We start from the raw sequence: 115,343 nt of genomic DNA on the forward strand, positions 1-115,343 counted from the left end.
GTTCATTGAAGCCTTGGGCAGGAAAACTGGTATCGATGACCAACATAAGAACCGTCCTTTTCAATACAGGCCGAGTCGTTCAGCCCGTTCAAGCGCAAAAAAATTACCGCCATCCTGAAGCCTTGAACTTCAGGAGGGCGGTAACTATTTGGCACTTGAAAGGAAAGTAATCAGCGCCGCAGCGGCATACCCAGGTCCACGCGCAGGCCATCTGGCTGGCTGTCGAACTTCAACGAGCAGGAACAGCGCTGCACAATCGCTTGCACGATTGCCAGGCCGAGGCCGCAGCCTTCGCTGTTGCCGTTGCGCCAGAAGCGCTGGGTCAGGTACTGCAGGTCCTCGGCGCTGATCTGCTTGCCGTGGTCACGCACGCGGAACACCACGTTATCGGCGGCAGTGAATACACTGAGTTCCACCCGGGTATCGGCCGGTGTATGGCGCAAGGCGTTGTCCAGCAGGTTGCGCAACGCTGCGACCGCCAGGCCCACTGGCATTTCCACCGGAGTGGCCAAGAGGTTGTCCGGCAGGATCAGGTCGATACGCGAGTTGTCACCGGCATTGGCATCCTGGATCGCCAGCCGTGCCACATCCTCGGCACTGGAGTGCATGCCATCGTCGAACGACAGGTTACCCTCCACCCGCGCCAGCAGTAGCAATTGCTCCAGGGTGCGGTGCAGGCGGTCGGCGCCCTCCTCGGCGTGGGCCAGGGACTGGTCGCGGGCCGCGCCTTCGGTCATGCGCGCCACTTGCAGATGGGTCTTGATCGCCGTCAGAGGGCTGCGCAGTTCGTGGGCAGCATCACCCGTAAGGCGGCGTTCGCGCTCGATGGTCTTGGCAATGCGTTGCAAGAGTTGGTTCTGGGTGTCGAGCAGGGGCTTGAGTTCGCTGGGCAACGGGTGGATCTGCAGCGGTTCGAGGGAGTCAGCACTGCGGCGCATCAAGGCGTCACGCATGCGATTGAGCGGCAGCAGGCTCTGGCCAATCCCCAGCCACAACAGGCACAGGCAGCCAAGCATCGCCACGCCCACCGGCACCGACGCCGCCAGCAAGATCGACAGGTTCAGGGCCTCGCGCTCTACTTGGCGGTCGGCGGTGGTGATTAAAAGATCGCCGCGGGACAGGGTGAAACTGCGCCAGCCCACGCCATCGATGACCTGGTCACGAAACCCGCTCTTGCGCGATTCCAGCCCTTCGTCCGGCGTGGTGTGGCTGCGCGCCAGGACTTCCCCGCGCAGGGAACTGACCTGACAGGCCATGCCACCGGGCACATGCAATTGTTCGGCACTGAAGTGCGCACCGCCGCTCACACTGGCCAGGCCGGGCATCTGCTCGGTCAACCCCGCCACCATGCGGGCCGAGGCCACCAGGCGCTGATCGAGGGAGAACATCATCTGGTTGCGCAGATCGTTGAGCATCCAGGCAGCCGCCAAGACCCAGATCAGCACGAAAGCGGCGCCCAGCTTGAACGTCAGGCGCAGGCGCAGGCTTTTCACGAGGCGTCCTCGCCCCCGTCAGCCGGGCCGAGGCGGTACCCAAGGCCGCGCACGGTCTCGACAATGCCATTGCCCAATTTGCGCCGCAGGTGGTGGATATGCACGTTGAGGGCATTGCTTTCCAACTCATCGTTGAAACCGTAGACGCTGTCCTTGAGCTGCTCGCTGGACAGCACACGCCCCTTGTTATGCAGCAGCGCTTGCAACAGCGCCTGTTCGCGGCGCGACAAGTCGACGGGTTCGCCGCCCAGGAACGTCTCGCGGCTGCTTGGATCATAGGCCAGGCGACCATGCTCGATCAGGTTGACGCTGCGCCCTGCCACCCGGCGCAACAGGGTTTGCAGGCGCGCGGCGAGTTCGCGCAGGTCGAAGGGTTTGAGCAAGTAGTCATCGGCGCCGGCTTGCAGGCCGTCGACGCGGTTGGTCACCGAGTCCCGCGCGGTCAGGATCAGCACCGGGATTTCGAGGCCCTGGCTGCGCTGTTGCTGCAATAGCTTGAGGCCGTCTTCATCCGGCAGCCCGAGATCGAGCACCATGATGTCGAACGTGGCCGCCTTGAGCATCGCGCGTGCGGCCCCCGCCGTGGCCACGCGTTCGACGGTAAAACCTTGGGCGGTAAGGCCGGCCACAATGCCGCTGGCGATCAGTTCGTCGTCTTCGCAGACCAATACGTGCATGCTGAACCCTTCATGAAAGATGGGGGTGATTAAAAGTGTCGTGGATTAAGCGCCGATTATGCCGTGAAAAGACGCCCACTAAGACTCTAGAATAGCCCCGGTTAATCATCGGTTAATCAACGCCACACATTGTGTGCCCACTTGCATCGAACTAAGGCTTGACCATGCGGCATCTGTTTATCTTTCTGCTGGTGTTGTTCGCGGGGTTCGCCCAGGCCGCGCCGGGCAACCCGTTTGAGACCAAACCTGATTTCCTCCCGGTGGGCAAAGCCTTCACCTTTACCTCCGAACGTCTTGAAAGTGGCGAGACCCAGCTGTACTGGCAGATTGCCGACGGTTATTACCTGTACAAACAGCGCATGAAGTTCGATGGGCTGGCTGAAAAGCCGGGGCTGCCGCAAGGCGAAGCCCATAGCGATGAGTACTTCGGCGACCAGGAGGTGTACCGCCAGGGCCTGGAAGTGAAGATCCCCGCCGGGGCCACCGGCCAAATCAAGCTGGGCTGGCAAGGCTGTGCCGATGCCGGCCTATGCTATCCGCCGCAATCGATCACAGTGGACCTGGGTGGCAACCCGGCCGTCGCCGCGACCGCCGAAGCCCAGGACCAGAGCCTGGCCAGCGGTTTGCAGCAACGCAGCCTGGGTTGGAGCCTGCTGCTGTTCTTCGGCCTGGGCCTGTTGCTGGCGTTTGCCCCCTGTTCGTTGCCGATGCTGCCGATACTCGCCGGCCTGGTGGTGGGCAGTGGCGCCAGCCCGCGTCGCGGCTTTGCCCTGGCCGGCAGCTACGTGGTGTGCATGGCCCTGGTGTATGCGGCGCTCGGCGTGGTGGCTGCGCTACTGGGCGCAAACCTCGCCGCACTGCTGCAAACCCCGTGGATCCTGGGCAGCTTCGCCGCGCTGTTCGTGATCCTCGCCCTGCCGATGTTCGGCTTTTTTGAACTGCAACTGCCAGCGTTCCTGCGCGACCGCCTGGACAACGTCAGCCGCCAGCAACGCGGCGGCAGCTTGGTGGGCGCGGGGATTCTCGGGGCACTGTCCGGCCTGTTGGTGGGCCCGTGCATGACCGCGCCCCTGGCCGGCGCCCTGCTCTACATCGCCCAGAGCGGCAATGCACTGCACGGTGGCCTGATCCTGTTCGCCATGGGCATCGGCATCGGTATTCCGCTGTTGCTGCTGGTGACGGTGGGCAACCGCTTCCTGCCAAAACCGGGCACCTGGATGAACGTGCTCAAGGGCATCTTCGGCTTCCTGTTCCTAGGCACCGCCGTGTTGATGATTCGTCCGGTGGTCGATGAAAGCCTGTGGCTTGGCCTGTGGGGCGCACTCGCGCTGGTGATGGCTTACTGCGGCTGGACGCTGGCCCGCGAATACGGCCTGGCCGCCAAGGTCTTTGGCGCCGGTGCCCTGGTATTGGGCCTGTGGGGTGCCGTGCTGGTGGTGGGCGCAGCGGGAGGCAGCGATGACCTGTGGCAACCGCTCAAGGTCTACAGCGGCTCGCGGGCCGCCGCACCGACGGCCCACGACGCTTTCATGACCCTCAACGACCCAGCGGTACTGCAAAGCCAGCTCGACAGCGCCAAGGCCCAGGGCCAATGGGTGCTGGTGGACTATTACGCTGACTGGTGCGTGTCGTGCAAGATCATGGAAAAGCAAGTGTTCGGCAAACCAGAAGTGCTCGACGCCCTGAAGGACGTACGCCTGCTGCGCCTGGACGTCACCGCCGACAGCGCCGCCAGCCGCGAGCTGCTTGGCCGCTACAAGGTGCCGGGGCCGCCCAGCTTCGTGTGGATCGGCCCGGACGGTGAAGAACGCCGCGCCCAACGCATCACCGGCGAAGTGGATGCCGCCGCCTTCCTGCAACGCTGGACGCAAGCCCGGGGCGCCCTCTGATGCTGACCCTGACCATTGGCACCTTCGCCATCGCCCTGAATCACATTTTGCTGATCAGCGCGCTGATTCTCGCCACCCTGGTGGGTTGGCGCGTCGCCAAGCGTGGCGGTGAAAACCCGGAGTCGGTGCTGTTCAGCCTGTTCCTGCTGGGCATGCTGGTAGCCCGTGTCAGTTTTGTGCTTATGTACTGGAGTGATTACCGCAACGACTGGCTGCAAATGGTCGATCTGCGCGACGGCGGCTTCCTCGCCTGGCCTGGCGTGATCGCACTGGTCCTCGGCGCATTGGCCTACGGCTGGCGCCGCCCGGCCCTGCGCAAGCCGCTGAGCGCCGGGGTGATCACCGGCCTGGTGTTCTGGGGCATGACCAGCGTCTCCCTGAGCCTGTATGACAAAGGCTCGCAACTGCCAGAGATTACCCTGCGCAATGCCAATGGCGAAGTGGTGCAACTGGCCGACTACAAGGGCGGCCCGCTGGTGATCAACCTGTGGGCCACCTGGTGCCCGCCATGCCGCCGTGAAATGCCGGTGCTGGAACGCGCCCAACATCAACGCCCTGATGTGACGTTCCTGTTCGTCAACCAGGCCGAAAGCATGCAAAGTGTCAGCACCTTCCTCGCGACCCAAGGCCTGACCCTCGACAACGTGTTATTTGACGCCAGCGGCCGCCTCGGCCAGGCGGTAGGCTCGATGGCCCTGCCGACCACCTTGTTCTACCGCGCCGACGGACGCCTGATCAACAGCCACCTGGGCGAGTTGTCCCAGGCCAGCCTGGCCCGTGCCATGGAACCCTTCGATACCGCTCCTGAAAGGAAACCGACATGCCCCGCCTCCGCCACCTGCTGACCCTGCTGCCGCTGACGCTTGCCGCCACCCTGGCCCAGGCCGAGGACTGGCCGGCACCGATCAAACAGATCGAAGCCAAGGGTGCCAAGATCCTCGGCAAATTCGATGCCCCCAGCGGCCTTACCGGCTACGCCGCCCAGTACCAGAACCGGGGCATGGCCCTGTACCTGACCGCCGACGGCAAAAGCGTGATCGCCGGCAACCTGTACGACGCCCAGGGCAATGACCTGAGCAGCGCGCCCCTGGAAAAACTGGTGTACGCCCCCATGGCCAAGGAAGTCTGGGCCAAGATGGAAAAAAGCAGCTGGATCCAGGACGGCGACAAAAACGCACCGCGCATCGTCTACCTGTTCAGCGATCCCAACTGCCCTTACTGCAACATGTTCTGGGAACAGGCCCGCCCATGGGTGAAGGCCGGCAAGGTGCAATTGCGCCACATCATGGTCGGCATCATCCGCGAAGACAGCCCAGGCAAATCCGCCGCGCTGTTCGCTGCCAAGGATCCGCAAAAGGCCCTGGAAGAACACGAGGCCGCCGGTAAAGGCAGCAAGTTGCAGGCACTGGACAAGATCCCGGCCGATATCGAGGCCAAGCTTGATAGCAACATGAAGTTGATGGATGAACTGGAATTGTCGGCGACGCCGGCGATTTTCTATCTGGATGACAAGGGTGGCTTGCAGCAACAGCAAGGGGCGCCGTCGCCGGATAAGTTGGTGAAGATTCTTGGGCCGAAGTAAGCGTCGACTGGACTGACGCCTTCGCGAGCAAGCCCACGCCCATACTCGATCACCTTCCTTCAGGATGAACGTGGTCGAGTGTGGGAGCGGGCTCGCTCGCGAATCGGCGCTGACAGCCGGCAAACATGTCGAGTCCTACAGCCCCTCCAGCTCTGCCATCAAATCACTCAAGCGATCCACCTTCTCGGCACTGATCTCATTCGCCGCCAGCCCCTCGATATACTCAGCCAACTCCGCGACCGTACTGCACTCGAACATCGCTCGCAGCGGCACGTCACGTTGCAGGGTTTTCTGCACCCGCGAGGCAATCTGCGTGGCCAGCAACGAGTGCCCACCCAGTTCGAAGAAGTTGTCCTGCACTCCCACCCTGTCGACTTTCAGCACCTCGGCCCAGATGACGGCCAGGGTGGTTTCCAGCTCGTTGCGCGGCGCCAGGTAATCCTGGCTGTGCAACTGGCCGATCTCCAGGGCCGGCAAGGCCTTGCGGTCGAGTTTGCCGTTGGCGTTGAGCGGCAGCCGGTCGAGCCATAGCCAGTGCAACGGCACCATGTATTCCGGCAACTCAGCGCGCAGGCGTTGCTTGATGCGGTCCAGGCGCTCGCCTGGGTTGAGCGTTCCATCAGCTGCCACCAGATAGCCGACCAGATGCTTGCCGTTGACGCCCTCCTGCACGCCCACCGCGGCATCGCGTACTTCCGGTTGTTCGTGCAGGCGCGCTTCGATTTCACCCAGCTCGATCCGGTAGCCACGAATCTTCACCTGGTGGTCAATGCGACCGACGTACTCCAGCACGCCGTCGCTGCGGCGGCGCGCGAGGTCACCGGTGCGGTAGAGACGCTCGCCCGGTGCGCCGAACGGATTCGGCACAAACACCGGCGCAGTGCGCAATGGGTCGCTGACGTAACCGCGACCGACGCCCGTACCAGCGACACACAGCTCGCCAACGGCGCCTTGCGGCACCAGCTCCAGCGCACCATCGAGCAGGTACAAGCGGTTATTGTCGGTCGGTGTGCCAATCGGCAAGTACGTACCACGGGTCGACGCCAGGTCGACGCGGTAGAACGCCACATCGTCCGAGCATTCCGCAGGACCGTACGCGTTCACCAGACCAATCTGCGGGTAGCGCAGCAGCCATTGGTGCGCCAACTCCGGCGGCATCGCCTCACCGGTCGGCAGCATCCAGCGCAGGCCGTCCAGGCCAATACGGTCCTGGGCCAACATGCCCTGGATCAGCGATGGCACGCTTTCCAGCACGGTAATGCCCTGGGCCTGTACATGCTCCAACAGGCCTTGAGGATCATGCGCGAGGGTGTTCGGTACGATGTCCACCCGCGCGCCGAACAGCGGCGCGGCGAGGAATTGCCACACGGAAATATCGAAGCTCTGCGAAGCGGTTTGCGCAATCACATCCGCTTCGTCCAAGGCCAGGTACGGCACCTTGCTCAACTGGTTATTGAGCATGCCGCGCTGTTCCACCATTACACCCTTGGGCAGGCCGGTGGAGCCCGAGGTATAGATCACGTAGGCGAGGTTGTCCGGGCCACTGTAGATGCCGGGGTTCTCCCCGCGAGCAGGCACTTCCTCCCACACCAGCAACTGGCAGTCGAAGCCTTCCAGCAGCTCGATAGCCTGCTCGCGGCAAGCTTCGGTGCACACCAGCAACGGTGTGCGGCTCAAGTCGATGATGCTGCGCAAACGCTGGCTCGGCAGGCCCGGATCGAGCGGCAGGTAGCCGGCACCGGCCTTGAAGCTGCCGATGATCATGCCCAACAGGTCAAGGCCACGTTCAGCCAGCAATGCCACCGGTTGGTCCAGGCCGACGCCTGCGGCAATCAGGGCGTGGCCCAGGCCGTTACTGCGGCGGTTCAGTTCGTCATAGGTCCATTGCTGATCGAGACAGCTGGCGGCGATGCGTTGCGGATGCGCGGCCACCTGGGCTTCGAACAGTTCGACATAGCTGCGCTCCAGCGGGTAGTCATGCTCGCTCTGGTTACATCCCTGTACCAGGAACTCGCGCTCCTGCTCGCCAATCAGCGGCAGGTCGGCCATGTCGCCGTGGAAGCCCTGCACCAGCGCCAGCAGCAGGCGCTTGAACTCGCCGAGCATGCCTTGCACGGTGGTCTCGTCGAAGTAGCGCTGGTCGTATGACAGGTGCAAACCGAGGTCATCGCCCGGGTAGCACACGGCAGTCAGCGGGAAGTTGGTGTGGGTGCGGCCGGAGTCCGAAGTGGCATTCAGGCTGTGTGCGCGGTCCAGCACCGAGACCTCCACCGGGGCGTTTTCGAACACAAAAAGGCTGTCGAACAGCGGCTGGCCCTTGGGCAGTTCGCTGTGTTCCTGAAGGGTCACCAGCGGCAGGTATTCGTACTCGCGCAGTTGCATGTTGCTGTCGAGCAGGCCGCTCAACCACTGGCGCACGCTGCAACGCTGGTCGTCCTCGGGCAATTTCACCCGCAGCGCAATGCTGTTGATGAACAGGCCCACCGTACGTTGCATCTCCGGCATTTCCACCGGGCGCCCGGCCACGGTGACGCCGAACAACACGTCACGGTCGCCGCTCAAGCGTCGCAGCACCAAGGCCCATGCCGCCTGGGCGAAAGTGTTGACGGTCAGTTGATGGGCCTGGGCCAACTCGCGCAGTTGTGCACCGTCACGGGCGTCGAGGCGGGTATAGCAATCGCCCACCACCATGCCGCCGCTGTGGCCCGCGTGTTCACGCAGGAACGGCCGGTCGCTCGGGATCGGCGTGGTGCGCTCGAACCCTTGCAGGTTGTGTTGCCACCACTGGCGTGCCTCGTTGAGGTTCTGGCGTTGCAGCCAGGCAATGTAGTCGCGATAACGCGGCGGCATGGCCAATTGCGCCTCGCGGCCTTCGCCCAGGGCCATGTAGATCTCGAAGAAGTCATTCATCAGCAACGAACGGCACCAGGCATCGATGAGGATGTGGTGGTTGCTCATCATGAACCAGTAGCGCTCCGCGCCGACGCGGATCAGGCGCAGGTGGAACGGTGCCTGGTTGAGCAGATCGAAACCGGCTTCACGCTCTTGCTTGAGCAGCGCTTGCAGACGCGGTTCGTGTTCGCCTTCCGGTTCCTGGCTCCAGTCCAGGTATTCGATCGGCGTGCTGCCCGGCTTGTGGATCACTTGCAGCATGTCTTCGCCGACGTTCCAGCAGAACGAGGCGCGCAAGGCCTCGTGACGGGCAATCACCGCCTGCCAGGCCTGGGCGAAACGCACGGGGTCGAGGGCGCTGTCGATGCGGTAGCGGTCTTGCATGTAATAGAGACCCGTGCCCGGCTCCAGCAGCGTGTGCAGCAACAGGCCTTCCTGCATCGGGGTCAGCGGGTAGACGTCTTCGATGGCACTGGCCGGTACTGGCAAGCTGTCGAGTTGCGACTGGGACAACTGGGCCAGCGGGAAGTCGGACGGTGTAAGGCCACCGGCATCGTCCTGAAGGCAGTGCTGGGTCAAGCTTTGCAGTTCGGCCAGATACGCCTCGGCCAATTCGCGCACGGTCGGCTGATCGAAGCGCTCGCGGCTGAAGGTCCAGCGCAGCACCAGCTCGCCGCCATACACCTGGCTGTCGACGCTCAACTCGTTGGGCAGCGGCGCATCCGGGTCATGGGCCAGGCCTGCAGACTCGTCCAGCGGATGGAACAGCGCATCGGCGCCGAAGCTCTGGTCGAACTGGCCCAGGTAGTTGAAAGTGATCTGCGCGCTCGGCAGTGCGGCCATGCTCTGTTTGCACGGGCTGTCGGCCAGGTAGCGCAGCACGCCATATCCCAAGCCTTTATGCGGCACGCCGCGCAGTTGTTCCTTGATCGCCTTGATCGAGTCGCCCAGGGCCGCTTGCGGGGTGAGGCGCAGCGGATAAGCACTGGTGAACCAGCCGATGCTGCGGGTCAGGTCGATGTCATCGAACAGGACTTCGCGGCCATGACCTTCCAGCTGGATCAGCGCCGAAGCGTGGCCGCTCCAGCGGCACACCACACGGGCCAAGGCGGTCAACAGCAAGTCGTTGACCTGGGTGCGGTAGGCGCTCGGGGCCTGTTGCAACAACTGGCGAGTCTGCTCGGCATCCAGGCGCACGCTGACGGTATCGGCATCGCGGTTGCGCAGCGAACCTTGCGGGCGGGCCACCGGCAAAGCCACATCAGGGCCCACCAACTGGGCCTGCCAGAGGCTCAATTCTTCACGTAACGATTCGCTGCCGGCGTAGGCCTGCAAACGCGCGGCCCAATCACGCAGGGCGCTGGTCTTGGCCGGCAGGCTGACGGACTGGCCGTCGCTCAGTTGGCGATAAACGGCTTGGAGATCTTCAAGCAATACGCGCCACGACACGCCGTCCACCACCAGGTGATGGATCGCGATCAACAGGCGCTGCTGCCCCTCGGGACCGTCCACCAACAAGGCGCGCAGCAGCGGGCCGTGTTCCAGGTCAAGGCTGCGCTGGGTGTCGGTGAACAGCGCGGTGCACTGCGCCATATCGCGCACTTGCGCCTGCATCAGCACGCCGCCCTGCGGCACAGCCAGGTGTTCGGCATACCAGTGCGCGTCGCGCTGGGAGAAGCTCAGGCGCAGGGCATCGTGATGCTCCAGCACTGCCAGCAACGCTCGCTCCAGGCGATGGGGGTCCAGCAGTTGTAGCGGCTTGAGGACCAGCGCCTGGTTCCAGTGCTGGCGCTGTGGAATCTCGGTATCGAAGAACCAGTGCTGGATCGGCGTGAGGCCAGAACGGCCGGTCAGTACGCCCTGCTCGGCCGTGACCTGCTCGGCGCGCGTGGCGACCGCCGCCAGGGTTTGCACGGTCTGGTGCTGGAACAGGTCGCGCGGGCTGAAATGAATCCCGGCCTGCCGCGCACGGCTGACCACTTGGATCGACAGGATCGAGTCGCCGCCCAGTTCAAAGAAGTTATCGTCCAGGCCCACCTGCTGCACGTTCAACACGGCGCACCAGATGGCGGCCAACGTGCTTTCAAGCTCATTGCGCGGGGCGACGTACTGTTGGCGGTTGGCTTGCGGATCCGGCTGCGGCAAGGCACGACGGTCAAGTTTGCCGTTGGCCGTCAGCGGCATGCTGTCGAGCACGATGAAGTGCGCGGGCACCATGTAGTCCGGCAGTTGCGCCTTGAGGTGCGCCTTGAGCGCATCGCGTACTGCGCCGTGCTCGGCATCACTGACCAGGTACGCCACCAGCTGTTTGCCACTCGGCGAATCCAGCGCCAGCACCACCGCTTCGCGCACGGCTTCGTGCTCCAGCAGGCGGGTTTCGATCTCGCCCAGTTCAATGCGGAAACCGCGAATCTTCACCTGATGGTCGATACGCCCCAGGTACTCAACCAGGCCATCGGCGCGTTGGCGCACCAGGTCGCCGGTACGGTACAGGCGTGCGCCATTGCGCGAAAATGGGTCGGCGACAAAACGCTCGGCGGTCATCCCCGGGCGCTGGTGATACCCCTGGGCCAGGCCGGCGCCACCGACGTACAACTCGCCGGTCGCCCCCTGCGGCACCAACGCCAGGTCGGCATCGAGAATATAGGCCACGCGGTCACCGATTATGCTGCCGATCGGCACGCTCGCAGCACCCTCTTCCAACTGCTCGGGCGCGAGGCTGGCCAGCGGCATCACCACCGTTTCCGTTGGGCCATAGGCGTTGAAAAACACCTGCGGCTGGAACGCGGCGCGGATGCGCTGCAGGTGTTCGCCGGTGAGCGCTTCACCACCGGTGATGCACATGCGCACCGGCAAGGTCTGCTGCCGGGTCGCCAGCCATTGCGCCAACTGGCTGCCGTAGCTCGGCGTGAAGCCCAGAATATTGATGCGATGGGTCCGGATCAGCGCGCAGATTTCTTCTGCGTCCCACTGGCCCTGGGCACGCAGCACCACCTGCGCGCCACTGAGCAGCGGCACCAGCAAACGCTCGGTGGCGGCGTCGAAGTTGATCGAATAGAAGTGCAGCTCGCAGTCGTCTGGGCGCATGCCAAACCGCTCGATCACCGCCGCGCAATGCATGGCGATTTCACCGTGGGACACCACCACGCCTTTGGGCTTGCCGGTAGAACCGGAGGTGTAGATCAAGTACGCCTGATGTTGCGCCAGGCTGATAAACGGCAGCTCGCCGGACGGGTAGTTGGCGAGCACAGGCGAGTCATCTTCGAGGCACCAGCACGCCACGCTCGCGGGCAACTCGCCGAGGGCTTCGAACATCGCCGCATCGCTGAGCAACAGGCCGATGCCGCTGTCTTCGATCATGTAGTGCAGGCGGTCCAACGGGTATTCCGGGTCGAGCGGCACATAGGCGCCCCCGGCCTTGAGAATCGCCAGCAGGCCAACCACCATTTCCAGCGAGCGCGGCAGCGCCAGGCCCACTCGCACCTGCGGGCCGACGCCGCGCTCGCGCAGCATCCAGGCCAGGCGGTTGGCGCGGGCATCCAGCTCGCGGTAGCTCAGCGTTTCACCCGCGAAGGTCAGCGCGGGCGCATCGCCACGGGCTGTCGCTTGCTGGCTGAACATGGCATGAATGCATTGATCAAGGCGATGCTCGCCCGCCTCGATGCCCAGGCTGTCCTGCAACGCACGCTGCTCGGTGGCGGTCAGTAACGGCAATTCGCTGAGGCGCTGCTCGGGGGAAGCGATCAAGGCTTCCAGCAGGTTGCGCCAGTGTCCGGCCATGCGCGCAATGCGCGGCTCGTCGAACAGGTCGGTGCTGTAGGTCAGGCAGCAACCCAGGCGATGATCGAGGTCGGTGACTTCCAGGTTGAGGTCGAATTTGGTCGCACGCGCATCATTGGCCAGGTACTCGACGGTCATGCCGGCCAGTTGGCGGCTCTGCTGGAATTCCCAGCGCTGCACGTTGCACATCACTTGGAACAGCGGGTTGTACGCCGCACTGCGCGGCGGCTGCAGGGCCTCCACCAGGTGGTCGAACGGCAGGTCCTGATGGGACTGGCCTTCGATCACGGTGTGGCGCACCTGCTCGAACAACTCAGCGACGCTCATCTGCCCATTGAGCTGGCAACGCAGTACCTGGGTGTTGAGGAAGGCGCCGATCAGCCCTTCGCTTTCCGGACGGATGCGGTTGGCCACGGGCGCGCCAATGCGCAGGTCGGTCTGGCCGCTGTAGCGGTAGAGCAATACGGCCAGGGTCGCGGTCATGGTCATGAACAGGGTCAGGCCACGCTCGGCATTAAAGGCACGCACGCGCGCCGCCAGATCGTCACTCAGGTCGAAGCGGTAGAGCTCGCCACGGTGGCTTTGCACCGGCGGGCGTGGACGGTCGCCGGGCAGTTCCAGCAAGGGGTGGTCGCTGCCCAGTTGCGCGGTCCAGTAGTCCAGTTGACGCTGGCGTTCGCCGGCCTCCAGCCATTGGCGCTGCCACACGCTGTAGTCGAGGTATTGCACCGGCAACGGTGCCAACGGCGACAGGCGCTCGTCGATAAAGGCCTCGTACAACGCGCTGAGTTCACGGGCAAAGATGTCCATGGCCCAGCCTTCGGTGACGATGTGGTGCAGGGTCAACACCAGGTAGTGTTCGCGCTCGGCGGCCTTGACCAGGCAGGCACGCAGCAACGGCCCGGTCTCCAGGTTGAACGGTGTATGGGCCTCGTGATCAGCCAGTTGTTGCAAGCGTTGCTGGCGTTCGGTTTCGTCCAGCGCGGAGAAGTCCTGCCAGTCCATGCGCAGCCCGGTCTGCGGCGAAACCTTCTGGCAAGCCACGCCGTCGACACTCGGGAAGGTGGTGCGCAGGGTTTCGTGACGCATGACCAAGGCCTGCAACGCCGCCTCGAAGCGCCCCACATCCAGCACACCCCGCAGGCGCGCCATGCCGCCGACGTTGTAGGCCGGGCTGTCCGGCTCCATCTGCCACAGGAACCACATGCGCTGCTGGGAATAGGACAAGGGCACCGGCTGGCTGCGATCGACCTTGGCGATGGCGGTTTGTTGGTTGCGTTGGCCCGATGCCTGGATCAGTCCGACCTGCTCGACGAACGCGCCCAACTCGCTGGCTTCGAACAGGGTGCGCAACGGCAGCTCGACATCGCAGGCCTGGCGGGTACGGGAGATGATTTGCGTAGCCAGCAACGAGTGGCCGCCGAGGGCGAAAAAGTCATCGCGCAGGCCGATGCTTGGCAAACCAAGGACTTCGCGCCAGATCGCCGCGACCTGCTGTTGCAGCGGGGTTTCGGGCTCGACATGTTCGCGCACGTGCCACACCGGCTCCGGCAGCGCACGGCGGTCCAGCTTGCCGCTGGGGCTCAGGGGCATGGCGTCCAGGCGCATCAACAGCGCAGGCACCATGTATTCCGGCAGCTCGGCTGCCAGGGCGGTCTTGACCTGCTGTTCGTCCAGCTCGGAATGGGCGGTGTAATAGCCGATCAGCTGTGCATCACGCACCCGCACCACGGCCTGGGCGATGCCTTCCAGGGCGAGCATGCGTGCTTCGATTTCTTCCGGCTCGACGCGAAAGCCACGCAGCTTGACCTGCTGGTCGAGGCGCCCGAGGTACTCGATCACACCGTCGGCGTTCCACCGAGCGCGGTCACCGGTGCGATACAGGCGCGCCCCCTGGTGGTCGGCGACAAAACGCTCAGCCGTCAACCCGGCGCGGCCGAGGTAACCCCGGGCCAGGCCGATACCACCGATGCACAGTTCGCCCGGCACGCCGACGGGCACGGGGTTGAGCTGTTCGTCCAGCACGCGGCAGATCACATTGCCCAAGGGGCGGCCAATCGGCGAGCGCTCGCCGTCTTCCACGCGGCAGTGCCAGTGGGTCACGTTGATCGCGGTTTCGGTCGGGCCATAACGGTTGTGCAATTGCGCCGTCGGCAACTGCGCCAACACGCGGTTGCGCAGTTCGGCGGGCAAGGCTTCGCCGCCGGAGAACACGCGGCGCAGGCTGGTGCATTCGGCCGCCAATGGCTCATCGATAAACAGCTGCAACAGCGGCGGCACAAAGTGCAGCGTGGTCACGCCGTGTTCTTGTACCAGCTGCGCGATGCGATGCGGGTCGCGGTGCTCACCGGGGCCAGCCAGTACCAGGCGGCAACCGGTGATCAGGGGCCAGAAGCATTCCCACACCGACACGTCGAAACTGATCGGCGCCTTTTGCAGCAGCACGTCGGTGCCGTTGAGTTGGTAGGTGGCCTGCATCCACTGCAAGCGCTCGGCCAATGCCGCATGCGTATTACCCACGCCCTTGGGCTGGCCGGTGGAACCGGAGGTGTAGATCACGTAGGCAAGGTTATCGCCGTGCAGGTGCAGGCCAGGCGGCTGGGTGGGCCAACTGTCGAGGTGCAGGCTGTCCATCGCTATCACGCACACGCCTTCGGCGCTCGGCACCTGTTCCAGCAACGCGGTCTGGGTCAGCAACAGGTGCACACCACTGTCCTTGAGCATGTAGGCCAGGCGCTCGGCGGGGTAATCCGGGTCGAGCGGCACATACGCGCCACCGGCCTTGATGATCGCCAGCAGGCCGATCAGCAGTTGCGGCGAACGCTCGGCGGCGATGGCCACGCACACATCTGGGCCGACGCCTTTATCGCGCAGGTAGTGGGCCAGGCGGTTGGCCTGGGTGTGCAGTTGGGCGTACGTCAGGCTGCCGCCGTCCCAGACCAGCGCAGTGTTGTCCGAGGTCTGCTGGTTGAGCAGGTCGGGCAGCCACTGCCGGGCCGGCGCACACGGGGCTTCGCTCCACGGCTGCTGCTCATCCTGGTGCATCAGCTTGAGGTCGCCGAGGGCTTGCTGCGGTTGTTCACACACCGCCTGCAACAGGGTGATGTAGTGCTCGGCCAGGCGCTCGATGGTCGCGGTATCGAACAGTTCGTCGGCGTAGTCGAACGACAGGCTCACGCGCCCATTGCGGTCCTCTTCGGTGTGCAGTTGCAGGTCGAACTTGGCTTCGCGGCTGTGCCATGGCAACTCATCGGCGAGCAGGCCTGGCAGGCGGCGCAACGCGCTCAGATCACGTTGCTGGTGGTTGAACATGACCTGGAAAAGCCCCTGTTCACGGGCTTGCGGAAAAGCTTCCAGCAGTTGTTCGAAGGGCAGGTCCTGATGCGCCTGGGCGCCCAGTGCAGCCTGGCGTGTCGCGGCCAGCAACTGGTTGAACGGCAGGCGCCCGTCCAGCTCGGCCCGCAGCACCAGGGTGTTGATGAAGAAGCCGACCAGGCCTTGGGTTTCCTGGCGTGGACGGTTGGCGCTGGGTACGCCGATGCGAATATCGCGCTGACCGCTGTAGCGGTAGAGCAGGCTCTGGAACGCCGCCAGCAACAGCATGAAGGGGGTCGATTCATTGGCCTGGGCGGTCTGGCGAATCGCTTCGCTGAGGCTTACGCCGAGGCGCACGGTGTGACGCGAGGCCGTGTGCCGGTGGTGTGCCGAGCGCGGGTGGTCGGTGGCCAGGCCCAGGGTGGGAGGGTCTTCACCCAACTGCGCTTTCCAGTACGCCAGTTGCCGCTGGCTTTCACCCTCGGCCAGCCATTGGCGTTGCCACGTGCCGTAGTCGGCGTATTGCAGGGCCAGCGGCGGCAGCTCCAGGGCTTGGCCCTGGGCAGCGGCGGCGTAGAGGCGTGAGAACTCGTCGATGAGAATGTTGAGCGACCAGCCATCGGCGATAATGTGATGCAGTGTCACCAGCAACTGGTGGTCATCATCATCCAGGCGCACCAGGGTCACCCACAGCAGCGGGCCCTTTTCCAGGTCGAACTGGGTGCGGGCTTCATCCTCGCGGATCTGCTGCGCACGGGCTTCGCGCTCGCCAGCGGGCACGTCACTGAGGTCGATGACTTGCAGCTCAAAATCGGTCTTGGCATCGATACGCTGGAAGGCCTGGCCGTCTCTTTCATAGAAGCGGGTGCGCAGGGCTTCGTGGCGCTGGATCAGTTGCTGGAAGCTTGCGCGCACGGCGTCTTCATCCAGCTCGCCGCGCAGGCGCAGGGCACCGGGGATGGTGTAGGCGCTGCTGTGCGGGTCCAGTTGCCAGGTGATCCACAGGCGGTTCTGCGCCAGGGACTGGGGCAGTTCGTCCTGGCGTGACAGGCTGTGGATCGCGCCTTGGGCCACGCCGCCGTCCTGTTGCAACTGCGCGACATTCGCTGCAAAGCCTTGCAGGGTCGGCGCCTCGAACAGCAGGCGCAGGTTCAGTTCCAGGCCGAGGGTTTCACGCAGGCGCGCCACGACCTGGGTAGCGGTGATGGAGTTACCGCCGAGCAGGAAGAAGTGATCGTCGGCGGCCACTGTTGCCACCTGCAGTTGCTCGCACCAGATCGCGGCGATCTGCTGTTGCAGCTCGGACTGCAGCCCACCATCGCTCGCCTTTGCCTGCAGATCGGGGAACTGCGCATAGCTGTCGAGGCTGCCATCCGCATGGCGAAGCGCACACGCGGCACGTTGCACCTTACCGCTGGAAGTCTTGGGCAATGCACCGGGATTGAGCAACACCACCACGCTTGGCGCCTCTTGGTAGGCCTCGGCAACGGCTTGGCGGATCGCCTTGATCAGCGCTTCGGGCGGCAGGATTTTCTGCACGCTGCGGCTGATTTCGGCGGCAATGCCGATGCCTTCCAGGCCTTGGTCATTTACCGCAAATGCGGCGACCCGGCCTTTGCGCACCACCTCCACTTCGCGTTCGATGGTTTGCTCGATGTCCTGGGGATACAGGTTGTGACCGCGCACGATCAGCAAGTCTTTGAGGCGACCGGTGATGTACACCTCGCCGTCACGGATAAAACCCAGGTCGCCGGTGCGCAGCCAGGTACGGCCGGCCTGTTGCACGAAGGTTTTGGCGGTGGCTTCGGGGTTGCGCCAGTAGCCGTGGGCGATGCTCGGACCACTGGCCCAGAGTTCGCCGACGCTGTTGTCGGCCAGCTCAGTGAGGGTGTCCGGGTCGGCGATCAGCACCGCATGCTCGGGCTGGCTGGTGCCGCAACTCATGATTGCACTGCCCTGCCCCGGCTCGGCGCGATTGGCGGCCAGCGCCTGCTCGTCGACGCGCAACGCGGGGATGCCATGGCCACGGGTACCGCCGGCGACAAACAAGGTCGCCTCCGCCAGGCCGTAGGAAGCGAAGAAATTGTTCGGGGTAAAACCGCACGCGGCGAACTTCTCGGCGAAGCGTTCCAGGGTGTCGAGGCGGATAGGTTCGGAACCGGAATAGGCCACGCGCCACTTGCTCAGGTCCAGGCGTTCCAGGGCCGACTCGCTGACCCGCTCGCTGCACAGGCGATAGGCGAAATCCGGGCCACCGCTGATGGTGCCACCGTATTCGCTGATCGCTTCGAGCCAGCGCAACGGCCGGCCGAGGAAGTAGGCTGGCGACATCAGCACACAGGGCACGCCACTGAAGATCGGTTGCAGCAGGCCGCCGATCAGGCCCATGTCGTGGTACAGCGGCAGCCAGCTGACGATCACGTCGTCCGGGTTGAGGTCGATGCCAAAGCCGCGACGGATCAGCACTTCGTTGGCCACCAGGTTGCCGTGACTGACTTGTACGCCCTTGGGCAGCGCGGTGGAACCGGAGGTGTATTGCAGGAAGGCGATGTCGTCGGGGTGCAGGTCGGGGGCAACCCAGTTACCCGCGTTCTCCAGGCCGTCGACGCTCAATACCGGCGGCGCGTTTTCGATCTGCGACAAGCCGCCGGCGAGGCTGGCGATGGTCAGCAACAGCCGCGGCTCAGCATCGCTGATGATCGACAGCAGGCGCTCCTGGTGATGGCGACGGGTGGACTCCGGCGGATAGGCCGGCACCGCAATGACCCCGGCGTACAGGCAACCAAAGAACGCCGCGACGTAATCCGGGCCACTGGGGAACAACAGCACCGCACGGTCGCCCAGTTCCGCATTGGCTTGCAGGGCAGCGGCAATGGTGCGGGCGCGCTGGTCCAGGTCGCGGTAACTGAGTACGACGCTGTGCTCGGCGGACTCGGCGAGGAAGCGCAGGGCGACCTGGTCCGGGGTCTGCGCGGCGCGACGCTGAAGGGACTGGACCAGGGTGCGGGGAAGTTCGAAGGCGTCCATCATGGGGTTCCTGCCTGAAATCGGCTTACGGGAAATTCGGGAAGTGGGGAGCGTTTAGCCAGTGACCAGTTGCCGCGCCGCGCCATTGCGCCAGCGGGCCAGGTGTTCGTCGGCGTAGCGCCGCACGCAGCGCAGTACGGCGCTTTCGTGCTGCATGAGGAAGAAGTGGTGACCGTCGAACATGTCCAGGGAAAAGCCGCTGGCGGCATCGAGTTGCCAGTCGAGCAACTGGTCGGCGCGCACGCTGTCCTGTTTGCCGCCGAACACGTGGATCGGCATCTCCAGCGGTGCACGCTCGCCGTAGGTGAAGCTGCCGCACAGCAGGAAATCAGCGCGCAGGATCGGCAGCATCAACTGCATCAACTCGGGGTTGGCCAGGGCTTCTTCGGTGGTGCCCTGCAGTTCGCGCAGGCGGGCGATCAATTGCGCGTCGGTCTTCTCGATGGCGTATTCGCTGACATCACGACGCGCCGGCCCGGCCGTGCCGGAGGCAAACAGCGCCAGCGGCGCGGGCCCGCCGCGAGCACTCAAGGCATGCGCCAGTTCAAAGGCGAGCAGGCCGCCGAGGCTATGGCCGAACAGCGCATAGGGACCGTCCAAGTCGCGGCTGACTTCGTCCGCGAGCTGCGCAGCCAAGGCCTTGATATCGCGCTGCAACGGCTCGTCCATGCGCATGCCACGGCCGGGCAATTCCAGCGGGCACACCTGCAACCACTCAGGCAGGGCACGGCGCCAACGTGCATAGACCATGGCGCTGGCGCCCGAATAGGGCAGGCAGAACAGGCGCAGTCGAGTCGGCGCACTCATCGAGCGACGACGCCAAACTGAAACACGCTGTGTGCACGATAAAAACCCATTTCGTCCTCCTGCGGGTGCTGATCCTTGGTCGTTTTACTAACGGACCTGTCACCCAGAAGAACGGACGGCATCGGCAAATAATTAGTCGGTGGGTACGAGCGAGACGTGGTTCACACCTCACAAGAAAGCATAAGATTAGTTCGCCTTCTCATTTGACAATCATTATCATTAAGCATAATTTGTTGCCCGATGTGTAGGAGGCCTCAGCAAGGACGCCCTCCCCTAACCTCTTTTGCGACAAGGTGATTTCCATGACGGAACAAGTATCCACAGGCAGGTGCGACTCACCGCTTCTCCAGGCATTCGTCGATAATCGGCTGATTCTGGTGAAGATCGCGGCCCGCATTACCGGCTGCCGCTCCCGAGCCGAAGACGTAGTGCAGGACGCCTACTTCCGGCTGCAATCGGCGCCGACAATCACGTCATCGTTCAAGGCTCAATTGAGTTATCTGTTCCAGATCGTGCGCAACCTGGCGATCGATCACTACCGCAAGCAGGCCCTGGAGCTCAAATACTCCGGGACGGAAGAGGAAGGCTTGAATGTGGTTATTCACGGCGCTTCACCGGAAACCTCGCACATCAATTTCAACACCCTGGAAAACATCGCCGACGCCCTGACCGAGCTGCCGCAGCGCACGCGTTACGCGTTCGAGATGTATCGCCTGCACGGCGTCCCGCAAAAGGACATCGCCAAGGAACTGGGCGTATCGCCGACCCTGGTGAACTTCATGATCCGTGACGCGCTGGTGCACTGCCGCAAGGTGTCGGGCAGCCATAGCGATACGTTTGCACGCAGGGTTTGAGACTCAGCAGATGAAAGGTGGGGGCTGGCGTGTGTCGAAGCGTGGCTTGCCCGCGATGAAAGGAACCTTGGTTTTCCAGTGGCGCCGAGGTGATGCTATCGCAGGCAAGCCAGCGCCCACACAAGCGCGCTCCCCAGTTCTTTAACCTGTGGTGTGCCTATCAGGGCGTGGGCATTACATCGATGCGATACGGCTCGAAAATCTTCAGCATCTCGCCGTCATCGCGCAGGCGCTTGAGCAAGGCGGAAAACGCTTCGCCTGTGATCGGCGCCTTCGGGCGCAGCAACGCGTAATGGTGATAGACCTGGTCGATGCGCTCGGACACCAGGAACTGCCCCGCCATTTCCGCGTTGCGCACCATGAAATCACTCAAGTACGAACGGGTCACCAAGGCGATGTCGGCACGCCCGCGCGCGACCATCAGCAGGTTGCTGTCATGGGAGTAGGTCAACGTGGCGTTGAAGTGCTCGGCCATGGACTTGGGGTCGGGGTTGAAGTTGGCGAAGGCGTAGTGATAACCGCTGAATACCGCCAGGCGTTTGCCTTTGAGGTCGGCGAAATAGCCTTGGTCGCGACCAGGCTCACGCTGGGCGACAAATATTTCTGCGTCTTCCAGTCCCATGTCGACGCTGGTATGGGCAATCTTCTGCCAGCCCCAGTCGGGGTTTTCGAAGATGGCCATATCGATCCGGCCCTGCTCGAAATCGCGAAAACGCCGCGGTATAGAGGTGGGCACCAGTACAAACTGGTAATCGGTTTGCGAGGCGTTCAGGGCTTCGACCAGTTGTGGCAGCAAACCGGTATCGGCGCCCTGCTCGGGGCGCACGGTGTAGGGTGGGAAATGCGCCGCGCCGATGCGCACCAATTGCGCAGCCGACGCTGGCATCCACCCTGCGGTGCCCAGTGCCCAAAAGGTAAGTCCTGCAGCCAGCCGCCATGGCGAAAACATCAAGGCACACACCGTTCAAAAACGCTAATGGCGATAAGCTAGGCGTTTTTGTCTGGCGAGACAACTTTCCGTCGGCAAATTAATAGCTTGCACCTCAATCGGCTTTCAGAACCATCAGCAGGGCTTCTTCGGCCAACTGCTCGAGCGTCAGGCTGCCCTCGGCGCGAAACCAGGTGGTGGTCCAGGACAAGGCCCCCGTGAGGAAACGCCGGGTAATAAATACATCACCACGAATATAGCCAGCGTCCTTGGCCTCGCCCAGTACCTGCAGCCAGATCGCCTCGTACACATCGCGCAAGGCCAACACCTGGGCCTGGCCTTCGTCCGATAGCGAGCGCCACTCGTACACCAGCACCGCCATGGCCTCGCCGCTGCCACCCATGATCGACTGCAATTCGCAGCGGATCAGCGCCAGCACACGTTCGCGCACATCAGTGGCTTCTTCCAGCGAAGCGCGCATCATCGCCGTGTTGTAGTGGATGGTTTCCTCCATCACCGCGCGCAGGATCTCGTCCTTGCTCTTGAAGTGATGAAAGATGCTACCGGACTGGATGCCCACGGCGCTGGCCAGGTCGCGCACCGTGGTGCGCTCGAAGCCCTTGTTGCGAAACAGATGGGCGGCGGTTTGCAGCAGTTTGCCGCGAGCACTGTCGGGGTCGGTCAATTGGCCGCCATCGACCATGGTGCGCATGACCCGAAGGGCTTTGTGCTCATCCATGCCTCTCTCCTCTACTTCCACGGACGTCTTGGCCCGCAATTTAGGCCGTGCCGGCCACCCAAGCAAGCGCTTGGCTAAAACTTGCGCCTGGAGTTTACAAACCAAGCGCTTGCTTGGTAGTCTCGTTGCCAGCCATTCGAGGAAGGATTTCTCATGAGCAAGACGGTTCGTATCGGCTGCGCCAGCGCCTTCTGGGGTGACACCTGCACCGCCGCCGCCCAACTGGTGCACGGCGGCAAGCTCGATTACCTGGTGTTCGACTACCTGGCGGAAGTCACGATGTCGATCCTCGCCGGCGCGCGGATGAAAGATCCCCACACCGGCTATGCCACGGACTTCGTCGAAGTGCTCACCCCGCTGCTGGTCGAGATCCAGCGCCAGGGCGTGCGGGTGATCAGCAATGCCGGCGGTATCAACCCCCAGGCCTGTGCCGCCGCCCTGCAAGCGGCCTGCGACAAGGCAGGCGTCGGGCTGAAAATCGCCGTGCTCCTGGGCGATGACCTGCAACCCCAACTCAAGCACCTGCATGGCATCACCGACATGTTCAACGGCACGCCGCTGCCGCCGATGTGTGTGTCCGCCAACGCCTACCTGGGCGCACCAGGCATTACCCAGGCGCTGACGCTGGGCGCGGATATCGTCATCACCGGCCGCGTGGTGGACAGCGCAGTGGTGAGCGCCGCACTGGTGCATGAATTCGACTGGTCATGGCAGGACTACGACCGCCTCGCCCAGGCCGCACTGGCCGGGCATATCATCGAATGTGGCGCGCAATGCACCGGGGGCAACTTCACCGACTGGCGCGACGTGCGGGACTACGCACACATCGGCTTTCCCATCGTCGAAGTCAGCGCCGACGGCCAGTTCACCGTCAACAAAGTCGACGGCACGGGCGGATTGATCAGCGAACTCAGCGTGGCCGAACAACTGCTGTATGAAATCGGCGACCCACGCGCGTACCTGCTGCCGGATGTGATCTGCGACTTCAGCCAGGTCAAGTTGCACCAGCAAGGCAAGCATTGCGTACGCCTGCACGGTGCCAAGGGCTTGCCACCCACCGACCAGTACAAAGTCAGCGCCACGTACCCGGATGGTTTTCGCTGCACCGCCAGTTGCCTGATCGCCGGGATCGATGCGGTGGCCAAGGCCGAACGGGTCAGCCAGGCGATCATCAACAAGACCTCGGAACTGTTCAGCGAGCGTGGCTGGGCGCCTTACACCGAAGTGAACATCGAATTGCTCGGCAGCGAAGCCACCTACGGCGCTCACGCCAGGCGCCAGGACTGCCGCGAGGTGGTGGTAAAACTGGCGGTGCGTCACCCCAGCAAACAGGCGTTGGTGCTGTTTGCCCGCGAGATCGCCCAAGCCGCGACCGGCATGGCGCCGGGCCTGACCGGCATCGTCGGCGGGCGGCCGACGGTGTACCCGTTGATCCGGCTGTTTTCGTTCCTGGTCGACAAGGCGTCCTGTGACGTACTGATCGACTTCCAGGGCGAGCGCCACGCCTGCACACTGCCAAGGACCGATGCTGCGACGCTGCCCGATGCGCCGATCGAGCCACCCAAGCCCCAAGGTCGTGCCGATGCCAGCGTGCCGCTGGTGAAACTGGCGGTGGCGCGCTCCGGCGACAAGGGTAACCACAGCAATATTGGCGTGATCGCCCGCGACCCCGACTACCTGCCGTGGATCGCCGAGGCGCTGACCCCGGAAGTCGTCGTCGATTGGATGGGCCATGTGCTTGACCCCGTGCACGGCCGCGTCGAGCGCTGGTACCTGCCCGGCAGCCACAGCCTCAACTTCCTGCTGGAAAACGCCTTGGGCGGTGGCGGCATTGCCAGCCTGCGCATCGACCCGCAGGGCAAAGCCTTCGCCCAGCAACTGCTGGAAATCCCCATCGCTGTGCCGCAACACATCGCAGATTCTCTCAATTAACAGGAGCGTTGCCGTGGCCTTCGACTCAATCTTCAAAGCCGACCTGTTCCAGGGGCAAACCGTGATGGTCACCGGCGGTGGCAGTGGTATTGGCCGCTGCACCGCCCATGAACTGGCAGCGCTCGGCGCTCACGTCATCCTGGTCGGACGCAAGGCGGAAAAACTGCAGAATGTCGCACTAGAAATTGCCGAAGATGGCGGCACCGCCGATTGGCAGGTGTGCGACATTCGCGATGAAGAGGCGGTAAAGGCGCTGGTCAAACACATCATTCACGCGCACGGTCCGATCCACGGCCTGGTCAACAATGCGGGTGGCCAATATCCGTCGCCGCTGGCTGCGATCAATCAAAAAGGCTTCGAAACAGTGCTGCGCACCAACCTGGTCGGCGGCTTCCTGGTCGCGCGGGAGGTGTTCAACCAGTCCATGAGCAAGCACGGCGGCGCCATTGTCAACATGCTCGCCGACATGTGGGGTGGTATGCCCGGCATGGGCCACTCGGGTGCCGCGCGCGCCGGCATGGACAACTTCACCAAGACCGCGGCCTTTGAATGGGGTTATGCCGGCGTCCGCGTGAATGCCGTGGCGCCGGGCTGGATCGCCTCCAGCGGCATGGACACCTACGAAGGCGCGTTCAAGGCGGTGATCCCGACGCTGCGCGAACACGTGCCGCTCAAGCGTATCGGCACCGAGTCGGAAGTCAGCGCGGCCATTGTGTTCCTGCTCAGCCCCGCCGCTGCCTTTATCAGTGGCAGCACGTTGCGCATCGACGGCGCCGCCAGCCTGGGCAGCCGCGCCTGGCCGCTGCACAAGGCGCAGTCGCCGAGCGAACCCTTCAACGGCTTCCACCGCGCCTACCTGCCAGATGTACTCAAGGCGGAGCAATAGACCATGCCGGTGATTGAATCCTCGATCGACCCCCACAGTGCCCAGTTCGCGCAAAACCGCGAGGCCATGCTGGCGGTCATCGCTCAGCTGCGCCAACTGGAACACAACCTGCTGAGCAAGGCGCAGGAAGCCAAGCCCAAGTTCGACAAGCGCGACCAACTGCTGCCCCGTGAGCGCCTCAACCGGCTGCTCGACCCCGGCGCGCCGTTCCTGGAACTGGCCAGCCTGGCCGGCTACAAGCTGCATGACGACAAGGACGGCAGCGCTGCCGGTGGTGGGTTGATCGCCGGCATCGGTTATGTCAGCGGCGTGCGCATGCTGGTGGTGGCCAATAACAGCGCGATCAAGGGCGGCACCATTTCCCCCACGGGCCTGAAGAAATCCCTGCGCCTGCAGCAGATCGCCATGGAGAACAAACTGCCGGTGGTAACCCTCGCCGAAAGCGGCGGCGCCAACCTCAACTATGCCGCGGAGATTTTCGTCGAAGGTGCGCGCAGTTTCGCCAACCAGGCGCGCATGTCAGCCATGGGCTTGCCGCAGATTACCGTGGTGCATGGCTCGGCCACGGCGGGCGGCGCGTATCAGCCGGGGCTGTCGGATTACGTGGTGGTAGTGCGCGGCCGGGCCAAGCTGTTCCTCGCAGGCCCGCCGCTGCTTAAGGCCGCGACCGGTGAAGTGGCGACCGATGAAGAACTGGGCGGCGCCGAGATGCACGCGCAAATTGCCGGCACCGCCGAATACCTGGCGGAAAATGACGCCGACGGCGTGCGCATCGCCCGTGAGATTGTCAGCCTGTTGCCCTGGAATGATCGCCTGCCAGCTGCGCAAAAGCGTGTCTACACAGAGCCGCTGTACCCCATTGAAGAGCTGCTGGGCCTGATCCCGGATGATCCGAAAAAACCCTATGACGTCCGCGAAATCCTCGCGCGCCTGGCAGACGGCTCGCACTTTCTTGAATTCAAGGGCGAGTTCGATGCCCATACCGTCTGCGGTCACCTGCACATCCAGGGGCGTGCCGTCGGCGTGATTGGCAACAACGGCCCGATCACGCCCAAGGGGGCCAGCAAGGCCGCGCAGTTTATCCAACTGTGCGACCAGAGCCGCACGCCGCTGCTGTTCCTGCACAACACCACCGGCTTCATGGTGGGTACCGAGTCGGAGCAGCAAGGGGTGATCAAGCACGGCGCGAAGATGATCCAGGCGGTGGCCAATGCGCGAGTGCCTAAACTCACGCTGGTGGTAGGCGGCTCCTACGGCGCGGGTAACTATGCGATGTGCGGCCGCGGCCTGGACCCGCGTTTCATCTTCGCCTGGCCTAACAGCCGCACGGCGGTGATGGGGGGTGCGCAGGCGGGCAAGGTACTGCGCATCGTCACCGAGGCCAAGCAGTTGAAGGATGGCCTTGTGCCGGACCCCAAGGTGCTGGACATGCTGGAGCAGGTCACCGCGCAGAAGCTCGATAGCCAGTCCACCGCGCTCTACGGCAGCGCGAATCTTTGGGATGACGGGCTGATTGATCCCAGGGATACCCGCACGCTGCTCGGCTTTTTGCTGGATGTCTGCCATGAGGCCGAAGCCCGGGTGTTGCAGCCCAACAGCTTCGCAGTGGCGCGTTTCTAACAGGAGAACAACAACAATGATCTTCACCCAGGAACACCAGGAACTGCGCCGCACCGTCCGCGCCTTCGTCGACCGCGAGATCAACCCTCACGTGGATGAATGGGAAAAGGCCGGGCGTTTTCCCATCCACGAGATCTTCCGCAAGGCCGGTGCCCTTGGCCTGCTGGGCATTTCCAAGCCGGAGAAGTTCGGCGGCATGGGCCTGGACTACAGCTATTCCATCGTCGCCGCCGAAGAGTTCGGCACCGTCCGTTGCGGCGGCATTCCCATGTCCATCGGCGTGCAGACCGACATGTGCACCCCCGCCCTCGCCCGCTTCGGTTCCGATGAACTGCGCGACGAATTCCTGCGCCCGGCCATCAGCGGCGAACAGGTCGGCTGCATCGGTGTCTCGGAAACCGGCGCCGGCTCCGACGTGGCCGGGTTGAAAACCCACGCGCGCAAGGACGGCGACGACTATGTGATCAACGGCAGCAAAATGTGGATCACCAACTCGCCCAGCGCTGACTTCATCTGCCTGCTGGCCAACACCTCCGACGACAAGCCGCACATCAACAAGTCACTGATCATGGTGCCGATGGGCACCCCTGGCATCAGTGTCAGTCCGCCCCTGGAAAAGCTCGGCATGCACAGCTCCGAGACCGCCCAGGTATTCTTCGACGGCGTGCGCGTGCCCCAACGCAACCGCATCGGCCACGAGGGCGCGGGGTTCATGATGCAAATGCTGCAGTTCCAGGAAGAACGCCTGTTCGGCGCGGCCAATATGATCAAGGGCCTGGAGCATTGCATCGACAGCACGATCGAGTACTGCAAGGAGCGCCAGACCTTCGGCAAGGCTCTGATCGACAACCAGGTCATTCACTTCCGCCTCGCTGAACTCTCCACCGAAATCGAATGCCTGCGGGCGCTGGTCTACCAGGCCACCGAGCAATACATCAAAGGCCAGGACGTGACTCGCCTGGCCTCCATGGCCAAGCTCAAGGCCGGGCGGCTGGGCCGCGAAGTCAGCGACAGTTGCCTGCAATACTGGGGCGGCATGGGCTTCATGTGGGACAACCCCGTGGCCCGCGCCTATCGCGATGTGCGACTGGTCTCGATCGGTGGCGGCGCCGACGAAATCATGCTGGGCATCATCTGCAAACTGATGGGCACCTTGCCTGGGAAAAAACCATGAACACCCTGCTGCTCGAACCCCATAACGGCGTGCTGCACATCACCCTCAACCGCCCGGCACAGCGCAACGCCATGAGCCTGGAGATGGTCAATGAACTGCGCGCGGTGCTGGCACAGCTGGACAGCCAAGTGCGTGCGCTGGTGATCAGCGGGGCCGACGGGCATTTCTGCGCCGGGGCCGATGTGAAAGACCTCGTCACGGCAGGCAATCAATTGCAGGCGCTGAACCGCGCGTTCGGCACCTTGCTGCAGGAAGTCGAAGCGGTGCCGCAAGTCGTGATCGTGGTGCTGCAAGGCGCGGTGCTGGGCGGCGGGTTTGGCCTGGCGTGCGTGAGTGATATCGCCATCGCCGATCACCAGGCGCAATTCGGCCTGCCGGAGACCAGCCTGGGCTTGCTGCCGGCGCAGATTGCGCCGTTTGTGGTCAAGCGCATCGGGCTGACCCAGGCACGCCGACTGGCGCTGACAGCTGCGCGATTTGACGGCCTGGAAGCCGAGCGGCTGGGCGTCGTGCACTTTACCGAACGTGATCCGCAGGCGTTGGCGGAGCGCGTGGACGAAGTATTGGGGCAGGTGCTGCGCTGCGCGCCGGACGCGAATGCACGAACCAAATCCCTGTTGCTGGCGAGTGTGGATGAACCGCTTGAGGCGGTGCTGGACCGTGGAGCGCAGTGGTTTGCCGACGCGGTGAGGAGTGAGGAAGGGATTGAGGGGACGCAGGCGTTTGTGCAGAAAAGAAAGCCTCGGTGGTGCAAGTGACGTCATCGCAGGCAAGCCAGCCCACACCGTTTGACCGAGGTCGGCTACTGGGCCGCCGCGCTGTTGCTTTTGATGTGGGGCGAAGGCCTTTTGCTGACTTGCGGCCTTTCCAAACGTGAGCGGCTGCAAGAGCGGCCCCCTAGCCGCCGTTACCTGAACAACGGACATGTACCCGGAGCAATCAATGCCGCAGCTAACAAAAATCCTGATCGCCAACCGTGGCGAAATCGCCTGCCGCATCCAACGCACCGCCCAAACCCTGGGCTACCGCACGGTGGCGGTCTACAGCGATGCCGACGCCCAGGCCCTGCACGTACAAATGGCCGACGAAGCCGTGCACATCGGCCCTGCGCCCGTCCAACAGTCATACCTCAACATCGAAGCCATCCTCGACGCTGCCAGGCTCACCGGCGCCGACGCCATCCACCCCGGCTACGGCTTCCTCTCCGAAAACCCCGACTTCGCCCGCGCCTGCCAGCACGCCAACCTCACCTTCATCGGCCCCGGTGTCGAGGCCATCGAACTGATGGGCAGCAAACGCCTGTCCAAACTCGCCATGCTCGACGCCGGCGTGCCCTGTATCGCCGGCTACCAGGGCAGCGCCCAGGACGACGCCACCCTGCAACGCGAAGCCGAGCGCATCGGCTACCCGCTGATGATCAAGGCCAGCGCCGGTGGCGGCGGTCGCGGCATGCGCCTGGTGCACCAGCCACAAGACCTGTTGAACAACCTGCAGACTGCCCGCTCGGAAGCCAGGAACGCCTTTGGCAGCGATGAACTGATCCTCGAACAAGCCCTGATCGACCCACGCCACGTCGAGATCCAGCTGTTTGGCGACAGCCACGGCAACCTGATCTACCTTGGCGAACGCGACTGCTCGATCCAGCGCCGCCATCAGAAAGTCATCGAGGAAGCGCCCTGCCCCGTCATGACGCCCGCGCTGCGCCAGGCGATGGGTGAAGCCGCCCTGAAGGCCGGGCGCGCGGTGAACTACGTCGGTGCGGGCACCGTGGAATTCCTGCTCGACCGCCAGGGCCGGTTCTACTTCCTGGAAATGAACACGCGCCTACAAGTGGAACACCCGGTGACCGAGCTGATCACTAGCCTCGACCTGGTGGGCTGGCAGCTGCACATCGCCGCCGGCCAAGCGCTACCGCTGACGCAGGCGGACGTCACCCTGAGCGGCCACGCCATGGAAGTGCGGCTATACGCCGAAGACCCGGCCCAGGGCTTCCTGCCGCAAACCGGCGAGGTGCTGCACTGGGAACCGGCGGCTGGCGTGCGCATCGATCATGGCGTGGTGCAAGGCCAGCGTATCAGCCCGTTCTACGACCCCATGCTGGGCAAGATCATCGCCCATGGCACCACCCGCGAGGAGGCCCGGCGTAAACTGCTGCGAGCCGTGGAAGACACGGTGTTGCTGGGCCTGGAGACCAATCGGCAGCTGTTGGCTGACCTGCTCAAGCACCCGGACTTTATCGCTGGCGATTTCAGCACCGGGTTTATCGCGCAGCACTTCAACGAAATTCCGCCCCAGGCCCCATCAAAAGAACAGCTCGACCTCGCCGCCGCGCTGTTTTACGCACACAGCGCACACCAGCATTCCCAAGCACTCGCGGGGTGGCGCAACACCGCCAGCGCGCCCAGCACCTACCGCCTTGAAGTCAACGGCGCCATCCACAACGTCAGCGCTGAGCACCTGCACCTCACCACCGACGGTCGCTATGCCACGCTGGTACTCAATGGCATCCGCCGCCGCATCGCCTATCACCTCGACGGCAACCGACTGTGGCTACCCGGCCTCACCGTGATCGACCGCACCCAGCACATCGCCAGTCGCCAGGCCGACGCCGGCAGCGGCACGGTCAAGGCGCCGATGGACGGTGCGATTGTCGATGTGCGGGTCAGCGCCGGCGACAGCGTCACCAAAGGCCAACTGCTGTTGGTGCTCGAAGCCATGAAAATGGAGCATCCGCTGACGGCCGGTATCGACGGAGTGATCAAGGGCGTGCAAGTGGTCACCGGTGATCAAGTGCGCAATCGTCAGGTTTTACTGGAGATCGTCTAACCCCTGGGCGGAACTACAGGGCCGGGCTACGCTCTATCCCCAACGGAAAGGAAGAGTACGGGAACCTGCGCGATGCCTCATTGGCTGATTATTGACCTTGAAGCCACAACGGATGAAGGCGGCTGGCCCGTGACGGAGATGGAAGTCATCGAGATCGGCGCGAGCCTGGTCAACCGCCAGGGCCGCGAGCTGGATCATTTCCAGCGCTTTGTGCGGCCACTGCGCCGACCATTGCTGACACCCTTCTGTCGCCAACTGACACACATCACCCAGGCGAACATCGATGGCGCGGCCCCCATCACTGAGGTGTGGCCGCTGTTCGAACGCTGGCTGGGCCAGCATCAGCCACGCCTGGAGGGTTGGGCCAGCTGGGGCGACTACGATCGCAAGCAGCTGGAGCTGGAGTGGCAACGCCACGGACTGGCCAGCGCACTCGCCCAAACCCCCCATGTGAATCTCAAGCAACGCTTCGCCAAGGCCCGGCGCCTGGACAAGCCGCTGGGGCTCAACGGCGCCTTGCAGTTGGCAGGGCTGCAGTTCCATGGCCAGCAACATCGGGCGCTGGAGGATGCACGCAACACCGCACGCCTGCTGCCGCTGATTCTACCGGTCTAGGCAGCTCTCGAAGGCTTGGGCATACTGGCCGGCCTTTTTCCGTAATCTGCTCTTGCTGCAGGCACCGGCACACCGGCGCCAGCAGGAAGCAGTAAGCCTTAACCCACTTTCCGAGGAATCGCCCATGTTCAAAGTCAACGAGTACTTCGACGGCACCGTCAAGTCGATCGCTTTCGGCACCCCAGAAGGTCCGGCGACCATCGGCGTAATGGCCCCCGGCGAATATGAGTTCGGTACCGCCCAGCGTGAAATCATGCACGTGGTGTCCGGCGCACTGACCGTCAAGCTGCCTGACGCCAGCGAGTGGGAAACCTTCGCTGCTGGGAGCCAGTTCAACGTGCCGGCCAACAGCAAGTTCCAGCTGAAGGTTGCCGTGGACACTGCTTACCTGTGCGAATACCGCGGCTAAGGGTTCCTGGCAAACAAAAAAATGCCCGTCTCGCAGGAGACGGGCATTTTTTATGACCGCGCAAAACTACTCGAGAATCGTCACTGGCATCCCGACTTCCAGGCGACCAATACCATCGTTGACCAGGTTCTGGCCGAAAATCGCGCCATTTTCAGTCTTGCGATAGGACTCCAGCGTCGCGAAAGGTTCGCGGTCGGCGCTGCGTTCGCCGGTCTGCGGGTCGATGGTGGTGAGGATGCAGCGCGAGCACGGCTTGACCGCACGGAACTCCACATCGCCGATGCGCAGGCGTTTCCAGCCGTCTTCTGCAAAGGCTTCGCTGCCTTCGATCACCAGGTTGGGACGAAAACGCAGCATTTCCATGGGGCGGCCGATGCGTTGCGAGAGATCGTCCAGTGAGCCCTGGCCGATCACCAGCAGCGGGTAACCGTCGGCAAACGCGACCTGGTCGTCGTCCTTGCCATAACCGGCCTCGGTGGTGCGGGCGCGTTCGAGAGGGATGTGCACCAGGCGCGTCGGCTTGCCGATAAAGTCACTGACCCAGGCGGCAGCTTCTGCGCCCGCGTCCGGCACACGCAAGGTGTCACGCCAGATGGTCACACCGCGCAATAGGGCATCGCTGCCGGGCACGGCCACGTCCAACGACGTGTAGCCCGGCGAACTCAGGGTGAGCCCGCCGCGGGTGTTCCAGAGTGCCGACAGCTGGCTCATCTTTGCCACGGCGCGCTGCGTGAGGAAACGCCCACTGGCCTCGTCCACCAGCATCCAACGTCGATCACCCTCTACCCCAAGTTTATCCAGGCCGACCTGCTGCACTATCTCGGCCTTGCCGGACTTCAAGGGGTAACGGTACAACGCGCTGAGACGAAGCATGGGCCTGCATTCCTGAGGGGCAAAGCCGTCACCCTAAGGTCAAGCGGGCACTTCGTCCAGCATCAGACGCTGACGCACCACATCCACGAGCTTGTCGGGCTGGAATTTGGACAGGAAATTGTCGCAGCCGACCTTCTTCACCATCGAGTCGTTGAAACTGCCCGACAGCGAGGTGTGCAGCACCACGTACAGCTTGCGCAGGCGCGGGTCGTTACGGATCTCGGTGGTGAGGCGGTAACCGTCCATCTCGGGCATTTCGGCATCGGTGAAAATCATCAGCAGCTTGTCGGTCATCACCTGGCCGCTGTCAGCCCAGGCCTTGAGCATGTTCAACGCCTTGAGACCGTCGCTGGCAATGTGCATCTTCACGCCCAGTTGGCCGAGGGTGTCGCGCAGTTGCGACAGGGCCACGTTGGAGTCATCCACCAGCAGCACTTCACGGCCACGGGCGCGCTCCAGCACCGGGTCTTCGAGTTTCTCGCGGGAGACCTTGGCGTTGTACGGCACGATCTCGGCCAGGACTTTTTCCACGTCGATGATTTCCACCAACTGGTCGTCGACCTTGCTGATGGCGGTGAGGTAATGCTGGCGCCCGGCACTGGTCGGTGGGGGCAGAATGGCTTCCCAGTTCATGTTGACGATGCGGTCCACACCGCCCACCAGGAACGCCTGAACCGAGCGGTTGTACTCAGTGACAATAATGGTGCTGTTGGGGCCCGGCACCAGCGGGCGCATGCCAATGGCCTGGGACAGGTCGATCACTGGCAGCGTCTGGCCACGCAGGTTGACCACGCCGCACACGAAGGGGTGACGTTGTGGCATCAAGGTCAGCTTGGGCAATTGCAGCACTTCCTGCACCTTGAACACGTTGATCGCGAACAACTGGCGCCCGGCCAGGCGGAACATGAGGATCTCCAGGCGATTCTCACCCACCAATTGCGTGCGTTGATCTACCGTGTCGAGAATGCCGGCCATTAAAAGCTCCTGATGCGCTGAGGAATTGTGCAGTTCACATAAGTTGGGTTATCGGCGGCGAACGCCAGACCTTGACCCGAGTAAAATGCCACGTAAATTCATTGATGTCACACTGACATCATGCTTTACTGCGCTGGCCTCTCCAGACGGTGGTATAGCGACGTTGCGCGACATTCAATTCGACGCAAGGTTCCGCTATGTAAGGGATTCCCCTATGCACAATCAGGCCCAACCTGATATTCGCAATATCTAATAGCCATTAATGTGACGCCATTCTCAATGCATGAATGGAGTCAGGCTTTTGTTTGCCATCCCAAGCCCTCGGCCCACAGGCCTTCCAGACATACAGATGTCGGTAATTGACGGTGTGCAAATGACCCCGCTCATGAGGGCCGCGCACCGCCGTTGCCGTCACTCTAATACACGTCCTACTGAAAACTCAGAAGCGACCTACAGATCCCAGTCATATTTCAGCGCTACTTTTAAGCCATTCACCCGGTGCGACCTCTCATCACCCGACCGTATGTTGTGGAGACTTGCATGATGAACAGCGCAAATGAATGGCAGACCACACTTCCCGAGTTTTTGTTGGAAGCAGAAACCCTACTGGCCAAGTCAGAAGAGTGCTTGAGCCATCTGCACCTGATTCGCGACGACAGCGATGCCATCGACTGCATGAAGTCCAGCCTGGCCAAACTGGCTGAAAAGGCCGACAGCCTGGCGTTGCAGGCGATCAGCGAGTTTTCCCGGCATATCCAATACCTGATCGCCAATGCCGCCAGCCCGATGCAATTGCATGATCAGGCGCTGGATGCCTTGCACGCGTGCCTGACTCTACTGGCGTGGCAACTGGAACTGATCGATACCCGCACAGGCGAACTGGGCATGGATGAAAGTGAGCAGGCGACATTGATTGCAACGGTCACGTTGCAGATTCCGCAAAAGGACTTCAGTTATAAACCGCAGCAGCGGATGCACCACGCGTCTTGAGCACATATCAGGTCGTATTTAAACCTGAAGTTATCTGAAAACGACATACGCCATTAATCCAATGGAGTTGAATCGCGCAGGCGAAGATATCAATTAGCCACTAACGGTAATAACGATACAAACACACGAAAACAATATAACTCCCCCACTTGATGAACTCTGGGAATACCGCCCGGAGCATTTGCGCGGGTAATAACCCGGCCAGGCACGGCACCAGGCGACCAACGGTAATAGTGGTGGTACTATGCCCCACTCGAAGTGACTCAACTTCATCATGCATAAAAACGATTCGATCACGCATTCCAAACAGAGCCCCGTCAGCCGCCGTGACCGGTCTTTCCGCAGTGAACCTTCATTGGCTCCATCCGCTATGTACGCCAACCTCAAGACACTCATCGCAAGGTCCGCGTCCCGCAGCAATGCACGCCGATTAGTCCTCGCCTTGTGCCTTGGCTCACTGCTGCTGAGCCTGTGGGCCTACACCCGGGCCGCGCCATTGCCGTTGCTGGTGATTGTGCTCAACCTGGCCACCCTGGTGGTGGTGGGCCTGCAACAATGGCGTTCACGCAAGTCCATCAAGTTCCAGCCTCAGGAACTGGCCGACCGTTTGCTGCAGGTCCAGGAGAACGAACGCCACCGCCTCAGCCGTGAACTGCACGACGATATCGGCCAACTGCTCACCGCCGCCAAGCTGCAAAGCGAATGGCTCAAGCGTCGCCTGCCCGACGACCTGCAAAGCCAGTGCACGGTGTTGTGCAACACCCTGGATGAAACCCTGGCCAAGGTGCGCGACGTGTCCGCCATCCTCAATCCTCGCCAGTTGGCCAGCCTGGGCCTGGAAGCCAGCCTGCGCGCGCATCTGCTCAAGACCCTGGAAAACACCCCGATTCACTGGAGCCTGGAATGCCAGCAACGGCTCACCGGTATCCCGGAAGAAATGGCCGTGGCAGCCTTTCGCATCACCCAGGAAGCGGTGACCAACATGCTGCGCCACGCCCAGGCGCGCAATCTGCTGGTGCGCCTGCAACGCCTGCCCGAAGGCCTGTCGCTGAGTATCTGCGATGACGGCCAGGGCTTTTCGCCCGCCATCAACCCAGGCCTGGAAGGCCAACGGGGCATGGCCGGCATGTCCGAGCGGATTGATCAGCTTGGCGGTTCGTTATCCGTCAGTAGCCAGCCAGGCAAAGGGACACGGATCGACGCGCTTTTCCCCTGGGCGCCACGCGCCCTCGAACGGGCCAGTTCCCCTAAGGTTCTCGAGTGACCTGCAAATTACTCCTGGTGGATGACCATGCACTGATCCGGGCCGGCGTACGCGCGCTGGTCCAGGACATTCCCGGCTACACCGTGATTGGCGAAGCCAGCGATGGCGCACAGTTGCTGGAGCAGTTCAGCGCCCTGTTGCCGGATATCGTGCTGCTGGACCTGTCGATGAAGCACACCGGCGGCCTGGACGCCCTGCAGCAACTCAAGCGTGCCTACCCCAAGAGCAAAGTGCTGATCCTGTCGATGCACACCGACCCGGAACTGATCATGTGCGCCCTGGAATCCGGCGCCCATGGCTACCTGCTCAAGGACACCACCGCCAACGAGCTGGAACACGCACTGCTGGCCTTGCGCAACAACGAACGCTACCTGAGCCCGGCGATTGCCCACACTGTCATCAACCAGGCGCTGGTGCGCAGCCAGGGCCCAACCACGCCTGCCGGCCATAGCCACAACCTCACGGCGCGGCAGCTGGAGATCCTGCGCCTGATCGTGCGTGGCAAGTCCACCCGGGAAATCGCCCACGGCCTGGGCCTGAGCATCAAGACCGTGGAAGCCCACCGCTCGCAGATCATGAAACGCCTGCAGATTTTCGACGTGGCCGGCCTGGTGCTATTCGCGGTGCGCGAGCAGATCATCAGCCTGGACGACTAACGGCGAATGCACCGGCAAGTGCACGCGCAAGGCCTTGGGCAAGGCCTCGAAATGCAGGTCATCGCCCTCTAGCGGCTCGCCATCGAGGTTGATGTACAGGCCCTGCGCAACCTTGATATTCACCCACGGCAACCGCGCCCGCACGAACATAGTGTCCAGGCCCCAGCCGTTGTTCATCAGCTCACGCAAGGTGCCGACCACTTCCTGGGGCGCCGGCAGGATGCTGACGTCCAGCAGGCCATCATCGGCCATGGCGCCTGGGCATAGCTCATGCCCACCGCCCGCCTGGCGACCATTGCCGATTCCCAGGGCAAGCAACTCGCCTTTCCAATGAAAATCGGGGCCATCCAGCTCGGCGTAGGCAGCCTTCAACTCGCTGAACCGCGTCAGGCCAGTGAAGAGGTAGGCCGCACCGCCGAGGACCTTCTTCAAGTCCTCGGAGGTGTTGGCGGTGACCTGGCTGCCGAATCCGCCGGTTGCCATGTTGAGGAAGATCTGCCCGCCGACTTGGCCGAGGTCGATGGCCCTTGGCGGCACATCCAGCAGCGCCAGGGCCTGGTCAGGCTCCAGCGGGACGCCGGCAGCCTTGGCGAAGTCGTTGGCGGTGCCCAAGGGCATCAGCACCAGGCTGGCGTCGGTCTTGGCCTGGGCCATGGCTTCGGCCACATCGCGCAGGGTGCCGTCGCCGCCACCGGCGATGATGTGGGTGTAGCCGTCAGCCAGGGCTTGCGTGACGATGCGCTCGGCGTCGCCGCCCTCCCACGTGACCCGCACCGCCAATTCCCCGCCTTGCTCACGCCGGGCCTGCACGGCTGCGCGCACGTCCTCGTTAAGGGCTTGCTTGCCGTGGAGGATTAACAGGGCTTTGGGGGTGATCATTGCGGGAATCTCCTGATTCAAGGGTGCTTGGAGGATGTGGACCTTGGCCGGGGAGAAAAAAGCCATTGGATGGGAAAAAAATTGGATGATTGAGTGCATATCCGTTTTTTGGGTAACGACTGGTATTGGTTCCGCCCTTACGGCGGGTCACTTTTGAAAAGAGCCCAAAAGTAACCAAAAGGCTCTTGCCCCAACACTCGGTACCTCGCCTAGGCTCGGTATGCCCGTAATCCGACAGGGATTTGGGGGGCCGCCGCCACGCGCCATCCATGGCACGGGGCGGCTAAACCGGCATCCCTGCCGGTTTACCCCCCAAATCCCTGTCGAATTCCGGCCAGCGTGTTTGACGGGGCGCCTAAGATCAAAATCAAAAGCAAAAGCACAGCGGCCTGACAGCCGGCTTGAGTGGTGTGAAGCAAAGGCAAAGGCAAACGTGGTTCATTGTAGGAGCCGGCTTGCCAGCGATGGTCGTTAACGATGACGTGGGGTGTCTGGATGAACGCGGCGGTCTCACGTTTTTCGCCGGCAAGCCGGCTCCTACAAGACCGCGTATCCACGATGCGAAGCGAGTCGCTCTTGATCTTGATCTGAGGCGCCCCGTTAAACACGCTGGCCGAACGCAGGCTTTGGAGCGTGGCTAACCCGGCAGGACGCCGGGTTAGCCGCGCTGGGCCAAGGATGGCCCATCGCGGCGGCCCACGCTCCAAAGCCGGAGTGAGGGCACACCGAGCCTAGGCGAGGTGGCGAGTGTTGGGGCGAAGGCCTTTTGCTTACTTTTGGGCCTTTCCAAAAGTGAGCCGCCGTAAGGGCGGAACCCTAAGTGGTCGTTACCGCAGCAACGGATATGTACTCAAAACCCAATCAACTCTTATGCAACTTACTCATCAACTGCGCCTCAGCCTGAGTCAACCCACACGACTGGGTAAGCTCATCCACCGTAGCCCCCATCCCCACCAACTTCGCAGCCTGCGCAAACGAAAGGCTGGAAGGATCGCGCTGCTCAATCTGCGCCAGCTTGTCGGGCAACGGCGCAAGAATGGCGCGCAGTTCATGCACCTCATCCCCCACCCTCACCGCGCTCTGCTGGTAATGATCAACCCGCTTGACCAACTCAAGAATGCGCCGATCACGCACAGCATCACGCTCGGCCTGCTGCAAGAACAATTCGCGCTGCTGGCGCACATAGCGCAGCAGGAATGCCAAGGTCCCGGCCCACAACAGGGCCAGGACAATTACCGCGGCCTCAAGGAACAATCAGATGCTCTCCAGTTCCGACCACTCTTCTTCGCTCATCATCTTGTCCAGCTCAACCAGAATCAGCAGCTCGCCGTTCTTGTTGCACACGCCCTGGATGAACTTGGCGGATTCTTCGTTGCCCACGTTCGGCGCGGTTTCCACTTCCGATTGGCGCAGATAGACCACTTCCGCCACGCTGTCGACCATGATCCCGACCACTTGCTTGTCGGCTTCGATGATGACGATACGCGTGTTGTCGTTGACTTCAGTCGGTACCAGGCCGAAACGCTGGCGGGTGTCGATCACCGTGACCACGTTGCCGCGCAGGTTGATGATGCCCAGCACGTAGCTTGGCGCACCCGGAACCGGAGCGATCTCGGTGTAGCGCAGTACTTCCTGCACGCGCATCACGTTGATGCCATAGGACTCGTTGTCCAGTTTGAAGGTAACCCATTGCAGGATCGGATCATCCAAACCTTGTGCGGACGCTGACTTATTCATACCCCTGACCCCTTCAAGTGCCGTTTTACACGGCGTGTGTGCTTCGCTGACCGCATTCGCATGCGGCCCTTATTGTTCAATCAACTGCGTTTGTTCTGTGGCATCGCCTTGACCGCGCCACTGGCAATCAACTCCGCCAGTTCGGCGACGTCAAGCAACGCGCACATGTGTTCGATCACGGTGCCTGCCAGCCAAGGCCGTTGGCCCCGGTGGCTGCGCCATTTGATTTCGTTCGGGTCCAGGCGCAACGAGCGGCTGACCTGGTGCACCGCCAGCCCCCATTCATAGCCCTGCACCGAGATCACGTATTGCAAGCCCTGGCGGAAGTCGTCACGGTAGCGGTCGGGCATGACCCAACGCGCGGTATCGAGCACCTTGAGGTTGCCGGCCTGGCTGGGCAGGATGCCAAGGAACCATTCCGGCTGCCCGAACAGCGGCGTCAACTCCTGGCCTTCCAGGGAATAGATCGACCCCAGGCACACCAACGGCACTGCCAGCGTCAACCCGGCGACGTCGAACAGCAGGCATTCGAACGGTTCGGCAGCCCAGCTGGGGCGGTCATCGCCAGTGACGGGAGGCGGCGTAATGCTCGGTGGCAGGTGCACTTCCACCACCGGCTCGACCACCACGGGCGCCACCACCAGCGGCGCAATCGGAACGACGACAGGCGCAACCGGCACAACCTGTGCGTCGCGCGCCTGCTCTTCCAATACAGCCAGCTGGAATTCGTCCAGCGTGCTTTCTGGTTCTACAGCAGGCTCCAGCACCAGGATCGGTTCCTGCAGTTCTTCCGCCGTCGCATCCTGCAGCAAGGCATCCAGGTAGGATTCCAGTGCCAGTTGCGGCCGGGTCTTGAGCTCTACGGGACGGTTCATCACGCCACCTGCGCCACAAGCTGCTGGGACAGCAGGTGCTTGAGCAACGCGCGGTAAGCCAGTACGCCACGACTTTTCGAGTCGAACTGCGACGGCGCCAGGCCGGCACGGCTGGCGTCACGCAAGCGCGTGTCCACCGGGATGTAGCCGTTCCAGATAGTGTCCGGGTAGGCATCGCGCAACACGCGCAAAGTGCCGAGGGACGCCTGGGTCCGGCGATCGAACAGGGTCGGCACGATGCTGAACGGCAGCGCCTGTTTGCGCGAACGGTTGATCATCGCCAGGGTGCTGACCATGCGCTCCAGGCCTTTGACCGCCAGGTGTTCGGTCTGCACCGGGATGACCAACTGCTGGCTGGCCGCCAAGGCGTTGACCATCAACACGCCCAGCAACGGCGGGCTGTCGATGATCGCGTAGTCGAAGTCCTGCCACAGTTGCGCCAGCGTCTTGGCGATCACCAGGCCCAGGCCGCTCTGCCCAGGCGACTGACGTTCAAGGGTGGCCAGTGCGGTGCTGGAAGGCAGCAGGGAAATGCTTTCGTTACTGGTGGGCAGCAGCAATTGCCCAGGCAAATCGGCGGGCACGCTGCCCTTGTGCAGGAACAGGTCGTAGTTACTGTGTTCCAGGGCATCCGGGTCGTAGCCGAAATAGCTGGTCATGGAGCCGTGAGGGTCCAGGTCCACCACGACCACACGCTTGCCCGCCTCGGCCAGCAATCCGGCTAAGGCGATGGAGGTAGTGGTCTTGCCGACCCCACCTTTTTGATTGGCAACTGCCCAGACTCTCATTCGGTTGGTTCCTCCCGGCAGGCACAGGCGCGACCGAGACATTGCATAGGGTTATTGAGCCGGCGACGGAGAATTGACGGCACTCTGACGAACCGGCGGCTTTACAGGGGCCGGTGCAGTTTGTGTGCCAGCCCGCTTCAAGGCCGCATCCGGTGTTGCATTGGCGGTACCGGTGCCGGTCAGGCTGCGACGCACATCCAGGTTGCGCGACACCACCAGTACCACTCGACGGTTACGTGCGCGCCCCTCTACCGTGGCGTTATTGGCCACCGGCTGGAACTCGCCATACCCCACCGACGCCAGGCGGCCGGGGTTCACGCCCTGCATCGCGAGCATGCGCACGATGCTCGCGGCACGCGCCGAGGACAGCTCCCAGTTGGTCGGGTACTGCGCGGTGCTGATCGGGAAATTGTCGGTAAACCCTTCAACGTGGATCGGGTTCTCGAATGGCCGCAGGATCGCCGCCACCTTATCAATGATGGTGAACGCCTGGTCACTGGGCATCGCATCGGCACTGGCAAACAGCAGGCTGGAGTTGAGTTCGATCTCCACCCACAGTTCGTTGCCACGCACGGTCATCTGGTTGGAGCTGATCAAATCGCCAAACGCGGCACTGATGTCATCGGCGATGCTCTTCAGCGGATCGCTGGTGCCGCCCACGCCGGCAGCAGTTTCATCGCTGTCGTTGACCAGCGGCTTGGCCGGCGTCACGGTCTTGGGCCGCTCTTCGCCGATGGGGATCGGCTTGAGGGCGCGGTCGGCGTCGTTGAACACCCCGATCAACGCCTGGGAAATGACTTTGTACTTGCCTTCGTTGATCGACGAGATGGAGTACATCACCACGAAAAACGCGAACAGCAGCGTAATGAAGTCGGCGTAGGACACCAGCCAGCGTTCATGGTTGACGTGTTCTTCAGGTTCACGACGGCGACGGCTCACAACACATACCTCCCATCAATCCATGAAGCCCTGGAGCTTCAATTCGATGGAGCGCGGGTTCTCGCCCTCGGCGATCGAGAGGATACCTTCGAGCAACATTTCGCGATAACGCGACTGGCGCATGGCGATCGACTTGAGCTTGCTCGCCACCGGCAGCAACACCAGGTTGGCGCTGGCCACACCGTAGATGGTGGCGACAAACGCCACGGCGATCCCGCTGCCCAATTGGGACGGGTCGGCCAGGTTGCCCATCACGTGGATCAGGCCCATCACCGCACCGATAATGCCGATGGTCGGCGCGTAGCCGCCCATGCTTTCAAAGACTTTGGCGGCATTGATGTCACGGCTTTCCTGGGTGTAGAAGTCCACCTCGAGGATGCTGCGGATCGCTTCCGGTTCGGCACCGTCCACCAGCAACTGCAGGCCCTTGCGTGCGTAGCTGTCGGGTTCGGCATCGGCTACGCCTTCCAGGCCCAGCAGGCCTTCCTTGCGGGCGGTGAGGCTCCAGTTGACCACGCGATCGATGCCGCCGGGCAGGTCCACGCGTGGCGGGAAAATGATCCACACCAGGATCTGCATGGCGCGCTTGAACGAGCTCAAGGGTGACTGCAGCAATGCCGCCCCCACCGTGCCGCCGATCACGATCAGCGCCGCCGGGCCATTGGCCAACGCGCCGAGGTGACCGCCTTCGAGGTAGTTGCCACCAATGATCGCGACAAACGCCATGATGATACCGATCAGGCTCAAGACATCCATCAGAGGCAGGCCTCCACCAGATGCTTGCCAATGTCGTCCAGGCTGTAGACGGCGTCGGCCAGGTCCGCCTTGACGATGGCCATGGGCATGCCATAGATCACGCAGCTGGCTTCATCCTGGGCCCAGATGGCGCTGCCGCCCTGCTTGAGCAGACGCGCGCCTTCACGGCCGTCGGCGCCCATGCCGGTGAGCACCACCGCCAGAACTTTGTCACCGTAGGACTTGGCCGCCGAACCGAAGGTGATGTCCACGCACGGCTTGTAGTTCAGGCGCTCATCGCCCGGCAGGATTTTGATCGCGCCACGCCCGTCGACCATCATTTGCTTGCCACCCGGGGCCAGCAACGCCAAGCCAGGGCGCAGGATGTCGCCATCCTCGGCTTCCTTGACGCTGATGCGGCACAGCTTGTCCAGGCGCTCGGCGAAAGCCTTGGTGAACGCAGCGGGCATGTGCTGGATCAACACGATGGGCGCCGGGAAGTTGGCCGGCAATTGGGTCAATACGCGCTGCAGGGCAACCGGGCCGCCAGTGGAAGTACCGATAGCCACCAGCTTGTAGGCCTTGCGCTTGGGCGCGGGTGAATGAGCCGCCGCAGGCGCAGTGGCACGCACGGGCGCAGGCGCCACGGGGCGAGCAACCGGTGCCGGCGCAGGACGCCCGAACGAGGTTGTCGGTGCCGCGGCGGGAGCGGGAGCAGGTGCTTGCGACGGCGCCGGCGTGCTGAACAGGCTGCGACGGTTGCTGCGCGAAATGCTGTGCACCTTCTCGCACAGCATCTGCTTGACCTTCTCGGGGTTGCGCGAGATGTCTTCGAAATTTTTCGGCAGGAAGTCCACCGCGCCGGCGTCCAACGCATCCAGGGTGACCCGGGCGCCTTCGTGGGTCAGCGAGGAGAACATCAACACCGGGGTCGGGCAGCGTTGCATGATGTGTCGAACTGCCGTGATGCCATCCATCATCGGCATCTCGTAGTCCATGGTGATCACGTCCGGTTTCAACGCAATGGCTTGATCAATCGCCTCTTTGCCGTTGGTGGCCGTGCCGACCACCTGGATCGTTGGATCGGCGGAAAGAATTTCCGAGACGCGGCGGCGGAAGAAACCCGAATCGTCCACCACCAGGACCTTGACTGCCATAAACACTCCGTTAGGCGGGGCGGGCAATACCGCCCTGCCCCACCAGAATCAAATACGCCGAGCGGCGTAACGCTTGAGCATGCTCGGAACATCGAGAATCAGCGCGATCCGACCGTCACCGGTGATGGTCGCACCCGACATGCCCGGGGTTCCCTGCAGCATTTTGCCCAAAGGCTTGATGACCACTTCTTCCTGGCCAACCAGTTGATCGACCACAAAGCCGATACGCTGGGTGCCCACGGAGAGAATCACCACATGGCCTTCGCGCTGCTCTTCATGCTTGGCCGATGCCACCAGCCAGCGCTTGAGGTAGAACAGTGGCAACGCCTTGTCGCGCACGATCACGACTTCCTGGCCGTCCACCACGTTGGTGCGGGACAGGTCGAGGTGGAAGATCTCGTTGACGTTGACCAGCGGGAAGGCGAAGGCCTGGTTACCCAGCATCACCATCAAGGTCGGCATGATCGCCAGGGTCAACGGCACCTTGATGACGATCTTGGAGCCTTGGCCCTTGGTCGAGTAAATGTTGATCGAGCCGTTGAGCTGGCTGATCTTGGTCTTCACCACGTCCATGCCGACGCCACGGCCGGACACGTCGGAAATCTCGGTCTTGGTGGAGAAACCCGGGGCGAAGATCAGGTTGTAGCACTCGGTGTCGGTCAGGCGATCGGCGGCGTCCTTGTCCATCACGCCACGCTTGACGGCGATATTGCGCAGAATGGTCGGGTCCATGCCCTTGCCGTCATCGGTGATCGACAGCAGGATATGGTCGCCTTCTTGCTCGGCTGCCAGGATGACCTTGCCGTTGCGCGACTTGCCCGACGCCTCGCGTTCTTCCGGGGTTTCCACGCCGTGGTCGACGGCGTTGCGCACCAAGTGGACCAGCGGGTCGGCCAGGGCCTCGACAAGGTTTTTGTCGAGGTCGGTTTCTTCACCCACCAGCTCCAGGTTGATCTCTTTCTTCAGCTGACGCGCCAGGTCACGAACCAGGCGTGGGAAGCGGCCGAAGACTTTCTTGATCGGCTGCATCCGCGTTTTCATCACGGCGGTCTGCAGGTCGGCGGTCACCACGTCGAGGTTCGACACGGCCTTTTGCATGGCTTCATCGCCGCTGCTCAAGCCCAGGCGCACCAAGCGGTTACGCACCAGTACCAGTTCGCCGACCATATTCATGATGTCGTCCAGGCGCGCGGTATCAACGCGCACGGTGGTTTCGGCTTCACTGGCAGGTTTCTCGGCCACCGGCGCGGCGGCAGCACGCGCCGGCGCCGGGGCGGCGGCTGGAGTCGGTGCGGGTTTGGCCGCCGGAGCGGGTGCCGGCGCCGCGGCTTTGGCGGCAACCGGTGCAGCGGTCGCCACCGCAGCGGCCGGCGCCACTTCACTGAACTTGCCCTTGCCGTGCAATTCGTCCAGCAGGGATTCGAACTCCTGATCGGAGATCAAGCCATCGCCAGCAGGTGCGGCACTGGCGGCAGGCGCTGCGGCGGTGGCGGCGACTGCCGGCAAGGCGTCGGCCACAAAGGTGCCCTTGCCGTGCAGTTGGTCGAGCAACGCTTCGAATTCATCGTCGGTGATATCGGTGCTGGCACTGCCAGTGGCGGCAGGCGCCTCAGGCGCAGCGACCGGTGCCACGGCGTCAGCCGCGAACTGGCCTTTGCCATGCAACTGGTCAAGCAGGGACTCGAACTCGGCGTCGGTAATGTCTTCGCTGGTCGGTGCGGCAACAGGCGCAGCGGGTGCTTCAGCCTCGGCCTTCACCGCACTGAGCGAGTTGAGCAGTTGTTCGAACTCGCTGTCCGTCACATCCGCTTCGGGCTCTGCCACCGGTTCCGGCGCAGCTTCAGCCACCGGCGCAGCCGATAAGTCGGCAGGCTCTGCGTAGCGCGCCAGGGCGGCTAGCAGCTCCGGCGTGGCCGCAGTGATCGGGGCACGTTCGCGGACTTCGCCGAACATGCCGTTGACCGCGTCCAGTGCTTCGAGAATCACGTCCATCAACTCCGAGTCAACGTGCCGCTCACCCTTGCGCAGGATGTCGAACACGTTCTCGGCGATGTGGCAGCACTCCACCAGCTCATGGAGCTGGAGGAAGCCGGCGCCCCCTTTTACAGTGTGAAAACCGCGAAAAATTGCATTGAGCAGGTTCGCATCATCCGGGCGGCTTTCCAGCTCGACCAGTTGTTCGGACAGTTGCTCTAAAATTTCGCCGGCCTCTACAAGGAAATCCTGAAGGATTTCTTCATCGGCGCCGAAGCTCATGTGGGTGCTCCTTAGAAGCCTAAACTGGATAACAGGTCATCTACGTCATCCTGACCTGACACAACGTCTTCACGTTTATCGGCATGAATCTGCGGACCTTCACCCTTGGCGAGATGTTTTTGTGGATCTTTTTCCGAGAGGATCGCTTCGCGGTCATGTTCAATGCCGGCAAAACGGTCAACCTGGCCTGCCATAAGCACCAATTTGAGCAAGTTGCTTTCCACTTCGGTGACCAACTGGGTCACACGCTTGATCACCTGACCGGTGAGGTCCTGGTAATCCTGGGCGAGCAGAATGTCGTTGAGGTTGCTGGAAACCGTGCGGTTTTCCTGCTCACTGCGTGACAAGAACCCTTCGACCCGGCGCGCCAGCTCACGAAACTCTTCAGCCCCCACTTCACGGCGCATGAAACGGCCCCAGTCAACGCTGAGGGCCTGGGCTTCAGTGGCCATGCCATTGACCAGAGGCGTGGCGTTTTCCACCAGGTCCATGGTGCGGTTGGCCGCCGCCTCAGTCAGCCTGACCACGTAGGACAGGCGTTCGGTGGCATCCGTGATCTGGGAGATTTCTTCGGCCTGGGGCATGTGCGGGTCAATCTGGAAATTGACGATTGCACTGTGCAGCTCGCGCGTGAGCTTGCCCACTTCCTGGTACAGGCCGCGGTCACGGGTCTGGTTGAGCTCATGGATTAACTGCACCGCGTCGCCGAACTGGCCTCTTTCAAGGCTTTCGACCAATTGGTGAGCATGCTTTTTCAGGGTCGACTCGAAGTCTCCCTGTGACGTTTCTTTATGCTCCATAGCTCCCCCGCGATGGCATTAGCCGTGGATGCGTTCGAAGATTTTTTCGATCTTCTCTTTCAAGGCCAATGCAGTGAATGGCTTGACCACGTAACCGTTAACCCCGGCTTGGGCGGCTTCGATGATCTGCTCACGCTTGGCTTCGGCGGTTACCATCAGCACAGGCAGGCTGCGCAGCTTTTCGTCAGCGCGCACGTGGCGCAGCAAGTCGATACCGGTCATGCCCGGCATGTTCCAGTCTGTTACCAGAAAGTCGATGCTCCCGCTGTTGAGGATCGGAATCGCCGTAATGCCGTCATCCGCCTCGACCGTGTTAGTGAACCCAAGGTCACGCAACAGGTTTTTTATGATCCGCCGCATCGTTGAGAAGTCATCAACGATGAGGATTTTCATGTTCTTGTCCAATTCGACCTCCAAGCAGTCTTAAACGCGCCCAGCACCTGGACGCGCCATTTCAATCAACAGGCATTACACAAAAAGGACTGCCGGGGGCACCACGGGTCGAAACCGCGAAGGCTGGTCGCCCTCGCGGTATCGTCTGCAGTGTCCCCACACTGCCTGTCAGCGCGCTCGCCACTCTCCCAAACGCCCCCGCAAGCGGGCTGCGCACTGGCTGTGCAACTGGCTGACCCGCGACTCGCTGACGCCCAGGACCTCACCGATTTCCTTGAGGTTCAGCTCTTCGTCGTAGTACAGCGCCAACACCAGTCGCTCACGCTCCGGCAAATTGGCAATCGCATCCGCCAACGCCCCCTGGAAACGCTCATCTTCCAGGTCACGCGATGGCTCCATATGAGCACTCGCGCCGTCCTCGTGCAGCCCTTCGTGCTCGCCGTCCTGCAAGAGGTCGTCGAAACTGAACAGGCGGCTGCCCAAGGTATCGTTCAAAATCCCGTAGTAATCGTCGAGACTCAATTGGAGTTCGGCCGCAACTTCGTGATCTTTAGCGTCGCGACCGGTTTTTGCTTCAATTGCGCGAATTGCGTCACTGACCATGCGTGTATTGCGATGTACCGAACGCGGCGCCCAGTCACCTTTACGCACTTCATCGAGCATCGCGCCACGGATACGGATACCCGCATACGTTTCGAAACTCGCGCCCTTGCTCGCGTCGTATTTGGTCGACACTTCGAGCAGGCCGATCATGCCCGCCTGGATCAGGTCTTCGACCTGGACGCTGGCGGGCAGGCGTGCCAGCAAGTGATAGGCGATGCGCTTGACCAGGGGCGCATAGCGCTCGATCAATTCACCCTGGCTGTCACGTGCCGATTTCTTGTAAAGGTTGTAGCCGCTGGCTGTCATAGCACCGGTCCTGCGCTCGTCTGATGCACCAATCGCTCGACGAAAAACTCCAGATGCCCCCGAGGGTTGGCGGGCAACGGCCAGGTATCGACCTTCTGGGCAATAGCCTTGAACGCCAATGCGCATTTGGAACGAGGGAACGCTTCGTAGACTGCACGCTGCTTTTGCACAGCCTTGCGCACACACTCGTCGTAGGGAACTGCGCCGACGTATTGTAAGGCGACATCGAGGAACCGATCCGTGACCTTGGTCAACTTGGCGAACAGGTTGCGTCCTTCCTGCGGGCTCTGGGCCATGTTGGCCAGCACGCGGAAGCGGTTCATGCCGTAGTCACGGTTAAGCAGTTTGATCAGGGCGTAGGCGTCGGTGATCGAGGTGGGTTCATCACAGACCACCAACAAGACTTCCTGCGCGGCGCGCACGAAGCTGACCACGGACTCGCCGATCCCGGCGGCGGTGTCGATCACCAGCACGTCGAGGTTGTCACCGATATCACTGAATGCCTGGATCAGGCCGGCATGCTGCGCCGGGCTCAGGTGCACCATGCTCTGGGTGCCGGAAGCCGCTGGCACGATGCGTATGCCACCGGGGCCCTGCAGCAGCACATCGCGCAGCTCACAGCGGCCTTCGATCACATCGGCAAGGGTGTGTTTGGGCGTCAGCCCCAGCAGAACGTCGACGTTCGCCAGCCCCAGGTCAGCATCCAGCAGCATGACGCGACGGCCAAGCTCTGCCAGGGCCAGGGACAAATTCACTGACACGTTAGTTTTCCCGACGCCACCTTTGCCGCCGGTCACCGCGATCACCTGTACGGGATGCATGCTGCCCATTTTATTTCTTTACCTTGTCTTGCTTAGACGCAGGCTACATGGCTTGGCCGCGTGAATCGCTTGCAGACCATCGATGTAGATACATTTCACGGTGTTCATCCTGACTCAACCCACCCGCTTTGCCGGGCTGTGGTAAAGGTCGGCGAACATATCGGCCATCGCTTCCTCGCTAGGCTCGTCTTGCATTTGCACACTGACTGCACGGCTGACCAACTGATGACGGCGCGGCAGATGCAGATCATCCGGGATCCGCGGGCCGTCGGTCAGGTAGGCGACCGGTAATTCATGACTGATAGCCAGGCTCAGCACCTCGCCCAGGCTCGCGGTTTCATCGAGCTTGGTAAGGATGCAACCGGCCAGGCCACAACGCTTGTAACTATGATAAGCAGCGGTAAGAACCTGTTTCTGGCTGGTGGTTGCAAGCACCAGGTAATTCTTTGACCGGATGCCACGCCCAGCCAGGCTTTCCAGTTGCATGCGCAACGCCGGATCGCTGGCTTGCAGGCCCGCAGTATCGATCAGCACCACGCGCTTGCGCAGCAGTGGGTCGAGGGCGTTGGCCAGGGACTGGCCCGGGTCGACATGGGTCACCGACACATTGAGGATCCGGCCCAGGGTCTTGAGTTGCTCCTGGGCACCGATACGATAACTGTCCATGCTCACCAGCGCGATATTCTGCGCGCCGTACTTGAGCACGTAGCGGGCCGCCAGCTTGGCCAGGGTGGTGGTCTTGCCCATGCCGGCAGGGCCGACCATGGCGATCACACCGCCCTCTTCCAACGGTTCGATTTCCGGGGTGGCAATCATCCGCGCCAGGTGGGCCAGCAACATGCGCCAGGCCTGGCGCGGCTCTTCGATTTCAGTGGTCAGGGCCAACAGGTCGCGGGACAACGGGCCGGACAGGCCGATGCGTTGCAGGCGACGCCACAGGTTGGCCTGTTGCGGCTTGCTGCCTTGCAGTTGCGTCCAGGCCAGCGAGCCGAGCTGCACTTCCAGCAGTTCGCGCAGGCCATTGAGTTCAAAACGCATCGAGTCGAACACACGCGGGTCGACAGCCGGCGCCGGAGCAGGCGCAGCAGGGCGCGGCGGCTCCTTGAACGTAGGTTCGACCAGCGGCTCGGCCGCGGTCAGCGGCAAGCCGGCGAACAATTGGCGATTGGTGGTGGCATCGCTGTCGCCACGCATGCTCAGTTCAGCCTGGGCCGAGACAATCCGCGACGCAGTCTTGCGCAGCTCGTCTTCGAGCTCCATGTTCGGCACGCGTGGCGCCAAGGCCGAAGGCGTGTAATCCAGGGCAGCCGTCAGCTCGACACCGCCGGCAATACGACGGTTACCAATAATCGCGGCGTCGGCGCCCAACTCATCACGAACCAGTTTCATGGCCTGACGCATATCGGCGGCGAAAAAACGCTTAACTTGCATAACCCACTACCCTCAGCCGTTGGGCCCTACTGTCGCGACGATAGTCACTTGCTTGTTGTCAGGAATTTCCTGATAAGCCAAAACGTGCAAATTCGGTACTGCCAGGCGTCCAAACCGCGACAACATCGCCCGGACTGGGCCGGCCACCAGCAGAATCACCGGTTGGCCCTGCATTTCCTGGCGCTGTGCAGCGTCGATCAACGAGCGCTGCAGCTTTTCAGCCATGCTTGGCTCCAGCAGGACGCCCTCTTCCTGGCCTTGTCCCGCCTTCTGAATACTATTGAGCAATATTTGTTCCAACCTTGGCTCCAAGGTGATAACAGGCAGCTCGGAGTCAATCCCTACAATGCTTTGGACGATTGCGCGCGACAATCCGACGCGCACCGCGGCCACCAGGGCGGCAGTATCTTGACTCTTGGCGGCGTTGTTGGCGATAGCCTCGGCAATGCTGCGAATGTCGCGTACCGGCACCTGCTCGGCCAGCAACGCCTGCAACACCTTGAGCAACTGCGACAGCGACAGCACGCCCGGCACCAGTTCTTCGGCGAGTTTTGGCGAGGCTTTGGCGAGCAAACCCATCAATTGCTGGACTTCCTCGTGCCCGATCAGCTCGTGGGAGTGCTTGTACAGAATCTGGTTGAGGTGGGTGGCGACCACGGTGCTGGCGTCCACCACGGTGTAGCCCAGCGACTGTGCCTGGCTGCGCTGGCTGATTTCGATCCACACCGCGTCCAGGCCAAAAGCCGGATCTTTGGCGGTAATGCCGTTGAGGCTACCGAACACCTGGCCGGGGTTGATCGCCAGCTCGCGGTCCGGGTAGATCTCGGCTTCGGCCAGGATCACGCCCATCAGGGTCAGGCGGTAGGCGCTCGGCGCCAGGTCGAGGTTGTCGCGGATATGCACGGTGGGCATCAGGAAGCCCAGGTCCTGGGACAGCTTCTTGCGTACGCCCTTGATCCGCGCGAGCAATTGGCCGCCCTGGTTACGGTCCACCAGCGGGATGAGGCGGTAGCCGACTTCCAGGCCGATCATGTCGATCGGGGTGACGTCATCCCAGCCAAGCTCTTTGGTTTCCTGGGCGCGAGCCGGGGATGGCAGCAGTTCCTGCTGGCGCGCAATCTCTTGCTGGGCCTGGACCTTGACCGCATTCTGCTTTTTCCAGAACAGGTACGCACCGCCGCCCGCCATGGCCGCCATGCTCAGGAACGACACATGGGGCATGCCCGGCACGATCCCCATGATGGCCATGATGCCCGCCGCCACGGCCAGGGCCTTGGGCGAGGCAAACATCTGCCGGCTGATCTGCTTGCCCATGTCTTCGGAGCCCGAAGCACGGGTCACCATGATCGCCGCTGCTGTAGATAACAACAGTGATGGCAATTGCGCCACTAAACCGTCACCAATGGTCAGCAACGCATAGACCTTGCCGGCATCGCCGAAGGTCATGCCGTGCTGGAAGATACCCACCGCCATGCCGCCGATGAGGTTGATGAACAGGATCAGCAGGCCGGCGATGGCGTCACCGCGCACGAATTTACTGGCACCGTCCATGGAGCCATAGAACTCGGCCTCCTGGGCCACTTCCAGGCGGCGCGACTTGGCTTGGTTCTGGTCGATCAGGCCGGCGTTGAGGTCGGCGTCGATGGCCATCTGTTTACCGGGCATGGCGTCGAGGGTAAACCGCGCGCTCACCTCGGAGATCCGCCCGGCGCCCTTGGTGACCACCACGAAGTTGATGATCATCAAGATCGCGAACACCACGATACCGACCACGTAGTTACCGCCGATCACCACCTCACCGAAGGCCTGGATCACCTTACCGGCAGCGGCGTGGCCGTCCTGGCCATGGAGCATGACCACTCGGGTCGAGGCCACGTTGAGCGCCAGGCGCAGCAAGGTCGCCACCAGCAGAATCGTCGGGAATACGGCGAAATCCAGCGGCCGCAAGGCGTACACGCAGACCAGCAACACCACGACGGACAAGGCAATGTTGAAGGTAAAGAACACGTCCAGCAGGAACGGCGGCATTGGCAACATCATCATTGCCAGCATCACCAGCAACAACAACGGCACACCCAGATTGCCCCGCGAGAGGTCAGTCAGGGTGCCACGGGCCGTGCTGAGCATTTGAGAACGTTCCACCAGTATTCCTCGTGTCCTTTGAAGCAAAGTTTTGACGCAGGGAAGCGTCTTGGAGGCGGGGTTGCAAGAAGCCTTCCAACTTTTGTATTCCAGCTCGAATGCCTTTATTCATTGGGATGGCGGCTGATAGGCGGGCGAAGCGGTCGAGTGCAAACCGATTCGAATGTGGGAGCTGGCTTGCCTGCGATGACTGACGCATGGCTAGCCCTTCAGATGATTGACACATTGCAAGCGCAGGCAAGCCAGCTCCCACAGTTGAGTGGGTGTACATCCACTGCCGCCAAGGGAATTTTTCAAACGGTTTTGAGGTTGCCCCAAGGAACCCCGTTCCCAAGTTTCCGTAATCCACCACACACCCAGCGGACGGGCGGCGCGGCGTTAAGTTGTTCTCCCTAATCGACCGCATCCGCACCAAAGACCTGCGGGGCCACCTCACTGAAACCCCTAGCTTTCGCTCACGAACAGACCTGCGACGTTGCCATTGATCTAGAAGGATCGCACCGACGCTGTAGCACGGGTACGATCCAATGACAAAATGCTCTTGTCCAAGCTAGGTGATGGAAATCAGCTCCACTTCAAACCAGAGAGTGGCATTGGGTGGGATTCCCCCACCGGCCCCACGGGCGTCATACCCGAGGTCTGGCGGGATGGTCAATTGGCGACGCCCTCCGACGCTCATTCCAACTATCCCCTCATCCAAACCGCGAATCACCTGCCCCCTCCCCAATGTAAAGGTGGTTCTACTCGAGTCAAATATGTGGCCGCTCGCATTCGTTAACCTACCGGTGTATTGACTGCCCACACTTTGCCCTTGACTCACTGTCGGTCCACTGCCCACCACTATGTCTTCGTATTGCAGGCCGCTGGAAGTCTTAACATTCGTCATATTCCGCTCCTTTAACCTGAAGGGTTGAAATAAGAAACATCAGCGCACGATGGATCACCGCGAGGCGAGAGCCGATAACGACCCGATCAGGCATAAACCATCCGTACCTTCTCAGCCCGTGGTCCTTTGGGGGCCTGAATAACGTCGAACTCTACTGTTTGATTTGCTTCGAGTGACTTGAAACGGGCAGCCAGGATCGCCGAGCAGTGAAATGCTAAAAAGCCAGCCACGCAAAGCGATCACGGGACGCTAAATTGGCTTAACGTTTACAGCTTTCAGGAGTGTGGGGTTTTCTGGTTCACACGTACTGACGTCGTAGCTCACTTTTTGGCCCGCAGTAACGCTCTCACCTCGTAAGTCGGTTACATGTACGAAAACTTCACGACTTCCGTCACTCGGCGTGATGAATCCGAACCCTTTATCTACGCTGAAAAATTTAATCGTTCCCGTTGCCATGAGCGTTCTCCCGATTATGTTTAAACGCCGCACTGAGTGTGCGGCATTAGGTTTCGGACAATCCCAGTAGCACTGCGGGAACGACTGTCGACGTTTCGGCCGACCCAGAATTCGATGGCGCCGCGCGAACAGCGACAACACTTCATAAGGGTTATCTACAACGGTTTCACGTCAGCCGCCTGCAGCCCTTTTGGGCCCTGGGTTACGCCAAACTGCACTTTTTGCCCTTCTTCAAGGGTCTTGAACCCTTCAGCGACGATGGCCGAAAAGTGGACAAACACGTCCGCGCTTTTGTCATCCGGAGCAATAAACCCAAAGCCCTTCTCCGCGTTAAACCACTTCACAGTACCTGTTGCCATTACCTTTCTCCTGACGTCCAGCTGGATGCCCTCTACGGACATCGCTAGATGAGCTTGATATGAAACGCAAAAACGCCCTTGGGTCGATGAATCCTCGCGAACTGCACGCGCAGGCCTTTCTTCAGCCAGACCCCAGCCGAGCTGTCGAGGTCCACACGCACAGGCTCGTCCTCGCCATCCAGTGCAATCAAGCCTTCCCCGGTTTTTCGGCTGTAGGATTTGATCGTGCCTGTCACCGCTTCCATCACCACTCCTTCTGCATCTCGTAACAACGTGTACGCAGTGTGTGATGCCATGGAACCGCAAGAGCGCGACGCTGGCTACTGTCAAAGTTGACAGCTTGCGCACGGCTTACGACGAACGGCAGGCCGCCCACTCAGGCGCTGGAGTACGAGCGAAGGTGGTTGAGGATGACGCAGGGAAGCGACCTGGTTTTTATCGGCGGCAAGCCGGCGTCAACAGGGGCGCAAGGCAAGCATCAGGAATCGCGACGCAAATCCGGCGGAATTGGCAGATCCTTCAGCGGATCAGGCCGCTTGCCCTTGCCCGCGCGGTATTGGCGAATCTGATAGACGTACGCCAACACCTGGGCCACGGCCAGGTACAACCCGGCGGGGATTTCCTGGTCGAGGTCGGTGGAGTAGAAAATCGACCGCGCCAACTCCGGCGACTCCAGCAGCAGGATGTCATTGGCCACCGCGATTTCGCGGATCTTCAACGCGGTAAAGTCGCTGCCCTTGGCCAGCAACATCGGCGCGCCGCCCTTCTCCGGGTCGTATTTGAGGGCGACGGCATAGTGGGTCGGGTTGGTGATGACCACGTCGGCGTCGGGCACCGAGGCCATCATCTTGCGCTGGGACATTTCCCGCTGCAGTTGGCGAATACGCTGCTTGACCTCGGGGCGACCCTCTTGGTCCTTGTGCTCGTCGCGCACCTCCTGCTTGGTCATCAGCAGTTTCTTGTGGCTTTCCCACAGTTGGATCGGCGCGTCCACCGCGGCAATGATGATCAGCCCGGCCGCCATCCACAGCGCGCTCCAGCCCACCACCTGCACGCTGTGGATGATCGCCGACTCGAGCGGTTCATGGGCGATGCGCAGCAGGTCGTCGATGTCGGACGACAACACCATCAGCGCCACGAACAGAATCAGGATGAATTTCGCCAACGCCTTGAGCAGTTCCACCAAGGCCTTGGCAGAAAACATGCGCTTGAGCCCGGCGCCAGGGTTCATGCGGCTGAACTTGGGGGCCATGCTACCGGCAGCGAACAGCCACCCACCCAGGGCAACCGGGCCGATCAACGCGGCCAGCAGCAAAGTGATCAGGATCGGCTGCACCGCCAGGATCGCGATCTTGCCTGAGTGCAACAGGTACTGGCCCATGGCGTCGGGGTTGAGCAACACGTCGCGGGGCAAGGCGAAGTTGTGCTTCATCAATTCCATCAAGTCCAACGCCAGGCCGCCGCCGTAGATCAGCAAGGCACCGGCACCCGCCATCATGGTGGCGACGGTATTGAGCTCTTTGGAGCGCGCAATTTCGCCCTTTTCCCTGGAGTCCTTTTTGCGTTTCTCCGTGGGGTCTTCTGTCTTGTCCTGACCACTCTCGCTCTCGGCCATGGCTCAGCGCGCCCGTGCCAGATCACGTAAGAACTGCAGGGCGTCGGTCGCCAGCGGTTGATACTGATTGAGAATGTCGGCCAGGCCGATCCAGAAAATCCCCATGCCCAACACCAGGGTCAACGGGAAACCAATCGAGAAAATGTTCAGCTGCGGCGCCGCACGGGTCATCACCCCAAACGCGATGTTGACCACCAGCAACGCCGTGATCGCCGGCAATACCAGCAACAGGGAGGCGCCCAACACCCAACCGAGACGCCCAACGACCTCCCAGAAGTGATTGACCACCAGCCCCGACCCTACCGGCAAGGTGGTAAAGCTTTCGGTCATCACTTCAAAGGCCACCAGATGGCCGTTCATGGCCAGGAACAGCAGGGTCACCAGCATGGTCAGGAATTGCCCGATCACTGCCGCCGACACGCCGTTGGTGGGGTCGACCATGGATGCGAAGCCCATGCCCATCTGGATCGAGATGATTTGCCCGGCGATCACAAACGCCTGGAAAAACAACGTGAGGGAAAACCCCATCAACGCGCCGATCAGGATCTGCTCGGCAATCAGCAGCAATGCGCTGAGATCAATGGCGTTGACCGGCGGCATCGGCGGCAACCCCGGCACGATCACCACCGTAATCGCCACCGCGAAGTACAAGCGTACGCGCCGTGGTACGAGGGTGGTGCCGAACACCGGCATGGCCATCAACATCGCCGTCACGCGAAACAGCGGCAGGATGAAGGATGCCACCCAGGTGCTGATCTGGGTGTCGGTCAATGCCAGCAAGGACTGCATCAGGTCAGCCGATCAACTGCGGAATACTGCCGTACAACTGCAGGATGTATTCCATGAAGGTCTGCACCAGCCACGGGCCGGCCACGATCAGGGTGACCAGCATCACCAACAGGCGTGGCAGGAAGCTCAAGGTTTGTTCGTTGATCTGCGTCGCAGCCTGGAACATCGCCACCAGCAGGCCCACCAACAGGCTCGGCACTACCAGCACGGCGACCATCACGGTGGTCAGCCACAGCGCTTCACGAAACAGGTCGACAGCAACTTCTGGCGTCATCGCGCTATACCCCGCCGAAACTGCCGGCCAGGGTGCCGATAATCAGCGCCCAGCCGTCCACCAGCACAAACAGCATGATCTTGAACGGCAACGAGATGATCAGCGGCGACAGCATCATCATACCCATGGCCATCAGCACGCTCGCCACCACCAGGTCGATGATCAGGAACGGAATGAAGATCATGAAGCCGATCTGGAACGCGGTCTTCAACTCCGACGTGACGAACGCCGGCACCAGGATGGTCAGGGGCGCCTGGTCCGGGGTGGCGATGTCGGTCCGCTTGGACAGGCGCATGAACAGCTCAAGGTCGCTGGAGCGAGTCTGCGACAGCATGAAATCCTTGATCGGGCCTTGGGCCTTGTCGATCGCGTCCTGGGCCGTCATTTTCTCTGCCAGGTAGGGTTGCAGGGCTTGCTGGTTAACCTTGTCGAATACGGGCGCCATGATGAACAGCGTCAAGAACAACGCCATGCCGGTCAGGATCTGGTTCGACGGGGTCTGCTGCAGCCCCAGGGCCTGGCGCAGGATCGAGAACACGATGATGATCCGCGTGAAGCTGGTCATCAGCATCACGAACGCCGGGATAAAACTCAGCGCGGTCATGATCAGCAGGATCTGCAGGCTGACCGAATACTCCTGTGCGCCCGCCGCGTTGGTGCCCAGCGTAATGGCCGGGATCGACAGCGGGTCGGCGCCGAACGCCAGTGGCGCCGCCAGCAACAGCATGAGCGTCAATAAAACGCGCATTACTTCTTATCCTTCTGATCCTTGCCCAGCAACTCCATCAGACGCTGGGCGAATTCTGGCGTGGCGGACTGGCTCTGGTCCACGTTCACCGGGGTCTTGAGCACATGCAGCGGGGTGATGCGCCCTGGAGTAATGCCCAACAGAATCTGTTCCTCACCCACTTGCACCAGCACCAGCCGATCACGCGGACCGAGGGCACGGGAACCGATCATCTCGATCACCTGGCCGTTGCCCGGGCCGACGCGCTGCACGCGGCGCATCAGCCAGGCCAACACAAAAATAAGGCCCACCACCAGCAACAGGCCGAGCACCAGCTGGGTCAATTGCCCACCGATGCCGCTGCTCACCACCGGTGCTGCTGCGGCAGTCGCCTGCGCGACCGGCTCAGCCGCGAGGGCGCTCAATGGCAGCGCCAGAAACAGTCCCGCCATCGAATACTTCATGTCAGCGCAACTTCTTGATGCGTTCGCTCGGGCTGATCACGTCCGTCAGGCGGATGCCGAACTTCTCGTTGACCACGACCACTTCGCCGTGGGCGATCAAGGTGCCGTTGACCAGCACGTCCAGCGGCTCACCAGCCAGGCGGTCGAGTTCGATCACCGAGCCCTGGTTGAGTTGCAGCAGGTTGCGGATGTTGATCTCGGTGCTGCCCACTTCCATGGAAATCGACACCGGGATGTCGAGGATCACGTCCAGGTTCGGGCCGTCGAGCGTCACCGGGTCGTTGTTTTTCGGCACGCTGCCGAATTCTTCCATGGGCAGGCGGTTGCCAGCCGGTGCGGTGGCCGCGTCAGCCGCCAGCAGCGCATCGATATCGTCCTGGCCAACATCGCCGGTTTCTTCCAGGGCAGCAGCCCATTCGTCAGCCAGGGCCTGGTCTTCGGCGGAAGTGTTTTCGTGTTCGGTAGCCATTACATGTCCTCGGCGGAGCAAACATTCATAAATAGGGTATGCATCATCGGGTTGAGTCAGCGACGGTTGATCGGTTCAACCACTTGCAACGCCAGGTTGCCCTTGTGGGAACCGAGCTTGACCTTGAACGACGGCACGCCGTTGGCGCGCATGATCATTTCTTCCGGCAATTCGACGGGGATGATGTCCCCCGGCTGCATGTGCAAAATGTCGCGCAAACGCAACTGGCGACGGGCCACGGTGGCGCTCAGCGGTACGTCGACGTCCAGCAGGTCTTCGCGCAGGGCCTTGACCCAGCGTTCGTCCTGGTCGTCCAGGTCGGACTGGAAGCCGGCGTCGAGCATCTCGCGCACCGGCTCGATCATCGAGTACGGCATGGTCACGTGCAGGTCGCCGCCACCGCCATCGAGTTCGATGTGGAAGGTCGACACCACAATGGCCTCGCTGGGGCCGACGATGTTGGCCATGGCCGGGTTCACTTCCGAGTTGATGTACTCGAAATTGACCTCCATGATCGCTTGCCAGGCTTCCTTCAAGTCGATGAAGGCCTGCTCCAGCACCATGCGCACCACCCGCAGCTCGGTAGGGGTGAACTCACGGCCTTCGATCTTGGCGTGGCGGCCGTCGCCGCCGAAGAAGTTGTCCACCAGCTTGAACACCAGCTTGGCATCAAGAATGAACAATGCGGTGCCGCGCAGCGGCTTGATCTTGACCAGGTTGAGGCTGGTCGGCACGTACAGCGAGTGCACGTACTCGCCAAACTTCATCACCTGCACGCCACCCACGGCCACGTCCGCCGAGCGGCGCAGCATGTTGAACATACTGATCCGGGTATAGCGGGCGAAACGCTCGTTGATCATCTCCAGGGTCGGCATGCGTCCACGGACGATGCGATCCTGGCTGGTGAGGTCATAACTTTTGACGCTGCCGGGCTCGGCAGCCATTTCGGTCTGTACCAGACCATCGTCCACGCCATGCAGCAGCGCGTCGATTTCATCCTGGGACAGCAGGTCTTGCACGGCCATGTCGTGATCCTACTGCAATACGAAGTTAGTGAAGAGCGCCTGCTCGACCACGACTTTGCCGAGTTCCTTCTGGGCCACTTCCTGCACGCTGGCAGTGACCTTCTGGCGCAGCATTTCCTGGCCCACAGGGGTGGCAAGTGTGTCGAAGCTCTGGCTGGAGAACAGCATCACCAGGTTGTTGCGGATCACTGGCATATGCACCTTGAGGGCGTCCAGGTCCGACTGGTTGCGCGCCAGCAAGGTGATGCTCACCTGCAGGTAACGCTGACGACCGTTCTGACTGAAGTTGGCGACAAAGGCCGGAAGCATCGGCTCGAAGATTGCCGGTTGCTTGACGTTACTGGCGGTTTCGGCGGCGGGTGCCGGTTTGCTAGCGCTGCTGTGCATGATGTACCAGGTGCCACCTATCGAGGCGCCGATGGCCAGGAGCAAGCCCAGGACTATCAACAGGATAAGCTTGAGCTTACCTTTGCCTGCGGGTGCTTTTGCTGCGTCGTCGCTCTTCGCCATGCCAATAATCCGTCACTATTCGGGGATTCATAGATCTACGGAAAGGCAAGAGCAAGTGTTATGCCAGAGTTGTCTGGCAACCGGGGAAGATGGGGCACCATCAATCATTTGTGGGAGCTGACTCACCGCCATCGCAGGCAAGCCAGCTCCCACACTGAGCGTGTTTTGACAGGGATCAGGCGTAGTAGTCGACCGCGCTGGAGCCGATCACGGTCGACGTCACCGGCGTCACGGCTTCAGCCACATCAGCGTGGTTGCCGCTGTCGCCATTATCACCGCCGCGCCCCCCGCTGCTGCTCACGCCACGAGTCTGGGCCTGCTGTTGCTGTTGTTCCTGGCCACGGGATTGGTCGGATACGTTGACGTCCACCTGGCCCATCCCCTGCTGGGCGAACATCTCCCGCAAGCGGCCCGACTGGCTTTCCAGCGCTTCACGCACCACCGGGTGGGCGCTCATGAAGTTGACCTGGGCCTGCTGGTCGGCAGTCATGTTGACCTTGATATCCAGGCGACCGAGCTCAGCCGGCTGCAACTGGATCTCCGCCGACTTGAGGTTGGCACTGGACAGGTACATCACACGGTTGACGATTTCGTCGGTCCAGCCGCTCTGGTGCATGGCCAGCGGCGCATTGGCCACGGGCGGCAAGGCGTTGGCGGTTTTCGGCGTAGCGGCCTGGGTCAATGCGGCCAGGCGATTGGCGAAGTCATCCACACGGGTATCGCTGCTGGCGTTCTTCAGGTCCTTGAGACCGTCCTCGATCAGCCCGCTGAATGCCTTGTCGCCGCCCTGGTCGGTGCTGTCCTTGGTGGCTTGCTGGTCGACCATATTGGCCAGGCCGGCGGCAAAATTCTGCGCGGCGGTCGGCTGATCCTGAGTCGGCGCCGGCGCGGTTTTCGCCGGAGCCTGACTGCTGGCCGACACATGCCCGCCCTGCTCCATCGCCAGTCGCACGGCCGGCATGGCGTCGAGGGGATCGGCTTCCGGGTCGAAGGCCGGCTTGGCCTCCTCGGTCGCGGCGACCGGCGCTGCAGCCACCGGCTGGGCTTTCTCATCCTTGGCGGTGGTGACGGGCGCCGGGGTCTCGACCGGCACCGGCACAGCCACCGGGGTGACGGCGGCAATCAATGCCGGGTCGACCACCGGGTCAGCGGGAGGCTGCTGCACCAGCGTCGGATCGGTAGGTGCGTCGTCATCCTTGCTGGCACTGTCGTCGGTACTGGCCGGCGGCTTGGCAGGCAAGGTATTGCCGCTATCGGCAACCGCTGGCGTGCTGGCGGCAGGCTTGTCGTTGCCTGATGCCGGCTTGGCGCTGGCGTCGGACGACTTGCCCGCGGTGGGTTTGGACGCGTTGTCGTCGGCCTTCGCCGTGGGTTTGGAGGCCTGGTTGGCAAACACTTGAGCGAAGCCAGGGCCCTTGTCCCGTGGGTCCGCAGCCACAGCCGGTGAGTTGGCGGCGGGCGCTTGAGGCTTGGCCGCGGGGGCAGCCTGAAGGAGCGAATTCGGGGCGACTGGCATAGGTAAAGGTCTCCACTGCATGGGGATCGGGGATGCAGTATCTGGAGGTAGAGCAAGAGTCGGGCCAGGTTTTGTGTGTATATCCATTATTTGGGCAACCATAGGTAGCCGTTACCGAAGAAACGGATATGTACACAATCAAACCTGAAACCGCTGCCGCTCCGACTCATACAACGGCTTCACCAACGCAAACTCCCGATCAATCTGATCGACCAGCTCCCCCAGATCCCCAACCGCAGACTCAACCGACTCAACCTCCAACCGCTGACACAACTGCGCCAACCGCACCGCCCCCAAGTTCCCACTGCTCCCCTTGAAGCTGTGCGCAATCCTTCCCAACGCCTTCGCATCATCCCTGGCCTTGCGCAGCGCTTCGACGCGCTTTTGGGAATCATCGAGAAAGGTATCGAGCAACTTGGGATATTCGCCTTCCATGACTTCCTGCAAACCCGACAGCACCTGCGGGTCCAGATGTAGATCAACCACTTGCTCGCTCCTTGATCAAGAATCGGCGGATTATGCCAGAGCGCCCCAGGAAAACTCCACGCAGACACTGCGCCCTCCATCGGACCAGCGTACATCGCTGCTCAACTGACGCACCAGGCTCAAGCCCCGGCCAGACAGGCGGTCGATACCCAGGGGCCGCGCCAGCACCTGCTCCACATCGAACCCCGGGCCACTGTCTTCGACGCGCAGGGTCAGCTTGCCGCCTGCCTCGGTCGGTACGACCTGCACATGCACGCGTATGTAGCCGCTATTGAGCTGCGCCAGGCGGTCATTACGCTGGCGGTAATACTCGGCGAACCCTCGTGCATCGCATTTGAGCCGTGAATCCAGGCCCAGCACGCCATGCTCCAGGGCATTGGAATACAACTCGGCCATCACGCTGTAGAGCGCCCCGCTCTGCTCCCGCAGGCCGTGGATCTCCAGCAATAGCTGCAGCAGGTACGGCAAAGGGTTGTAACGCTTTAGGGTCTCCGCACGGAATTCGAAACTCACCGACCAATCCAGCGGGCACGACTGCCCGCTGTCGGCATACAACGGCCCGGTGGCACGCAGTTGCTGGCCGGTGTGCAGGGTGATTTCCACCATGCTCACGTCATCCCGCGCCTCGCCTCGAAAGGCCGCCAGGGCCCGTTCAATGTCTTCAAACAAACGGTCAGGCTCGCGGTTGTCGGCGAACACCTGCTGCAAGCGTTCGGCGCCGAACAACTGGTCATTGGCATCGGCGGTATCCAACACCCCATCGGACAGCAGGAACACCCGATCGCCCAACGCCATGGGCCAGACTTCGGTGCGATCATCAAAGGCTTCGGCCGACAGCACCCCCAACGGCAAATGCCGTGACGCCAGCGGCGTGCGCTTGCCGGTGGCGACTTCATGCACATAACCATCGGGCATGCCGCCGTTCCACACCTCCACCACCCGCCGCTGCGTGCTCAGGCACAGCAAGGTGGCGCAGCAGAACATGTCCACCGGCAGGATGCGCTTGAGCTTGGCGTTCATCTCCCGCAGGGTCTGTGCCAGGCCGTAACCCTTGGCGGTCATGCCGTAGAACACTTCCGCCAGGGGCATGGCCCCCACCGCTGCCGGCAAGCCATGACCGGTGAAGTCTCCGAGCAGCACGTGCATATCGCCAGAGGGGGTGTAGGCCGCCAGCAACAGGTCGCCATTGAACAGCGCATAGGGCGATTGCAGGTAGCGGATATTCGGCGCGGCATTGATGCAACCGGAATGCGCGACCTTATCGAACACCGCCTTGGCCACCCGCTGCTCATGCAGGAGATAGCCGTGATGCTTGGCGATCAGGTCGCGCTGCTGCAAGACCGTGGCCTGCAACCGACGCAGGCGATCCATGGCATTGATCTTGGCGGCCAGGATCAGCTGGTTATAGGGCTTGGGTAAAAAGTCATCGCCGCCAGCATCCAGGCACTGGGCAAGCGCTTCGCTCTCGCGCAGCGACGTGAGGAAGATCAGCGGCACCAATTCTTCACCCGCCAATTGCTTGATCCGGCGCGCCGCCTCAAAGCCGTCCATCACCGGCATCAGCGCGTCCATCAACACCAGCTGCGGACGCTCGCGGGTAAACACCTCCACCGCCTCAGCGCCGTTGGTGGCGGTGAGTACCTGATGGCCCTGGCGCCGCACGATGGTCGACAGCAACAGCAGATCGGCGGCACTGTCTTCGGCGATCAGGATCGTCAGCGGTTCAAGAACCGGGGCCAGGACGCTCAACTGATGTCGAACAGTTTGTCGAAGTTGGAGATGGCGAGGATCTTGCGCACATCGGAGTTGCTGTTGACTACGCTGACTTGCGACTCGTCGCCACCGGCGTGATCACGCAGCAGCAGGAGCATGCCCAGGGCCGAACTGTCCATGTAGGTGGTTTCCTTCAAGTCGACGACGTACAACTCAGGCACTTTATAGTAACGCTCGTAGGCATCGCGAAACGCTTGGTGGCTGCCGAAATCGAACCGGCCTCTTATGGCGATCGTCAATTTGGTCCCATCCAGGGATACTTCTGACTCGACTGACATGCGACTGCTTCCTTGTCATTGGCAATGACACAAGGTTTAGCAGGCGAACCGGTTCTGAGCAACAACTCAGATCAATTGAAGGAGCGGGTTAGAACTGGGATTGGCGCGGAAGACGCTGGGACAGTTCGTCGAGCAGCTTCTGCTCACGCTTGTCTTCAAGCGCCCGGGCTTCGTCGATGTAGCGCTGCACCAGCTTGCGCAGGCCTTCGACTCGAGCAAATGCCGCTTGCCAGCTCTCGCGCGCTTTATCGAGGTTGTTCTGGTGCCACGCCAGGCTTTGGCGTTGCTGGCCAACGGCAGTTTCCAGTTGGTTGAGGAAGCCCTGGTAGCCCATCAGCCATTGGCCGGAAACGCCCTTGCTGCCGCGTTCGATCCACTGCTGTTGATACTCGCCACGAAAACGCTCCAGGTCGCCCATTTTGCTTTCCGCCAAACGGACTTGCCCCTGGAAATAACCCAGGCGCTGGACGGCGGTTTTCTCGGCCTTTTCGGCCATGTCCACCACCGGAGCCAGGCGCGCTGCGCGGCTGTTGGCCATGGCTTAGCCGCCCGGTGCGGGGGCGAAGATCGACTGCAGGTGCGCTTCGCTTTCGCCCATGCTGATCTTGTCGTTGAGCCCCTGGCGCAGGTAGGTCACCAACTGCGGCTGCAGGGCGATGGCCAAGTCGGTGTCGCGATCACCGCCCGCCACGTAGGCGCCGACGCTGATCAGATCGCGGCTCTGTTGGTAGCGCGACCACAATTGCTTGAATTGTTGCGCGCGAACCATGTGTTCAGGCGTGACCACCGCCGGCATCACCCGGCTGATGGACGCTTCGATGTCGATAGCCGGGTAGTGCCCTTCCTCGGCCAAACGCCGCGACAGCACGATGTGACCATCGAGCACACCCCGTGCCGAGTCGGCAATGGGGTCCTGCTGGTCATCGCCTTCGGACAGTACGGTGTAGAACGCGGTGATCGAACCCCCGCCCGCCTCGGCATTACCGGCACGCTCCACCAGTTTGGGCAACTTGGCGAACACCGACGGTGGGTAACCCTTGGTAGCCGGCGGCTCGCCAATGGCCAGCGCGATTTCCCGCTGGGCCTGGGCGAAACGCGTGAGCGAGTCCATCAGCAACAGGACGTTCTTGCCCTTGTCGCGGAAATATTCAGCGATACGCGTGCAGTACATGGCGGCACGCAAACGCATCAGCGGCGCATCGTCCGCTGGGGAGGCGACCACCACTGAGCGCTTGAGGCCTTCTTCACCCAGGCTGTGCTCGATGAATTCCTTCACCTCGCGACCCCGTTCGCCAATCAGCCCCACCACGATGATGTCAGCCTCGGTGAAGCGGGTCATCATGCCCAGCAACACCGACTTACCCACGCCGGTACCGGCAAACAGGCCCAGACGCTGACCGCGGCCGACCGTCAATAATCCGTTGATACTGCGGATACCGACGTCCAGCGGCACGCTGATCGGGTTACGGTTGAGCGGGTTGATGGTGGGGCCGTCCATTGGCACCCAGTCCTCAGCCTTCATGCCGCCCTTGCCATCCAGCGCGCGACCGGCGCCGTCCAGCACGCGGCCAAGCATGCCCATGCCCATCGGCAGGCGGCCGGTGTCGGCCAATGGCACCACGCGGGCGCCGGGGGCGATGCCCGCCAGGCTGCCCACGGGCATCAAGAAAATCTTGCTGCCGGAAAAGCCCATCACTTCGGCTTCGACCTGCACCGGGTGGTAGCTGTCGTCGTTGATCACCATGCAGCGACTGCCCATGGCGGCGCGCAGGCCTTCGGCTTCGAGGGTGAGGCCGACCATGCGCAACAGGCGCCCTTCGAGGATCGGTTGGCCAGGTAATTCGGTGGCCTCGGTATAACCGCTCAAGCGCTTGGCGAAGCTGGTGCGATCAAGGCGCATCGGGGGCGTCCAGGTCCACGCTCAGGTCGGGCTCTGCCGGGTGCAGGGCCTGTTCGTGAAGTTGATCAAAGAGCTTGGCCATGATCTGGCTGATGCGGGTCTCCACCGTGGCATCGATGCGGCTGTGTTCGGTTTCGACGCGGCAACCACCGGGCTGCAGCGAGGCATCCTCGACGATACGCCAGGTTTCTTCATGCCGCTCGCGCAAGGCCTTGACCTGTTCGAAGTCCTGGGGGTTGATGTACAGCCGCACATTGCCGACGCCCAGGGGCAGTAACTTGAGGGCTTCGCGCATCACGCTTTCGATGTGGCTGGAGTCCAGCGTCAGCTCGCGCTGGATCACCTGGCGAGTGATGTGCTGCACCAGGTCGACCATGGCTTTTTCGATCTGCGAGTCCTGCTCGGCGATCGGGTCGAACAACCCCCCCATCAAGCGTTCCAGGCTGGCGAGCTTGAGGCTAAGTGCCTCCTCGGCTTCCTGGCGCACCTTGAGGGTGGTGCTGCGAAAACCGTCTTTTTCGCCAGCAGCAAAACCTTCGTTGTAGGCCTCCTGGCGGATGGTTTCCAGCTCTTCAAGGGTCAGTGGCTGGACTTCGTCCAGCGGCACTTCTTCCATTTCTGCTGGCGGCTCTTCAACCGGCTCGGGCTCAGGCTCGGGCACATGCGGATCGAAGCTGGGCAACGACCAGATGTCGAACCCACCGACGTCCCGTGCGCGAATCAGATCGCTGGGCGCCTCATCTTTGTTCGACATGAGAGGCGCCTTAGATCATTTCTTCGCCGCCCTTCCCGCCGAGAACGATTTCTCCGGCTTCGGCCATACGGCGGGCAATGGTGAGGATTTCTTTCTGCGCGGTTTCCACGTCGCTGACACGTACCGGACCTTTGGCTTCCAGGTCGTCGCGCAACAGTTCCGAGGCACGCTTGGACATGTTCTTGAAGATCTTCTCTTTGACGTTTTCGTCCGAGCCCTTGAGGGCCAGTACCAGCACGTCGGAGGACACTTCGCGCAGCAACGCCTGGATGCCACGGTCGTCGACGTCGGACAGGTTGTTGAACACGAACATGAGGTCTTCGATCTGGCCGGACAGGGTGTCGTCGATCTCGCGGATCGAATCCATCAACTGGCCTTCGACCGAGCTGTCGAGGAAGTTCATGATATCGGCCGCGCGCTTGATACCACCCAGGGTGGTACGCGAGGCATTCGAGTTGCCGGAGAACTGCTTCTCCAGAATCGTGTTGAGTTCTTTCAAGGCCGCCGGCTGCACAGTGTTCAGCGACGACACGCGCAGGATGATGTCCAGGCGCACTTTATGGTCGAAATGGCCGAGTACTTCACCGGCCTGGTCCGGGTCGAGGTAGGCCACTACGATCGCCTGGATCTGCGGGTGCTCATAGCGGATCACGTCAGCGACGGCGCGGGGCTCCATCCATTTAAGGCTGTCGAGGCCGCTGGTGTTGCCACCGAGCAGGATGCGGTCGATCAGGCCGTTGGCCTTGTCTTCGCCCAGGGCCGAGGTGAGCATCTTGCGGATGTAGCTGTCGGAGCCGACGCCCAGGCTGGTCTGGTCGCCGACGATCTCGACGAATTCGCTCATCACCTGTTCGACTTGCTCGCGGTGCACATTGCGCATCTGCGCCATGGCCACGCCCACGCGTTGAACCTCCTTGGGGCCCATGTGGCGCAGCACTTGGGCGGCGTCGGTTTCACCGAGGGACAGCAGCAGGACTGCGGCTTTGTCGACCTTGGTGAGCTTGGCAACAGCGGCTCGATTATCACTCATCTGCGTTGATCCACTCTTTCACGACCTGGGCCACACGGCCCGGGTCTTCTGCCACCAGACTCTTGATTGCATTCAGCTGAGCGTCATAGCCTTCGCTCGGGCTTGGCAACAGGATGCTTTGCGGGCCACCGAGGCTGACGCGGTCGTTGGCCAGTTCGCCGTCCAGGCCGCCCATGCCACCCAACTCGACGTCACTGCCCCCGAAAGCGGCCAGTTGTTTCTTGCCGTTGCCGGTGATGTTGTTGAGCACCGGGCGCAGCACGCCGAACACCAGCACCAGGATGAACAACACACCCAGCACTTGCTTGACGATGTCCCAGAACCACGGCTGCGAGTAGAACGCCGGCTCGGCAATCACTTCGCCGCGCTCGGCGGAGAACGGCATATTGATCACGCTGACACTGTCACCACGGCTGGCGTCAAAACCGACGGCGTCCTGTACCAGGCGAGTGAAGCGTGCCAACTCGTCGGCGCTCCATGGGGCACGGGTAACGGCGCCATCTGCGGCATTGACCTTGACCTGGTCATCCACCACCACCGATACCGACAGGCGATTGACGCGGCCTTGTTGCTGCTTGGTGTGGCTGATGGAACGATCGAGTTCGAAGTTCTTGGTGGACTGGTTACGCTTGTCCGCCGGGTACGGTGCGAGCATGGGCTGGCCAGTGGCCGGGTCCATGATCTGCTGGCCGTTGGCGTCCAGCAATGGCTGGCCAGGTTGCACCGCACCTGCGCTGGCCGCTGCACCACCGGTGGTTTGCGGGGCCGAGGCCGGCGCTGGCGGCTGGTTGCTCAGGGCACCCGGCACACCTTGCGGCGGGCCATTGGCGGCGGTGCGTTGTTCGCTGGTGGACTGCTCGCTGCGCAACGCCGGCTGGTCGGGGTTGAACTGCTCGGAGGTCGACTCCACGGCACTGAAGTCCACGTCGGCGGACACTTCTGCCTTGTAGCGGTCGTTGCCCAGCACCGGTTGCAGGATGTTATGCACACGCTGGGTCAGCATGCTTTCGACGCGACGGCTGTAGTCGAACTGCTTGCCGGCCTGGGTCAGCGCGGAGTTTTCCGCTTGATCGGACAGCAGGTTGCCCTTCTGGTCCACCACGGTGATCTGCGATTTGCTCAGTTCAGGCACGCTGGTGGCGACCAGGTTGACGATCGCCAGCACCTGCCCAGGTTCCAGGGAGCGGCCAGCGAACAGTTCGACCAACACCGAGGCGCTCGGCTTGCGCTCATCGCGCACAAACACCGAGCTTTTCGGGATGGCCAGGTGCACGCGGGCACCCTTGACGTTGTTCAAGCTGGAGATGGTGCGCGCCAGTTCGCCTTCCAGGCCACGACGGTAGCGGGTGGCTTCCATGAACTGGCTGGTACCCAGGCCCTGGTCCTTGTCGAGGATTTCAAAACCGATGTTGCTGTCGGACGGGGTCACGCCAGCGGCGGCGAGCTTCATGCGCGCACGGGCCACATCGTCGGCCTTGACCAGCAGGGCCCCGGAGTTGGGCTCCACGGTGTAGGCGATGTCGGCGGCGGCCAGGGTTTCCATGATCTGCTTGGAGTCCATGCCCGCCAGGCTGCCGTAAAGCGGCCGGTAATCGGGTTGCTGCGACCACAACACCACGGCAAAACCAATCGCCACGCTGGCAGCCAGGCCGACCATCAGGCCTACCTGACGCAACATGGTCATTTCGGAAAGGTTTTCCAGGAACGACAGGCCAAACAGCGGCGGCTTGCCGTCTGCCTTGGCGGGTGCGTTGTCCACGACTGCTTCTGCCATGACTTAAATCTCGTCCTTAAACCGGCATCTGCATGATGTCTTGGTAAGCCTGAACCAACTTGTTACGCACCTGGGTCAGCGCCTGGAACGAAACGCTGGCCTTTTGCGAAGCGACCATCACATCGGTGAGGTCCACGCCGCTTTTGCCGATCTCGAACGCGTTGGCCAACTGGCTGGAAGCTTGCTGGGTGTCACTGACTTTGTTGATGGCCTGGCCGAGCATGTCGGCGAAGCTGCTTTGGCCCAATTCCGGCGCTGGCGCGACGGATTTCGGTTGAGCCATGGCATCCATTTGCATGGAGCGCATATCCAACATCAACCGATTGAACTCAATACCCTGGCTCATGAACTTCTCTCTCCGACAACCCGCATTTTTTTTGACGCTACGCCGCAATTACTAGGGGAGGTAGCAACAAGGGTGCCAGCTCTGTATCAACTCGTAAGAAAAGGCGACAAACCTTGTCGGCCTTGGTACCAATGGCCTGGATAATTACTTAGGTGGCGAACAGATACGCTTCCACATCCATGCCGGCATCGCGCATCTGCGCCAGCTTGTAGCGCAAGGTACGCGGGCTTATTCCCAGGCGCTCGGCGGCCTCTTTACGGCGGCCACGCTCGGATCGCAGGGTGTCGATGATCATCTGGAATTCGCGGCGCCGCAGGTCATCGCCCAAGGCACCGGCGGTTTCGGTTTCGACAATCACTGGCGCGGGCGCCAGGGTCGGCAGCGGCGCGACACCGCTGCCCATGGCCAGGCAAAAATCCTGCGGCTGGATCAGGCCACCCTGTTGCAGGATCAACGCCCGCTGGATGGCGTTGTCGAGTTCGCGCACATTTCCCGGCCACGGGTAGCCGATCAGGCAAGCCTGGGCCTCGGGCGACAGGCGCGCCTTGGCATGCTTCATTTTTTTGACGTGGTTGTTGAGCAAGCGCTCGGCCAGCGGAATGATGTCCGCCGGACGCTCGCGCAACGGGCGCCAGGCCAGGGGGAATACGGAAAGTCGATAGAACAGGTCCTCACGGAAGCGCCCCGCCGCCACTTCGCCCGCCAGGTCGCGGTTGGTGGTGGCGACCACGCGGATGTCCAGCTGGATCGGCTTGCGTGCGCCGACGCGTTCCACTTCACGCTCCTGCAGCACCCGCAGCAACTTGGCTTGCAGGCCCAGGGGCATCTCCGAAATCTCGTCGAGCAGGATGGTGCCGCCGTCGGCCTGCTCGAACTTGCCCGCCTGGGCCGCAATGGCGCCGGTGAACGAGCCTTTTTCGTGGCCGAACAGCGTGGCTTCGAGCATGTTGTCGGGGATCGCCGCGCAGTTGATGGCGATAAAAGGTTGCTTGGCGCGGGTCGATTGCTGGTGGATGTAGCGCGCCAGCACTTCCTTGCCCGTGCCGGACTCGCCGGAAATCAACACCGTGGAATCGCTGCGCGCCACGCGGGCCGCCAGCTCCAGCAATTGTGCACTGGCCGGTTCGAAGGCAATCGGACCCTCGCCATCACTGGCCGGGATCACGCCCAGGGCATGCCGCGCGACCAACTCGATCAAGGCCTTGGGTTCAAATGGCTTGACCAGGTAATCCGCCGCGCCCTGGCGCATGGCATCGACTGCACGCTCAACGGCGCCGTGGGCGGTCATCAGCAACACTGGCAGTTGCGGCTGACGCGCACGCAACAGGCCAAGCAACTGGTGCCCGTCCATGCCAGGCATGTTCACATCGCTGACCACCAGGCTGAAGGACTCCCGCTCCACCGCCTCCAAGGCGTCTTCGGCAGAACCGACCGCCCGGTAGTCATGGCCCGCCAACAGCAGCGTGTCAGCCAATGCTTCACGCAGGGCGCGATCGTCTTCCACCAACAGAACCTTGATAGCCATAACCTTTCTACTCCGCGCTTGCCGCGCATGAAAACAGCGGCAAGGTCATCAATGCACAGGTGCCACGCCCAACCCGGGAGTGCAGCTGCAATTCTCCCTGATGGGCACGCGCCACTGCCTTGACCACGGTCAGGCCCAGGCCGGTACCGTTGGTCTTGGTGGTGAAAAAAGGTTCGCCCAGGCGCTGCAATACGGCGGGCTCGATACCGCTGCCACTGTCGCTGATGCACAGGCGCAGGTTTTGCTCGCGGTTGTACAGGTGCACCTTGAGCCGCGCACCGGGGCCGCTGGCCTGGGTGGCGTTCTCGATCAAGTTGAGCAGCGAACCAACAAGCGTGTCGCGGTTGCACAGCAACTCACCGAGGTGGCTGTCGCACTGCCAGCGCACTTGTACCTCTTGAACATGGGTAGCGGCCGCAGCCTGCAGGGCCTGCATCAACTCGGCCGGGGTGATGCGGTCGGTCAGCGGCAATTCGCCGCGGGCAAACACCAGCATGTCGCGCACCTGGTGTTCCAATTCGTGCAGGCGCTCCTTGAGGCGCCCGGCAAACCGTTGGTGGGTCGCGGCAGGCAACTGTTCATCAGTCAAATGACTGGCGTAGATCAACGCCGCCGACAGCGGTGTACGGATCTGATGCGCCAGGGAAGCAACCATGCGCCCCAACGACGACAAACGCTCGTGACGCGCCAACTGGTCTTGCAGGTGACGGGTTTCAGTCAGGTCGTTGAGCAGCACCAACTGGCCCGGCTCCGCGTCCAGGGAGCGGGTCGCGATAGACAGGCGACGGCCGTCCTTGAGGGAGATTTCGTGGCCATCGTCTTCACGCGGTGCAAAGCAGCGGGTGATGACGTGGCGCCACAGTTCACCCTCCAGCGGCAGGCCGAGCATGTCGCAGGCAGCCGGGTTGGCCTCGCGCACGCGCCCTTCTTCGTCGATGACGATCACGCCACCGGGCAGCAGCGACAGCAGGTTCTGCAGACGGTTGGCGAGGCGCTCTTTCTCGGCCAACTCTTCCATGCGCTGGGCACTGACCACCGCCAACTCGCCTTTAAGCTCGGAGACCCGGGCTTCGAGCAGGCTGTAGGAGTCGGTCAATTGGCTGGACATCTGGTTGAACAGCGAAAAGGCCTGTTCCAGGCCCTGGCGGCTTTGCTGTTCTACAGACGGAACGAGCCCCGCGATGGCAGGGCTGGAAGAATGTTGGGCGGCGTGGGGCATCATGCTCTCTCGCTTGGCTGACCGTCAGTTAAACGGAACGTTGCGAGGGCTGTAGCAATACCCGTGCCGAAAAAAATAGCCTTACTTTTCAGTCAGTTGAAAAACAGGCGTCAATCATCCGCCTGTTCATCACCTTCTTTGCGGCTCATACCGTACTTGCGCATCTTCTCCACCAAGGTGGTTCGACGGATGCGCAGGCGCTCGGCGGCACGGGCGACGATGCCGTTGGCATCGTCCAACGCCTGTTGAATCAAGCCTTGTTCCAGGTTGCCGAGGTAGTCCTTCAAGTCCAGGCCTTCGGGCGGCAGCATGGCGGTAGAGCCGAAGTCCGGGGTATGGCCGTTGATGGCCACGCGCTCTTCCATGTCGCTGCGCAGGCTGTCGACCAGTTGCTCGTCTTCGTCGTCGACGTAGCGGAATTTCTTCGGTAACTCGACCACGCCGATCACACCATAGGGGTGCATGATCGCCATGCGCTCCACCAGGTTGGCCAGCTCGCGCACGTTGCCCGGCCAGCCGTGGCGGCACAGGGACATGATTGCAGCGGAGTTGAAGCGGATCGAACCACGCTTTTCATGCTCCATGCGCGAGATCAGTTCATTCATCAACAACGGGATGTCTTCCACGCGCTCACGCAGGGGAGCCATCTCGATCGGGAATACGTTGAGGCGGTAGTACAGGTCTTCGCGGAAGCTGCCAACCTCGATCATGCTCTCGAGGTTTTTGTGAGTCGCCGCGATGATGCGCACGTCGACGCTCTGGGTTTTGTTGCTGCCCACGCGCTCGAAGGTACGCTCTTGCAATACGCGCAACAGCTTGACCTGCATCGGCAGCGGCATGTCGCCGATTTCGTCGAGGAACAGCGTACCGCCGTTGGCCAGCTCGAAACGCCCGGCACGGCTGGTGATCGCCCCGGTAAAGGCGCCCTTCTCGTGGCCGAACAATTCGCTTTCGAGCAGCTCTGCCGGGATCGCCCCGCAGTTGACCGGCACGAAAGGCCCGTCGCGGCGCTTGGAGTGATAGTGCAGGTTGCGCGCGACCACTTCCTTGCCGGTACCGGACTCGCCGAGGATCAGCACGCTGGCGTCGGTGTCGGCAACCTGCTGCATCATCTGGCGCACGTGCTGGATGGCACGGCTGGTGCCGACCAGGCTGCGGAACAGGTTGGGTTCACGGTGGCGACCGCGCTCGCGCGCCTGGTCGTACATCTCGCGATAGACCTGGGCACGGTGCAGGGAGTCCAGCAATTTGCTGTAGCTGGGGGGCATTTCCAGGGTAGAAAGCACTCGGCGGCGCTGGTCTTCCGGCAGGTCGACGGAAGAAATATCGCCCATTAGCAAAACGGGAAGGAACTCATCCCACGTAGACAGTGTCTTTAACAAGCCCAAAACACCGCCAGGAGCGTTTACCGTCCCGATCAGCACACAAATGACTTCACGGCTCGACGACAATGAGCTGACCGCCTGCTGCCAATCATGGCTGCCGCAGGGCAGATTTTCTTCGCCAAGAAAATTCAAAATCACCGCTAAATCGCGGCGGCGGACGCTATCGTCATCAATCAGCAGAATTTTGGTTTCACGCCACATGCAATAGCAACTTCCCTAGTAAAACTTCCTGCCCCGAAGTGAGGGCAATCGAGACGTCTGTAAGACTTTGTACCTTACTAGACGTCTGAAATCTGAAAACAGCACTAGTTAAGTCAAAAATGCTGGCACAGTCAAATATATGACGCGCCGTTCGGACTAACTGAGCCCATTCAGCCGAACAGATGGTAAACCTTTGACGCGTTTTTCGCTCGGTTGATCAGCGACATCTCTTCAAAAATCGCCTGGCGCTCGCCGGTCGTCACCTCAAGCAACTGCTGATACACCGCCAGCAAGCTCTCCAACTTCTCTCGCAGCACGTCCTCGTTCACTGGCACCTCGCTGAGCACTTCCTCGATCACGTTGCGGCAGCCCAGGTCGAGTTCGCCGATGGCGTCCCAATTCCGTTCCGCCAACGCGCCGATCAGGGCTTCGCGGGTTTCGTCTATGCGTTGCAGTGCGTGGCTCATGATGTGTTCCTCAAGGCCGATGGCCTTATTGTGCGGCACCTTGTGGTGTTGCGATGGCATCCCAGCCTTCTTTCACGGTAATCAGCAACCGAGCGACTTCGTCGATCATGCTGGCATCGTTGTGCAGATTGGCTTCCATCAAACGGTTGGTCATGTACGCGTACAGACTTTCCAATTGCTGGACGTAAGCCGGATCTTCGCTCTTCTCCGCATCCAGGCCATCGCGCAGGCCGATGATGATGTCCACCGCCTTGCCGAGCATCAGGCCCTTCTGTGCGATGTCCCCACGAGCCAATGCACCTTTGGCCTGCGCCATGCGGTCAAGCCCGCCCTCCATCAGCATTTGCACCAGGCGATGCGGGCTGGCTTCGGAGATCTGGGCATGGGAATTGACCTTCTGGTATTGGCGAAGGGCTCTCATGGGATTCATGGTTCTACCTCGTGACAGGTAACAGCGAAAAGGATTTCAGTAACCATTGTGTCGACTGGGTCGCAAAAAACTTTAACCCGATGGTCTTTTGAAGAACAAAGCCCAGGTCAGTGGACCTGGGCTTTTTCATGGGCGCGCGATCAACTGCTCTTCTGGTTGTTCAGCGCGTTGAGGGTACCCATGATGTTGTTACTTTGCTGACGCAGCTGGGCGACCAGGGAGTCCATCGCCGCGTATTTGCGGGTCAGGCTGTCGGTCAGGTCCTGGACGTGGGCGTCGAGGTCGGACTGATCCTTGGACAGCTTCTTGAGGCTGTCGGACAGCGCCGTGGTGCGGGTCGCGAACACGCCGGTGGTGGGCTTGGCGTAATCCTCGGTCGCAGCGTTCATGCGGGCCAGCAGACCATCCTTGCCACCCAACATGCTGTTGATGTCAGCTGCGTTGGTCAGTACGGCCTTGTCAAAGGCCTTGTCATCCATGGTCAGCAGGCCCGTGCCGGAGTCAGTACTGATCCCGAACTGCGCCAGGGACTTGAGCGCGCCGTTGCCGGACAGTGCGTTGAACTCTGTCCGCAGGGCGCTTTGCAGCGAACGCATGTTCGCATCACCGGTCAAGGTTGCCGACACGGAGTTACCCGCCGCATCCTTAGTCACCTTGGTTTCGGTATTGATCGCCTTGAGCAGGGCATTGTAACTGTCGACAAAGCCTTTCACCCCGGACTTGAGGGCGGCGCTGCTCGTACTCACGGAGATAGTGGTCACAGACTTGGTGGAGTCGGTACTGCTTACCGGCGGCGAGACCGACAGCAGCTTGATGCTCACGCCACTGACCGCTTCGGTGATGTTGTTGGTCTTGGAGGTGTAGGCAACACCGTCAATAGTGTATTCGGCGTTCTGAGGCTCATCGATCACCTTGTAGCCTGTATCGATTCCCGAATTGCCCGACAATGTCAGGTCCGACCCCACACCGCCGGTGGTGGAGGTCAACACCATGCGCGAGCCACTGGCGTCGGTCACGATGTTTGCGCTGAGCCCCGACGTGCCAAACTGCGTGTTGATCGAGTCACGTACGCTCTGTAGCGTCGCGCCGGGCGGGATGCTCACGTCGAACTTCTTGCCAGACTGGGAGATCGACAATGTGGTGGCGGTGCTGCCCTTGTTGACGACCGTCGAGGCGCCGCCCGCCAGCGTAGCGGTCGAAAGTTTCGACGGCTGGGCCAACTTATTGACCACCAGGTTGAAACTGCCGTTGGCAGCGCCCTTGCCGGTGGTCATGGTGGCGACTTTTTCGTTCGAAGACGTACCGGTCAAGCCGCTGAAGCTGTTGTCGTCAGTCGTGCTCTTGAGGTAGCCACGAAACGCGTCCAGGGCCGCCTGGATCTTGCCGATCGACGACAGCTGGGTGGTCGCTTTCTGTGACTGGGTGTTGATCTGGGTCTGCTTCGGCGCCCGATCGGCGTCCACCAGGGACTTCACGATACCCTGGATGTCGATGCCAGAACCAACACCGTTAACAGTTGTACTCGCCATCGTCTTTCTCCTAATGCGGTTGTTGCCGCTTTCTTGACGAACAACACTTCAAGAAATCATCGCAACAAGTTTCGTGCCAGCTCAGACCTTTTCGTCGAACAGCACGTGGCTGGCCGTGGCCAGGCTCTGGGCCAGTTTCAAGGCCGTTTCCGAAGGGATCTGGCGGATCACCTCACCACTTTCAGTGGCAATGACCTTGACCACGACCCTATGGGTGGAATCATCAATGGAAAAATCCAGTTTGCGCTGGGCCGCTTGTACGAATTCTCGAATATCAGTGACTGCTTTTTCCAGGTCAGCCCGCTCAGGCTCACCCGCGGTCGGCGCAATCGCCTCGACCTTGGTTTTGTCTTTGTCCGCAACTGCTGGGACGGGTGCGCTTTGAGGTGCAACCGGTGGATAAGACGAGGCCAGCTTTATACTCATGTCCATGTCCAATCTCCTCTGAAACCGAAAAGACGAAAGGGCACGTAAACGCGCCCTTCCGTCATTTACCAAGCGCCGTTATTACTGAAGCAGCTTCAGTACAGCGGATGGCAGTTGGTTGGCTTGCGACAGGATCGCAGTAGCAGCCGACTGCAGAGTTTGTTGCTTGGTCAGCTCAGCTGTTTCAGCAGCGAAGTCGGTGTCCTGTACAGTCGAACGTGCAGCGGTGGAGTTCTTCTGAATGTTGGTCAGGTTGTCTACGGTAGTGGTCAGACGGTTCTGAACAGCACCCAGGCCCGAACGTACGCTGTCGATGCCGCCGATGGCTTTGTCGATTACAGCGATGGCGGACTGTGCGTTGAAGGCACTGGTCACGTCGGTTTGAGCAACAGAGGTCTTGGTCGAAGCAGCGGCAGTACCGGTAGCTGCGAACAGGCCAGTTACACCAGCGCCGTTCAGAGCGTAGCCTTTGGACGAGTCCAGGTTTACAGCGCCGGTGGCGATCAGGCCGTCAGCGAGGGCAACGCCAGCCGCTGCGAAGTTGCCGCTGCCGTCACGGGTGTTGACAGTGATCGAGCCGGCGTCGGTCGAAGCGCTGAACACCAGGTTTTCGCCAGAATCGGACTTAACCGACAGAGCGCCTTTGGATTCATCGTAGTTAACGCTGATGCCCAGCTTGGCAGCGTTGGACTTCAGTTGGTCTGCCAGGCTGGCGGTATCGGTAACGCCAGTGAACGTAGTGGCTTGGCCACCAACGGTCATGGTGAAGGTAGCAGGAGCAGTCTTGGCAGCAGCGCCAACCACGAACTGAGCTTCAGTGCTAGCGGTAGCGCTCAGGCCACCCACTGCGCCGTTCAGGTTGCTGGCGATGGTTTTAGCCGAGTCGCCGGCAGTTACTGCAATGCTCTTGCTCTGGCCGTTGCCGGTCACGCCGATGGCACCTGCGCCTACACCCGTGGTGCTAGGAGCAACTGCAACGCTCTTGATCTGCTGGGAACCGATGTTGTTGGCAGCAACGTTGTCCAGGGACAGGTTGATGGTTTCGTTGGCGTTGGCGCCGACTTGGATCGACTTGGTACCGTACGAACCGTCCAGCAGCTTCTGGCCACCGAAAGTGGTGGTCTGGGAGATACGGGTCAGTTCCGAAGTCAGAGCCTGGTATTCTTCCTGGTTGGAAGTACGGTCGGCGTCGCTCAGGGAACCGGTAGCCGAGGACAGAGCCAGGGTACGCATCTTTTGCAGAATGTCGGTCGAAGCCTGCATTGCGCCTTCAGCGGTTTGCGCGATGGAGATACCATCGTTGGCGTTCTTTACAGCTTGACCCAGGCCGTTGATTTGGCTGGTCAGGCGGTTGGAGATCTGCAGGCCGGCGGCGTTGTCTTTAGCGCTGTTGATGCTCAGACCAGTGGACAGACGCTGCATGGAGGTTTGCAGCGAGCTGGCCGCTTTGCCAAGGCCGTTCTGGGTAGTGATGGAAGCAATGTTGGTGTTTACTGTTAAAGCCATGACGAAATCCTCGTTGGATGGATACTGCGGCTTCCGGCCCTGGCAACCGCCGGGTGTGGCCTGAGAACCTACGTAATAGTTATCGTCGTGGCAGCCGGTTGCTTGAGGATTTTTTTTGATTTTTTTACTGGCGCCGTGCCACCCCTTGCAATTCAAGGGTTTACGCGGGCTTCAACCCCCGATTTCATTGGGTTTTCTGGCGTCAAATAAAAAACGCCGATGGTCGTTCGATCATCGGCGTTTTTTGTTGAAGCTATCAAGGCATCAGGGACGATAGAGAATCGCCGAGCCCCACGACAGGCCCACACCAAACCCGCTGATGGCCACGCGCTTCCAGGTGGCGTCCATCACATGCTTTTCCAGCAGCAACGGAATGCTCGACGACACGGTGTTGCCGGTCTCGACCATGTCCTTGATGAACTTGTCCACCGGCGCATCTTCAAAGCGGCGTGCTACCGCGTCGACAATTGCCGCACTGCCCTGGTGAATGCAGAAGGCATCGATGTCGTCAGCCTTGAGGTCCGACTCATTGAGCAGCTCGTGCAAATGCGCCGGCACCTTGAGCAAGGCGAAGTTGAACACCTGGCGGCCGTTCATGAAGAACACGCCGTCGCTGACCTTCAGGTGCGGTGCGCCTGAACCGTCGGTGCCGAATTTGGACTTGCCCAGCAACCACGGGGCGTCTTCGCCCATCCAGGTGGCGGTGGCCGCATCGCCGAACAGCATGGTGGTGTTGCGGTCTTCCGGGTCGACGATCTTCGAATACGGGTCGGCGGTGATCAACAGGCCGTTTTTCAGGCCGGCGGCTTCCATGAAGCCCTTCATCGCGTAGATGCCGTAGACGTAGCCGGAGCAGCCCAAGGAAATATCAAAGGCCGCCACATGGGTCGGCAGGCCGAGCTTGTCCTGGACGATGGCGGCCGTGTGCGGCAGGCCTTCTTCATCACCGTTCTGGGTGACAACGATAAGCGCATCGATGGACTCGCGCTTCAGGTCCGGGTTGTTGGCAAACAAAGCGTTGACCGCCTCGACACACAGATCGGAGGTTTCCTGTGCAGCTTCCTTGCGCGGCAGGAACGCGGAACCGATCTTGCCAATGATGAACTCTTCATCCTTGGCGAATTTGGCACCCTGGGCGTAGTTATCGATCCCGTCTGCCGGCACGTAACTGGCGATGCTTTTTATGCCAATCATTGTGGCTTCCCAATACTAAATAGCTGGAGAACACCCCTGGACCACGCCCGGAGTGCTGACAATAAAGGGGATAACCCCATAAAAATCTCGCTGAAAGCCGCCCCGCAAGGCCCCTGTGACGACTTATCCTTTTCACACGATACAGTGAAGATGCGCTTTATGACTCACAGGTCACTCAATTGTCCGTGCTTTGTGCAAAACCTTCAAACAATTAAACCCCAGAAACGGCAACGGCCCGCCCTGTTTCCAGAGCGAGCCGCTTGAAGTAACGCCACTTACATCTTGCTGAACAGGCTCAACTGCGAGATTTTCACGAAGGCCAGTTGCGAGGCCTGCAGCATGGTTTGCTGCAAGGTCAGGTTGATCGCGGCCTGGGCCGTGTCGATGTTGCCCAAGTCACTCATGGTGCTGGTATTGGCCAGGCCGATGCTGTTGTTTTCACTGGCCTGGATGTCCAGCGCTGCGCCGCGCGCGCCAATGGAGCCACGCACATTGTCAACCTGGGCACGGGAGTTGGCCAGATTGGCCACCGACGAGCTCAGGACATCCTTCAACTTGAGCATCGCCGCCGGGTTTCCATCGACTGGCTGCTCCAGCGCCTGGCGCAGCTGGCTCAAAGTATCCAGCGCGTTCTGGGTCTTTTGCGTACTGGCAGCCACCGCAAACTGATCGCCGTTTTGTGGCGTACCGCTGATATCAAAAGTCACACCGGCGGCAGTCACCGTCGTTCCGCCACCGGTGTCGCCCGTGGCAATGGCCTTGCTGTCAGCCGTGTACGGTTGGGCATACACCTCATACGCAGTGCCGGAGGTGAACTTGATCACCGCGCCACTGTTGGCAGGGAAGGTACTGGAATACGCCGCCTGATCGCTCACGGTCGCATTATTCAACTGTGCTGTGGACGTGTTACTCGGCGTACGCGAGACACTGAAAGTGTCGGGTTTGGCGGCTAGGCTGAACGAACGGTCCTTGACCAACGCATCGGAGTCAGGTCCCGGGGCAACCCCCTTGAGATCGAGATTGATGTCAAAGTTCACGCCCCGCAGGCTCACCGTGGAAGCGCCTTCCTTAGTGGAATCAAACGTGCCGTTACCCGGAATTTCCGAAGTGATATCGTTGCCGTCTTTATCAGACACCTTGTACTGGGTGCTGCTAGTAAAGGTCAGCTTGTAAGGCTGGCCTTCCGCGAACTTCTTGGTGTAGTCGGTGCCCGACGTCACCAGGCCGGCCGACAACGAGACCTTGTTGTCATTGGGCACCGGCGCCGTTGCCGGCGGCACGATCGGCGGTACGATCCATGTCGATTGGGTACGGCCCGAGTTGACTGCCCCGCCCATGATGCTCTTGCCGGTATCGCCAGCACTGACCTTCAACGTGTCTGAGACCTGCAGGCTCAACGGAGTCTCATCGCCCTGATAGGTGTAGGTCCCGTCACTGTTGCGACTGTAAGGCGGCGTCGACGTCTTGGAACCGGAAAACAGGTAGTTACCCGACGAATCCTTGCTGTTGAGCAGGCCCAGCACCTGGTCTTCCAAGGCCGCGACCTGACCGGCAATAGATTTGCGGTCGGCATCACTGAGCGAGCCACCCGCCTGGAGGGCCAGGGTACTGGCGGCTTGTAGTGCGTCGTTGATCGAACCCAACACGCTTTCTTCGTTGGTCAGCGAGTTCTTCAAGCTGGTGATGTTGCCGTTGAACTGGCCCAGCATGTCTTTCTGCTGTTGCAGCATCAACAGGCGCGCTGCCGCGACCGGGTCATCGGAGGCGGTCTCTACGCGCACACCGGTGCTGGCCTGATTCTGGGCCTTCACGACGCTTGAGTAGTTATCCGAATACTTGGCGGAACTGGTTTCGAAGTATTGTGCTGTGGAAATGCGCATCGTCCCAGACTCCCTTAAAGACTATTGATCAGCGTACTGAAGGTTTCTTGCGCAGCCTTGATGATCTGCGACGACGCGGTGTAGTACTGCTGGAACTTGATCATGTCGCCCGCCTCTTCATCCAGGTTGACCTGGGATACCGAGTTGCGTGCGTCCTGGTTGGCCTTGAGCAATGCGCCCGTGGCGGTGGTGTCGGTAATGGCCGAAGCGGCCTTGGCACCCACGGTCGACACCAGCCGGCTGTTGGCCGCCACCAGGCTCACACCGCCACCGCTGCCATCCGCCAGGCCGACGGTCGCCTTGGTCTGCAGGTCGAGCAATGCCTGGGCATTCCGGTTATCCGACTTGCCCGAAGCATTGAAGGAAAAGGTCGTGCTGTCGCCATCGGCGGGCGCACCGCCGACAGTGGTGTCGAACTTGAAGCTCTTGGCAGGTACGACCAACGCACCGTTGGCGTCACGCATTGGCACGTTGATGGTGATGTTGTTGCTTTGGCCCGGAATGATACTGCCGGTGCCAATCGGGTTGCCCTGCGCATCGTTGACCGTATAGGTCTGGGTGCCGTCGGTCGCCGGCTTGCCAAACACCATCTTCACCGGCATCGAGTGTTCAATCCCGGTGCGCAGTTGAGCGGTGTCGGCGCCGCCATGAATATCGATAGGCAAGGTCAGCGTCGGCGGCGTAAAGGTGCCGGTGCCCTCGTTGGTCTTGCTGCCCTCACCCAGCAACGGCCCGGCGAACGCGATCTTATTGGCGTCCTTCAAATCGGTGCCAATGCTGGTCGCGCCATTGGCAGTAGGGCTGACTTTGAAGCTGTCACCTGCCGCCATCGGCCCCTTGCCGTCCAAGGCCAGGGTGAACCCGTCAATCACCGGCGGCGGCGTGGTCGTGGTGTCGAACGCCCCCATGGACTTGCCGTCGGAACGCATCACCGTGTAGTTGTTGCCGCTGGTGAAAGTGACTTTATAGTCGTAGGTCGTCAGCTTGCTGGTGTCGCTGATGGACACGTTCAAGTTGCCGGAACCGGTGCTGTTGTTCCCCGAGCCCACGCTACGCTGCGCAATGGCCGCGGCGCTGTTGATGTCCTTGAACAACGACGAACCAAAGTCACCGTTCAGGTCCAGGCCTTGGCCCAACTGGCTGTTGACCGCGTCCGCAGTGACGATCGCGATACGCCCCAGGTCATTGATGGCCGGCATCAAGGCATCGCTGCGATAACGCAACAAGCCACCGATGCTGCCGCCACTGAGTACGTTACCCAGGTCCACCGAGGTGCCGCCGCCCGCATTGAGCTGGATGGTGTACTGGCTCGGGTCGCTCGCGCTCGGCACGGCCGAAATACTGTTGGATTGGTCACCCAGCACCAAGGACTGGCCAGTGCCGGTACTGACGCTGAACACACCGTTCTTCTCGACAGCAGTGACGCCAACCAATTCGTTCAGCGAGCGCACCGCCTCGTTGCGCGCATCCAGCAGGTTGGCCGGAGCACTGTTGCTGGAGCCCTGCGCCTGGGTGATCTGCTTGTTGAGCGAGGCAATCGAGGACGTCAACTGGTTGACCTGATCACTCATGGTCTTGAGTTGACCATTGATCGACTCTTTCTGCTGGTTCAGCTGGGTCGAGATCGAGTTGAAGCGGTTGCTCAAGGTCTGGGCACTGGTCAGCAGCACCTGGCGCGCGGACACATCGCTGGGGTTGGCCGCAGAGGTCTGCACGGCAGCAAAGAACGCACTGAGCACCGAGGACATACCGGTGGTCTTGTCCGACAGGGTCTTGTCGATGGCACTGGCCTGGCTCGAATAGGCCTTGGCGTCATTATTCAGCGCGGTACTGTTCTGGTAGGCCGCATCGAGGAACTCGTTATAGACCCGGCGCACGTCAGCCAGGGTCGTGCCGCTGCCGATGAACACGCCGCCATAGGGGTTCGACGCACTCGCATTCTGGGTGGTCTGCTGGCGCGAGTATCCCGAGGTATTGGCGTTGGCAATGTTGTTACTCAAGACCGACAACGATCCTTGAGAGGCGTTAAGCCCTGACATCCCGATACTGAGCAAACTCATGGTTCAGACCTTATAAATGTGTGGTTGCGCCCGCGGCAGCGTAGTTCTGGTAACTGTTCATCGTTTTTGCGATCTGCGAAATCTTGCTGGCGTAGTCCGGATCGGTTGCGTACCCGGCTTTTTGCAACTCGCGCACAAACTGTTCCGGGTTGTCGGCCGACTTCACAACTTCTTTATAGCGATCATTGCTTTGCAGCAATGTCACCAGGTCATGGAAGCTGTCCTGGTACGAGTTGTAGGAACGGAACTGCGCCGTTTCCTTGACCATCGCGCCGTCACGGAACTCACTGGTGATTGCGCGGGCCTGGCCGCCCTGCCAACTCTGGCCGGCCTTGATGCCGAACAGGTTGTGGCTGCTGCTGCCATCTTCGGCGCGCATCACCGATTTACCCCAACCGGTTTCCAGGGCGGCCTGGGCCACCAGGTATTTCGGATCGACACCAATGCGCGCGGCGGCCGCCTTGGCCATCGGCAACATGGTGGCGACAAATTCATCCTGCGAGCTGAAGGCCTTCTTCGCCGGCGCCAACGGCGGCTGGGCCACGGCACGGCCGTAGACCTGCATGCGCCCGCTCGGCACGGCAAACGTGCGTGCGGTGCTGTTGACCACGTTGTCGTCGGCCGCACTGTTACGCAGCGGCGCGCTTTTGGCATCGATCGCGACCGGCGCGTTCGGCACGATGCCGGCGAGCAGGCGATCCGTCAGCTTGCTTGGCAAGGCAATGCGGCGCTGATTCATCAGCTCCATGTCATTGCTGTGAGACGCTGCAGCGCCGGCCTGTGGCTCCGCCACGCGATAAGCCCACAACGGGCGCTGACCATTGGAGCGGCCCAGCGGCCCTTGCGCCTGGGTGCCTGCCGCAATTTCCGTCGGCACATCAACCTTCTTCACCGGCTCGGCCGCCGCCGGGCCTTGCAGGGTAGCGGCCTGGGCCTCCACCGGTTTGTTCTTCTGCATCTGGCGCATCAGCACATCGGCCAGGCCGATACCACCGCCCTCGCGCGACATCGAGACGGCCAGTTGCTGGTCGTACATTTCCTGGTACTGCTTGGCCGCTGGCGTGTTCATCGGGTTGTCTTTACCCAACGCTTCGGTGGCCGAACGCATGGACTTGAGCATCTCGCTCAAAAACAGCGACTCAAACTCCTGCGCCACCTTGCGCATGTTGCCTTCGCTGTTCTTGTCGTCGCCGACCTTGAGCTGGTTAAGCCGGTTCAAGTCGGAGTAAGACCCCGAGTCCGCCGTGCTGCTGATGCCGCTCTTGCGCATATCCATGGCCATCGCCTCAGATCACGATCAGGTCGGCTTGCAAGGCGCCGGCCTGTTTCAGCGCTTCGAGGATCGCCATCAAGTCGCCGGGCGCTGCGCCCACCTGGTTCACCGCACGGACAATCTCATCCAGGGTGGTGCCAGGGCCGAACTTGAACATCGGCTTGGCTTCTTGCTGGGCATTGACACGCGAACGCGGCACTACCGCCGTCTGGCCGTTGGACAACGGCCCAGGCTGGCTGACGATCGGGTCTTCGGTGATGGTCACGGTCAGGCTGCCGTGGGTCACGGCCGCTGGCGACACCTTGACGTTCTGGCCGATCACGATGGTACCGGTACGCGAGTTGATGATGACTTTGGCGACGGCCTGGCCCGGGTCGACCTCAAGGTTTTCCAGGATCGACAAATAGTCGACACGCTGGCTGGGGTCCAGCGGCGCCGTCACACGGATCGAGCCGCCGTCGATGGCCTGGGCCACGCCAGGGCCGAGCATGTCGTTGATCTTGTCGACCACACGCTTGGCAGTGGTGAAGTCGGAGCGGTTGAGGTTCAGGGTAAGGCTGTTGCCCTGGTTGAAACCACTCGGCACGGTGCGTTCAACCGTGGCGCCGCCAGGGATACGACCGGCCGACGGCACGTTGACGGTGATCTTCGAACCGTCGCGCCCCTCGGCATCGAACCCGCCCACGACCAGGTTGCCCTGGGCGATGGCATAGACGTTGCCGTCGATACCCTTCAGAGGCGTCATCAGCAAGGTGCCGCCGCGCAGGCTTTTCGAATTACCGATGGACGACACGGTGATATCCACCACCTGCCCCGGCTTGGAAAACGCCGGCAAGTCGGCACTGATGGACACGGCCGCGACGTTTTTGAGCTGCACGTTGCCCGAACCGGCCGGCACCTTGATGCCGAACTGCGACAGCATGTTGTTGAAGGTCTGCAGGGTGAACGGGGTCTGGGTGGTCTGGTCACCCGTGCCGTTGAGCCCTACCACCAGGCCGTAGCCGATCAACTGGTTGGAACGCACGCCGGAGATGCTGGCGATGTCCTTCAGGCGTTCGGCCTGGGCGACAGCGCTCAAGGAAAGCAGGAGTGCGGCCGCCATCAGCTGTTTGAAGTTCAAAGTGGCCACCTAGAAAGGGAACAGCGGGCTAAGGAAGAAACGGTCGAACCAGCCCGGCTGACTCGCATCAGCAAACGAACCTGTACCCGAATAGGTAATGCGCGCATCGGCAATCCGCGTCGACGGCACGGTGTTGTCGGTGGAGATGTCATCGGCGCGGACCATGCCGGCAATACGCACCAGCTCGTCACCAGTGTTGAGCGTCATCCACTTTTCACCGCGTACGGCGATGATGCCGTTGGGCAGTACATCGGCCACGGTCACGGTAATCGAACCCGTCAGGCTGTTGCCCTGCCCCGCCGCGCTCTTGCCATTGGTGGCACGGTCGCCGCTGTAGCCGGCGTCCAGGCTCAGGTCGCCACTGCCCAATGGGTTATTGGTGTTCGGTACGGCGCCAAACAACGAGGTCAGGCCAATGCCGGCCTTGCTGGTCTTGCCGATCTGCGAGTTGGCGTTCTTGCTGGCCTGGGTCTTCTCGTTCAGGGTGATGGTGATGATGTCACCGACCCGGAACGCCTTGCGGTCGCTGTACAGGTTCTGCTCGAAACCGGCCTGGTAGATCGAGCCATTGTTGGCGGCCGCCGGCAACGGCGTGCGTGGCAACACCGGCGCGTAGTACGGGTCATTGGGTTTTGGCGTCGGGGCGACACAGCCCGCGAGCACGGCAATCCCACTCAATGCCAGAACAGAAACATAGCGATTCATGACCCTTACCTCACGGTGCTGCAGGCGCCCTCAAGAGCGCCCCATAGACTTGATTACAGATTCTGCGTTACGAACGAAAGCATCTGGTCGGCGGTGGAAATCACCTTGGAGTTCATCTCGTAGGCGCGCTGGGTGGTGATCATGTTGACCATCTCCTCAACGGTGCTCACGTTGGACGTTTCCAGGGTGCTTTGCAGCGTGGTGCCGAAACCGTTCAAGCCAGGGGTGCCGATTTGTGGCGCGCCGCTGGAGGCGGTTTCCAGGAACAGGTTGTTACCCATGGCCTGCAGGCCGGCCGGGTTGATGAAGTCGGCGGTTTGCAGGTTGCCGATCACCTGCGACGCCGGGTTGCCGGCAACGGTGATGGACACGGTGCCGTCGTTGCCGACGGTGAAGGTCTTGGCATCTGCTGGAACGACAACAGCCGGCTCCAGGGCGAAACCGTTGGCGGTCACGATCTGGCCGTTGGAATCCAGGTGGAAAGTACCGTCACGGGTGTAGGACGTGGTGCCGTCCGGTTGCAGGATCTGGAAGAAACCACGGCCGTTGATGGCCATGTCCAGCGGCTGGCCGGTCTGCTGCAGGTTACCGGCGCTGAAGTTCTTCTGGGTGCCGACGATCTGCACACCGGTACCCAATTGCAGGCCCGACGGCAGTTCGCTGTCCTGGGTCGACTGGGCACCTGGCTGCTTCTTGATCTGATAGAGCAAGTCCTGGAACTCGGCACGGTCGCGTTTGAAGCCCGTGGTCGACACGTTGGCCAAGTTGTTGGAAATGGTGGTCAGGTTCGTGTCCTGGGCGGACAGACCTGTTTTGGCAACCCATAGAGCCGGAAGCATGCTGTTCTCCTTCGTGCGCCTGTTTGTTGGCGCTGCGCTGCAAAATTAGTAGTGAGTCAGTGATGTGGCTATCAGCTCATCTGCATGACGCGTGTCATGGCCTGATCGTCTTCCTTGGCGCTGTTCATCATCTTGATGTGCAGCTCGAACTGTTTGGAAAGCGCCAGCACCGCGGTCATTTCTTCCACGGCATTGACGTTGCTCGCCTGCAGGAAGCCAGACGTCAGCGTGACGTTCGCGTCGGCCTGGGCCGGCTGGCCATCCTTGGTATGGATGGTGCCGTCCAAGCCTTTATTCATGTTCTTGAGGTCTGGCTGGACCAGCTTGATGCGGTCCACTTCAGCCATGACCCGCGGGCCTTCGCCCATGGCGCGGATGCTGATGGTGCCGTCAGCACCTACTTCAATTTTCTGCTGGGGCGGCACGGCGATCGGGCCACCGTTGCCCATGATCGGCATGCCGTTGCCGGCCCGCAGCACACCCAATGCGTCGACGTTCATGCTGGCGCTGCGCACGTAGGCTTCGCTGCCGTCCGGGGTCTGCACGGCCATCCAGCCATTACCGTTGACGGCCACGTCCAGGTCACGACCGGTCTCGATCATGGCCCCCGGGGTGAAGTCGGTGGCTGGGCGCTCGGTCATGGCAAACGCCCGCGCCGGAAAGCTGTCACCGAACACCGGCATCGAACGTGCCTGTTCCAGGTCACGCTGGAAACCATTGGTGGAGATGTTCGCCAGGTTGTTGGCATGGGCCTTCTGCGCCAGCGCATTCTGGCTGGCGCCGGTCATTGCCACATAAAGGTACTTGTCCACGCTCTTTCCTCTTTCTGACGGACGCTTGCCGCCCACCGCTGTACTGATGAGGCTTAAGCAATTTGCGAACCAACTTTTGAAAAGCGCAGAAAGTGCAGGCGGGACGGGGGTTTGCGGCGAGGCGTGAGGATTTCAGGGTTGAGCGCGAGTCGAAAAAACGGCGGACTACTGCCGCCTGCGGCAAGGAGCGGTCTTATTGGCGACAAAGATCACATGTGGGCGCTGGCTTGCCTGCGACAGCGGAGTGTCCTTTTGCTCATCAGTGACTGAAGGACCGCAATCCCAGGCAAGCCAGCGCCCACGGGTCTTAACCGCGCCCAGCCTTGAGGATTTCGTAATCACGTAGTTTATTGGCGATGGTGGTGTGGGATACCCCCAGTCGCTTGCCCAATTGCCGGCTACTGGAATGCTCGGCGTACAAGCTTTCCAGGACCGCCTTCTCGAACCGCCCGACGATTTCGTCCAGGCCGCCTTCCAGGGAAAAATCGCCAAGGGGCTGGCGCACGCCGTAGTCCGGCAGGCGGATATGCTCAGCCTTGACCGTCCCGCCATCGCACAACGACACCGCCTGGAACAGCACGTTTTCCAACTGCCGCACGTTGCCTGGCCAGTGGTAATGACTCAGGCGATCCATCGCGGCGGGGGCCAGCTTGGGCAGCGGGCAGCCTATCTGGCGGCTGGCCTGGTCGAGAAAGTGCTCAACCAACGGCGCCAGGCCGTCAAGGCATTCGCGCAGCGGCGGAATATGCAGGGACAGCACGTTGAGGCGGTGGTAGAGGTCTTGGCGGAATTCGCCGCGGGCGCACAGCTCGGACAAGTCCACCTGCGTGGCGCAAATCACTCGCACATCCAGGTACACCTCTTCATCACTGCCCACGCGACGGAAGCAGCCGTCCTGCAAAAAGCGCAGCAGTTTCGCCTGCAAGCGCGCACTCATCTCCCCCACACCATCGAGGAACAACGTACCGCCGGCCGTCAGCTCAAGCAGCCCCAGCTTGCCTTCGGCCCGCGCACCTTCGAAGGCGCCGGGCCCGTAGCCGAACAGTTCAGTCTCGGCCATCGACTCGGGCAAGCCGGCGCAGTTAAGGGCCATCAACGGCGACTGCCCACGCGGGCTGGCCAAGTGACAAGCGCGGGCCAGCAGTTCCTTGCCGGTGCCCGTTTCGCCTTCTATTAATAGAGGCGCATCCAACGGCGCCATGCGGCGAGCTTCGCGCACCACGGCAGCCATGACTTTGGAGCTCTGGAAAATGCTGTCAAAGCCGCGCAGCTCCTGCTTGCGCACATTGTAGATGCGCTCACCGACACGGTCCGCACGGTGCAGGGTCAGTACCGCACCGGCCATGGCCTCACTGTCATCATGTTCGGACGATTGCAGCGGCGCGATGTCCGCCAGGAACACGTCACCCTTGACCTTGACCCGCAGGCCATTGATTCGCGATTTACTCGCGCGCACCAGTTCCGGCAAATCGAAGTCCTCGGCATAGCGCGACAACGGGATACCCGGCACCTCATCCACCCGCACCCCGAGCAACTGCGCCGCTGCACGATTAGCGGCGACGATGGAGCCGCCCATGTCAATCGACAGCACCGGAAACTCCAAGGCGCCGAGCAGCGCATTGAGCTCCATATGCCGCCGCTCGCTGGGCATCAGCCCTACCCTTTTTACCCCGAACACCCCGGCAATCGCCTCGAACTGCGGCCGCAGCGCCTGGAACTGCATGTTCACCAGGTTGGGGCAATACAGGTAAATGGCGTTGCCATGCTCACCGCCCACTTCGCCCTTGGCGACGTTGACGCCGTACTCCACCAGCAGGTTGAGAATGTCCCGCAGGATGCCGATGCGGTTCTGGCAGTGCACTTTGATACGCATGAGAAGGCTCTAAAAATGGGTGGGCGCCGCGTCTTTTTGTCGCTGCTCGCAGATAGTCGTCAAGATTATGTGACAGCCCAGACGGTTTTCCCAGCCCATTGCGGCGACCGCGTGCGCAAGCGTAACGAATACTTTACGAAAAACGGTAACTTTTCCTACAGGAAAGCGCTTTAAACAGATGGAATCGGGCCGCGCACGGGTTATCAATAGGCTCATCGCAGGACATAACAAGAACGAATGCCTAGCAGGAGAGCCGTATGAAGCAGACGCAGTACGTGGCCCGCGAGCCCGACGCGCAAGGTTTTATCCACTACCCGCCGGAAGAACACGCGGTGTGGAACACCCTGATCACTCGCCAATTGAAAGTGATCGAGGGTCGCGCCTGCCAGGAATACCTGGACGGCATCGACAAGCTCGGCCTGCCCATGGACCGTATTCCGCAACTGGGCGAAATCAACGAAGTGCTTGCCGAGACGACTGGCTGGCAAGTCGCACGCGTGCCGGCGCTGATCCCCTTCCAGACCTTCTTCGAATTGCTCGCCAACAAACAGTTTCCGGTGGCGACGTTTATCCGTACCCGCGAAGAACTGGACTACCTGCAAGAGCCGGATATCTTCCACGAGATCTTCGGCCACTGCCCGCTGCTGACCAACCCCTGGTTCGCCGAATTCACCCACACCTACGGCAAGCTCGGCCTGGCGGCGACCAAAGAGCAACGGGTGTACCTGGCGCGCCTGTACTGGATGACCATCGAATTCGGCCTGGTGGACACGCCCGAAGGCCGGCGCATCTACGGTGGCGGCATTCTGTCGTCACCCAAGGAGACGGTGTACAGCCTGTCGTCCGAGCCTGAGCATCAGCTGTTCGACCCGCTGGAGGCGATGCGCACGCCCTATCGCATCGACATCCTGCAACCTGTGTACTTCGTGCTGCCCAACCTCAAGCGTCTGTTCGAAGTGGCGCAGGAAGACATCATGGGCATGGTCGAGCGCGGCATGCAGTTGGGTCTGCATGCCCCGAAATTTCCGCCAAAGCCCAAGGCTGCTTGAACCTTGCATATTGAGGCCAGGTGAGTCTGTTCCCTGGCCCCGCGTTGCTTTAGGGTGACGCTACTGACCTTCACACATTCGAATTCAGGACACCCCCATGACCACCTTGAACCAAGCCCATTGCGAAGCCTGCCGTGCCGATGCCCCGCAAGTCAGCGATGAAGAATTGCCGGTACTGCTCAAGCAGATCCCTGACTGGAACATCGAAGTCCGCGACGGCGTGATGCAGCTGGAAAAGGTTTTCCTGTTCAAGAACTTCAAATTCGCGCTGGCGTTCACCAACGCCATGGGCGAGATTTCCGAAGCCGAAGGCCATCACCCAGGCCTGCTCACCGAGTGGGGCAAAGTCACCGTGACCTGGTGGAGCCACTCCATCAAGGGCCTGCACCGCAACGACTTCATCATGGCCGCACGCACCGACGAAGTGGCCAAGGACGCCGAGGGCCGCAAGTAATGCATTTCGATGCCATTGGCCGCGTGCCCGGCGACCCTATCCTGGGGTTGATGGACCTGTATGCCCAGGACACCCACCCGAACAAGTTCGACCTGGGCGTTGGTGTCTATAAGGATGATCAGGGGCTGACGCCGATCCCACACTCAGTGAAACTGGCTGAACAACGCCTGGTGGACACCCAGGCCACCAAGACCTACATCGGTGGCCACGGCAACGCCGCATTCGGCAAGTTGATCAGTGAGCTGGTACTCGGCGCGGACTCCGCACTGATCCGTGAGCACCGTGCCGGCGCCACCCAGACCCCAGGCGGCACCGGCGCCCTGCGCCTCAGCGCTGATTTCATCGCGCACAACCTGCCGGGCCGTGGCGTCTGGTTGAGCAACCCAACCTGGCCGATCCACGAAACCATCTTCGCCAAGGCCGGGATCCCGGTCAGCCATTACCCGTATGTGGGCGCCGACAATCGCCTGGCCGTGGCGGCGATGCTCGCCACCCTGTCCACTGTGCCCAAGGGCGATGTCGTGCTGTTGCACGCCTGCTGCCATAACCCGACCGGTTTCGACCTGTCGCAGGATGACTGGCGCCAAGTGCTGCAGATCGTGCGCGAACGCCAGCTATTGCCGCTGATCGACTTCGCCTACCAGGGCTTTGGCGATGGCCTGGAGCAGGACGCCTGGGCGGTGCGGCTGTTTGCGGCCGAGCTGCCGGAAGTGCTGGTCACCAGCTCCTGCTCGAAGAACTTCGGCCTGTACAGCGACCGCGTCGGCGCATTGATCGTGTGCGCGGAGGATGCCGAGAAGCTGACGGACGTGCGCAGCCAGCTGGCAAATACTGCGCGCAACCTGTGGTCGACACCCCCGGATCATGGTGCCGCGGTGGTGGCGACCATCCTGGGTGACGCCGAGCTGAAAAAGCGCTGGAGCGACGAGGTCGAAGCCATGCGTTCGCGCATCGCACACCTGCGTTCCGGGCTGGTAGAGGCATTGGCGCCCCACGGCCTGTCGGAGCGGTTTGCGCACATCGGCGCGCAGCGCGGGATGTTTTCCTATACCGGCTTGAGTGCCGAGCAGGTGAAACAGCTGCGGGAAAAACACAGCGTGTACATGGTGAGTTCGGGACGGGCTAACGTCGCGGGGATTGATGCGACGCGCCTGGCGCTGCTCGCCGAAGCCATCGCGGACGTCTCCAACTGACGGAACCGAATCAACACGGTGGCAGCGGGCTTGCTCGCGAATGCGGTGTATCAGTCAATGCATCAGGTGACTGACACTCTGGATTCGCGAGCAAGCCCGCCGCCACATTTGGATCGAGCACACCCTTTTAACCGGCGACCATCTCAGCCTTGAGCAGCGCTTCCTTGGCCTGCGCATCCGCCAACCGATACAACTCGATGCTCCCATCCCAGTGCTCGATCAATGCGGTGCACGACTCCACCCAATCCCCACAATTGAGGTAATCCACCTCGCCCACCTTGCGGATCTCCGCATGGTGGATATGCCCGCAGACCACACCATGCAACTCGCGCTTGGTCACTTCGTGGGCGATGGCCTCTTCAAAATCACTGATGAAGTTCACCGCCGTCTTGACCTTGTGCTTGAGGTACGCCGACAGCGACCAATAGCCATAGCCATAGCGCGCTCGCCAGTGGTTCAGCCAGCGGTTCAACGTGAGGGTAAATTCGTAGGCCGAGTCACCGAGGAAAGCGAGCCAGCGGTGATAGCGGGTGATCACATCGAACTGATCACCGTGGATCACCAGCAGGTGCCGGCCATCGGCAGTCACGTGCACGGCTTCGTCCACCAATTGGATATTGCCCAGGATCAGCTTGGAATAGCGACGCAGGAATTCGTCGTGGTTGCCGGTGACGTAGATCACCTCGGTGCCGCGCTTGGCCATGGTCAGCAGGCGACGGATCACGTTGGTGTGGGCCTGGGGCCAATACATGCCGCCACGCAGCTTCCAACCATCGATGATGTCACCCACCAGGTAGACCTTATCGGCGTGGTAGCCCTTGAGGAACTGCGACAGATGTTCGGCCTGGCAATCCCGGGTGCCCAGGTGCACATCGGAAATCCACAGGGTACGCACCCGTTGCTTGCGGCTGGGCTTGGTGAATTCGGCACTGGTCATGGGCGTCCCTCGACGGTGTTTTCGCGAGCTTGCGCCAGCGCGATTAATAGCCCATGACAGATGTGCGTCAGTCTGATGACAGCGCTCGCCGACCGCGAAGCGTTGTAGACTGACGCCAGCCACCCAGGAGACCGCGATGAGCCCCACTCTCACGCTACGCCACTACGTCGAAGCGCCCCTCGCCCACAGCCATGACCATGCGCAGTTGGTGTTCGGCCTGTCCGGGCATTTGGACCTGGAAGTCGATGGGCGTGGCAGCCAAGTGCGCGAAAGCAGCGTGATGGTGCTGCCCTTCCGCGCGCATCATGCGTGCGGCAGTCGCGATGGCAGCCGCTGCCTGGTGCTGGATGTGCCCACCGAACATTGGGTGCTGCAATCCTTGGGCGAGCATGCCGATGCCAGTCGCCGCCTGCTCGACCAACCCGCGCGGCTGGCCCTGGACCCGCGGCAAAACCAATTGGTGCAATGGCTGGCGCAGAGCCCGGTGGATGACCCGCTGATCGTGCAGCAAGGCGCGGTGCTATTGCTGGCCAGCCTCAATCATCCGCAAGCCCAACCACTGCCGGGACGGCGCCTGCCGTATGCGGCGTTCAATGCGCACATCGAGCGCCACGTTGCACACCCGTTGCAAGTGGCAGACCTGGCACGCATCGCCGACCTGTCGGTGGCACGCCTGCATGCACGGTTCATGGCGGAACGCGGGCAAACGCCCATGGACTATATCCGCAGTCGCCGCCTGCAAATGGCCCTGGACCTGCTGCGCAAGACGCCGCTGCCCATTGGTGAGATCGCTGACCGCGTCGGCTATACCTCGCAAAGTGCATTTGCCGCCGCGATGCTGCGTGAATTTGGCGCCTCCCCGGGCGCATTGCGACGCAACGCGTAGGAAGAGTCTTGCGATAAAAATCGCGAGCCGGACGACAGACGCCTGCACAAGTGACCCACTAGACTGCGCTTCTGCCACCCGCTTGATTCAAGGACCGCAATGACTCCCCGCTCAGCCCTCGGCGCCCTGCATATCGGCGCACTGATGTTTGGCCTTACCGGCGTATTCGGCAAACTGGCGGCGGCCTCGCCGGCCATCATCGTGTTTGGTCGCGCCGTGTTTGCCGTGCTGGCCCTGGCGATCTTTGCCCGGTTTGCCAGCAACACCGCCTGGAAAACGCTGGAACTGCGCGACTGGCGCCGGCTGCTGGTCAGCGGCGTATTGCTAGCGGCGCATTGGGTGACCTTCTTTATGGCGGTAAAAGTCGCCGGCGTGGCCGTTGCAACCCTGGGCTTTACCGCGTTCCCAGCCTTTACCGTGATCCTCGAAGGGTTGATCTTCCGCGAGCGCATCCGCGCCAACGAAGTGGTGCTGGTGGTGCTGGTCAGCGTCGGCCTGGTGCTGGTGACCCCCGACTTCAACCTCGCCAGTGAAGCCACCGGCGGGTTGCTCTGGGGGATCGCCTCGGGGCTGCTGTTTTCCCTGTTGTCACTGAACAACCGCGCCAGCTCCGGACGCATCCCGGCGGTGCAGGCGGCGCTGTGCCAGAACGTGGTGGTTGCGCTGTGCCTGTCGCCCGTGGCGGCACCGGGGCTCTCCGAGGTGCGGGCGCTCGACTGGCTGTGGATCGGCTTGCTCGGGGTGTTCTGCACGGGCCTGGCCCATAGCCTGTTTGTCGCCAGCCTCGCAGTGATCAAGGCGCGCACCGCCTCGGTGGTGTTCGCCATGGAGCCGGTCTACGGCATCACTGCGGCCTGGCTGCTGTTTGCCGAAACCCCAACATTGCGCATGCTTCTGGGCGGCGTGCTGATCATCATCGCCATTGTGCTGTCCGGCTTGATGGGCGGCGCCAGCCAGGCCAAACAGCCCGTGGCAGCGGCTTGATCTACACTTTGAACATCCGCAACAGTTTGTCGTCGTTCACCGGATAATCGACAGCTCGACGACAGCCTGGGTGTTCTCCGAAGTTGCTGCACGCGAGTGGTCAAAACCTCAACGCGATGCGGGAGCTTTACCATGGAAATGTTCATCAGTTTGTTGGTGCAGATCATCAGCGGCGCCGTCGGCGGCAACCTCGCCGGAATGACCAAGCAGAGTCTTGGGACGGGGCTTAATACAGTGATAGGAGGTGTCGGCGGGTTGGTGCTGGGCCAGGTCGTCGCGGCGCTCACGGGCACCTCCGGTGGCGAAGCGCTGGATGTGGCGGCAGTCGGCAGCAATATTGTCGGCGGTGGCGTCGGCGGGCTGGTGCTGACTTGGCTGATTGGCTTCATCAAGCAAAAGATGGCCACCAAATAATCCCCCCCAGCACGGTCACCGCCGGCTTACGACGGTGACTGTCACTGCGTACGGTCGTTGTGCCCCAGGTCACGCTGCGGGTCGATCTGGTCGCGCACGCGCTGCTTGAGCACCTTGGCTTCGGGAAAGCCACCCTCGGCCTTGCGTTCCCAAATCTGCACGCCATCGCAGGTGATGCGGAATGCGCCACCGGTAGCCGGTGCCAGCGACACCTTGCCCAGGTCATCGGCAAACGTACTCAACAATTCCTGCGCCAACCACGCCGCGCGCAGTAGCCACTGACACTGTGTGCAATAGGTGATAACGATCTCGGGTTTGATCGAAGACATGACTTGGAGGCTCCTGGCGTAACGGACTCAGCGGATCGAGTGGCTATAATACCGGCCTTTATCGCCCAGCCTCGAGATTCATGATGCGCCGCCTGCTGTCCTGCCTGCTTCTGTGCCTGCTCCCTGTTCTTGCCGATGCCGTTGAATCGCCGCGCCCGAAAATCGGCCTGGTGCTGTCCGGCGGCGCCGCCCGTGGCCTGGCCCATATTGGCGTGCTCAAGGCGCTGGAAGAGCAAGGCATCCAGGTCGATGCGATTGCCGGCACCAGCATGGGCGCGGTGATCGGAGGGCTCTACGCCTCGGGCTACAAGATCGACGAGCTGGAAAAGCTGGCGCTGAGCATCGACTGGCAACAGGCGCTGTCCGACGCACCACCCCGGGAAGACGTGCCGTTCCGGCGCAAGCAAGATGATCGGGATTTCCTGGTGAAACAAAAACTCAGTTTCCGTGACGACGGCAGCCTGGGCCTGCCATTGGGGGTGATCCAGGGCCAGAACCTGGCGCTGCTGCTGGAAAGCATGTTCGCCCACAGCAGCAATACGCGTAATTTCGACAAGCTGCCCATTCCCTTCCGGGCGGTGGCCACCGATATCACCACCGGCGAGAAGGTGGTGTTCCGCAAGGGCCACCTTCCCCAGGTGATCCGCGCCAGCATGTCGATCCCGGCGGTGTTCGCCCCGGTGGAGCTGGACGGCCGGCTGCTGGTGGACGGCGGCATGACCGATAACATCCCGCTGGATGTGGCGCGGGAAATGGGCGTGGACATCGCCATCGTCGTCGACATCGGCACCCCGCTGCGCTCGCGCAAACAACTGGCCACGGTGGTGGACGTGCTCAACCAGTCCATCACGCTGATGACCCGGCGCAACTCCGAAGAACAACTCAAGGACCTGCACCCCAAGGACGTACTGATCCAGCCGCCCCTCGCCGCCTTTGGGGTGACCGACTTCGGCCGCGCCAAAGACATGATCGACGCCGGCTACCGCGCCACGCGCGCCCTTGATGCGCGCCTGGCACACCTGCGCCCCGCCGAACCGATCGACCCGCAATTGGTGGCCGCCCGTACCCCCGGCGAACGTACGCCGGTGATCACCGCCATCAACGTGGAGAACGACTCGAAAGTCAGCGACGACGTCATCCGCTACTACATCCGCCAACCCCTGGGCGAACCGCTGAACCTCGGCCGCCTGCAGTCGGACATGGGCACCTTGTACGGCCTGGATTACTTCGAGCAGGTGCAGTACCGCGTGGTCAAGAAAGGCCAGGACAATACCCTGGTGATCAGCGCGCGCGGCAAGCGCAGCGGCACCGACTACCTGCGCCTGGGCCTGAACCTCTCCGATGACATGCGTGGCGACAGTGCCTTCAACCTCGGCGCCAGCTACCGCATGAACGGCATCAACCGCCTGGGCGCCGAATGGCTGACGCGGGTACAGATCGGTGACCGGCAAGAGCTGTACAGCGAGTTCTACCAGCCGATGGACACCGGCTCGCGTTACTTTGTCGCGCCTTACATCAGTGCCCAGGCACAGAACGTCGAGCTGATCCTGGACAACGATCCCATCTCCGAATACCGCCTGGAACGCTACGGCTTCGGCTTGAACGTAGGCAGGCAGATCGGCAACAGCGGCGAAATACGCTTCGGCGTCGGCGAAGCCTGGGGCAAGGCGGACGTGCGCATCGGCGACCGCGATCTGCCCAGTGTGAGTTTCAGCGAAGGCTTCTATGAGCTGAAGTACTCCTTCGACTCCCTGGACAACGTGTACTTCCCGCACACCGGCGAAGACATCGGCCTGGCCTACCGCGAATTCGAACCGGGGCTGGGTTCGGACCAGCGCTATCGCCAATGGGAATTCAAATTGGACAAGGCCATGAGCCACGGCCCGGACACCCTGGTGCTGGGTGGACGCTACGGGCGCACCCTGGATGATTCCGATGTGGTGATCTCCAGCTTCCTGCTGGGCGGTGCGCGGCAATTGTCGGGCTTCCGCCAGGATGCGATTTCAGGGCAGAACATCAGCCTGATGCGGGCCGTGTACTACCGCCGGCTCACGCCACGTTCGTACCTGCCGCTGGATTTCCCGCTGTACCTGGGAGCCTCGCTGGAACGGGGCCGAGCGTGGAACAACGACAATGAATTCGACAGTGGCTACATCAACGCAGCCAGCATTTTCCTGGGCTTCGATACACCCTTGGGGCCGCTGAACTTCAGCTATGGGTTCAACGATGACAACCAGAAGGCGGTGTACCTGAACCTGGGCCAGACGTTCTAAAAAGGTTGTGCGCTAAACCAAATGTGGGCGCTGGCTTGTCTGCGATGCAGGTACCTCGGTTGTTCAGAGACTCCGAGGTGATGCTATCGCAGGCAAGCCAGCGCCCACATTTTTGACCTGCTGCGTAGGTGAGGTCAGGACTTTTCCAGATTCGCCAGGATGTGCCCATGCACCCGCATGCACACACGCAAATCGGCTTCGTCCACACCCACAAACAACTCGTGGCGCAGCGCGGTGGCGATGGTTTCGATCTGTTCGATCAGCGGTCGGGCGGTGTCACACAGCAGGATGCGCTTGGCACGACGGTCTTCCACCACGGCCTGGCGTTGCACCAGGCCCTGGGCCTCAAGGCTGTCCAGCAGGCGGGCCAGTGTCGGCCCCTCGACGCCAACACTTTGCGCCAATTCACGCTGGGTGGGTGCGTCTTCGAAACGAGCAAGGTGCAGCAGCACCAGCCAGCGCGCCTGGGAGAGCCCAAGCCCGGCCAGGCGACGGTCCAGCTCGGCACGCCAACCACGGGACATTTGTGCCAGCTGCATGCCAAATCGGTGTTGATCGGTTAACGGCATAAAAAACTCATGTTTTAGACTGAAAATAAAGTGTGGCTAATTATTAGTCAGCTAAGCATGAGCTTTGCCAGTAGGCAAGAGTTGCTATGTACTGATTCGTTACATTGTCCTGATCGGCGCACTAAATCTCGAATTCAGACTGCAAAGCCGCCCGCACGCAATACAACACACCCTCAGGTACGCGCCCGGTAAACAGCGGCGCAATCTCCGCCACCGGTGGCAATTCGCCCTCTCCGTCGAGGAACGCGTCCTGGATTTCCCCGAGCAGATCCTCTGGCAGATCAAGGGCCTGCTCCAGCGACAGCTGCTGCTTGCCGATCGATTCAGCGAGCAAGGTGTAGACGTTCTTCTCCGAACACTGCAACTGACCGGCGATCTGGATCGGGGTCATGCCGGCGCGTGCCAGGCTGATCAGCTCGTGGCGAATATCGGCGACTTCCTTCGGCGCTTCGGCCTGGCCGCCGAGGACTTCGAGGAAGGCCTGGCCGTAACGCTCCAGCTTGCGCGCGCCCACGCCGCTGACCCGCGCCATCTCGGCCATGCTGGTGGGTTGCTCGCGCAGCATCTCCAGCAGCGTGGAGTCAGGGAAAATAACGTACGGCGGCACGCTGTGTTCCTGCGCCAGTTTGCGCCGCAGGGTGCGCAACGCTTCCCACTGTTCACGCTCCTCGCCACGCACCAGTTGGCTGGCCTGGCTGGTGCTGCTCTTGGCGGTGGTCTGCGGCTTGAGGTCGCGGCGCAACTCCAGGCTGACCTCACCCTTGAGCAACGGCCGGCAGCTGTCGTTCAGGCGCAGGCCGCCAAAGCCTTCGATATCGATATCTACCAACCCACGCGCAACCATCTGCCGGAACAGCGAGCGCCACTCGCCTTCTGCGCGGGCCTTGCCGACGCCGTAGACCGAGAGTTTCTCGTGGCCGAAGCTGCGGACTTTCTCGTTGTCCTTGCCCAGCAACACGTCCACCAGATGGCCCACGCCATAACGCTGGCCCGTGCGATAGATGGCAGACAACCCCTGGCGCGCCGGCTCAGTGGCGTCCCAGGTCTGCACGCCGTCGACGCAGTTGTCGCAATGGCCACAAGGCTCAGGCATGTCTTCGTCGAAATACGCCAGCAAGGTCTGGCGACGGCAACGAGTCTCCTCGCACAGCGAAAGCATCGCGTCGAGCTTGTGCTGCTCCAGACGCTTATGACGCTCATCGCCCTCGGAGTTCTGCAGCATCTGCTTGAGCATCACCACATCCTGCAGGCCGTAGACCATCCAGGCATCCGCAGGCAGACCATCACGGCCGGCACGCCCGGTTTCCTGGTAGTACGCCTCGAGGGACTTGGGCAGGTCCATGTGCGCGACGAAGCGCACGTTGGACTTGTCGATGCCCATGCCGAACGCAATGGTGGCCACCATGATCAGGCCTTCCTCGTTGAGGAAGCGCTTCTGGTGAGCCGAACGCGTTTCGTTGGGCAGGCCGGCGTGATAAGGCAGCGCCGGGTAGCCCTGCTCGCACAGGAACGCCGCCACTTCGTCGACCTTCTTGCGCGACAGGCAATAGACAATCCCCGCATCGCTGCGCCGCTCGGAGAGGAACGCCAGCAACTGCTTGCGCGGCTGCTCCTTGGGCACGATGCGGTAGAAAATGTTCGGCCGGTCGAAACTCGACAGGAAGCGCTCGGCGTTCTGCAGATGCAGGCGCTCGACGATTTCTTCGCGGGTGCGCTTGTCGGCAGTGGCCGTCAGAGCGATGCGCGGCACATCCGGAAACAGCTCCGCCAACTGGCCAAGCTGCAAATATTCGCGGCGGAAATCATGGCCCCATTGCGATACGCAGTGGGCTTCATCGATGGCGAACAGGGCGATTTCCAAGCTCTGCAAAAAGGCCAGCATGCGCGGCTGCACCAGGCGCTCGGGGGCCAGGTAGAGCATCTTCACTTCACCGCGCTTGATCCGCGCAGCCAGGTCGCGTTGCTGCTCGGCACTGAGGGTGGAGTTCAAGGACGCCGCGGCAACACCGAGTTCTTCGAGGGTCGCGACCTGGTCGTCCATCAACGCGATCAAAGGCGACACCACCACGGCCAGGCCGTTGCGCAACAGCGCCGGCACCTGGAAGCACAATGACTTGCCGCCGCCGGTAGGCATCAGTACCAGTGCGTCACCGCCACTGGCCACGCGCTCAATGATCGCACCCTGGCGGCCACGAAAACTGTCGTAGCCGAAGATGTCCTTGAGGACGCGTTGTGCCTGCTCGAGCATGTAAAACTCCAAAATAGTGCCGAAAACCCTCTGTACAGGCTGGCCGAAGAAATGCGCTTTCACGGGAAATAATCCGTAAGCGAAGTTTTCGCGGACTGGCGCCTGGCCTGCAAGGGCATCACAAAACGCGGCAGTATACCCGAGCGATACCCGGCAAAGGGCGCCACTGACGAACAGCGAGCGCTATCTAAAACCTGGCAAATATGCAGTGTGGCTGGCCTGGGCGCTCAAGAAGGCCTAGAATTCAGCATCGTTTATTCCCAAGGTAGTCCTTCAATGTCCTTCGCTGAGCAACTAACCCGCCTGCAAGCCTTCCTCGACGCCGATGAGCTGCATGACGAGGCGCTGGACTACGTGGCCGCCCACGGCTACCTGACCGCCCTGTCGATCTGCTCCGAGGTCGTGCCCGACCGTGAATGGATCGATGCACTGTTCGCCGAAGAGCCGCACTACACCGACGCCGCCCAACGCGAAGAAATCGAATCCACCCTGCTCGCCCTCAAGGCCCACATCGGTCGCCAACTGGCTTCCGACGAGGAATTCGAGCTGCCGTGCGAGCTGGACCTCGGCGAAGAACCGGATGACTCCGACCTGCGCGGCTGGTGCATCGGCTTCATGGAAGGCGTGTTCCTGCGCGAAGCCGCCTGGTTTGAAACCGCCGAGGAAGAAGTCAGCGAAATGCTGTTGCCGATCATGGTCGGTTCGGGCCTGTTCGACGACCAGCCGGAGTTTTCCGACATCGCCGCCGACGCCAACCTGATGGACGACATGATCGTACAGATCCCGGAAGCGCTCACCGCCCTGTACCTGCTGTGCAACGCACCCGACGAAAAACCGGCGATCCTCAAGCCACGTCACCACTGAGTCGCTTGCCCGTGACACCCATGGGCAATCGTTCGCTGCTCCTGCGCTACGTCCTGCTGGCCATCGGCTGGTTGAGCGTGGCGTTGGGGGTAATCGGCATTTTCCTACCGGTACTGCCGACTACGCCCTTCCTGCTGCTCGCCGCCGCCTGCTTCGCTCGAAGCTCCCCGCGCTTTTACCACTGGCTGGTGCAACACCCGCGCCTGGGCCCGTGGATCCGCGATTACCTGGACGGCAACGGCATCCCCCTCAAGGGCAAGGTCTACGCCATCGGCTTGATGTGGCTGAGCATCGGCGTGTCCTGCTACCTGGTGCCGCTCCCTTGGGCACGTGGCTTCATGCTGACCAGCGCCGTGCTGGTGACGATCTACATCCTGCGTCAGAAAACCCTGCCGCCGCGCTGAACGCCCCTGCGACATTCGATCCCACACGACCTTGGTCGACACTGACTAACCCCAGGCATCATGCGAGACTGTCCAACCGGGTCTGGAATGCCCGGGTGTTCCTATGCTCGGAGTTACCATGACGCTGTCCAGCGGGCTGATCGCCGCCGTTGCCCTGGCCTATATGGCCATTATGTTTGCCATCGCTTTCTACGGTGACCGTCGCCGTGCGCCATTGCCGCCGCGCATGCGTGCCTGGGTGTATAGCCTGTCGCTGGCCGTTTATTGCACCAGCTGGACCTTCTTCGGCGCCGTAGGCCAGGCCGCAGAACAGTTGTGGGCATTTTTACCGATCTACCTGGGGCCGGTGCTGTTGCTGGTGCTGGCACCCTGGGTGCTGCAGAAGATGATTCTGATCAGCAAGCAGGAAAACATTACCTCCATCGCTGACTTTATTGCGGCGCGCTACGGCAAATCCCAGTCCCTTGCAGTCGTGGTCGCGCTGATCTGCCTGGTGGGCGTACTGCCTTATATCGCGCTGCAGCTCAAAGGCATCGTGCTGGGGGTCAACCTGTTGATCGGCGCCGGCGTCGACACCACGGGCACCCGCGCCCAGGACACCGCGCTGATCGTGTCGCTGGTGCTGGCGCTGTTCACCATTGTCTTCGGTACGCGCAACCTCGACGCCACCGAGCACCACCGCGGCATGGTGCTGGCGATCGCGTTTGAATCCCTGGTCAAGCTGTTCGCGTTTCTCGCAGTCGGCGCGTTTGTGACCTTCGGCCTGTACGACGGTTTCGGCGACCTGTTAAGCCAGGCCATGCTGGCGCCACGGCTGGAGGAATACTGGAAGGAGACCGTCAACTGGCCGTCGATGGTGGTGCAGACCGGGGTGGCCATGATGGCGATCATCTGCCTGCCTCGGCAGTTCCATGTCACGGTGGTCGAGAACATCGACCCGCAGGACCTGCGCCTGGCCAAATGGGTGTTCCCCGCGTACCTGATTCTTGCCGCACTGTTTGTAGTACCCATCGCCTTGGGCGGCAAGATGATGCTACCCAGCTCGGTGCTGCCAGACTCCTACGTGATCAGCCTGCCCATGGCCGAAGCCCACCCGGCACTGGCCGTGCTGGCGTTTATCGGCGGCGCGTCGGCGGCCACCGGCATGGTGATCGTGGCGAGCATCGCGCTGTCGACCATGGTTTCCAACGACATGCTGCTGCCGTGGTTGCTGCGCCGCTCCAGCGCCGAGCGACCATTCGAAGTGTTTCGCCACTGGATGCTGTCGGTACGCCGGGTCAGCATCGTGATCATCCTGCTGCTGGCCTACGTCAGTTACCGCCTGCTGGGATCGTCCGCCAGCCTGGCGACCATTGGCCAGATCGCCTTTGCCGCCGTGACCCAATTGGCGCCGGCGATGCTAGGTGCGCTGTATTGGAAGCAGGCCAACCGACGCGGCGTATTTGCCGGGCTGGCGGCGGGCACCTTCCTGTGGTTCTACACCTTGGTCCTACCGGTGACAGCGAAAAGCCTGGGTTGGTCCCTTGGCCTTTTCCCAGGGCTGACGTGGATGCATTCGCACCCGCTGGGGTTGTCCGTCACTTCGTTGACGCTCGGCACGGTGTTCTCCCTTGCGGGTAACTTCACGCTGTTCGTGTGGGTGTCGATGCTCTCGCGCACACGGGTCTCCGAGCACTGGCAAGCCGGGCGCTTCATTGGCCAGGAAATCAGCCAGCGCGCCAGCGCCCGCTCGATGCTGTCGGTACAGATCAGCGACTTGCTCAGCCTGGCCGCCCGCTTTGTCGGGGATGAACGTGCCCAGCAGAGTTTTATCCGCTTCGCCTATCGCCAGGGCAAAGGCTTCAACCCCAACCAGAATGCCGACAATGATTGGATCGCCCACACCGAGCGACTGCTCGCCGGCGTATTGGGCGCATCGTCGACCCGTGCGGTGGTGAAAGCCGCAATCGAAGGGCGGGAAATGCAGCTGGAGGACGTCGTACGCATCGCCGATGAAGCGTCGGAAGTGCTGCAGTTCAACCGCGCGTTGCTGCAAGGGGCTATCGAGAACATCACCCAGGGCATCAGCGTGGTCGACCAGTCGCTCAAGCTGGTGGCCTGGAACCGGCGCTATCTGGAGCTGTTCCATTACCCGGACGGACTGATCAGCGTGGGCCGTCCAATTGCCGACATCATCCGCTACAACGCCGAGCGCGGGCTGTGCGGGCCGGGCGAGGCCGAAGTTCACGTGGCGCGTCGCCTGCACTGGATGCGCCAGGGCCGTGCGCACACCTCCGAACGCTTGTTTCCCAATGGACGCGTGATCGAGCTGATCGGCAACCCGATGCCCGGCGGCGGCTTCGTCATGAGCTTCACTGACATTACCGCGTTCCGCGAGGCCGAGCAGGCGCTCACCGAGGCCAACGAAGGCCTGGAGCAGCGAGTGACCGAGCGCACCCACGAGCTGTCCCAGCTCAACGTGGCTCTCACGGATGCCAAGGGCGTGGCAGAGTCCGCCAGCCAGTCGAAGACACGCTTCCTGGCGGCCGTCAGCCATGACCTGATGCAACCACTGAACGCCGCACGCCTGTTCTCTGCCGCCCTCTCCCACCAGAACGACGGCCTGTCCAGCGAAGCCCGGCAATTGGTGCAGCACCTGGACAGCTCGCTGCGTTCCGCCGAAGACCTGATCAGCGATCTGCTGGATATTTCGCGCCTGGAAAACGGCAAGATCAACCCACAGCGCCACCCTTTTGTGCTCAACGAGCTGTTCGACACCCTGGGCGCGGAATTCAAGGCACTCGCCCAGGACCAGGGTTTGCGCTTCCGCCTGCGCGGCAGTCGGCTGCGCGTGGACAGCGACATCAAGTTGCTACGACGGATTCTGCAGAATTTTCTTACCAACGCCTTCCGTTATGCCGACGGCCCGGTGCTGCTGGGCGTACGCCGGCGCAAAGGCGAGCTGTGCCTGGAAGTGTGGGACCGTGGCCCAGGCATCCCGCAGGATAAACAGAAGGTGATCTTCGAAGAGTTCAAGCGCCTGGACAGCCACCAGACCCGTGCAGAGAAGGGCTTGGGCCTTGGCCTGGCGATCGCCGACGGTTTGTGCCGCGTGCTGGGACACCGCTTGAGCGTGCGCTCGTGGCCAGGCAAGGGCAGCGTGTTCAGTGTGCGTGTGCCGCTGGCGCGTAACCAGGCGAGCCCACAGATCAAGACGCCTCAGGAAACCGGGCTGCCGTTGAGCGGTGCCCAGGTGCTGTGCGTGGATAACGAAGAGAGCATCCTGATCGGCATGCGCAGCCTGTTGACGCGCTGGGGCTGTGAAGTGTGGACCGCCACCGACCAGGCGCAATGCGCCGCGTTGCTGGCCGAGGGCGTGCGCCCGCAATTGGCACTGGTGGACTACCACCTGGACCACGGTGAAACCGGTACTGAGCTGATGGGTTGGCTGCGCGCGCAGTTGGCAGAACCGATTCCCGGCGTGGTGATCAGCGCCGACGGCCGCCCGGAGATGGTGGCCGAGGTGCATGCGGCTGGGTTGGACTACTTGGCCAAACCGGTGAAACCGGCGGCGTTACGGGCGTTGCTGAGCCGGCATTTGCCGCTGTAGACCGGTCTGAAACGGCCCCGTGCAGGAGCTGGCTCGCCGGCTCCTCCACCGACCGTGTTTTATTCGGGCAGGTGCGCTACACCATCGGAGTCGGTCATCGCCCGCTCCAGCAGATCAGCGGGAAGACTCTTGCTGGCCCGCGCCCCGAGTAGCCTCAGTTGCTCGGTACGGCTGACCAAATTCCCGCGTCCGTCTGTCAGTTTGTTTCGCGCTGCGCTGTAAGCCTTATCCAACTGTTGCAAACGGTTGCCCACTTCATCCAGGTCCTGGATAAACAGCACGAACTTGTCGTACAGCCACCCCGCACGCTCGGCGATTTCCCGGGCGTTCTGGCTCTGGCGCTCCTGCTTCCACAGGCTGTCGATCACCCGCAGGGTGGCCAGCAACGTGGTTGGGCTGACGATGACGATATGACGGTCGAACGCCTCCTGGAACAGGTTCGGTTCAGCCTGCAACGCGGCGGAAAACGCGGCCTCGATAGGCACGAACAGCAACACGAAATCCAGGCTGTGCAGCCCCTCCAGGCGCTTGTAGTCCTTGCTGGCCAAGCCTTTGACGTGATTGCGCAGCGACAGCACGTGTTGCTTCAACGCCGCCTGGCCGATCACGTCGTCATCGGCGGCCACGTATTGTTGATAAGCGGTGAGGCTGACCTTGGAATCCACCACCACCTGCTTGTCACCGGGCAACATGATCAGCACGTCCGGCTGGAAACGCTCGCCGTCCGGCCCCTTGAGGCTGACCTGGGTCTGATACTCGCGTCCCTTCTCCAGGCCCGCATGCTCGAGCACCCGTTCGAGGATCAGTTCGCCCCAGTTGCCTTGGGTTTTCTGGCCCTTGAGTGCACGCGTGAGGTTAGTGGCCTCGTCTGACAGCCGCAGGTTCAGTTGTTGCAGGCGTTCAAGCTCCTTGGCCAGCGAAAAACGCTCGCGCGCCTCGTTCTGGTAGCTCTCTTCGACGCGTTTTTCGAAGGACTGGATGCGTTCCTTCAACGGGTCGAGCAACTGGCCCAGGCGTTCCTGGCTGGTTTCGGCGAAGCGTTGTTCGCGCTCGTCGAAGATCTTGCCGGCCAGCTCGGCGAACTGCGCGCGCAATTCATCCCGCGAGCCTTGCAGGTCGGCAAGACGCTGCTGGTGGCTGTCCTGCTGCTCGCGCAGTTCGGCGCGCAAGGCCGCGGCCAACGCGTCGAGGCGGCGTAGTTCGGTCTCCTTGGCGCTGCGGTCGAGGTTCCAGGCGTGGGCGGCGTCGCGGGCATTGTCGCGGTCGATCTGCAGCAATTCGACTTCCCGGCGCACCGCGGCCAGGTCAGCCTGCTTGGCAGCATTGGCCTGGCTCAGGTCGCTGATTTCATCACGACTGGCATCTAGCTGCGCGGCGAGGCCTTCTTGAGCCAGTTGCGCAGTGGCCAGACGCTCTTCGAGCAGTTCCCAGCCGGTCATGCGCGCGGCCAGTCGTCGCTGAAGCTGCCAGCACACGGCCAATAAAGGCACGGCAGCGCTAGCGAGGCCCAAGGCGATACTGGTCCAGTCAAAAGCCATAGACATGTCTGCCATCACCGAAAAAAACCAAGGTTAGCGGAGCACAGGGCCTGAGGACAGCTCAGTCTTCGACCTGGCCCAGTTCACGCTGGGCACGGCGGTCACCGGCGCGAGCCGCGAGGCGCAGGAGGTCGTGACCGATGCGACGGTCACGGGCATTCCCGCACTCACGGCACATCAGTTGGCCCAGTCGGCTTTGTGCAGCGACCACACCTTCACGGGCCGGCTGCTTGAGCAAACGTCCGGCGAAGTGTTTGACGTTGGTGTTGTGGCCCAGGCGCGGACTGTCGAGCAACCACAAGGCAACTTTCAAGGAAAAGCGCTTTGGGGCGGTAACAGTGTGAGGGGCATCGGTAACAGATGGTGATACTGAGCGAAACTTCATAAAGCACTGTGGGACAGAACGGAAGGCGCGCCACTCTACTCTTTTTTTCGTACAGGTAAAGCTGAAAAAACTCGGCACGCCCGTTCTAGAGCAAGCGCTCGGGACAATCCACAGAAGCTGTGGATAACTCAGTGGACAACCCCCCTTTAACTCGCGCAAAGGCCCATGGAATGGGGGCCGCAGTCAAACTGACGATTTTTTCACCAATAAAAAAAAGCCAGATTTTTCATTGACTTAAATTTCCATTGCAGGCTAATGGCGCCCCTGCGGCGCAGGTGACAGCGTGGTTACACACCTGACAACTCATGTGTACAAGTACCCATCCGATGGTTATATCGCCAGCTTTTTTTGAAGCAACTCGCTGCAAAAATGTTACCGCCAGGGCAAACCTGGGACTTTTCAAATCTTTCCCGGCTCGCCACACTCCCCAACCTGCAGCGCAACAGAGGGAGGGTCGATGAAAGGAATTCTGCTATTCGCCGTGTTGCTACTGGCTATCTGCGCTATTTCACTGGGGATCAACGCGGCACTGCCATCCCCTGACGGCGCACTGTTCGCCATCGCCATCCTGCTGTCGGCGGCATTTACTGCCGTCAGCTTGTGCATTGAGTTGGGCGAAGGCCGGATCAATGACATGGGCGATGTGATGAAGGTGGTCGAGACCGGCCAGTCCCTGCGCTTGACCCTTGCCGCCTACGGGCTGGGTTGCTCGCTGGCAGCGGCAACCACGGTGCTGGTCTATCGGGGCCTGTTGGGCGGCTGACTGAAGTTTTTTGGCTAGCACACTTCCAATACCTGCTTCAATCCGTTACTATCCGCAGCGTTAGTACCAAGCTGAAAGTCAATTCTGGTCGAATAACTCCCCTGAACAACAAGGGATCGACCACCTCGATGGTTTCCAGGTATCACTTGCGACGACACGGCCTTTGAACAATCAAAGGGTGCCGCGAAGTATCCATACGCTGACCGAACCAACCTGCCGATTGATCAGGATCTTCACCCTGGGCCCAGAACCTTTGCCCCTGTTGTGTTGCCTGCCCTCCTAAGTACCTACCTGCCAGCCCAAGCGCGCCTAACTTAATAGCGCTTCAAACTGGCTGCTTTGTTCCAGTCGGGTTCTTCGTTTGATCAATGGTGATCAACGTTACTGGAACGTTTTAACGTTGCACGGTTCTTAATCCGTGTCATTTGTAGGAACACCAATAATATGCACGCTCAAATCCATACTCAGGATGCCATTCGCACCCTTACCAACGCTTTTGCTCCAATGAATTGCCTGATCATGGCCGCTCGCAAAGGCTGCTTCAGCTTCACCCTGGTCAACGAACACGGCATCGCCCGTCACAGCGAACGCCTGTACCCCGATCAATACTCCAGCGCAGAACCGCTGCAGGCCGTGATCGAGCGTACCCGTCAGGCACTGACTGCCTGACCGACCCGAGTCGCTGAAACACGAAAAACCCTGTTTAAAAAGCAGGGTTTTTTATTGCCTGCGATTCGTGCATTGACGCTTTGCATTAAGTTCAAATAGATATAAACATTATAACTAAATGAGAAAGATGTTTTAAAAACAGTCCTTTACATCATAAATATGACACTACACTTCAACTCAAGCGGCATGATCCGCTTCCGGCGAGCCTGAGATCCGATCCACTGCTGCCAAGCCCCCCCTTCTCAGGCCTCGCCGACCACTTTCACGGATTGAGGCTTGTATGGGTATCGCTGCCAGCGAATTGTGTCGTTATGTGATCCGGCCGACCTTAATGTACCTCGGCCGCCATAACCCGACGGCTGAATCCCTGCTGCTGGGCATTGCCGCCAGCCAGTCGGAACTCGGTTCCGCCTTGCACGACCGGCGCGGGCACGGCCTGTACAGCATCACTGAACCGCGCCATCGGGCCCTGTGGGATAACTACCTGGCGCTGGACCCCGACCGCGCCAGCCTGGTACGCGGGCTGGCCAGCCAGCATGCCTTCCTCAGTGCGCCGCAGCTGGAACTCACAGTCAACCTGCGTTACGCCACGGCAATCGCCTGGCTTTTGGTCGAACAACACACTCCCGCACTGCCACCGGCCGGCGATGTCTTGGCAATGGCACGTATCTGGAAAGAAATTTTTCACCCACAAGGACGGCTGCGCGATTTCACTCAAGCCTGGCAAACCTGTGTTTCACCCATGAATCAGGTGGTTTGCTGACCGGGCAATTTGCAAGATTCGTTAAAAACTCTAAATTTTGGTCGGATTGTCCTACAAAACCGCTCTATCTCCTGCATTACAGCCTATAGCGCGATCTTAAAATTATTGTTACTTTCCGCAGCGGTGATCACCACGGAGTTCTAATAATGAAAAAAGTAATGCTCAAGACCACACTTAGCCTCGCCGTTGCCATGGCCTCTTCCCACCTGTTTGCAAGCGGTTTCGCATTGAACGAACAGAGCGTCAGCGGAATGGGGACGGGTTTCGCAGGTCGCTCTTCTTCTGCCGATGATGCAAGCACTGTTTACGGTAACCCTGCCGGTATGGCTCGCCTGAGTGGCCAACAAATCACGGGCGGTGTTGCGGCCATTGATGCTTCGACCGATATCAGCAATGTCAGCGGCAATACCAACACCACCGGTAGCAACAAAGGTGACATGGTGCCCTTCACAGCCGTTCCATTCGGCTTCTACACCAACAAACTCAACGACCAGTGGGCTGTCGGCTTCGGCGTCTATGCTCCGTTCGGCTTGGTAACAGACTACGAAAGTGGTTTCCAAGGCCGTGGCTTCGGCAGCAAGAGCGAAGTGAAGGTCATGACCTTCCAGCCGACTGTCAGCTACGCTTTCAACGACAAAGTCTCCATCGGTTTCGGCCCGACCATCAACCGGATCTCTGGTGTACTGGAGTCAGATGTTTCGTTGCCTCAGGTTCCAGGCAGCGGCCCGAATAACATCAAGATCAAGGGTGACGACACCGCCCTGGGCTTTAACTTCGGTGTTCTGGTTCAAGCCACCGACACCACTCGCGTGGGCCTGACCTATCACTCGAAAGTGAAGTACAAGCTCGAAGGCCATACTGAAGTGACCCCGGGCACGGGTGTTCCAGGCATTGCCTTGCGCGGAAACCGTTACGATGCTTCGCTGAAAATCGATACCCCTGAGTCTTGGGATCTGTCGGTCACTCAGGACATGAACGATGCATGGAAACTGTATGCAGGTGCCACCTGGACCCGCTGGAGCCGACTGAAAGACATCACCGTCAACAACGAAGGCGTAACCGCTGTCAGCGGCGGCGGCGTTGCCCCGGCCCTGGTCGGCACCATCAAAGAAGACCAGAACTGGCACGATACCTGGGCATATGCCGTTGGTACTTCGTACCAGCTGACCAAGCAGGTTGTACTGCGTACCGGCCTGACCTTCGACCAGTCGCCCACCAACAATACCGATCGCTCACCGCGCATCCCGACAGGCGACCGTACGATCTTCAGCGTGGGCCTGGGCTACGCGGTCATGGATAACATGACCATCGACCTGGCTTACTCTTACCTCAAGGAAGAAGACGTCAAAGTGCAGCGCACCAACGCCCTGCGTCAGACGTACAATGCCAAGTACGAAAACAGCGCCAACGGTTTCGGCCTGGGCTTGACCTACAAGTTCTGAGTAAAACCGTATAAAAAAGCCCCGCTCTCCTGCAAAGGAGGCGGGGCTTTTTAATGGCTCACTATCAAGGCTTGGACGCTATCGCCTCCTCCACGGCCTTGATCAGGTCCGGACTGTCCGGCTTGGTCAGGCTGGAAAAATTGGCAATCACCTTGCCCTGCCGATCCACCACGTACTTGTAGAAATTCCACTTCGGCGGCGCGTCGGTCTGCTGCGCCAGCATCTTGAACAGATGCACCGCATCCGGCCCCTTGACCTTTTGCGGCTCGGTCATGGTGAAGGTCACGCCATAATTCACGTAGCAGACCTTGGCGGTCTCTTCACCCGTCTTGGCTTCCTGCTTGAAGTCATCGGACGGCACGCCGATTACTTCCAGCCCTTCGCCCTTGTAGCGTTGATACAAGGCTTCGAGGCCTTTGAATTGCGGAGCGAACCCGCAGAAACTGGCGGTATTGACGATCACCAGCGGTTTACCAGCAAAGCGCTGGCACAGGTCGATGGATTCCTTGGCGCGCAGCTTGGGCAATTGGCCTTCTAGCAGCGGCGGGCAACTGGCGGCCAGGGCGGCACTGCCAATGGCCATCAGGACGGGTACAGCGAGCCAGCGCATGTGCATGTCGTGTGTCCTTGACGATATCCAGACAATCAACTTAACAGATCGACATACCCAGTTGCATCAACGCCAGCCCGCCGTGTTGCCAGCCCCACCAGGCCAACAGCACCAGGACGCCCCCGGCAACGAGTATCACACCGCGTACCGCTATGCTCATGCTGCCTCCATCTGCGCCTGCAATCGCGCCACCGGCCGCTCACGCACCGGCCAGTTCAGCGCCGCCGCGAGCAGGCTCAATAGAATTGCCACCTGCCAGATCAAATCGTAGTTGCCGGTTCGATCATAGACCACCCCACCCAACCAGCCACCCAGGAACGAGCCGAGCTGATGGAACAGGAACACGATCCCACCGAGCATGGAGAGGTTTCGCACACCAAACAACGTCGCGACGGTGCCGTTGGTCAGCGGTACGGTGGACAGCCACAGGAAGCCCATGGCCATGCCAAACAAGTAGGCGGTGACCTCGGTGACCGGTGCCCACAGAAACAGCACGATCACCACCGCGCGCAGCAGGTACAAGCCTGTCAGCAAACGGGGCTTGGACATGCGCCCACCCAGCCAGCCGGCGGTATAGGTGCCGAAGATATTGAACAGGCCAATCAGCGCCAATACCGTGGTGCCGACGGTGGCCGGCAAATGCTGGTCCACCAGGTACGCCGGCAAGTGCACGCCGATGAACACCACCTGGAAACCGCAGACGAAAAAGCCAAAGGCCAACAGCCAGAAACCGGAATGGGAGCACGCTTCCTTCAAGGCTTCACGCAGGGTTTGCTGGCCGGCGAGCACCGGCAGCGGCTTATCCTTGAGCATCGCGACCAGTGGCAGGATCAGGGCCACCATCAGGCCCAGTGCCAGCAGTGCTGCAGACCAGCCGAGCCAACTGATCAGGCCCAAGGTGCCCGGCACCATTGCAAACTGTCCAAACGAACCAGCAGCGCTTGCAATGCCCATCGCCATGCTGCGTTTTTCCGGAGCCACGGCCCGGCCGACCACACCGAGAATCACCGAGAACGACGTGCCAGACAGACCGATACCAATCAGCAAGCCAGCACTGAGGGACAACGACCACGCTGAATCGGACATCCCCATCAACACCAGGCCCACGGCGTAGAGGACACCGCCGACAAACACAGCTTTGGTGGCACCGAAACGGTCGGCCAGGGCACCGGTAAACGGCTGCGCCAGCCCCCAGATCAGGTTCTGCAAGGCGATCGCAAAGGCGAAGGTCTCACGACCCCAGCCGAACTCGCTGCTCATCGGCGCAAGGAACAGGCCGAAACCGTGTCGCACGCCCAACGACAACGCCAGGATCAGCGCACTCCCCACAAGAATCCAGCCACTGGTGCGCCACATCGAGGTCATTTCTTATTCTCCGCTCGCGGGTATATACCCGCTTATAGTCGAACCAACCCGCGTTCAGGCGAGTTCGTCCAGCAAGGCCAACAAGGTTTCGCGTTTTTCCGCGCCGAGTTGATCGATCAATTTCTGCTGCGCCGCCTCCCAGGCGGGCAACGCGGCGGCGAGTCGTGCCTCACCGTCCTCGGTCAACTTCACCAGGCGGTTACGCAAATCGTCGCCCTCTACCAACTGCACCAGGCCCTCGCCTTCCAGCACCCGCAGGTTGCGCCCCAGGGTGCTGCGATCCAGGCCCATGGCTTCGGCCAAGCTGGAAATGCTTGGCTGGTCGAGTCGCTGCAGGTTGCACAGCAAAGAATACTGGGCAACGTTAATCCCGAAGCCATCAAGGGCGCCGTCGTAATGCCGGCTGACGCCACGGGCGGCACGTCGCAGGTTGGTACACAAACATTGGGAGGCAAGCATGGTAGGTGTATATACCCGCGATTGAGGAAATGCAAGAAAGTGTTACAGGGCCAGGCCGACCAACACCGCGACTTCCAACAGCTCCAGCAAGGCCCCTGCAGTGTCGCCCGTGGTACCGCCCAGGCGGTTGACCATCAGTTGGCGCAACGCCACAAAGCAGATAGCCGCAAGCAGCACGGCAACCCCACCGCTGAAGCCACCGATCAGGATGCACGCAAGACCGCTGAGGATCAGCACCTGTTGACCGACGATTCTCGGTAAATGATCCGACAATGCCTGGCCCAATCCACCGGCACGCACATAGCGCGTGGTGAGAAACAACGCCAGCATCGATGCGCGGCCGATCAACGGTGCCAGGATCAATGCCGCGCCGTTATGTTGCTCGATCAAAGCCACCAACGCGGTGAATTTGACAAGCAACACCAGCCCAAGGGTGACCACGGCAATGGGCCCGCTGCGAGGGTCTTTCATGATCGTGAGCGTACGCTCGCGATCGCCGAAGCCACCCAGCCAGGCATCGGCGCTGTCTGCCAGGCCGTCCAGGTGCAGGCCACCACTGAGCAACACCCAGGCTGTCAGCAACAGCGCCGCGTGCAGCAACAACGGCGCGCCCATCAACGCGGTGTTCAGTGCCCACAACAGCACGCCGAACAACACGCCCACGAGCGGATAAAATAACAATGAGCGTCCCAGCTCCTGGGGCTGCGGCATGCCCGGCAGGCGAATCGGCAGGCTGCTGAGAAATTGCAGGGCGATCCAGAACGGCAGCATGTCTACCCCACTTCCTTCAGCGCGCCGTCAGCGCACACCTGCAGGTTGAATAACCCACCGTGACCGACTTCGACATTTAACAGCTGCTCCCTGGGCAAGTCGCGCGCCTGCGCCAGCAGCAGCCGCATCACACCGCCATGACTGATCAGCAACACACGCTCACCAGCGTAGGCCTGGTGCAAGCGTGCGACTGCACCCAGCACCCGATCGGAAAAAGCGCTGACGGGCTCGCCGTCCGGTGGCGTAAAGCTGTAGGGGTCAGCCCAGAATAACCCCAGCCCCTCGGCGTCGGTCTCCATCAAGGCTGCCGCACTCTGTCCTTCCCAGGCGCCGAAGTGCAGCTCTTGCAGGTCCTTCTCGAGCGTCACTGGCAGGTTGAGCCGAGCACCCAATTCGTCGGCAAACCGCGCGCAACGCTGCAGTGGCGAACTGACCAAACGGTCCC

At 61.5% G+C, this 115,343-nt stretch carries 104 protein-coding genes (2 of these 104 only partly in view); 29 read left to right on the forward strand and 75 right to left on the reverse strand.

Annotated elements, in window-relative coordinates; all coding sequences use genetic code 11:
• The 3 genes from ATH90_RS20100 to ATH90_RS20110 all read right to left on the reverse strand — a co-directional run.
• Positions 1-46, reverse strand: the start of a protein-coding gene (locus ATH90_RS20100; protein ID WP_098467154.1) for an N-acetylmuramoyl-L-alanine amidase. It extends 722 nt beyond the left edge of the window; only the first 46 of its 768 coding nucleotides appear in the window; the start codon lies at positions 44-46; its stop codon lies off the left edge, out of view.
• Positions 47-170: 124 nt separating this feature from the next.
• Entirely contained in the window at positions 171-1,493 is a 1,323-nt protein-coding gene (locus ATH90_RS20105; RefSeq protein WP_034107866.1) for an ATP-binding protein, read from the reverse strand.
• Positions 1,490-2,170, reverse strand: a complete 681-nt coding sequence (locus tag ATH90_RS20110) for a response regulator (protein WP_034107867.1) — start codon at positions 2,168-2,170, stop codon at positions 1,490-1,492. Before ATH90_RS20110 ends, ATH90_RS20105 begins: the two co-directional genes overlap by 4 nt.
• Positions 2,171-2,334: 164 nt before the next feature.
• Between ATH90_RS20110 and dsbD the strand changes: the two genes are divergently transcribed.
• From dsbD to dsbG, 3 genes are read left to right on the forward strand one after another with little or no spacing between them, the layout of a single operon-like run.
• The gene (gene dsbD, locus ATH90_RS20115; protein WP_069077915.1) at positions 2,335-4,059 is read left to right on the forward strand and encodes a protein-disulfide reductase DsbD; all 1,725 of its coding nucleotides are present in this window, start codon (positions 2,335-2,337) and stop codon (positions 4,057-4,059) included.
• Complete coding sequence (locus tag ATH90_RS20120) at positions 4,059-4,904, forward strand: prolipoprotein diacylglyceryl transferase family protein (protein WP_034107870.1); 846 nt, start codon at positions 4,059-4,061, stop codon at positions 4,902-4,904. The genes dsbD and ATH90_RS20120 overlap by 1 nt, the downstream gene beginning before the upstream one ends.
• A complete protein-coding gene (dsbG, locus tag ATH90_RS20125) occupies positions 4,880-5,641 on the forward strand; it encodes a thiol:disulfide interchange protein DsbG (RefSeq protein WP_034107872.1) in 762 nt (253 codons plus the stop codon). The genes ATH90_RS20120 and dsbG overlap by 25 nt, the downstream gene beginning before the upstream one ends.
• Before the next feature lie 135 nt (positions 5,642-5,776).
• Here dsbG and ATH90_RS20130 read toward each other — a convergent pair whose 3' ends face one another.
• Entirely contained in the window at positions 5,777-18,658 is a 12,882-nt protein-coding gene (locus tag ATH90_RS20130; RefSeq protein ID WP_098467155.1) for a non-ribosomal peptide synthetase, read from the reverse strand.
• Positions 18,659-18,709: 51 nt separating this feature from the next.
• Positions 18,710-19,462, reverse strand: coding sequence for a thioesterase II family protein (locus tag ATH90_RS20135; protein ID WP_098467156.1), 753 nt, complete (start codon positions 19,460-19,462; stop codon positions 18,710-18,712).
• A gap of 302 nt (positions 19,463-19,764) precedes the next feature.
• On the opposite strand from ATH90_RS20135, the gene ATH90_RS20140 reads away from it, so the two are divergent.
• A complete protein-coding gene (locus ATH90_RS20140) occupies positions 19,765-20,316 on the forward strand; it encodes an RNA polymerase factor sigma-70 (RefSeq protein ID WP_005789991.1) in 552 nt (183 codons plus the stop codon).
• Between the two features lie 160 nt (positions 20,317-20,476).
• Here the strand turns inward: ATH90_RS20140 and ATH90_RS20145 are convergent, their stop codons facing one another.
• Positions 20,477-21,265, reverse strand: coding sequence for a substrate-binding periplasmic protein (locus ATH90_RS20145; protein ID WP_052211135.1), 789 nt, complete (start codon positions 21,263-21,265; stop codon positions 20,477-20,479).
• Between the two features lie 94 nt (positions 21,266-21,359).
• A complete protein-coding gene (locus ATH90_RS20150; RefSeq protein ID WP_034107881.1) occupies positions 21,360-21,983 on the reverse strand; it encodes a TetR/AcrR family transcriptional regulator in 624 nt (207 codons plus the stop codon).
• A gap of 153 nt (positions 21,984-22,136) precedes the next feature.
• On the opposite strand from ATH90_RS20150, the gene ATH90_RS20155 reads away from it, so the two are divergent.
• From ATH90_RS20155 to ppnP, 8 genes are all read left to right on the forward strand, one after another.
• Positions 22,137-23,915 (forward strand): acyclic terpene utilization AtuA family protein, encoded by a 1,779-nt coding sequence (locus ATH90_RS20155; RefSeq protein WP_098467157.1) that lies wholly within the window; start codon positions 22,137-22,139, stop codon positions 23,913-23,915.
• A 13-nt stretch (positions 23,916-23,928) separates the two neighbouring features.
• Positions 23,929-24,801, forward strand: a complete 873-nt coding sequence (locus tag ATH90_RS20160) for an SDR family oxidoreductase (RefSeq protein ID WP_069077919.1) — start codon at positions 23,929-23,931, stop codon at positions 24,799-24,801.
• A 3-nt stretch (positions 24,802-24,804) separates the two neighbouring features.
• Positions 24,805-26,421, forward strand: coding sequence for a geranyl-CoA carboxylase subunit beta (gene atuC, locus ATH90_RS20165; RefSeq protein ID WP_069077920.1), 1,617 nt, complete (start codon positions 24,805-24,807; stop codon positions 26,419-26,421).
• A 16-nt stretch (positions 26,422-26,437) separates the two neighbouring features.
• Entirely contained in the window at positions 26,438-27,595 is a 1,158-nt protein-coding gene (gene atuD, locus ATH90_RS20170) for a citronellyl-CoA dehydrogenase (protein WP_034107890.1), read from the forward strand.
• The gene (locus ATH90_RS20175; RefSeq protein ID WP_034107892.1) at positions 27,592-28,353 is read left to right on the forward strand and encodes an enoyl-CoA hydratase/isomerase family protein; all 762 of its coding nucleotides are present in this window, start codon (positions 27,592-27,594) and stop codon (positions 28,351-28,353) included. The genes atuD and ATH90_RS20175 overlap by 4 nt, the downstream gene beginning before the upstream one ends.
• 184 nt (positions 28,354-28,537) lie before the next feature.
• Positions 28,538-30,421: an acetyl/propionyl/methylcrotonyl-CoA carboxylase subunit alpha gene (locus tag ATH90_RS20180; RefSeq protein ID WP_098467158.1), complete on the forward strand. Its 1,884-nt coding sequence runs from the start codon at positions 28,538-28,540 to the stop codon at positions 30,419-30,421.
• Positions 30,422-30,493: 72 nt separating this feature from the next.
• Positions 30,494-31,036 carry a 3'-5' exonuclease gene (locus tag ATH90_RS20185; RefSeq protein WP_034107896.1) on the forward strand — a complete coding sequence of 181 codons (543 nt, stop codon included), beginning with the start codon at positions 30,494-30,496 and terminating at the stop codon, positions 31,034-31,036.
• A gap of 124 nt (positions 31,037-31,160) precedes the next feature.
• A complete protein-coding gene (gene ppnP / locus ATH90_RS20190; protein ID WP_034107898.1) occupies positions 31,161-31,445 on the forward strand; it encodes a pyrimidine/purine nucleoside phosphorylase in 285 nt (94 codons plus the stop codon).
• A gap of 66 nt (positions 31,446-31,511) precedes the next feature.
• On the opposite strand, the gene ATH90_RS20195 is transcribed toward ppnP, so the two are convergent.
• Both ATH90_RS20195 and ATH90_RS20200 read right to left on the reverse strand, forming a co-directional pair.
• Positions 31,512-32,318 (reverse strand): MOSC domain-containing protein, encoded by an 807-nt coding sequence (locus tag ATH90_RS20195; protein ID WP_098467159.1) that lies wholly within the window; start codon positions 32,316-32,318, stop codon positions 31,512-31,514.
• Positions 32,319-32,357: 39 nt separating this feature from the next.
• A complete protein-coding gene (locus ATH90_RS20200; RefSeq protein ID WP_034107902.1) occupies positions 32,358-33,293 on the reverse strand; it encodes a chemotaxis protein CheV in 936 nt (311 codons plus the stop codon).
• Positions 33,294-33,833: 540 nt separating this feature from the next.
• Between ATH90_RS20200 and ATH90_RS20205 the strand changes: the two genes are divergently transcribed.
• The 3 genes from ATH90_RS20205 to ATH90_RS20215 all read left to right on the forward strand — a co-directional run bounded on the left by ATH90_RS20205 (position 33,834) and on the right by ATH90_RS20215 (position 36,203).
• Positions 33,834-34,283 (forward strand): hypothetical protein, encoded by a 450-nt coding sequence (locus ATH90_RS20205; RefSeq protein WP_177431165.1) that lies wholly within the window; start codon positions 33,834-33,836, stop codon positions 34,281-34,283.
• A 370-nt stretch (positions 34,284-34,653) separates the two neighbouring features.
• Entirely contained in the window at positions 34,654-35,547 is an 894-nt protein-coding gene (locus ATH90_RS20210; protein WP_034107905.1) for a sensor histidine kinase, read from the forward strand.
• On the forward strand, positions 35,544-36,203 hold the full coding sequence (locus tag ATH90_RS20215) for a response regulator transcription factor (protein WP_034107907.1): 660 nt from the start codon (positions 35,544-35,546) through the stop codon (positions 36,201-36,203). Before ATH90_RS20210 ends, ATH90_RS20215 begins: the two co-directional genes overlap by 4 nt.
• Here ATH90_RS20215 and yegS read toward each other — a convergent pair.
• From yegS to ATH90_RS20490, 55 genes are all read right to left on the reverse strand, one after another.
• Positions 36,162-37,082 carry a lipid kinase YegS gene (yegS, locus tag ATH90_RS20220; RefSeq protein ID WP_098467160.1) on the reverse strand — a complete coding sequence of 307 codons (921 nt, stop codon included), beginning with the start codon at positions 37,080-37,082 and terminating at the stop codon, positions 36,162-36,164. The two genes, ATH90_RS20215 and yegS, sit on opposite strands and share 42 nt — an antisense overlap.
• 861 nt (positions 37,083-37,943) lie before the next feature.
• Complete coding sequence (locus ATH90_RS20225) at positions 37,944-38,336, reverse strand: DUF2802 domain-containing protein (protein WP_034107911.1); 393 nt, start codon at positions 38,334-38,336, stop codon at positions 37,944-37,946.
• Positions 38,337-38,819, reverse strand: a complete 483-nt coding sequence (locus tag ATH90_RS20230; RefSeq protein WP_010564003.1) for a chemotaxis protein CheW — start codon at positions 38,817-38,819, stop codon at positions 38,337-38,339.
• 80 nt (positions 38,820-38,899) lie between these two features.
• The gene (locus ATH90_RS20235; protein ID WP_098467161.1) at positions 38,900-39,694 is read right to left on the reverse strand and encodes a CheW domain-containing protein; all 795 of its coding nucleotides are present in this window, start codon (positions 39,692-39,694) and stop codon (positions 38,900-38,902) included.
• The gene (locus tag ATH90_RS20240) at positions 39,694-40,482 is read right to left on the reverse strand and encodes a ParA family protein (RefSeq protein WP_010208781.1); all 789 of its coding nucleotides are present in this window, start codon (positions 40,480-40,482) and stop codon (positions 39,694-39,696) included. The genes ATH90_RS20235 and ATH90_RS20240 overlap by 1 nt, the downstream gene beginning before the upstream one ends.
• Positions 40,483-40,533: 51 nt before the next feature.
• Complete coding sequence (motD, locus tag ATH90_RS20245) at positions 40,534-41,421, reverse strand: flagellar motor protein MotD (protein ID WP_034107915.1); 888 nt, start codon at positions 41,419-41,421, stop codon at positions 40,534-40,536.
• A gap of 15 nt (positions 41,422-41,436) precedes the next feature.
• Positions 41,437-42,177 carry a flagellar motor protein gene (locus ATH90_RS20250; RefSeq protein WP_010208778.1) on the reverse strand — a complete coding sequence of 247 codons (741 nt, stop codon included), beginning with the start codon at positions 42,175-42,177 and terminating at the stop codon, positions 41,437-41,439.
• Positions 42,177-43,313, reverse strand: a complete 1,137-nt coding sequence (locus ATH90_RS20255; RefSeq protein ID WP_098467162.1) for a protein-glutamate methylesterase/protein-glutamine glutaminase — start codon at positions 43,311-43,313, stop codon at positions 42,177-42,179. Before ATH90_RS20255 ends, ATH90_RS20250 begins: the two co-directional genes overlap by 1 nt.
• 48 nt (positions 43,314-43,361) lie before the next feature.
• Positions 43,362-45,569, reverse strand: coding sequence for a chemotaxis protein CheA (locus ATH90_RS20260; protein WP_098467163.1), 2,208 nt, complete (start codon positions 45,567-45,569; stop codon positions 43,362-43,364).
• Between the two features lie 11 nt (positions 45,570-45,580).
• Entirely contained in the window at positions 45,581-46,369 is a 789-nt protein-coding gene (locus ATH90_RS20265; protein ID WP_034107921.1) for a protein phosphatase CheZ, read from the reverse strand.
• Between the two features lie 18 nt (positions 46,370-46,387).
• The gene (locus ATH90_RS20270) at positions 46,388-46,762 is read right to left on the reverse strand and encodes a chemotaxis response regulator CheY (protein WP_015885173.1); all 375 of its coding nucleotides are present in this window, start codon (positions 46,760-46,762) and stop codon (positions 46,388-46,390) included.
• 168 nt (positions 46,763-46,930) lie between these two features.
• Positions 46,931-47,671 carry an RNA polymerase sigma factor FliA gene (gene fliA, locus ATH90_RS20275; protein ID WP_034107923.1) on the reverse strand — a complete coding sequence of 247 codons (741 nt, stop codon included), beginning with the start codon at positions 47,669-47,671 and terminating at the stop codon, positions 46,931-46,933.
• Positions 47,668-48,501: a flagellar synthesis regulator FleN gene (gene fleN, locus ATH90_RS20280; RefSeq protein ID WP_003192912.1), complete on the reverse strand. Its 834-nt coding sequence runs from the start codon at positions 48,499-48,501 to the stop codon at positions 47,668-47,670. Before fleN ends, fliA begins: the two co-directional genes overlap by 4 nt.
• Before the next feature lie 105 nt (positions 48,502-48,606).
• Positions 48,607-49,923 (reverse strand): flagellar biosynthesis GTPase FlhF, encoded by a 1,317-nt coding sequence (flhF, locus tag ATH90_RS20285; RefSeq protein ID WP_034107925.1) that lies wholly within the window; start codon positions 49,921-49,923, stop codon positions 48,607-48,609.
• A gap of 12 nt (positions 49,924-49,935) precedes the next feature.
• Positions 49,936-52,050: a flagellar biosynthesis protein FlhA gene (gene flhA / locus ATH90_RS20290; RefSeq protein ID WP_155003103.1), complete on the reverse strand. Its 2,115-nt coding sequence runs from the start codon at positions 52,048-52,050 to the stop codon at positions 49,936-49,938.
• 565 nt (positions 52,051-52,615) lie between these two features.
• Complete coding sequence (locus tag ATH90_RS20295) at positions 52,616-52,951, reverse strand: FKBP-type peptidyl-prolyl cis-trans isomerase (RefSeq protein WP_098467164.1); 336 nt, start codon at positions 52,949-52,951, stop codon at positions 52,616-52,618.
• Positions 52,952-53,037: 86 nt separating this feature from the next.
• A complete protein-coding gene (locus ATH90_RS20300; protein ID WP_081327142.1) occupies positions 53,038-53,181 on the reverse strand; it encodes a cold shock domain-containing protein in 144 nt (47 codons plus the stop codon).
• A 19-nt stretch (positions 53,182-53,200) separates the two neighbouring features.
• Entirely contained in the window at positions 53,201-53,407 is a 207-nt protein-coding gene (locus ATH90_RS20305) for a cold-shock protein (protein ID WP_081327143.1), read from the reverse strand.
• Positions 53,408-53,562: 155 nt separating this feature from the next.
• Positions 53,563-53,766, reverse strand: a complete 204-nt coding sequence (locus ATH90_RS20310) for a cold-shock protein (RefSeq protein ID WP_069078753.1) — start codon at positions 53,764-53,766, stop codon at positions 53,563-53,565.
• A 44-nt stretch (positions 53,767-53,810) separates the two neighbouring features.
• Positions 53,811-54,011, reverse strand: a complete 201-nt coding sequence (locus ATH90_RS20315; protein ID WP_069077928.1) for a S1 domain-containing protein — start codon at positions 54,009-54,011, stop codon at positions 53,811-53,813.
• Positions 54,012-54,244: 233 nt separating this feature from the next.
• Positions 54,245-55,381 carry a flagellar biosynthesis protein FlhB gene (flhB, locus tag ATH90_RS20320; RefSeq protein WP_034107931.1) on the reverse strand — a complete coding sequence of 379 codons (1,137 nt, stop codon included), beginning with the start codon at positions 55,379-55,381 and terminating at the stop codon, positions 54,245-54,247.
• 3 nt (positions 55,382-55,384) lie between these two features.
• Complete coding sequence (fliR, locus tag ATH90_RS20325) at positions 55,385-56,170, reverse strand: flagellar biosynthetic protein FliR (RefSeq protein WP_034107933.1); 786 nt, start codon at positions 56,168-56,170, stop codon at positions 55,385-55,387.
• Between the two features lie 4 nt (positions 56,171-56,174).
• The gene (gene fliQ, locus ATH90_RS20330; protein WP_010208761.1) at positions 56,175-56,444 is read right to left on the reverse strand and encodes a flagellar biosynthesis protein FliQ; all 270 of its coding nucleotides are present in this window, start codon (positions 56,442-56,444) and stop codon (positions 56,175-56,177) included.
• A 4-nt stretch (positions 56,445-56,448) separates the two neighbouring features.
• Entirely contained in the window at positions 56,449-57,192 is a 744-nt protein-coding gene (gene fliP, locus ATH90_RS20335; RefSeq protein ID WP_016976565.1) for a flagellar type III secretion system pore protein FliP, read from the reverse strand.
• Positions 57,192-57,635: a flagellar biosynthetic protein FliO gene (fliO, locus tag ATH90_RS20340; RefSeq protein WP_034107935.1), complete on the reverse strand. Its 444-nt coding sequence runs from the start codon at positions 57,633-57,635 to the stop codon at positions 57,192-57,194. Before fliO ends, fliP begins: the two co-directional genes overlap by 1 nt.
• A 1-nt stretch (position 57,636) precedes the next feature.
• Positions 57,637-58,104: a flagellar motor switch protein FliN gene (gene fliN, locus ATH90_RS20345; protein WP_033900765.1), complete on the reverse strand. Its 468-nt coding sequence runs from the start codon at positions 58,102-58,104 to the stop codon at positions 57,637-57,639.
• 56 nt (positions 58,105-58,160) lie between these two features.
• Positions 58,161-59,129: a flagellar motor switch protein FliM gene (gene fliM, locus ATH90_RS20350; protein WP_010208755.1), complete on the reverse strand. Its 969-nt coding sequence runs from the start codon at positions 59,127-59,129 to the stop codon at positions 58,161-58,163.
• 9 nt (positions 59,130-59,138) lie between these two features.
• Positions 59,139-59,639 (reverse strand): flagellar basal body-associated protein FliL, encoded by a 501-nt coding sequence (gene fliL, locus ATH90_RS20355; protein WP_034107939.1) that lies wholly within the window; start codon positions 59,637-59,639, stop codon positions 59,139-59,141.
• 175 nt (positions 59,640-59,814) lie between these two features.
• Positions 59,815-61,155 (reverse strand): flagellar hook-length control protein FliK, encoded by a 1,341-nt coding sequence (locus tag ATH90_RS20360; RefSeq protein ID WP_034107941.1) that lies wholly within the window; start codon positions 61,153-61,155, stop codon positions 59,815-59,817.
• A 138-nt stretch (positions 61,156-61,293) separates the two neighbouring features.
• Positions 61,294-61,641 carry an Hpt domain-containing protein gene (locus tag ATH90_RS20365; protein WP_025855872.1) on the reverse strand — a complete coding sequence of 116 codons (348 nt, stop codon included), beginning with the start codon at positions 61,639-61,641 and terminating at the stop codon, positions 61,294-61,296.
• 30 nt (positions 61,642-61,671) lie between these two features.
• Positions 61,672-63,390, reverse strand: a complete 1,719-nt coding sequence (locus ATH90_RS20370; RefSeq protein ID WP_034107943.1) for an ATP-binding SpoIIE family protein phosphatase — start codon at positions 63,388-63,390, stop codon at positions 61,672-61,674.
• Positions 63,387-63,692, reverse strand: coding sequence for an STAS domain-containing protein (locus tag ATH90_RS20375; RefSeq protein WP_034107945.1), 306 nt, complete (start codon positions 63,690-63,692; stop codon positions 63,387-63,389). The genes ATH90_RS20370 and ATH90_RS20375 overlap by 4 nt, the downstream gene beginning before the upstream one ends.
• An 88-nt stretch (positions 63,693-63,780) precedes the next feature.
• Positions 63,781-64,230, reverse strand: a complete 450-nt coding sequence (gene fliJ, locus ATH90_RS20380) for a flagellar export protein FliJ (RefSeq protein ID WP_098467165.1) — start codon at positions 64,228-64,230, stop codon at positions 63,781-63,783.
• A 3-nt stretch (positions 64,231-64,233) separates the two neighbouring features.
• A complete protein-coding gene (gene fliI, locus ATH90_RS20385; protein ID WP_069077932.1) occupies positions 64,234-65,592 on the reverse strand; it encodes a flagellar protein export ATPase FliI in 1,359 nt (452 codons plus the stop codon).
• Positions 65,582-66,346, reverse strand: coding sequence for a flagellar assembly protein FliH (gene fliH / locus ATH90_RS20390; protein WP_098467166.1), 765 nt, complete (start codon positions 66,344-66,346; stop codon positions 65,582-65,584). The genes fliI and fliH overlap by 11 nt, the downstream gene beginning before the upstream one ends.
• A gap of 10 nt (positions 66,347-66,356) precedes the next feature.
• Entirely contained in the window at positions 66,357-67,376 is a 1,020-nt protein-coding gene (gene fliG, locus ATH90_RS20395) for a flagellar motor switch protein FliG (protein ID WP_010208743.1), read from the reverse strand.
• Positions 67,369-69,150 (reverse strand): flagellar basal-body MS-ring/collar protein FliF, encoded by a 1,782-nt coding sequence (fliF, locus tag ATH90_RS20400; protein ID WP_034107954.1) that lies wholly within the window; start codon positions 69,148-69,150, stop codon positions 67,369-67,371. Before fliF ends, fliG begins: the two co-directional genes overlap by 8 nt.
• 16 nt (positions 69,151-69,166) lie before the next feature.
• Positions 69,167-69,496 carry a flagellar hook-basal body complex protein FliE gene (gene fliE / locus ATH90_RS20405; RefSeq protein WP_015885194.1) on the reverse strand — a complete coding sequence of 110 codons (330 nt, stop codon included), beginning with the start codon at positions 69,494-69,496 and terminating at the stop codon, positions 69,167-69,169.
• A 148-nt stretch (positions 69,497-69,644) separates the two neighbouring features.
• On the reverse strand, positions 69,645-71,021 hold the full coding sequence (locus tag ATH90_RS20410; protein WP_098467167.1) for a sigma-54-dependent transcriptional regulator: 1,377 nt from the start codon (positions 71,019-71,021) through the stop codon (positions 69,645-69,647).
• A 7-nt stretch (positions 71,022-71,028) separates the two neighbouring features.
• Positions 71,029-72,240, reverse strand: a complete 1,212-nt coding sequence (locus ATH90_RS20415; protein ID WP_034108513.1) for a sensor histidine kinase — start codon at positions 72,238-72,240, stop codon at positions 71,029-71,031.
• A gap of 110 nt (positions 72,241-72,350) precedes the next feature.
• The gene (locus ATH90_RS20420; protein WP_034107959.1) at positions 72,351-73,826 is read right to left on the reverse strand and encodes a sigma-54 dependent transcriptional regulator; all 1,476 of its coding nucleotides are present in this window, start codon (positions 73,824-73,826) and stop codon (positions 72,351-72,353) included.
• A gap of 170 nt (positions 73,827-73,996) precedes the next feature.
• Positions 73,997-74,293: a flagellar protein FliT gene (fliT, locus tag ATH90_RS20425; protein ID WP_034108515.1), complete on the reverse strand. Its 297-nt coding sequence runs from the start codon at positions 74,291-74,293 to the stop codon at positions 73,997-73,999.
• A 25-nt stretch (positions 74,294-74,318) separates the two neighbouring features.
• Positions 74,319-74,723, reverse strand: a complete 405-nt coding sequence (fliS, locus tag ATH90_RS20430; RefSeq protein ID WP_025855861.1) for a flagellar export chaperone FliS — start codon at positions 74,721-74,723, stop codon at positions 74,319-74,321.
• A gap of 140 nt (positions 74,724-74,863) precedes the next feature.
• Positions 74,864-76,252, reverse strand: a complete 1,389-nt coding sequence (fliD, locus tag ATH90_RS20435; RefSeq protein ID WP_034107962.1) for a flagellar filament capping protein FliD — start codon at positions 76,250-76,252, stop codon at positions 74,864-74,866.
• An 81-nt stretch (positions 76,253-76,333) separates the two neighbouring features.
• Positions 76,334-76,684 carry a flagellar protein FlaG gene (locus ATH90_RS20440; RefSeq protein ID WP_034107964.1) on the reverse strand — a complete coding sequence of 117 codons (351 nt, stop codon included), beginning with the start codon at positions 76,682-76,684 and terminating at the stop codon, positions 76,334-76,336.
• A 75-nt stretch (positions 76,685-76,759) separates the two neighbouring features.
• A complete protein-coding gene (locus ATH90_RS20445) occupies positions 76,760-78,184 on the reverse strand; it encodes a flagellin N-terminal helical domain-containing protein (RefSeq protein ID WP_034107966.1) in 1,425 nt (474 codons plus the stop codon).
• 264 nt (positions 78,185-78,448) lie between these two features.
• Positions 78,449-79,378, reverse strand: a complete 930-nt coding sequence (locus tag ATH90_RS20450) for a ketoacyl-ACP synthase III (protein WP_034107968.1) — start codon at positions 79,376-79,378, stop codon at positions 78,449-78,451.
• 275 nt (positions 79,379-79,653) lie between these two features.
• Positions 79,654-81,258, reverse strand: coding sequence for a flagellar hook-associated protein 3 (locus ATH90_RS20455; protein ID WP_098467168.1), 1,605 nt, complete (start codon positions 81,256-81,258; stop codon positions 79,654-79,656).
• Between the two features lie 14 nt (positions 81,259-81,272).
• Positions 81,273-83,318, reverse strand: a complete 2,046-nt coding sequence (gene flgK, locus ATH90_RS20460; RefSeq protein WP_034107972.1) for a flagellar hook-associated protein FlgK — start codon at positions 83,316-83,318, stop codon at positions 81,273-81,275.
• Between the two features lie 10 nt (positions 83,319-83,328).
• The gene (flgJ, locus tag ATH90_RS20465) at positions 83,329-84,600 is read right to left on the reverse strand and encodes a flagellar assembly peptidoglycan hydrolase FlgJ (protein WP_034107974.1); all 1,272 of its coding nucleotides are present in this window, start codon (positions 84,598-84,600) and stop codon (positions 83,329-83,331) included.
• Positions 84,601-84,604: 4 nt separating this feature from the next.
• Positions 84,605-85,693, reverse strand: coding sequence for a flagellar basal body P-ring protein FlgI (locus ATH90_RS20470; protein WP_033901075.1), 1,089 nt, complete (start codon positions 85,691-85,693; stop codon positions 84,605-84,607).
• A 27-nt stretch (positions 85,694-85,720) separates the two neighbouring features.
• Positions 85,721-86,416, reverse strand: coding sequence for a flagellar basal body L-ring protein FlgH (gene flgH, locus ATH90_RS20475; RefSeq protein WP_034107976.1), 696 nt, complete (start codon positions 86,414-86,416; stop codon positions 85,721-85,723).
• A 53-nt stretch (positions 86,417-86,469) separates the two neighbouring features.
• A complete protein-coding gene (gene flgG, locus ATH90_RS20480) occupies positions 86,470-87,255 on the reverse strand; it encodes a flagellar basal-body rod protein FlgG (protein WP_005790105.1) in 786 nt (261 codons plus the stop codon).
• A 71-nt stretch (positions 87,256-87,326) separates the two neighbouring features.
• The gene (locus tag ATH90_RS20485; protein WP_034107980.1) at positions 87,327-88,067 is read right to left on the reverse strand and encodes a flagellar basal body rod protein FlgF; all 741 of its coding nucleotides are present in this window, start codon (positions 88,065-88,067) and stop codon (positions 87,327-87,329) included.
• A gap of 307 nt (positions 88,068-88,374) precedes the next feature.
• Positions 88,375-89,940 carry a sigma-54-dependent transcriptional regulator gene (locus ATH90_RS20490; protein ID WP_069077940.1) on the reverse strand — a complete coding sequence of 522 codons (1,566 nt, stop codon included), beginning with the start codon at positions 89,938-89,940 and terminating at the stop codon, positions 88,375-88,377.
• A 257-nt stretch (positions 89,941-90,197) separates the two neighbouring features.
• Between ATH90_RS20490 and phhA the strand changes: the two genes are divergently transcribed.
• The 3 genes from phhA (at position 90,198) to ATH90_RS20505 (ending at position 92,636) form a co-directional block, all read left to right on the forward strand.
• Entirely contained in the window at positions 90,198-90,989 is a 792-nt protein-coding gene (phhA, locus tag ATH90_RS20495) for a phenylalanine 4-monooxygenase (RefSeq protein WP_034107983.1), read from the forward strand.
• A gap of 97 nt (positions 90,990-91,086) precedes the next feature.
• Positions 91,087-91,443 (forward strand): 4a-hydroxytetrahydrobiopterin dehydratase, encoded by a 357-nt coding sequence (locus tag ATH90_RS20500; RefSeq protein ID WP_010208721.1) that lies wholly within the window; start codon positions 91,087-91,089, stop codon positions 91,441-91,443.
• Positions 91,443-92,636, forward strand: coding sequence for an amino acid aminotransferase (locus ATH90_RS20505; RefSeq protein ID WP_098467169.1), 1,194 nt, complete (start codon positions 91,443-91,445; stop codon positions 92,634-92,636). Before ATH90_RS20500 ends, ATH90_RS20505 begins: the two co-directional genes overlap by 1 nt.
• 127 nt (positions 92,637-92,763) lie before the next feature.
• Here the strand turns inward: ATH90_RS20505 and ATH90_RS20510 are convergent, their stop codons facing one another.
• Positions 92,764-93,573, reverse strand: a complete 810-nt coding sequence (locus ATH90_RS20510) for a UDP-2,3-diacylglucosamine diphosphatase (protein ID WP_069077942.1) — start codon at positions 93,571-93,573, stop codon at positions 92,764-92,766.
• Between the two features lie 136 nt (positions 93,574-93,709).
• On the opposite strand from ATH90_RS20510, the gene ATH90_RS20515 reads away from it, so the two are divergent.
• The 3 genes from ATH90_RS20515 (at position 93,710) to ATH90_RS20525 (ending at position 95,857) form a co-directional block, all read left to right on the forward strand.
• Positions 93,710-94,459 (forward strand): AraC family transcriptional regulator, encoded by a 750-nt coding sequence (locus ATH90_RS20515; protein ID WP_069077943.1) that lies wholly within the window; start codon positions 93,710-93,712, stop codon positions 94,457-94,459.
• A 99-nt stretch (positions 94,460-94,558) separates the two neighbouring features.
• Positions 94,559-95,443 carry a DMT family transporter gene (locus tag ATH90_RS20520; protein WP_098467170.1) on the forward strand — a complete coding sequence of 295 codons (885 nt, stop codon included), beginning with the start codon at positions 94,559-94,561 and terminating at the stop codon, positions 95,441-95,443.
• A gap of 132 nt (positions 95,444-95,575) precedes the next feature.
• Positions 95,576-95,857 carry a hypothetical protein gene (locus ATH90_RS20525; RefSeq protein ID WP_069077944.1) on the forward strand — a complete coding sequence of 94 codons (282 nt, stop codon included), beginning with the start codon at positions 95,576-95,578 and terminating at the stop codon, positions 95,855-95,857.
• A 41-nt stretch (positions 95,858-95,898) separates the two neighbouring features.
• Here the strand turns inward: ATH90_RS20525 and ATH90_RS20530 are convergent, their stop codons facing one another.
• On the reverse strand, positions 95,899-96,186 hold the full coding sequence (locus ATH90_RS20530; RefSeq protein WP_034107991.1) for an Rdx family protein: 288 nt from the start codon (positions 96,184-96,186) through the stop codon (positions 95,899-95,901).
• Positions 96,187-96,269: 83 nt separating this feature from the next.
• Here ATH90_RS20530 and ATH90_RS20535 point away from each other — a divergent pair, with 83 nt between their 5' ends.
• Positions 96,270-98,459, forward strand: a complete 2,190-nt coding sequence (locus ATH90_RS20535; RefSeq protein WP_034107992.1) for a patatin-like phospholipase family protein — start codon at positions 96,270-96,272, stop codon at positions 98,457-98,459.
• A gap of 134 nt (positions 98,460-98,593) precedes the next feature.
• Here ATH90_RS20535 and ATH90_RS20540 read toward each other — a convergent pair whose 3' ends face one another.
• Together ATH90_RS20540 and recQ are read right to left on the reverse strand one after the other, a co-directional pair.
• Positions 98,594-99,028, reverse strand: a complete 435-nt coding sequence (locus tag ATH90_RS20540; RefSeq protein WP_069077945.1) for a MarR family transcriptional regulator — start codon at positions 99,026-99,028, stop codon at positions 98,594-98,596.
• Positions 99,029-99,149: 121 nt separating this feature from the next.
• Positions 99,150-101,276 (reverse strand): DNA helicase RecQ, encoded by a 2,127-nt coding sequence (recQ, locus tag ATH90_RS20545; RefSeq protein ID WP_034107997.1) that lies wholly within the window; start codon positions 101,274-101,276, stop codon positions 99,150-99,152.
• A 276-nt stretch (positions 101,277-101,552) separates the two neighbouring features.
• Between recQ and ATH90_RS20550 the strand changes: the two genes are divergently transcribed.
• The 3 genes from ATH90_RS20550 to ATH90_RS20560 all read left to right on the forward strand — a co-directional run bounded on the left by ATH90_RS20550 (position 101,553) and on the right by ATH90_RS20560 (position 106,133).
• Entirely contained in the window at positions 101,553-102,140 is a 588-nt protein-coding gene (locus ATH90_RS20550) for a UPF0149 family protein (protein ID WP_016972455.1), read from the forward strand.
• Positions 102,141-102,160: 20 nt separating this feature from the next.
• Complete coding sequence (locus ATH90_RS20555) at positions 102,161-102,544, forward strand: YbaN family protein (RefSeq protein WP_034107999.1); 384 nt, start codon at positions 102,161-102,163, stop codon at positions 102,542-102,544.
• Positions 102,545-102,662: 118 nt separating this feature from the next.
• The gene (locus ATH90_RS20560) at positions 102,663-106,133 is read left to right on the forward strand and encodes a hybrid sensor histidine kinase/response regulator (RefSeq protein WP_098467171.1); all 3,471 of its coding nucleotides are present in this window, start codon (positions 102,663-102,665) and stop codon (positions 106,131-106,133) included.
• A 59-nt stretch (positions 106,134-106,192) separates the two neighbouring features.
• Here the strand turns inward: ATH90_RS20560 and ATH90_RS20565 are convergent, their stop codons facing one another.
• Together ATH90_RS20565 and ATH90_RS20570 are read right to left on the reverse strand one after the other, a co-directional pair.
• Entirely contained in the window at positions 106,193-107,557 is a 1,365-nt protein-coding gene (locus ATH90_RS20565) for a DNA recombination protein RmuC (protein ID WP_167356507.1), read from the reverse strand.
• A 175-nt stretch (positions 107,558-107,732) separates the two neighbouring features.
• The gene (locus ATH90_RS20570) at positions 107,733-108,056 is read right to left on the reverse strand and encodes an SEL1-like repeat protein (RefSeq protein WP_034108004.1); all 324 of its coding nucleotides are present in this window, start codon (positions 108,054-108,056) and stop codon (positions 107,733-107,735) included.
• 457 nt (positions 108,057-108,513) lie between these two features.
• Here ATH90_RS20570 and ATH90_RS20575 point away from each other — a divergent pair, with 457 nt between their 5' ends.
• The 4 genes from ATH90_RS20575 to ATH90_RS20595 all read left to right on the forward strand — a co-directional run bounded on the left by ATH90_RS20575 (position 108,514) and on the right by ATH90_RS20595 (position 111,693).
• A complete protein-coding gene (locus tag ATH90_RS20575; RefSeq protein WP_034108006.1) occupies positions 108,514-108,819 on the forward strand; it encodes a hypothetical protein in 306 nt (101 codons plus the stop codon).
• 444 nt (positions 108,820-109,263) lie between these two features.
• Positions 109,264-109,488 carry a hypothetical protein gene (locus tag ATH90_RS20585; RefSeq protein WP_034108008.1) on the forward strand — a complete coding sequence of 75 codons (225 nt, stop codon included), beginning with the start codon at positions 109,264-109,266 and terminating at the stop codon, positions 109,486-109,488.
• A gap of 280 nt (positions 109,489-109,768) precedes the next feature.
• Positions 109,769-110,251: a hypothetical protein gene (locus ATH90_RS20590; protein ID WP_034108010.1), complete on the forward strand. Its 483-nt coding sequence runs from the start codon at positions 109,769-109,771 to the stop codon at positions 110,249-110,251.
• A gap of 146 nt (positions 110,252-110,397) precedes the next feature.
• Entirely contained in the window at positions 110,398-111,693 is a 1,296-nt protein-coding gene (locus ATH90_RS20595; RefSeq protein WP_034108013.1) for an OmpP1/FadL family transporter, read from the forward strand.
• Positions 111,694-111,757: 64 nt separating this feature from the next.
• On the opposite strand, the gene ATH90_RS20600 is transcribed toward ATH90_RS20595, so the two are convergent.
• The 5 genes from ATH90_RS20600 to cobC all read right to left on the reverse strand — a co-directional run.
• Positions 111,758-112,309, reverse strand: coding sequence for a glutathione peroxidase (locus ATH90_RS20600; protein ID WP_098467172.1), 552 nt, complete (start codon positions 112,307-112,309; stop codon positions 111,758-111,760).
• A 150-nt stretch (positions 112,310-112,459) separates the two neighbouring features.
• A complete protein-coding gene (locus ATH90_RS20605) occupies positions 112,460-113,659 on the reverse strand; it encodes an MFS transporter (protein WP_164403608.1) in 1,200 nt (399 codons plus the stop codon).
• Positions 113,660-113,722: 63 nt separating this feature from the next.
• Positions 113,723-114,127: a MarR family winged helix-turn-helix transcriptional regulator gene (locus ATH90_RS20610; protein WP_034108018.1), complete on the reverse strand. Its 405-nt coding sequence runs from the start codon at positions 114,125-114,127 to the stop codon at positions 113,723-113,725.
• A 42-nt stretch (positions 114,128-114,169) separates the two neighbouring features.
• Positions 114,170-114,898, reverse strand: coding sequence for an adenosylcobinamide-GDP ribazoletransferase (locus ATH90_RS20615; RefSeq protein WP_034108020.1), 729 nt, complete (start codon positions 114,896-114,898; stop codon positions 114,170-114,172).
• Positions 114,899-114,900: 2 nt separating this feature from the next.
• A protein-coding gene (gene cobC / locus ATH90_RS20620) for an alpha-ribazole phosphatase family protein (RefSeq protein WP_098467173.1) crosses the window boundary here: on the reverse strand, positions 114,901-115,343 show its 3' portion. It continues 133 nt past the right edge of the window; only the last 443 of its 576 coding nucleotides appear in the window; the start codon falls outside the window, past its right edge — the gene reads right to left on this strand; it ends in the stop codon at positions 114,901-114,903.

This window comes from Pseudomonas lurida, from assembly GCF_002563895.1.
Classification (GTDB): domain Bacteria; phylum Pseudomonadota; class Gammaproteobacteria; order Pseudomonadales; family Pseudomonadaceae; genus Aquipseudomonas; species Aquipseudomonas lurida.

Coding starts and splice junctions, on each gene's coding strand:
- ATH90_RS20575 (WP_034108006.1), top strand. CDS start 108,514: ATGAAAGGAATTCTGCTATTCGCCGTGTTGCTACTGGCTATCTGCGCT.
- fliP (WP_016976565.1), bottom strand. CDS start 57,192: ATGCGCGTTTTATTGACGCTCATGCTGTTGCTGGCGGCGCCACTGGCG.
- ATH90_RS20445 (WP_034107966.1), bottom strand. CDS start 78,184: ATGGCTTTAACAGTAAACACCAACATTGCTTCCATCACTACCCAGAAC.
- ATH90_RS20185 (WP_034107896.1), top strand. CDS start 30,494: ATGCCTCATTGGCTGATTATTGACCTTGAAGCCACAACGGATGAAGGC.
- ATH90_RS20615 (WP_034108020.1), bottom strand. CDS start 114,898: ATGCTGCCGTTCTGGATCGCCCTGCAATTTCTCAGCAGCCTGCCGATT.
- dsbD (WP_069077915.1), top strand. CDS start 2,335: ATGCGGCATCTGTTTATCTTTCTGCTGGTGTTGTTCGCGGGGTTCGCC.
- ATH90_RS20590 (WP_034108010.1), top strand. CDS start 109,769: ATGGGTATCGCTGCCAGCGAATTGTGTCGTTATGTGATCCGGCCGACC.
- ATH90_RS20525 (WP_069077944.1), top strand. CDS start 95,576: ATGGAAATGTTCATCAGTTTGTTGGTGCAGATCATCAGCGGCGCCGTC.
- ATH90_RS20505 (WP_098467169.1), top strand. CDS start 91,443: ATGCATTTCGATGCCATTGGCCGCGTGCCCGGCGACCCTATCCTGGGG.
- ATH90_RS20295 (WP_098467164.1), bottom strand. CDS start 52,951: ATGACGAATGTTAAGACTTCCAGCGGCCTGCAATACGAAGACATAGTG.
- ATH90_RS20360 (WP_034107941.1), bottom strand. CDS start 61,155: ATGCCAGTCGCCCCGAATTCGCTCCTTCAGGCTGCCCCCGCGGCCAAG.
- ATH90_RS20200 (WP_034107902.1), bottom strand. CDS start 33,293: ATGGCCGGCATTCTCGACACGGTAGATCAACGCACGCAATTGGTGGGT.
- ATH90_RS20420 (WP_034107959.1), bottom strand. CDS start 73,826: ATGTGGCGTGAAACCAAAATTCTGCTGATTGATGACGATAGCGTCCGC.
- ATH90_RS20255 (WP_098467162.1), bottom strand. CDS start 43,313: ATGGCAGTCAAGGTCCTGGTGGTGGACGATTCGGGTTTCTTCCGCCGC.
- ATH90_RS20210 (WP_034107905.1), top strand. CDS start 34,654: ATGTACGCCAACCTCAAGACACTCATCGCAAGGTCCGCGTCCCGCAGC.
- ATH90_RS20145 (WP_052211135.1), bottom strand. CDS start 21,265: ATGTTTTCGCCATGGCGGCTGGCTGCAGGACTTACCTTTTGGGCACTG.
- ATH90_RS20610 (WP_034108018.1), bottom strand. CDS start 114,127: ATGCTTGCCTCCCAATGTTTGTGTACCAACCTGCGACGTGCCGCCCGT.
- fliR (WP_034107933.1), bottom strand. CDS start 56,170: ATGCAGTCCTTGCTGGCATTGACCGACACCCAGATCAGCACCTGGGTG.
- ATH90_RS20500 (WP_010208721.1), top strand. CDS start 91,087: ATGACCACCTTGAACCAAGCCCATTGCGAAGCCTGCCGTGCCGATGCC.
- ATH90_RS20110 (WP_034107867.1), bottom strand. CDS start 2,170: ATGCACGTATTGGTCTGCGAAGACGACGAACTGATCGCCAGCGGCATT.
- ATH90_RS20415 (WP_034108513.1), bottom strand. CDS start 72,240: ATGCCCCACGCCGCCCAACATTCTTCCAGCCCTGCCATCGCGGGGCTC.
- ATH90_RS20560 (WP_098467171.1), top strand. CDS start 102,663: ATGACGCTGTCCAGCGGGCTGATCGCCGCCGTTGCCCTGGCCTATATG.
- ATH90_RS20310 (WP_069078753.1), bottom strand. CDS start 53,766: ATGGCAACAGGTACTGTGAAGTGGTTTAACGCGGAGAAGGGCTTTGGG.
- ATH90_RS20515 (WP_069077943.1), top strand. CDS start 93,710: ATGAGCCCCACTCTCACGCTACGCCACTACGTCGAAGCGCCCCTCGCC.
- ATH90_RS20585 (WP_034108008.1), top strand. CDS start 109,264: ATGCACGCTCAAATCCATACTCAGGATGCCATTCGCACCCTTACCAAC.
- ATH90_RS20605 (WP_164403608.1), bottom strand. CDS start 113,659: ATGTGGCGCACCAGTGGCTGGATTCTTGTGGGGAGTGCGCTGATCCTG.
- ATH90_RS20265 (WP_034107921.1), bottom strand. CDS start 46,369: ATGGAGCATAAAGAAACGTCACAGGGAGACTTCGAGTCGACCCTGAAA.
- ATH90_RS20315 (WP_069077928.1), bottom strand. CDS start 54,011: ATGGAAGCGGTGACAGGCACGATCAAATCCTACAGCCGAAAAACCGGG.
- fliM (WP_010208755.1), bottom strand. CDS start 59,129: ATGGCCGTGCAAGACCTGCTGTCCCAGGATGAAATCGACGCGCTGCTG.
- ATH90_RS20540 (WP_069077945.1), bottom strand. CDS start 99,028: ATGCCGTTAACCGATCAACACCGATTTGGCATGCAGCTGGCACAAATG.
- ATH90_RS20155 (WP_098467157.1), top strand. CDS start 22,137: ATGAGCAAGACGGTTCGTATCGGCTGCGCCAGCGCCTTCTGGGGTGAC.
- ATH90_RS20470 (WP_033901075.1), bottom strand. CDS start 85,693: ATGGCGGCCGCACTCCTGCTTTCCTTGAGCGCTGTCGCCCAGGCCGAA.
- ATH90_RS20455 (WP_098467168.1), bottom strand. CDS start 81,258: ATGCGCATTTCCACAGCACAATACTTCGAAACCAGTTCCGCCAAGTAT.
- dsbG (WP_034107872.1), top strand. CDS start 4,880: ATGCCCCGCCTCCGCCACCTGCTGACCCTGCTGCCGCTGACGCTTGCC.
- fliJ (WP_098467165.1), bottom strand. CDS start 64,230: ATGGCCAACAGCCGCGCAGCGCGCCTGGCTCCGGTGGTGGACATGGCC.
- flhF (WP_034107925.1), bottom strand. CDS start 49,923: ATGCAAGTTAAGCGTTTTTTCGCCGCCGATATGCGTCAGGCCATGAAA.
- atuD (WP_034107890.1), top strand. CDS start 26,438: ATGATCTTCACCCAGGAACACCAGGAACTGCGCCGCACCGTCCGCGCC.
- fliO (WP_034107935.1), bottom strand. CDS start 57,635: ATGAAGTATTCGATGGCGGGACTGTTTCTGGCGCTGCCATTGAGCGCC.
- flgH (WP_034107976.1), bottom strand. CDS start 86,416: ATGAATCGCTATGTTTCTGTTCTGGCATTGAGTGGGATTGCCGTGCTC.
- ATH90_RS20150 (WP_034107881.1), bottom strand. CDS start 21,983: ATGGATGAGCACAAAGCCCTTCGGGTCATGCGCACCATGGTCGATGGC.
- flgJ (WP_034107974.1), bottom strand. CDS start 84,600: ATGGCCATGGATATGCGCAAGAGCGGCATCAGCAGCACGGCGGACTCG.
- ATH90_RS20235 (WP_098467161.1), bottom strand. CDS start 39,694: ATGAACCGTCCCGTAGAGCTCAAGACCCGGCCGCAACTGGCACTGGAA.
- fliF (WP_034107954.1), bottom strand. CDS start 69,150: ATGGCAGAAGCAGTCGTGGACAACGCACCCGCCAAGGCAGACGGCAAG.
- ATH90_RS20230 (WP_010564003.1), bottom strand. CDS start 38,819: ATGAATAAGTCAGCGTCCGCACAAGGTTTGGATGATCCGATCCTGCAA.
- ATH90_RS20240 (WP_010208781.1), bottom strand. CDS start 40,482: ATGAGAGTCTGGGCAGTTGCCAATCAAAAAGGTGGGGTCGGCAAGACC.
- yegS (WP_098467160.1), bottom strand. CDS start 37,082: ATGATCACCCCCAAAGCCCTGTTAATCCTCCACGGCAAGCAAGCCCTT.
- ATH90_RS20555 (WP_034107999.1), top strand. CDS start 102,161: ATGGGCAATCGTTCGCTGCTCCTGCGCTACGTCCTGCTGGCCATCGGC.
- ATH90_RS20535 (WP_034107992.1), top strand. CDS start 96,270: ATGCGCCGCCTGCTGTCCTGCCTGCTTCTGTGCCTGCTCCCTGTTCTT.
- flhA (WP_155003103.1), bottom strand. CDS start 52,050: ATGCTCAGCACGGCCCGTGGCACCCTGACTGACCTCTCGCGGGGCAAT.
- phhA (WP_034107983.1), top strand. CDS start 90,198: ATGAAGCAGACGCAGTACGTGGCCCGCGAGCCCGACGCGCAAGGTTTT.
- recQ (WP_034107997.1), bottom strand. CDS start 101,276: ATGCTCGAGCAGGCACAACGCGTCCTCAAGGACATCTTCGGCTACGAC.
- fliE (WP_015885194.1), bottom strand. CDS start 69,496: ATGAGCCAGGGTATTGAGTTCAATCGGTTGATGTTGGATATGCGCTCC.
- ATH90_RS20260 (WP_098467163.1), bottom strand. CDS start 45,569: ATGAGCTTCGGCGCCGATGAAGAAATCCTTCAGGATTTCCTTGTAGAG.
- fleN (WP_003192912.1), bottom strand. CDS start 48,501: ATGGGCAGCATGCATCCCGTACAGGTGATCGCGGTGACCGGCGGCAAA.
- ATH90_RS20270 (WP_015885173.1), bottom strand. CDS start 46,762: ATGAAAATCCTCATCGTTGATGACTTCTCAACGATGCGGCGGATCATA.
- ATH90_RS20250 (WP_010208778.1), bottom strand. CDS start 42,177: ATGGATGTCTTGAGCCTGATCGGTATCATCATGGCGTTTGTCGCGATC.
- ATH90_RS20205 (WP_177431165.1), top strand. CDS start 33,834: ATGATGAACAGCGCAAATGAATGGCAGACCACACTTCCCGAGTTTTTG.
- ATH90_RS20570 (WP_034108004.1), bottom strand. CDS start 108,056: ATGAAGTTTCGCTCAGTATCACCATCTGTTACCGATGCCCCTCACACT.
- ATH90_RS20440 (WP_034107964.1), bottom strand. CDS start 76,684: ATGGACATGAGTATAAAGCTGGCCTCGTCTTATCCACCGGTTGCACCT.
- fliS (WP_025855861.1), bottom strand. CDS start 74,723: ATGAATCCCATGAGAGCCCTTCGCCAATACCAGAAGGTCAATTCCCAT.
- fliH (WP_098467166.1), bottom strand. CDS start 66,346: ATGTCGAACAAAGATGAGGCGCCCAGCGATCTGATTCGCGCACGGGAC.
- ATH90_RS20140 (WP_005789991.1), top strand. CDS start 19,765: ATGACGGAACAAGTATCCACAGGCAGGTGCGACTCACCGCTTCTCCAG.
- flgK (WP_034107972.1), bottom strand. CDS start 83,318: ATGAGTTTGCTCAGTATCGGGATGTCAGGGCTTAACGCCTCTCAAGGA.
- ppnP (WP_034107898.1), top strand. CDS start 31,161: ATGTTCAAAGTCAACGAGTACTTCGACGGCACCGTCAAGTCGATCGCT.
- ATH90_RS20510 (WP_069077942.1), bottom strand. CDS start 93,573: ATGACCAGTGCCGAATTCACCAAGCCCAGCCGCAAGCAACGGGTGCGT.
- ATH90_RS20305 (WP_081327143.1), bottom strand. CDS start 53,407: ATGGCAACGGGAACGATTAAATTTTTCAGCGTAGATAAAGGGTTCGGA.
- ATH90_RS20195 (WP_098467159.1), bottom strand. CDS start 32,318: ATGCTTCGTCTCAGCGCGTTGTACCGTTACCCCTTGAAGTCCGGCAAG.
- ATH90_RS20595 (WP_034108013.1), top strand. CDS start 110,398: ATGAAAAAAGTAATGCTCAAGACCACACTTAGCCTCGCCGTTGCCATG.
- ATH90_RS20135 (WP_098467156.1), bottom strand. CDS start 19,462: ATGAGTGCGCCGACTCGACTGCGCCTGTTCTGCCTGCCCTATTCGGGC.
- ATH90_RS20490 (WP_069077940.1), bottom strand. CDS start 89,940: ATGCGTATCAAAGTGCACTGCCAGAACCGCATCGGCATCCTGCGGGAC.
- fliQ (WP_010208761.1), bottom strand. CDS start 56,444: ATGACGCCAGAAGTTGCTGTCGACCTGTTTCGTGAAGCGCTGTGGCTG.
- fliI (WP_069077932.1), bottom strand. CDS start 65,592: ATGCGCCTTGATCGCACCAGCTTCGCCAAGCGCTTGAGCGGTTATACC.
- ATH90_RS20130 (WP_098467155.1), bottom strand. CDS start 18,658: ATGATGGACGCCTTCGAACTTCCCCGCACCCTGGTCCAGTCCCTTCAG.
- ATH90_RS20600 (WP_098467172.1), bottom strand. CDS start 112,309: ATGCACATGCGCTGGCTCGCTGTACCCGTCCTGATGGCCATTGGCAGT.
- ATH90_RS20550 (WP_016972455.1), top strand. CDS start 101,553: ATGTCCTTCGCTGAGCAACTAACCCGCCTGCAAGCCTTCCTCGACGCC.
- ATH90_RS20450 (WP_034107968.1), bottom strand. CDS start 79,378: ATGATTGGCATAAAAAGCATCGCCAGTTACGTGCCGGCAGACGGGATC.
- ATH90_RS20375 (WP_034107945.1), bottom strand. CDS start 63,692: ATGTCAGTCGAGTCAGAAGTATCCCTGGATGGGACCAAATTGACGATC.
- ATH90_RS20520 (WP_098467170.1), top strand. CDS start 94,559: ATGACTCCCCGCTCAGCCCTCGGCGCCCTGCATATCGGCGCACTGATG.
- fliD (WP_034107962.1), bottom strand. CDS start 76,252: ATGGCGAGTACAACTGTTAACGGTGTTGGTTCTGGCATCGACATCCAG.
- fliN (WP_033900765.1), bottom strand. CDS start 58,104: ATGGCTACCGAACACGAAAACACTTCCGCCGAAGACCAGGCCCTGGCT.
- ATH90_RS20530 (WP_034107991.1), bottom strand. CDS start 96,186: ATGTCTTCGATCAAACCCGAGATCGTTATCACCTATTGCACACAGTGT.
- fliT (WP_034108515.1), bottom strand. CDS start 74,293: ATGAGCCACGCACTGCAACGCATAGACGAAACCCGCGAAGCCCTGATC.
- ATH90_RS20410 (WP_098467167.1), bottom strand. CDS start 71,021: ATGGCTATCAAGGTTCTGTTGGTGGAAGACGATCGCGCCCTGCGTGAA.
- fliA (WP_034107923.1), bottom strand. CDS start 47,671: ATGACAGCCAGCGGCTACAACCTTTACAAGAAATCGGCACGTGACAGC.
- fliL (WP_034107939.1), bottom strand. CDS start 59,639: ATGGCGAAGAGCGACGACGCAGCAAAAGCACCCGCAGGCAAAGGTAAG.
- fliG (WP_010208743.1), bottom strand. CDS start 67,376: ATGAGTGATAATCGAGCCGCTGTTGCCAAGCTCACCAAGGTCGACAAA.
- atuC (WP_069077920.1), top strand. CDS start 24,805: ATGCCGGTGATTGAATCCTCGATCGACCCCCACAGTGCCCAGTTCGCG.
- ATH90_RS20180 (WP_098467158.1), top strand. CDS start 28,538: ATGCCGCAGCTAACAAAAATCCTGATCGCCAACCGTGGCGAAATCGCC.
- flhB (WP_034107931.1), bottom strand. CDS start 55,381: ATGGCCGAGAGCGAGAGTGGTCAGGACAAGACAGAAGACCCCACGGAG.
- ATH90_RS20120 (WP_034107870.1), top strand. CDS start 4,059: ATGCTGACCCTGACCATTGGCACCTTCGCCATCGCCCTGAATCACATT.
- ATH90_RS20175 (WP_034107892.1), top strand. CDS start 27,592: ATGAACACCCTGCTGCTCGAACCCCATAACGGCGTGCTGCACATCACC.
- flgG (WP_005790105.1), bottom strand. CDS start 87,255: ATGCTTCCGGCTCTATGGGTTGCCAAAACAGGTCTGTCCGCCCAGGAC.